The following is a 115,343-nucleotide window of genomic DNA, read 5'->3' as shown; positions in this document are numbered from 1 at the left end:
GCCAATAAAATTTATTACGTCTAGTCCTTTCTGTCTTTTTTGCGTTCTCTTTCGTACGGGAACTTCCGTATGGCAAGTCTCATCATCCTGTCTATAAGGTCATCTGTGTTCTTGCCTGTTTTTTTATTGATTTCCTTTTCATACTTCCAAAGAAGTTTGCCGGTATCCCCGTCACTTATCTTTACACCGATTCTTCCATAATTTGCATCCCCTGAAAAATAATCGGTTATATCAAAATCCGTAGAAACTCCTTTGGACAATAGGACATTTAAGTCCAAGGTTCCACTAATAATGCCGTCCACTCCTAAAATTTCACTTAATTGTTTTGTGGTGTAAACGTCTATATTATTATAATCAATTTTATTTTGGGCAAGGATGGCCTTGGTATCCTTAATATTTTGAAAGTTGACCGGGAATTTCTTTTTTTTCTTTCTTTTTGAGAAATAGGTTTCAAAGGCATCCTGAACTGCGTAACCTTCTTTTTCCTCCAAGGATTGTATGTCCCCTTCAGAAGCATTATCCTTTAAGTCCAAATTGGTCAAAAAAGGCAGAATGGCCAATACCCTATGATCATCGCTCAATTCATCGAAATGAGGGTTTTCGTAAATATTTTTTTGGGCATTTAAGGCAATGGCCCCAAGAAGGAAAAGGTAAAGGATGAATTTTTGCATTTTCTTTATTACAATCTCATTTGTAATCTTAAATTAAGAACCCTGGAGGTGAGATAATTGGGAACGGCATATTCATTCTTGCTGTCTACGTCCCTCACCCATGTATTGGTTATAGAATTTTGATTGTTGAACAAATTAAAAATTTCAAAACCAACACTAAGTTCCTTAAAAGAATGTAACCAATGATTTGGGTCAAAAGTCTTATTCTTATCTGCAAAAATATAGGAAATTCCTAAATCGGCACGTTTATAATCTCTTAATCTATTCTGAAAAATATAGGGGTCGGCATAACTTGGTGAGCCTCCTGGTACGCCTGTGCTGTAAACCAGGTTTAAATACATCTTTAAATCAGGAATATTGGGAATGTAGTCCTGGAACAGAATACCCAATTTTAACCTTTGATCGGTCGGTCTGGAAATATAGCCTCGGTTATCCCTGTTTTCTTTCGTTTCCATATAGCCCAAACTTACCCAAGATTCGGTACCAGGGACAAATGCCCCGTTTAATCTAAATTCGGCTCCGTATACATAAGCTTCGGCATTATTATTGGCGCCGTATCTAATACGTACATCTTCCAAAGTATAGGGATTTACCTGTGTCAGTTTTTTATAATACCCTTCGCTTGTTAAGGAAAATGGACGATCCCAAAGTAAGAAACTATATTCGTTTCCGGCCACAATATGAAAGGATTTTTGAGCATCGACACGGGGATTAATGGTTCCGGTGCTATCCCTCAACTCCCTGTAAAAAGGGGGTTGTTGGTATAAACCCGTGGCAATTTTAAACAACATGTCCCTTTTCCATTTGGGTTTAATGGCAAATTGTGCCCTGGGACTTATGATTGTTTGTGATATCTTCTCTACATTCTGACCGCTAACCGTCCAATGTTGGGCCCTTATTCCCAGATTGTAGTAGAGTAAATTGGATTTCCATTCTGTTCGTGTCCCCATTTGTAAAAAAGCTGAAAACCGATTTGTTTTTACAAAATTTAAAGCGTTAATACTCTGATAAGCTTCCAAGGGGGCCACAAAAGGTTCTTCTGGTTGGTTATTGGTAAAAGGAGTTCTGGGAGGCCTAATGGAAAACCCTACGGAGTCTATAAATTCTGATTCCCTTAATTGGTCCCTAATATCCTCATGCGTGTACTTTATTCCCCATTCCCATAAGGTTTTGTCTTTTTGATGGGTTCCCTTGTGCGTCAAATTAAAAATAAGCGCATCCAAATCATTTCGTGCCCTATTGAATTGAGACCCGACGCCCCTATTATTAGTTGACTGCCCAAAGTTTGCACTCGCCAAGTCGCTATCCACTTCACCAAGTGCATAACTTGCTATTATATCCGAATATTCTTCCTCAGTGGTGTGATATAGGGATGAAATTAGTTTTAGGGTGGTATTTTCGTTTACAAAATAGTTTGCCTTGAGAGCGCCCAATTCGGTAGCAAAACGATTGTTTTCCTTTCCTTCATAGAAAATGGTCAATGCCCTAGGGTCTGCTATTGTTCCAAAATTGGTCTGTCTTCGTCCCGGTTCATTTTTATAATTGTTAATGGAAAGGTTTCCCAAGAAATTGAGACTGAATTTATTGGTAACCTGATATGTGACATAACTTTGAAAATCTGTAAAGGAGGGCTTTAAGCTACCCTGGGTTTGAAGGCTGTTCAGTAAAAGCGAATTATTCCGATAGCGAAAACCTGATGTGGAACTCAATTTCTTGTTTTTGGATCGCGTATCCATGGAGATATTCGCACCCAAGAAACTAAAATCTCCTTTTATACTCTTACTAGTAGGAATTTTATAGGTTATATCCAATACGGAAGAAAGTTTGTCCCCGTACTTGGCTTGAAATCCGCCTGGGGAAAACATAACATCCTGTACCAGATCACTGTTTACAAAACTGAGTCCTTCTTGCTGGGCGGAACGAATAAGAAACGGTCTGTACACTTCAATTTCATTGATATAGACCAAATTCTCGTCATAATTTCCACCACGCACTGAATATTGTGTGCTCAATTCGTTGTTTGACGTCACACCAGGTAAAAGCTTTAGAATGTTCTCGACACCGGCATTGGCTCCCGGTATTTTTCGAATTTTTTCCGGGGAAATGGACAGGACTTCCATTGGCTTTCTATTTCCATTGGCCGTGATGGTAACTTCATCTACCTGAAGTGCATTGGATTTTAAAACAGGGTTGAATTCTAAGGTTTCGTTTGTGTTCAGTAGTAAATTTTCCAGAATCACCTTTTGATAGCCTATATGCGAAAAAATGATGGTCGTTTCAACATCGGAAACCAGTTCCATTAGATAGAAACCCGTATCATCCGAAAAGGTCCTTGTTGTGCCAGAGCTAATTTCAGTATTGGGCAGGGGATTATTTTCCCCATCCAACACAATTCCTGTTATGGAGGCAGTTTGGGCAGCCCCAATAATGCAAAAAAGCAGTATTGGGACGAAAATGATGTTCCTAAGCTTCAAAGACTTTAGTTTCTATAAAAAGGTGTGGACAAGGTACTTTTATTCCCCACATTATCAGTAACGGTAACTTCAAGGACACATTGCTTTTTATCCAAAATCTTATCGTCAAAATTATAGGTAAGCGTATTTGTTTTGGGCTCATACTCCATTAAGATCCATTCGCCATTAAGGGTAGCTGAGTATGTATTGACTCCGGTGAGGTCATCTGAAATGTGTACACTAAGATATCTGTAATTGTTCAACCATTGTTTTTCCTTGAAGTTTTTAGTTCTTATGGCCGGTGGTATGGTATCCTTCGCTAAGGTGTAAGTACCAAGGTTCCTTGTCCTGGCCGTGAAGGTATTTCCTCTTTTGTAGGTGTTTAAATGGCTAGGGTTGAGCCTTTCATCCAACCTGGCAATAAACATTTGTTTTTTTTCTTCTTCCGAATATTTATCTACATCAAAAGTGATAGTAAAATTGCGGTGTGCCGGAACGGTGTTCCTATGAATGGTCACGGTGTCCATACCCTTTTTCAAATTCATATAAAAGTCCTCGTAAAAGGTATTTTCTGGAAAAAAAACCTTAGCTCCGCCTAAGTCAAAGTTATTCGGTTTTTTGGCGACGATATAATAATCCGTTTTGTCGTCCTCTTTTTTAATTTTGACCTCTTCATTTTTTCCTTCCACGGGAATATTCAACGTCACTTTATTTCCCTTTAGGTCAGAAATCAACAATTGAAGGTTGTAGCTTAACCCTTCACGAACTTCTATAATACCGTTGTTATAAAGTTCATTGTAAATGCTAAGATAATTTCCAGGGGATTTGAATAATTTTTGGATTCTATCCCTATAACGTCCGTAGTAATCGTAATCTATCAGAGTATTGATATATCTTGTTTCCCCGAAAGAGAAGGATTCAAAATCATAGGAGCAATAGACCTTCCCATTTACAGAAAGCGATACCGCATAGACCCCATTTTTGTTAGCGGCCATGTCCAGTCTATCGAAACCTACATATCCTATCCCAATTTTTCCCAAGGCATGAACCGTATTGGCCAGATAGGTACCGTCTGGTTGCCGACTAAAGTTTACCTGAATCTTGTCACCGCTTTGGTTTACTTGGGAGTTTTCAGTAAGTGGGTAGACAAAAAGTTTTTCTAGTGTCGGATTGGTGGCATCTGGAACATCGATACCGTATAATAAGGGATTTGTCGGTTTTTCGGATATACTGCTGCGTATCTCAAAATGAAGGTGAGGGCCTGCCGAACCTCCAGTATTTCCAGTATAGGCTATAAGCTCATCCTTTTCGATTTTTAATTCCCCAAAATTGGGAAAAGCTTCTACTTCATAGGATTTTTTATCATACTGAAGCTTTTTTACATATTCTTCTATTTTTGGAGAGAATTTTTGTAGATGAGCATATACCGATGTATAACCATTGGGATGCGCTATATAAAGCACCTTGCCGTAGCCCCAAAGTGATACTTTTATTCTTGTTATGGTGCCGTCCGCAACTCCATATACCGGTAGGCCTTCCCGTTGTTGTGTCTTTATGTCTATTCCTGCATGAAAATGATTGGAGCGCAATTCCCCAAATGTACCGGCCAAAATAAGAGGAATGTCCAAAGGTGATCTAAAGGCATCCTGAGGATAGCTCTCCTGGCCATGAATCAAAATCGAAAATAACAAAATGGATATAATCGCTAGGTTAAATCTCTTCATAGGGGCGTTAAGTTAATACGAAAATAAATAATAGGCTTCAATTCATGAAAGCCAAGGTTGCCAAAAATATGTGAATTACCTTAACACCTATGTTTACACATGTTTTTAGGATGGTAAAAGAATATTTATTAAAAGTATTGCTAAGTCTATAAACGAATGTTAACTTTGTGTAAATCGCATCGAATTTTTGTATGAGCGAATTAATTCAAATCGTTGATTCCTTAGAGAATAAAATTAGCAAGTTACTCCATAGAATGGAAGTTCTTAACAAGGCTAATAAGACGTTGGAGAATGAATTAAATCAAATAAAATCCAATCATGAAAGTACACGGAGAACCGTTTCTGAATGGGAGGAAAAATATAATTCGCTCAAACTTGCAAATTCAATGCTTGGCAGTAATACGAATAAAACAGAAGCTAAGCTTAAAATAAATACATTGATAAGAGAGTTGGACTATTGCATAGCACAACTTTCGGAATAATGTAGAATACCATGTCTGAAAAGCTCAAAATAAAGCTCTCGATCGCTGATAGGGTCTACCCATTGACAATAGACCCTAGTCAAGAAGAGGGATTGCGAAAAGCAGCCAAAAATATTGAACAGTTGGCCAAAAAATTTGAGCAGAACTATGCCGTTCGGGACAAGCAGGATGTATTGGCCATGTGTGCCTTGCAGTTTGCCTCCAAAATAGAACAGAAAGGCATAGAAAGGACAAATGGCACCTTGGAAGCGGAGGAGCGTTTAAAGGCCCTAACGGAATTGGTGAACCTACAGCTTGCCTCAAAATAAATACGTTCTTTTAAATACATTAAGTTACTGCCCACATTGGTAATACCTTTTGACGAACTCAACATTAATTAAGTTAAAAAGGGTGAGTTTAGGTTGTAAAAGCATGCCTTACTAGTATAAGGATCCTTGATCAGCCTGTTAGCCCTAAACCTGTTTATCGGAGTTTGTACAAAACTTCTCCAATGTGGGCTTTTTTTTAAATATATAAAACTATGGATAGTACAATGATTATAATAGCGGGTATTGTGGGTTTGGCCATTGGTTTTGGCATTGCCAAGTTTATGGAGAAAGGCAAGGCCTCCAAAACAATAGCAAATGCGAAGAAGGATGCGGCCCAAATTTTAAAGGAGGCCAAGGTTGAAGGTGAGAACATAAAGAAAGATAAGATTCTACAGGCAAAAGAAAAGTTCCTGGAGTTAAAGGCAGAACATGAAAAAGTAATAATAGGAAAGGACAAGAAAATCAATGAAGCGGAAAAGCGAACAAGGGATAAGGAATCCCAAGTGAGTAGTGAGCTGGCAAGAAACAAACAATTGAATTCCCAACTGGAGAACAAGATCAAGGAGGTTGAGCATAAGCAAGAGTTCTTTGAAAAGAAACAGGCAGAAGTCGATAAGCTTCATAAAAGTCAGGTTCAGCAATTGGAAGTTATTTCCGGATTATCGGCGGAGGAGGCAAAAAGTCAGTTGATTGAAAGTCTTCGGGATACCGCCAAGACGGATGCCATGGGCTATATCCAGACTACTTTGGAAGAAGCAAAGCTTACTGCCCAGCAGGAAGCTAGGAAAATAGTAATCAATACCATTCAAAGAATAGGTACGGAAGAAGCTGTTGAAAACTGTGTTTCGGTTTTCAATATAGAATCCGATGACGTTAAAGGTAGAATCATAGGTAGGGAAGGAAGAAACATAAGGGCCTTGGAATCTGCTACTGGTGTAGAAATTATTGTAGATGATACGCCAGAGGCCATCATATTGTCATGCTTTGATTCCGTTAGAAGGGAAGTGGCTAGATTATCGCTCCACAAGTTGGTGACGGACGGTAGAATACACCCGGCAAGAATAGAGGAAGTCGTTAAAAAGACCGAAAAGCAAATTGAGGCGGAAATCGTGGAAATCGGGAAACGGACGGTAATAGATCTGGGAATTCATGGACTACATCCAGAATTGATAAAGGCCGTTGGAAGAATGAAATATCGCTCGTCTTATGGTCAGAACCTATTGCAGCATTCCCGTGAAGTTGCCAAGCTCTGCGGTGTCATGGCTTCGGAATTGGGTCTTAACCCAAAAATTGCTAAAAGGGCCGGACTGTTACATGATATAGGAAAAGTACCCAACACGGAAGCTGAGGTAGAAACTCCGCATGCAATTTTAGGTATGCAGTGGGCGGAGAAATACGGAGAGAAACCAGAGGTATGCAATGCCATTGGGGCCCACCACGACGAGGTTGAAATGAAAACACTCATTTCACCTATTGTACAGGTTTGTGATGCGATCAGTGGTGCACGTCCTGGGGCAAGGAGACAGGTTTTGGATTCCTATATCCAACGACTTAAGGATTTAGAAGAAATTGCCTTTGGTTTTGGAGGCGTGCAAAAAGCATATGCCATACAGGCCGGTAGGGAGCTAAGAGTAATTGTGGAAAGTGAAAAGGTAAGTGATGAAAAGGCTGCACAACTTTCATTTGAGATTTCCCAAAAAATACAAACGGATATGACCTATCCTGGGCAAGTAAAGGTTACTGTAATTAGGGAAACCAGAGCAGTTAATGTAGCCAAGTAATAAGCATGAAATATTAAAATAAGAGGGAGCCTTTCAGCTCCCTCTTATTTTTTATCCAAGTTCCTAAGCCATAGTTTTAAGGTTTCTATATCCTCTACTGATAGGGCTATTTTATTGCCCTTTGGCATTTTCTTTTTTACAAACACCTGTTTGTTGATTTCTTTAGAGAGGCTATCCATATTCTGAAGGGTAAAATTTTGAACCCTTTTTTTAGATACATGGCATACATTACATTTTTTTTCCAGAACATTAAAAGCATTCTTTTTAAAGGAATCTTGTTCGGAAACGGTATTCTGCGAACTTATTCGTTGTACAGGTTCCAGTGATGTAAATTCTGAAAATGTTAGAAGTGCCAGTACGTTTAAAATGAAAAGATAGGAACTAAACATAGTGGTAATTACGCGATATGAAAAACCTTTGAACGGTCAATTAATATTTTACAGTTTATAGTAAACTGGCATTGCAATGTATCTTATACAGATTACTTTATTCGATGTCCTTGGGTGGTAAATGATAGCCCTTGCTGGCCATATGTTGAAATCATAACCGATTCAAAAATAGGTTCGACACTATCAGGTTCAATTGCCCATTCAAAAATGAAATTGCCTCCTGTACCTCCTTTTTTGTCAAACTCGGCAATAACTATTTCTAAGGTTTCCATGGGTGAAAGTGCTATAGGATTATCTATGTAAGAATGTATTTGATTGCCTTCGGTATCAAAGTAATTGGCCTTTAGCAAATAGGCTTGGATATCCATATTTGGGTTTCTCATACTAACCGTTGCTGTTAAATCTATGGACGTATGCTCGGTATAGCTATAAATCTGGGAATAAACGGACAAGTATGAAGTGCCAGCGATTAAGGAATCCTTTTGATTTAGATTAATTTCCTTATGGCTCCAATCTATTTTGGATATTGGTTCCTCGTATTTTGTCTTATTGGAATTACAACTTATTGCAGATATGCAAAGAGAAAGAACTACGCAATAGGAAATAAGGTTTTTCATATTCTTTCATTTAAGGAAAAATGACCGTTACAAAAACAAAAAAGATTCTTGAATATCGAAAACTAAAAGCGCTATAAGCAAATTATTCCTCTTCGTTGTTATCGGTTTCTTCTAGGGTTTCCTTCTCTAGATTATTCCTAAGGATATTAAGTTTTTTAAGCTTTGTTTTCCAAGAGTCCAAAGCCTCTTTGTGCTTTTCGACCCTGCTTATAACATCTTGTACCAAAGGATTGTTTTCAGAATCACCTGAGAAAAATTGAAGGTTATTCTCCAATTGCCTAATCTCGTTTTTGCTTTCCTCTATTTTCTTCTTGATGAAGCTGCGCTCCTGTTGAATGGCCCGTTCTTGATTATCTTCTTCCTTAAGCTTTTGAATCTTATTTCCATACTTCAACAACTCGGATTCCTGTGGAGTTATATTTAATTTATTGAAAAGCGCATCGATAATTTTACTGAATTTCTGATTGATGTTTTTTTGCTTGAACGGAACATGGCCAATTACTTTCCACTCTTCCATAAACCTTTGAATTTGCTTTACGTCCTCCTCTTTTTTTCCGCTAAGCTTAAAATCCTTCAATCTTGAAATGATATCCTCTTTTTTATTCAAGTTATCCAGTTCCTCTTTATAGGAGTCATTTTTAGAGGCATGTAAACGATCAAAATAATGGTTGCAGGCCTCTTTAAAGTCCTTCCATAATTTATCAGAGTATTTTCTTGGGACATGACCAATTTTTTTCCATTCACTTTGGATGCGCTTCATCTCATTGGTGGCGGAGTCAAAATCTTCACTATCCTTTAGGGAAATGGCAATTTCCAATAAGGCCCTTTTCTTGTCCAGATTGTCCTGTTGATCCTTTTTAAGATTTTTATAGAAGGCATTTTTATTTCTATTAAATGACCTTACGGCACTTTTGAAAGCGCTCCAAGTCTTTTCATTGTCCTTTTGTGGAACTTTACCTGCTTTAAAAAATAATTCCCTTAAATCCTCTAATTTTTTAATCTGTTTCTGTAATGCCCTATGGTTATTGGCAATATTGTTGGACAGGTTTTCAATTTCTTGGATAATCTCATTTTTTCTTTCAAGATTTTGTTCGCTTAGTTTGTCCAATTCCTTGAAATGCTCCTGCCTTCTTTCATGTATTTTTTTAGTGGCACTGCTAAAACGTTCCCATACCTCTTCCCTATGTTCTTTTCCAACGGGGCCTATTTCTTCTTTCCAGATTTTATGGAGCACCTGTAATTCCCTAAAAGCTCGGTTCAAATCGGGCTCAACGGCAAGTGCTTCGGCTTGTTCCACAATTTTTAATTTCTCTTCCAAATTGTGCTTAAAGTCCAAGTCCCTTAGCTCCCTATTCAAATGGAGGAAATCGTAAAAAATTTCTATGTGGTGGTGATAGGTACGCCAAACATTGTTGTATTCCGCCCTAGGAATGGGTCCGGCGTTTCGCCATTTTTCCTGAATTTCCTTAAAAGTCTTGTAGGTGGTGTTCATGTCTTCCTCTATGTTCACCAAGCCTTTAAGATTCTCAATAAGTTCCAGTCTGTATGCTAGATTTTCTTTATGGTTTTTTTCTAGGTTTTTATAGTGCTGATTTCTTTTTTCCCGATAATCTGTATAAACCTCATTGAACTGCCTTTTCGTGACCGAGTTATATTTGAAATCAATTTCGTTTCCTCCATTAGCGACAAAATCTTCTTTCTTTTGTTCAATAAAATCCTGAAACTTTAGATTAAACTCATCCCTTATACTATCAACATGTTTCTTGATAGCCTGTACCTTTTCATTTCTTACAAGGCGTTGTAGTTCTCCAACAAGGTTCTCCATGGACATGGAGTGGTAATCCAAGAAAGGGATTTCGTGTCTTTTTTGAGTTTCGGTATCCTCGGCATCCTCGGCATTACTTTCGTCAATTTCATCTAGGACGTCGACTTCCTTTTCTTCTTCCTCATTGCTTTTGGAATTTTTTGGGAGTTCTTGTGAATCATGTTCCTCTTCAACGGAATCTTCCACCTTTACCACTTCGGGATTTACCTCGGCTTCTTTATTTTCGGGTATTTTTTTCTCGCTTTCTTCAGACATCTTCCAAAATTAGGTGTTTACAAGATAGTAACAACCAATATAATTGCAAAGTATATGGGATTTCTTTTTAGAACCGTGAAAGTGATTCTAATTTTGAGGTTTTTCCAAACATTAGTGCTATTTATTTTTAGGAATTCCAGATTTTCCAAGCTTTTTCAGCTTGTAGCTCTAACATTCTTTGTCCGTTGATTAAGGTAGCTCCCTTTTCTTCACCCATCTTTAAAAAAGAGGTCTTTTCTGGATTGTAGATTAAATCGAAAAGCAGATGGTCCTTTCCCAGATATTGGTAGGGTAGGTCCGGTTTTTTCTCAATTTTAGGGAAGGTGCCCAAAGGGGTGCAATTGATGATCAAGAGGTGATTAACAATTGAATCTTCTGTAAGTTCTTCATAAGTAATACCTTTTGTATGAGGTTTTCTGGAAACAAAGGAATAGGTAATGTTCAAAGTGTCCAATACATGGGCAATAGCTTTTGAAGCACCTCCGGTTCCTAGAATCAATGCCCTCTTATGATGCTTCTTAAGGAAAGGTTCCAAGGATTTTTGAAACCCATAGGCATCTGTATTATGGCCGATTAATTTCCCGTTCTCAAGTTTTATGGTGTTTACCGCCCCTATTTGACTGGCAGTGTCATCTAAATGATCCAAATATGGAATTACTTCTTGCTTGTAGGGAATAGTAACATTTAGGCCTTTCAGGTTTTCCGTATTGGAAATAATGTTCTTGAATCCATGGATGGATTCAATATCAAAATTTACGTAACTGCAATTGTCAAGGCCAAGTTCTTGGAATTTTTTGGCAAAATACCCTCTAGAAAAGGAATAGGAAATATTTCTACCTACCAAGCCAAACTTAAGCAACTCTTTTTCTGTTTTTTCCATACCAATCCAAAAGTAATAAAATGCTTATCCCAAAAAGTACAAAGAAGAACGCCCACCAAGTTTCGGAAGTATTTAGATCAGGAAGATAGCGCTCGTAATTCCTAATAATTTCCTTTCCGTTGGAATCGAAAAGAATATTACCGTTTATATCCTCTTTAAAAATGGTCTTTTTCCAAGGCCATACAACCCCTAAAGAACCGGTAATAAAACCTAGTATTACGGCCGTGGCAATGTGATGATAATGTTTAAGTACATAACTGAGAATATGGGACAAGGTCACTAGGCCCGTCGCAGATCCCAAAGTGAATACGGCCAATATTTTCAAGGTCCTCAAACGCTCTGCGTTCGAAGTAAAGCTAAAATCACCCACTATAATTTCTGAAAAAGTATCATAAAGGGCATTAACGGAATCTACCAAAAGCAGTACATAATTTCCAAGTAAAATAAGAATAAATGAGCCAGATAACCCTGGTAGCGTCATTCCCGAAACACTGATCATTCCGCAAAAGAAAATAAAAAACAGATTGTCGTTTTCCTTTGCAGGACTTAAAAAACTGATTGCGATTCCTACGGTAAGACCTATAAGGGCTGCCGGTATTGTTTTTTTTGTCCAATGCCCAAAATCCTTGCCTATATAATAAATCGAACCCAGTATCATACCAAAAAAGGCGGACCAAACATATAATTCTTTTTTTACTAAAAAGTAATCTAGCACCTTGGAAACGCTGAAGTAGCTTATCAACATACCAAAAATCAACAGTGTAAGAAACGGTCCGTTGATGTATCTATAAAAACTTTTGAACCTGCCGCTAATGAGCAACTTAAACGCCTTTATATTCACTTTTTGAAGGGAGTAGATGAACTCTTCGTAAAATCCGGCCACAAAGGCAACTATACCACCTGAAACTCCAGGAACTTTATTGGCAGCGCCCATGCATAACCCTTTGACTACTAAAAATAGTTTGTCCAGTAAAGTTCTAGAATCGTTCATTTGGGACTTCGCTTACTTTTTGGAAGCTGTTTTTTCCAAGATAAAAATAAGGGAAAAACCTATGAGTGCCGTTACTGAGGCATATAATATTTGAGGATCTCCGTCATAATTGAACGGGGAAGTATTTGTGTCTATTATTACGGTTTTATCTCCGTAAACCTTTGTTTCTAAAATACGTTTCCAAGGCCAAATTTTATTTAAGGACCCTAAAATAAAACCGGTTAGTATGGCCAGAGTAATATTTTTGTAATGGGTGAACATCCATTTTAACAATCTGGCAAAGCTTAAAAGGCCAAAAATAGCGCCTAAACCCACCGTAATAATAACCTTTATATCCCTTCCGTGCACTGCATCCAAAATAGTTTTGTAGGAACCTAAAAGAACCAAGATGAATGCACCGGAAATACCTGGTAAAATCATGGCACAGACTGCCAGTACACCAGATAGAAAAAGAAATGGAAGACTGTCTATGTTTTCATTTGGGGGAAGTGTCGTAATAAAGAAAGCGACTGCCGCTCCCAACAAAAGTGAAAATACAATTCCCAAATTCCAGCGCTTTATTTCTTTTCCAACAAAGAATACACTAGCCAATACCAGACCAAAAAAGAAAGACCAAAGCAACACGGGTTCATTTTCCAATAACCAACTTACAAGCGTGGCCAGCGAAAAGAGACTAATGAAGATACCTGTAAAAAGAGCAATTAGAAAATTACCATTTATTTCTTGCCACACGGCTTTAAATCCAGCTGTTTTCCAAGTCTTTAATAAGCCTAAATTAATGTTGTTTATAGCGGTAATAAGTTCTTCGTAAATTCCTGATATGAATGCTATGGTTCCACCAGAAACCCCTGGAACAACATCAGCGGCACCCATGGCAATTCCCTTTAAGGTTACAAATATGTAATCTAAAAAATTTCTATTTCCCATAAATCTTGGAGTACAACGTCAAGAAGCTTTTTTGTAATTCGCTAAAATAGTATTAATCCATTCGGAATTACTGTATTGGGGGAATTGATTGTTGAAAATATGTAGTTGTTTTCGTTTTTTGTCCAATTTTAGGGCATCAAGAAGGCATATCCTGGCATTGATGTAATCCTTTAAAATTAAATTGAATCCTACCGATTTGTAGATGATTTTTAAATTATTGGGATAAAATTCCCTTCCTTGGGAAAGAATTTGCAAAGCGGACAAGGTATCTCCGTTAAAATGGGCAACATCGGCCCACTTTAACCACGTATCCAATTCATAGTTGCCTAAATCCACTACTTGTTTGTAGGCGAAATCGGCTTGGTCATAATTCTCCAGCGCATAATTGATATTGGCACATTTTTTCCAATACAATGGATTTTCACCGTCTATATTCAAAGCTTTGTTGATATAGTAAAGAGCCTTTTCATAATTTTTGTTATTGTAATAAAAGTTGGTTATGGCAAGCCATCCCTTATCCAATAGGGGATCTTCATGTACCGTTTGGTAAAAATAGTACTTGGCCATTTCATTGTTTTTCAACTTTTCGTAACATTTTCCAATGCGAAGAAACGCATGGGAAGTAGGGTCCTCTATATTGATGGTAGTTTCATAGTTTTCAATGGCCTCTTGATATTTACCCAATTTCTCCAAAACCTTACCCTTTTCAAAATAGGCACCTATAAAAATATCATCTGAAATAATTGCAAAATCAAAGGCCGTTAAGGCTTCTTGGTACATTTGCTTTTCATAATACTGTTTACCCAATTGGTGCCAAGCTACTTGGCAATAAGGGTTCTTGTCCAAATAGTCGTTCAGGTAAATGATTGCCCCATCGTAATCTTCCAAAAACTCAAAACAATAAATAACATTATACAGGGAAGAATAATCTTCATTGTCAAACTCAACACAGCGCATGAAACTCTCCTTGGCCAATTTAAAATCGTCCATAAAAAGATATTCCATGCCCAATAAGGAATAGATGTCAAATGAATCGGAGGTTAGTTCAAGGGCTTTGTGCAACAGTGATACTGCGGCTTCATGATTGTCCTTTTTAGAAAATATGTTGGCTCTTTGGATATAGATTTCTTCATTGTTCACATCCAACAACTGTAATTCATCCAACAATTTTTCCGCATTTTCCAAGTGGTTTTCAAACACCATGACCTCCACCTGCAAAAGTTTTAGTTCAATGGAACCGGGATGTTGTTGTAAGCCTATTTTAATACCTTTTTTCGCCAGGGATATTTTACCATTGTTTAGATAGTGGTGTACTATGTCCTCAAAATCCTCCGCGTCAAAAAAATAGACATCGTCAGTCTTAAGCATGGATTCAAACTTGGTAATGGGCTTATCAGGTTTTTCGTTAGATTCTAACGCCATAGGAACTTATTGGTTAAACTATGTATTTAAAATTAAACTTTTGTGGTTGCGAAGCTCACCGAATGCATGCTATATTATTAACAAATTAGTTAACAAATTATTGCTAGAGGCCGTCCAGTATATTACGGATGATTTCACAGCCTTTTTGAATTTCCTCTTTTGAAATAGTCAGGGGAGGGGATATTCTCACGGCCCTTTTTTCAAATAGCAACCAAAAAAGAATGAGGTTGTTGGCCTTGGCCTCAAGAACAAGTCTATCTACCATTTCAGGAGTTTCCAGGATCAATGCAAGCATAAGTCCTTTTCCGCGGATTTCCTTAATTTTAGGGTGAGCCAATTCTTTTCTGAACACTTTTTCTTTTTCCAGGGTATCTGGAATCAATGAGGATTCCAAAAGTACTTTTAGGGTTGCTAAGCTAGCGGCCGCAATCACCGGATTTCCCCCAAACGTGGTGATATGGCCCATTTTAGGACCATTGCTCAAAGTGTCCATAATGGTGCGACTGGCAATAAAGGCACCAACGGGCATTCCAGATGCCATTCCTTTGCCGATAACTAGAATATCGGGAATACAATCGAAATGGTCAAAAGCAAAAAGTTTTCCGGTTCTGCCAAAACCGGGTTGTATTTCATCTAAGATAAATAAAGCACCTACCTCTTTGCATCGTTCGCTTATTCTTTTCAAGTAGTCGTTTTCGGGCAAAATAAAACCGGCCCCTCCTTGTATGGTTTCAAGAACCACACAGGCAGTTTTTTCGGTAATCAATGCGATATCCTCCTCTTGGTTAAAACGGATGTGGAACACATTTGGGATTAAGGGTCTAAAAGGTGCCTTTCTTTCCTCATAGTCCATGAGGCTCAAACTGCCCATGGTGTTACCATGATAGGCATTATGAGCTGAAATAATTTGCGATCTGCCTGTATATCTTCGTGCCAATTTTAGGGCTCCTTCCATAGCCTCAGTTCCCGAATTGACCAAATAGGTCACTTCAAGATTGGCAGGGAGGTTTTGTTGCAATAATTTTGTGTATTCAGTGGCAGGAGATTGCGCATATTCCCCGTAAACCATTACATGCATATATTCCTCCACTTGCTTTTGTATTGCCATTACGACATCTGGATGGCAATGCCCCAGACTACAGGCCGATACACCTGCAACAAAATCCAAATGGGCATTTCCTTGAACATCATAGATATAGCTGCCCTTGGCATGCGAAATCTCCATGCCAAGTGGGTACAGGGAAGTCTGTGCTTGATATTTGAGGAAGTCCTCCTTCATTTAATCAGGATTATTATTTTTTTGAGGAATTTTTGCCCTTTGGGTCCGTTGCTTTGGAATTGGGAATATTGTTGACTGGATCACTGCTATTTTGACTCCGTTCCTCTTCTTCCGCGTCGATATCTATTGGATTATCGATACCCCTAATGGTGACCAATTCAATGTTATTATCATCCTCATCAAATATACCGTCCTTGGTAAGGATGCGTTCATCGCCCCGCCAAATAAAACCCTTAAGGATTCTACTGTTCTCCGGGAGCTCTGCCTCCGTAAAAATAGTCCCGTCCGGATTGGTAAAAAAAGTAAGATCCTCCACATCGTTATTGGCCATGGTTATTCTGATGGCACTACAGACCGTTTTATCTATCCCGATGAGTTCATCGTCATCATTGTACATGTAATAGATTACTTCGGTGTTTTGAACAAGATCGATAATCTTTAACTCGTTTTCGATAAATTGACCATACAAATTGATACCCTTAGCTTGATTATATCCTTTTTTACTGATACTGTCCAAGGAGATGATGAAGGCGTTTTCAAGAACTTTTAGTGAATCGAGCTTTTCCGTTTCCAAGTTTGAAATTAAATGTATACTGTCGCCCGTCATTTGGTTAGCACCGTTCCATAAAATGGGGTTTTTTATGAGTTGGGTAATACCTGTTTTTTCCTCGGAATGGATGGAATCGCATTTACCGCTCAGGTCCTTTTTAAAGAACTTGGCATTTCTAAAGGCCCTTGTAATCCGTTCTTCCGGTTTGCCGGTAATCATTAAGGTATCACCGTGTACATACAGCGAGTCTTGTTCCTGTTCCTGAACTAGTATCGAGACCGCTCTTTTTGTGGCAAAAACCGAATCCTTTGCTTTATGGACTTCTGCATAATGTGCCCGGATGACCCCTTTGTTTATGGTATCCGTAACGGTGATGTTATTGGTTGCCGAGGCAAATTCCCTGGCCTTGTTGAAATACACGCTATCGCCTTCCACGATACGGTTGTTGTAGTTGATTTTCGTATTCTTGATACCGTAGCCACTTTCAACCTTGGTATCGTAAAACCCTCTTTCACAATAGATTTTATAGGTTTCCCCAACTATGGTTGAAGGACCGTACATATAGGCGTTTTTAGAGGTTGTATAGTAATCAAGTTGCTCCGAATCCAATATGTACTCCGGATTATCGATATGGACACTGTCCAAAAACTGATATTTCTTTAACTCCATAAAATACCTACCTATTTTGCTTGTTAAAGTATTAGCGGAATCTATTACGGTACCGTTGTCCTGATAGTAGGCCTCCTGTTTGATTCTGTCTAAGCGTAAGGTGTCCGTTCTTAGGGTCATTTGTGCGTTCTTTAGAACTACATCCCCCCAGGCCTTTGCTAGTTTGTCGTCCCCCTGATAGTTTATCTTTTTTGCGGTCATCTCTACGGAATCCCCTTGTTTTAAAAGTACGTTGCCAATGGCCTCGAGACGATTTTCTTTTTGAAAATAGATAGCCACGTCACACCACAAATCTGCACCTTGGTGTTCAAACTGGACCTGTCTTTCATCTTTACTGAAAATGGAAGCTCCGGGATATTCAGTTTCGTTTTTTGTGAAATTCGCCCCATAAACAATATTGATTTGTTTGGGTTCTTCATCGGTTTCTTGGGAGAAACCGGAAAAGGCTAAGAGCATGGACAAGGTTCCTAATAGGATATAACGCAACACAAATTTTTTTCCAAAAATAGGATTTTTAGTATAGGTCAACACCACCTTAGCATACTTTTAGGAATCCCTACTTGAAATTTAGGATATATATATTCGAAAGAATCAAGGTGGACCATCATTCTAAAGGGTCGCCACTATCAAATGGGTACACTATGCTATTATTGAATGGGTTGTGGCTTTCTATTCAATTTGTATTTCTTTCCGAATCCGGAATTGTTGGGTTCAAATGGAGACGATAACGTCACATCTACCCCATTTACAGGGATTTCATCTTCTTGGCCCAAAGCCCAAAAGATTCCGTTCATGGCAATTTTCCTAACCTCTGGAAGCTTAAAATCATATGGGTGCCCCAGTGTAGTAAAAAATACCCTTGCCTTTTTACCACTTTTCCCGGTATATCTTTTGGTCCAGGCTACTGGGTTCGTCAGCGGGAACTTATCCAAGTTGCCATCGATTTCATGTTGTGATTTTAAGGAATGTCCTAGGAGAATGGGCTCTGAATCCCCATAGAGGCTCCAATCCCCTCCATCTACATGATAGAGCCAAGAATATGCTTTAAAAGGTTTGAACCCGTTTAGGATTTTATTGGTGGAGTCCAAGGCCGTAATTTCGGTTACAGGAAATTTTCCATCATCAAAATGTCCGTGATGGGTAATCCATTGTTGGCCGAATACCTTGGTGGGCCACTCATTGTTCCAGTATTCCAAAGCAGGATCTTCATAATTAAAGGCATGTGTGGCCGTTCTAAACCCTACAATTGGTTTTCCGGATTCTACATAATTGGAGATATAATCCCTTTCTTCTTTTGGTAATTGCCGAAACCGAGTGAAAATGACCATTAAGTCAGCATCCTCAAGGGCATCCAAGTTGGAAATATGGTCCGTTCTATTCGGGTCTATCGTACCCGTAGAATCCAAGGCATAGCAAACGGTCACCTTAGCATTCAACTCCCTTTTGGCGATGGAGGCGAGCATGGGCATGGACTCCTCGGAACGATATTCCTCATCCCCCGTAACAAAAACGATATGTGGGGGATTTTCAGTTTTTGCTTCTTCGGTTTCGGGTTGTTTTTTTTCTTCCTTACAGGAAAAAACAAGCATTAGAAGTATGGATAGCAAAACGTGTTTCAACTTGAATATTTGGGTCATACCAGTCTTTTTTACATATTATTTCATGGGGTGTTCCTTCAATAATTCCTCCGGAGTATAAAATCCATTTCGGTCCTTAGTGGCATCCCTGATTTTTTTAACCGACTCAGATTCTATCACGGAGGACTTGTTGCCAAAGGCATTGCGTACGTAGGTCAATACCGCAGCAACCTCTTCATCGTTCAATAGTCCCTTAAAAGGCATCATGGGAACTTGTCCTTCGTAATGATTGCCCATCACGTCCATGGGTCCATACAGTCCATGTAAAACCAATTTTATGAGTCTCTCTTCATCCCCGGTAACCCATTGTTGGTTTACCAATGTGGGATAACCCGCCTGTTGAAGACCTGTCCCACTTTCTTGGTGACAGGTTATACAGTACCCCTCGGTCTCGTAAATTTTCTTTCCTTGGGCGAATACTTTTAAATCATCTCCCTCAAGGGTAGTGATGAGGTTTTCTTCTTCGTCTTTGTTCAAAAAGTTTCCGGTAAGCCTAGTTTCGGCGAATTTAAAGGAATCTTCCATCCATCTGTCCAAAGGATGTTCTCGGGCAACCTCCAAAATTTCCATTCCCTTTTTTTCCGGTAACCATGAAGCCGCGGTAATGGCTTCTAAACGCACTCTCCCATGAGAATCGGCAGCGGCAATTTTCAAAAGTTCTTGGGAATTTTCCAGTTGATGCCCCATATACCTCAATACTCTCACCGAGGCGGCCCGAACCCGATGATCTTGGGATTGGAGAAGTTCCTCAAGAAGTTTCTTGTCCACCTTGTTTAAACCCCATGTTACCCATAGCGCTTCCAATCTCTGGTGTTCATAATTTTCATCGTTTTTATCCAAATTGGAAACCCATGTTTGTAGTTTCTCCAATACTTCATCCGTATTCCTGGCTCTAAGTTCCCTTCGGGTCCTGTATCTGGTTCTGTATTCGGGAAGTTTTAGGTTGTCCAGTAGCACCTCAATTGTGGCACCATCAATTTTTGCCGGTTGTACCAAAGGTCTTGAGGGATAGGTGATTCGGTAAATCCTTCCGTGAACATGGTCCCGTAAGGGGTCACGAGCATTGTGTTGCATGTGACCGATGAGGACATTGTGCCAATCCACAACATATAGGGAACCATCCGGGGCAAACTCCATTTCTACGGGCCTGAAGTTTTTATCTGTACTGCTGATGAGGTCTTGACGGTGTTTTGTCCTATATCCCGTACCGTCTTCCATTACCTGATGTTGTTTCATACCCAAGAAACCAATGGAATTGGCCAAGAGCATATCTCCTTGGACTTCATCTGGAAAATGTCTGCTGGAAATGAATTCTAACCCCGAGGTTGGTCTAACCCGGTGGGCCTCCTCTATGAGGTCTTCGGTAAGGGGGGAAGCTACTCCATAAATCGACTTCAAGGTACTTGGCATCATCCAGTTTACCGTGGTACCGGAAGTATGCAAGAAAAAATCTTGACCCCAATCGTCAAAGGCAATACCCCATGGATTAGGAATGCTCACTTGTACCGCACGTTCCAATTTTTTTCGTTGCGGATTGTAGCGATAAAATCCGCCATTGGTTGCTCTAACCGGTCCGTAAGAGGTCTCCACATTGGTATGGAGAAATATTCCTTCCGCCATGTAAAAAGCTCCAGATGGATCGGCACAAAAAGCAGAAATGGCGTGATGGGTATCGTGATCGTCAAAACCGCTCAATATAATTTCAAGTTTATCGGCCCTATCATCCCCGTCGGTATCCGTTAAAAGTTTTAGGTTGGTACCTTGGCTTAGATATACGCCCTCTGGGGCAAACTCGAATCCTATGGGAAGGTGAAGGCTGTCCGCAAAAACGGTTTGCTTATCGGCCTTACCATCATTATCGGTATCTTCCAGAATTAATAATTTGTCATTTGGTTTGGCATCCCCAATTCGGTAATGTGGATAGGAAGGTAGAGTGGCCACCCAAAGCCTTCCTTTGTTATCAAAGGATATCTGAGCGGGATTTGCAAGATCCGGAAATTCTTTTTCCGAAGCAAACAATTCTACTTTATACCCATCGGGTACCGTTAGGGTTTCCAAAGCATCCTCACCGTATTTATACGTAATTATTTCGCCTTCGTCAGCGAGATTGTAGTTGGTTTCAACTTCGGGGAGCACTGTGGTTTTGGCATCCGCTTTCGCGATGTCAAAATCTTCATTTTGTAAGAGAGACCAAATGGCGGTATCCCGGATGGCCGTCATTTCCCTCACCTTGATTTTTTCATAGGGATAATTGTCCGGGCCGAAGGGGTCGTAACGTCTCCCATAAGCATGCACCCCATTGGGGATCTTGTAATCGTTGTGCCAATAAAAGTTTTTTTCATTTACCATTTTGTTAATAGCCATACGTTTGGACCCACCACCTACATTCGAGATTCCAGTTATTTTTTCTGCCAGATATGCTGCGAATTTTTCATATCCTTTTTTATTCAATTGGGAACCATCTATGGTATGGTCTTCATCATCCTCAAACCATTCCTGGGTAGGAGCAAAAACATCAATAAAGGGTATCTGGTTGTTAAAACTGATTTCTTTTATGGCCTGGGTGTACAGTTTTAAATTTTCATTTTCCTTTTTGCCATTGGGCAGGTCCATTTTATTGGAAAGGTCTTCAAAGGCAATAGGGGATACCAGTACCAATTTTGGGCTATTTTTTCCATTATAGCTCTGATTTTTGGTATGTTGGATAAAAGCCTCCAACTCTCCCTTGAAATTTTTCAGACCCTCCGGACCTTCGAAAGATTCATTGTAACCAAAGAACCCGATAATTACATCCGCATTTAATTGGGTCAACCACTCATCCGGACTAGGAAAGAATCCTTCGCTTCCCGAATTTTGGGCCAATTCGGTTTGAAACTTTTCCGCTCCCGGAAATGCCCAAGGGGAGTTTCTTGCGGAATGCGGTCTAAAGCCTGGAGTATTTCCACCATCACACATATTTCTAATCTGCAGCGAATCGTTGGGGAACCTCAAATGCATTTCGGTTTCTAAAAAGCCAAAATTTTGCATTCTGGAACCTAAGTTGTTTCCAATAAGAACAATGCTGTTTTTGGGATTAATTTCTACAAGGGGGGCTTTTCGTTTTTCACATGAATAAAGCACAATGAATAGTAAAATTAACGGGAGAAGGTACTTGTTAAGAAATTTGAATTTCATTGGTTGGATATAAATACCATTAAATATAAATATAAAAAAGCCACTGGTAAGTGGCTTTTTCTAGTTTTAATCTGATTCCATACTTAGAAATCCCGATAATCACCTGCTAAATATTGATTGGCCTCCTCTTCTGCGAATTTGGCATTTTGGGCGTCCCAATGGAGCGTTTGGTTGGGAAACCTTCCTGCAATCACACCTAATAAAATAGTTTCGGTCAGTCTGGAAGCATAAGAGAACGGAGCGCTTGTTTCGGCTTCACCTAAACATGCGTCCACAAATTGATGATAATGTTTAGGTCCTTCAGAAGCGTAATCCCGAATAGGTTTTCCCATATTATTGGCTTGCTCTACCTGCGCAATCTCTTCTGAAATGTCTACATATTCACCATCCACAATTTTTTGTGGTAGCTGCATGAAATGTGGTAACAAAAGCCTTCCCTTGTCACCAACGAACATAGCGCCTTGCTCAGGAAGTTGCCCTGCTTCTGCAACGCCCGCGTCCAAGGATATTTTGTCTTCCACGGATTCCTCGGTATCGGAATTGGAACCTGCTTTCATGGCAGCAGCACTATTTGGTAATTTTAGGTCCTCATTCATTTCCGGTGCACCTGGTCCATCGTACCATATCCATTTCAAGGATTCTGCTGTATGTTTTGTGCCTGGAAATTCGTAGGTCACAATATTCTTTTCTGGAAAGCCAAAACCTGTTGGTTCCCTACATTCGTTTTTAATGGTCCTGGGTACGTCCAATTCCAAAGCATTATATGGGGTGTCAAAAATATGAACCCCCATGTCCCCTAAAGTCCCACAGCCATAATCCACTAGTTTCCTCCAATTTCCAGGGTGATAGAAGCCTTCCTTATAAGGCCTTTCTGCTGAAGTACCCAACCAAAGATTCCAATCCAAAGTCTCTGGAACCGGATCTGAACCTTCTGGTTCTGGTCCGTCATATCCCCAATTTTTAGGTGACCAGGCGTGCACGGTGTGCACTTTTCCTATAATGCCGGATTGAATCAGTAACGTAGCCAGTTTATAATCATAGAAGGAATGTACCTGTATTCCCATTTGGGTCACCAAACCCTTCTCTTCGGCCAGCTTTTTCATGGACCTGGCTTCGGAAACATAATGAGTCAAGGGTTTTTGGCAATATACAGGTTTGTTCATGTTCATGGCCATCATAGATGCAGGTGCATGGGTGTGGTCCGGTGTACTTACAATGACAGCGTCTATTTCATCACCAATTTCTTCCAGCATAACTCTATAATCACTATAGGTTTTAGCATTGGGATGCAATTTTTTAGCTGCGGCAAGGTTGTTGGCATCCACATCGCAAAGTGCGGTTACATCTACCTTGGCATGTGAGGAGATATCCCTTAAATCCTCACCACCCATATTACCTACGCCAATATGGGCCGTTCTAAGACGGGTAAGCGGAGCTTTGGCCATTTCTTTTTGCTCTTCCTTGCATGCCATAAATATAGAGGGCATGATTGCGGTAGATGAGGCAAGTATGGCCGATTTTTTTAAAAATTCCCTTTTTTTCATCTGTTAGTCTTTGAGTTTAAATTTATTGGTCAGCTGTCATTCGCATAAGAAAACTCCGTGTAATAATAAAAGTTCACTTAGGCTTATTCCATATGTTTGGTTAGAGTTTTTTTATTTTAATGTTACGGAACCAGATGGGACTGGAATGGTCTTGGAGTCCTATATAGCCCGTTTTATATTTTCCATAGTCCTCGCTATTTTTCCATTTGTCCGAATTCTTTCTTTCATACCAATCTTCTGACCACGGTACAAAGGACAGCAACATTTGTCCATTTAACCAATGCTCTACTTTTTCCGGGGTAAAAACAATCTTTGTGGTGTTCCATTCGCCTACAGGATGCAATATTTTTTTACTTGAATCCGCAGCGTGCATGGCATAGTCAGAACCCGTTTGTTGTAAGGGCTTTAATTCCTCTGGGTTTTCAGTGTACCCAAGACTTTTATTGTATTCCGTGAGGTCGTGAATTTTCGCATAGTTTTCATCATCTATCAACTGATATTCCGGAGCCACTTCAGGTGGACCATCGTATCCCTCCTTGAGGTGATAAAAAATTCCACTGTTGCCGCCCTCAGGTAATTTCCATTCAATATGCAGTTCAAAGTTGTCAAACTCCTCGGCACCGTAGATAATGTCCTTGCCTCCTGTGTAATCCTGTTCCAATCCCAATTCGGTATCAAAAGTGAGTGCGCCATCCTTGGCAATCCATCCCGGGGGAAGTTCATCTCCATTATAGGCTCGCCAACCTTGGGTACTTTCACCATCGAACAATACGATCCATTCTTCGGAAGCTTCCTTTTCAACTGAATTCAATGTTTTTTCTTCTTTTTTATCGGATTTGCATGATAGCGTTATTAAAAAAAGGACAGGCAGGAACTTTAAATATTTCATTTTGAAGTTTAGAAGGTTTTTGGTTTGAATGGTAATTTAATAAAAAAAGGATAGCGATACCGACTTTTGTCCGTACCGCTATCCTAAAATTTATGAATTCTCTGTTTTATCGAAGGATTGTTTGGGTCCTATCCGGCCCAACGGAAACTATTTTTATGGGTACTTCCAATTCCTTCTCTAAAAACGTGATATACTCTTTTAGTGCCTTTGGAAATTGATTTTCACTATCCATTTTAGTAAGGTCCTCTGCCCAACCGTCCATTTCGGTATAAATGGGGGTCACGTTTTCAGCTTCAATATTAAAGGGCAAATGTTCTATTTTTTCTCCCTTGTAATTATATGCGGTGCAGACTTTTAGTTTTTCAAAACCACTCAAAACATCACCTTTCATCATCATCAATTCCGTAACACCGTTAATTCTTACGGCATATTTCAGTGCGACCAGATCCAACCATCCACATCGTCTGGGTCTTCCTGTTGTGGCCCCAAATTCGTTTCCTACTCGGCCCATGGTTTCACCAACCTCATCGAAAAGTTCCGTTGGGAATGGTCCGCTTCCTACCCTTGTGGTATACGCCTTAAAAATACCCTTAACTTCCTTTATCTGATTAGGGGCTATGCCCAGTCCGGTACAGGCACCTGCTGCTGTGGTATTGGAGGAAGTTACGTAGGGATAGGTTCCAAAGTCAATGTCCAATAATGAACCCTGTGCACCTTCTGCCAATATTTTTTTACCTGCCTTTTGGGCTTGATAAAGATATTCCTCACTATCAATAAATGTTAATTCCTTTAGGTCTTTTACGGCTTTAAAGAACTCCGCTTCCAGTTCTGCCAAATCGTATTGGATGTCCACGTCATAGAAATTTATCATCGCCTCGTGTTTATTGGCAAGGCTCCTATATTTTTCTTTCCAATCGTCCAGTTCCAAATCTCCAATACGCATTCCGTTCCTACCTGTTTTGTCCATATAGGTAGGGCCAATTCCCTTAAGGGTGGAACCGATCTTGGCTTTACCTTTTGCTGCCTCGGAGGCCGCATCCAACAATCGATGCGTTGGAAGGATTAAATGTGCCTTCCTAGAAATAAGCAAGATGGATTTTATGTCCAGGTCAAACTTCTTTAAGTTGTCAATTTCCTTTTTGAAAATTACAGGGTCTATTACCACACCATTACCCACCACATTTATGGCGTTTTTATGAAAAATTCCTGATGGAATGGTATGTAGTACGTGTTTAATACCGTCAAATTCCAAGGTGTGGCCTGCGTTTGGACCTCCTTGAAAACGGGCTATAATATCATAATTTTTTGTGAGTACATCAACGATTTTTCCTTTTCCTTCGTCCCCCCATTGTAGGCCCAACAATAAATCTACTGCCATTTAAATAAACTTGCTTGATTAATTATTTGTGTTTTCTGGATTATTTTTTACTCCGTAAAAATAGAGTGAATGTGTGTTGATCTTGATATCGAATACTTCTTCTATCGTCTTTTTAATGGATTGTATCCTGGGGTCGCAAAATTCCATGACCTCTCCCGTATCAGTGAGTATTACGTGGTCATGTTGTCGATCAAAATATGATTTTTCGTATTGCGCCTGATTTTTTCCAAATTGATGTTTACGCACCAACTTGCAATCCAATAACAATTCTATAGTATTGTATAAGGTAGCCCGGCTTACGCGATAGTTCTTATTCTTCATTTTGATGTATAGCGATTCAATATCAAAATGATCGTCGCTATCATAAATTTCCTGAAGAATGGCATACCGTTCAGGAGTTTTTCTATGTCCATTATCCTCCAAAAAAGAGGTAAAGACATTTTTTACTATTTCCTGATTCTTATCGGAACTCATATAATTTGCATTAATATGCAAAGGTACAGTTAAATTTTAATTCCCTTTCTAAAGTCGGGTCACTTTGTCTATACCGTTTATCTGTTGTAGATTTTCCGTTAGCCTGTTTAGGATTCCCTTATTTTTTACCACTACGGTTATTCTTCCGGTAAAGGTTCCACCATCCGTACTAAAGTTGAGGTTGCGCATGTTCACGTGCATATTGTCCGATATAACTTCAGTGATTTCGCTCACTAACCCCAAGTTATCTATGCCCGTTAATTGAATATCTGCCTTGAACTCTTCCTGGGATGAATCCACCCATTTTGCCGTGATGATCCGGTAGGCATAATTGGATTGTAAGGAAATGGCATTGGGGCAATTCTTTTTGTGAACCTTGATGCCTTCCGATACGCTTACAAAACCAAAAACATCGTCTCCTGGAATTGGATTGCAACATTGCGAAAGTTTATAGTCCAATTTTTCCTCTTCCTTGCCAAAAACCAAAAGGTCAAATTTGGAAGTAATTTCTTCCCTGTTGACATCCTCGGGAGCAGGGGATCTTCTGATTTTATTCTTAAAGAAACTGATGAACGCATTGCTATATGACGAAGCGAAATCCCTGATCATCTGGTTATCTATAGAGCCAATACCCACTCTAAAGAATAGGTCCAAACTGGTTTTGAGCTTAAAATAGGTAACCATCTTGTTGATGGAATCCTCGTTAAGGGTTATTTTCTGCGATTTCAACTTACGCCTTAAAATTTCCTTGCCTTCCTCTGCAACGGATTTCTTTTCCTCTCTTAAGACGGATTTAATCTTAGACCTTGCCCTGGCCGTTGTGGCATAGTCCAACCAGTTCTGATTGGGTTTTGCCTGCTCCGAAGTAATGATCTCAACCTGGTCCCCGCTATGCAAAGTCGTATTTAAGGGTACAAGTTTCCCGTTAACCTTGGCACCCCGGGTGCGCATGCCTACCTCGGTATGGATATTAAAAGAAAAATCCAGTGGGGTTGCACCTTTTGGGAGGGATTTTAATTCCCCTTTTGGAGTAAAAACGAAGATTTCCTTGGAGTATAGGTTCAATTTAAATTCCTCCACAAAATCGACGGCGTTGGAGTTGGAATTTTCCAGGGCCTCTTGGAGCTTGTTTAGCCACACCTCAATTCCTTGTTCCTTTTGGTCCCCATGTTTGTACTTGAAGTGCGCGGCATACCCTTTTTCTGCAATTTCGTGCATTCGTTCACTTCTAATCTGTACCTCCACCCATTTTCCTTTTGGGCCCATGACGGTAATGTGAAGTGCCTCATAACCGGTTGATTTGGGTGATGATATCCAGTCTCTTAACCTTACAGGATTGGGCGTAAAGTGGTCCGTTACAATGGAGTATATTTTCCAGGCCAAAAACTTTTCGTTCTTGGCATCGGACTTATAAATGATCCGAATTGCGAACTTGTCGTAAATCTCATCAAAGCCTACATTTTGGGCTTTCATTTTTCTCCTCATGGAGAAAATGGATTTCATCCTACCTTTTATGTAATAATTGAGACCTTCCTGTTTGAGGGAATTGTCTATGATTTCAGAAAATGCATCAATATAGGCCTGCTGCTCTTCCTTGCTTTCCTCGATTTTACTTTTTATATCATTGTAAACATCTGGTTCTGTATATTTTAAACTGAGGTCCTCAAGCTCGGTCTTAATGTTATAGAGGCCAATTCTGTGTGCTAAAGGAGCATAAATGTAAAGGGTCTCGGAAGCTATTTTTACCTGTTTGTGCTCCGGCATGGAGTCCATGGTGAGCATATTATGGTAACGATCGGCTATTTTAATGATGATTACCCTAACATCATCATTAAGGGTCAATAACATTTTCCTGAAGTTCTCCGCCTGTTGGGAGATGTTCATATCCTTTTTAAGGTGGGATATTTTGGTAAGGCCATCCACGATTCGGGCTACGGTTTCACCGAACATACGATCAATGTCGTCCAAGGTGTATTGTGTATCCTCTACCACATCATGTAAAAGCGCCGAGGCAATACTCACGGCATCAAGACCGATTTCTGAAGCTACTATTTTGGCGACCGCAATGGGATGAAATACATAGGCCTCTCCAGATTTCCTACGTTGGTCCTTATGGGCATCTACGGCAACCTCAAAAGCACTACGAATCAATTTTTTGTCATCCTCCGATAAGGTCTGATAACTTATCCGCAAGAGCTCTTTGTACTCCTTTGCTATTAACTTGTTCTCCTTTTCTATTGCAGCCTGTGTCATACTATTTTAAAATTAGTATAATCCTAGATGGTAGACAACAAAAATTATGCCTTTAAATTTCTGACCCTCTCTACTAATGGAGGATGTGAGTAATGCACAAAAACGTAAGTGGGATGAGGCGTAAGGTTGCTTAAACTGTTCTTCGAAAGTTTTTTTAGGGACGTAACCAAGGGAGCCGCAGCAAAGGTGGTTTTTGCAAAATCGTCCGCTTGATATTCAAATTTCCTGGAGAAGTAATTCATTAACAGACCGGTAAGCTCAGAAATAGGGCTGTACAATATCCCGAAACCTATCAAAGCCGCATGAAAACTGGGTTGGTCAACCCCAACTGCCAGGGATATATTCGGATTATTAATGAATATGGAAAGGATGAACAACATAAAGCCCGTAAGTAGGATAGAGGATACCAAATTAAATATGATATGGTTTTTCTTGTAATGCCCTATTTCATGGGCCAATACGGCCACTATTTCATCCTCATCCAAGTCATTGATCAAAGTATCATATAAAGTAACCCTTTTCTCTTTTCCAAAGCCCGAGAAGTAGGCATTCGCCTTTGTGGATCTTTTGGAGCCGTTTATGACGAAGATGTTTTTAAGTTCAAAGCCTACATTGCTTGCGTAGGATTCAATTTTTTGTTTTAGTGTTCCGGCTTCAAGAGGTTCCTGCTTGTTAAAAAGGGGTACTATCAATTTGCTGTAGAACAAATTGATGAATATGGTAAATGCCGCAATTAATACCCAAGTATACACCCAAAAATTTTTACCGGCCCCTTGAAAGAACCAAATGACCAAAGAAAGTAAAACTCCTCCTATAACAATGGTCATCAGCCAACTTTTAATTTTATCGATTATAAAAGTCTTAACGGTGGTTTTATTGAATCCGAATTTTTCTTCAATCACAAAAGTTTGGTAATAGGAGAGGGGCGTGCCCAGAAAATCACTGCCAATCATAATGATTCCAAAAAAAAGCAACGTCCGTAGGATTTCATTTTCGGTAACATCACGAACTATGGAATCTACAAGACCGAATCCACCAAAAACTAAAAAACCAACAATCAGTAATAGTGAAAAAGTGGAGGTAATGATACCGAACTTATAATTGGCTCGTTTGTACTCCTGTGATTTTTTATATTCCGCTGCGCTATATACATCTTGAACATCCTCAGGTATAGGGTCCCCGAATTTCTTGGCATTAAGATGGTTTAGTATTGTGGTGAGAATAAAATCCCCTATGAGGATCACTAGAATGCAATAAAAAACAAAGGTGTGGTCCATATTGGCTTTTGAGATTAACGAATGAAAATCGGTTTTGTTATCCTATCCGTTGACGTTTCGCCTCAAAGATAAGTATTGCCGCGGATACGGAAACATTCATGGAATCTATGGCACCTTCCATAGGTATAATGATGTTTTGGGTAGAATTGGTAAGCCACTCCTCGCTAAGCCCACTATGCTCGGTACCTACCACTATGGCCGTAGGTCCGGTGAAATTTATGGAGGTATACGGTTTGGATGCCGTTAGGGCCGCACAATAGATTGCTATTCTCTTTTCTTTCAAAAATGAAATTATTGAAGAGGTATCTGCCATAACTATCATTTTGGAAAATACGCACCCTACACTCGATCGTATAATATTGGGATTATACAGATCCGTTCTGGGATTCGCAATGATAACGGCATCAAGGTTTGCGGCATCGGCAGTTCTAAGAAGTGCTCCTATATTCCCAGGTTTTTCAGGGGCTTCTGCCACTAAAATTAGTGGGTTTGCTTGGGTAAGGTGTAATGAATTCAGTTCGTGGTTTTTGGCCTTAGATATGGCCATAATACCTTCTGTGGTATCCCTATGGGCCAATTTCCCATACACCTCAAGGCTTACTGAAATCAAAGGGGTATTTTCTATTTTAAAAGAAGCTTTCAACGCTTCTATTGAGATAAGTTCGGGACAAAAAAAGATGGTGTCCATAGTATAATTTCCTTTGGTCGCAAGCTCAAACTCTTTTCTACCTTCCAAAACAAAGAGTCCGGATTTCTTTCTTTCCCTTGATTTTTCCTTGAGTAAAAGTGTCTTTTTTATCAGAGGGTTCTGTAGGCTACTAATATGTTTTACATCCTTCATTGGTTACAAAAGTAGTCGTTTATGTTAAGTATTGCATCTAGCTTCGACCTATCTAAAAATCGAAATTCAAAATGATGATAAAAAAAATCGCTTTCGTAGTCTTGGCCCTAAGTGTATTTAGCTGTAAGGATAATTCAGAAAAGGAAAAGGAAATGAAAATTATAAAAAATGAAGTTTCGGAACCTGTTGTCAGAAAATATCCGGAGGCGCTGGAAAAAGTATTTAATGCCCATGGAGGTATAAATGCCTGGGGAAAATACAGAACCTTGACTTATGAAATTCCACGAGAACCGAACAAGGAAATCCATACCGTTGATCTGTATAACAGAAAGGATGTAGTTTTAATGGGCAATGTGGAATTAGGGTTCGATGGTACCCAAGTATGGTTACAAGATCCTGATAATAGTTATCAAGGAGATCCCGTTTTCTATCATAACCTCATGTTCTATTTTTATGCCATGCCTTTTGTGCTGGGGGATAAAGGAATACACTATGGAGGAACGGAGGATTTGGAATTTGAAGGGAAGTCTTACCCTGGAATAAGCATTACTTATGATAATGGTATTGGCACTTCGCCAAAAGATGAATATTATCTTCATTATGATCCGGAGACCCATCAAATGGCTTGGTTGGGATATACTGTTACCTACAGAACAGGAGAAGATTCCGATAATATAAAATGGATTCGTTACAATGATTGGAAAAAAGTAGCGGATGTTCTTTTACCTAAATCCATTTCGTGGTACGATTACGAAGGACGAACAATTAAGCAAGTAAAAAATACCGTACATTTTGAGAATATACAACTAAGTGAAAAGCCCAAAAGAAATGGGTTTTATCAAAAACCGGAAGGAGCTGTTTTTGTTGAAGGTAAGAGCCAAACTTAATGAAAGGTTAAATAGGAAGGTAACTAATTCGTTTCTTCCAGAATAATAAGTAATTTAGGGTTTTGAGTAATCTATGGCCTCGGCCAAAAATATGAATTGTTCATGGACCTACTTTTTTTCGGGATTGCAAAGGATATTGTTGGTGCCTCCCAAATTAAGATGGATTTTGGAGGAAAGTTACCAAAGTCTGTTTCTGATTTAAAATCGGCGTTGAAGGATAAGTACCCAGAATTTTCCAAGTTGTCTTCTTTGGCTGTTGCGGTTAACAGTGAGTATGCCGATGATAATGTTCAATTGCAAAGTAGTGATGAGGTGGCAATAATACCACCGGTAAGCGGAGGATAATGAACAAAATCATAGAAATAGTAAAGGAACTCGATACCAATAAGGTATATCAGGAATTGTCCCATCCTCAAAGTGGTGGTATATGTGTATTTGTTGGTTCTGTGCGGGAGATTACCAATAATGAACAGGTCATGGCGCTGGAATTTGAGACCTACGAATCCATGGCCCTAAAGGAGATGCACAAATTGGCCGACGTTGCGTTGGAGAAATGGAATTTGAACAAAGTAGTTATAAAACATGCTGTTGGAAAGAAGGAAGTGCAGGACCCGGTTGTTATCGTGGGGGCATCATCGGCCCATAGAACTGCGTGTTTTGAAGCTTGTCGGTTTTTAATAGACACCCTAAAGGAAACCGTGCCCATTTGGAAAAAGGAAATGTTCAAAAATAAATCGGTCTGGGTTTCAGCACATCCTTAAAACCAGTTTATGGAAAAGATAAATTTAGAGGACGTTTTGAGTTGCCAACACTAAAGATTATATTGAAGGAATATGTTGATAGATAATCACAATAGAAGAATTAATTACCTAAGGCTTGCGGTAACCGACCGTTGTAACCTGCGTTGTAACTATTGCATGCCGGCCGAAGGAATAAATTTCGCAAAAAATGATAAGCTGCTCACCATTGAGGAGCTCAAGGTTTTGAGTGAAATTTTGGTCGATCAAGGAATCGATAAGATTAGGATTACAGGAGGGGAACCTTTCGTGAGAAAGGATTTGATGGATCTTTTAAGGCATTTGGCCAATTTGGAAGGACTCAAGGATATTTCCGTGACCACTAATGCTACTTTGATAGGGCCATATATCGATGAATTAAAGGCGTTGGGTATAAAAAACATCAATGTAAGCTTGGACGCCATTAATAAGGCCACTTTTGAAAGAATTACAAGAAGGGATCAATACGATACAGTCCATAATAATCTGATTCGATTAATCAGTGAAGGATTCAATGTTCGGATTAATTTTATCGCCTTGGACGGACAGAACACACAAGATATATTACCTGTTCTAGAACTGGCCAAACACTATCCGGTATCCGTGCGTTTTTTAGAGGAAATGCCTTTTAACGGCGGCTCTAAATCATTTCAAAAAATTACTTGGGACTACAAGCATATTTTAGAGCATATCAAAAAAGAGTATCCAGATTATTACAAATTGGATTCGCCTAAAACGTCAACATCCATTAATTATAAAATACCTGGATTCAAAGGGACATTTGGTGTAATACCCTCTTTTAGTCGGACTTTTTGTGGAAGCTGTAATCGTTTACGGGTTTCGGCTACGGGAGATGTAATTACCTGTTTGTATGCTAAGGCCAGTGCTAATCTTAGGGATATTATGCGCGGGGAAGATTCAGAAAATAGGGTTAAGGAGCAAGTTTTAAAAGCAGTTGGAAGCAGGGCTAAAACTGGTTTTGAAGCTCAAGAAAAATACAAGGATGTTTTTTCCAACTCAATGACATCAATCGGAGGATAGAATGAATAACAAGTTATCGCATGTGAATGAGGATGGGAATGCATCTATGGTTGATGTTTCGGAAAAACAGTTGACCTCGAGGATTGCTGTGGCATCAGGTCGCGTATTATTTCCATCAAAAGTTTTCAGGGTCCTATCAAATCAAGATTTTTTGGGAAAAAAGGGAGGCATTGTACAAACTGCAGTCATTGCGGGAATACAAGGTGTAAAAAAAACGTCCGAATTAATACCCCTATGCCATCAAATTAACTTAACAAAAATTGATGTGGACATTGTTCCAGGAGAAAATGAATTTCACATTACGTGTACCGTAAAATGCAATGGCAAAACTGGTGTAGAAATGGAAGCCTTGACGGGAGTTAGTACTGCTGCATTGACTATTTATGATATGTGCAAGGCTCTTTCTCAGGATATTGTAATTTCAACGATACAACTCGAAAGTAAATCAGGAGGAAAGAATGACTTCAAAAGATAAATTATATGGATTAGTACTTTCCGGAGGGAAAAGTACCAGAATGGGCCAGGACAAAGGTTTGATATCCTACCATGGTATACCACAAAGGGAATATCTATACAATATATTGAATACCGTCTGCGATAAAGCTTTTATGAGTATACGAGGAGACCAGAAGGAAGATATTGAATCTGGTTTTAATACTATTTTGGACAAGGATGAATTTCGGGGTCCTTATAACGGATTATTGTCGGCACATAAGGAATACCCCAATGCCGCGTGGCTGGTTTTGGCGTGTGATTTGCCCTTAATGGATGAAAGTGCCCTAAGGGAATTGATTGCCCAGAGGGATAGCAGCAAATTGGCCACGGCCTATGCCAACAAGGAAAATCCTTTACCCGAACCTTTATGTGCCATTTGGGAACCAAGTGCTCTTAGTTCCTCCATTGTTTATCTGGGGGCAGGCAACGGCACATGTCCACGCAAGTTTTTGATAAATAACGAGGTTGCCTTGGTTTTTCCTGAAAGAACGGAAGTATTATTGAATGCCAATTCCCAAGAGGAGTACAAGGAAGCGATATTAAAATTGGAGTCCTAATGAAAGGCAGATACCATAGACAGACCATTTTACCTGCTTTTGGTAAAAAGGGGCAAAAGGCTTTGGAAGAGGCCAAGGTTCTTGTGGTAGGAGCTGGAGGTTTGGGAGTTCCGGTACTGACCTATCTCAATGCCATGGGAGTGGGTACGCTTGGAATCATTGATGCCGACATTGTTTCGGAATCCAACTTACATAGGCAAGTTCTTTATACGGAGGCCATGGTAGGCAAGTTGAAAGTAGACGCCGCCAGGGACCAATTGCAGGCTCAAAACTCTGGCACAAATATTCACGTTTATAAAACTTTTTTGGAACCTTCAAATGCTTCCGAAATTATTCAGGATTATGATTTGGTCGTAGATGCCACCGACAATTTTTCTGCTAGATATTTGATAAACGACGTTTGTGTTATCCAAAAAAAACCGTTTGTATATGGGGCCTTGCATGGTTTTGAAGGACAGGTAAGCGTTTTTAATTACCAAAACGGTCCAACATATCGTTGTTTGTTCCCAGTAATGCCAAAAGCCGATGAGGTACCCAATTGTAACGAACATGGAGTATTGGGTATTCTTCCTGGTATCATTGGAAATTTGCAGGCTTTGGAAGTAGTGAAAGTTGTAGCCGGTTTGGATAGTGTACTTTCTGGGGTCTTATTGCTTTTTGATACCCTTAGCCAGCGGATGCAACGCATGAAATTCAATCTAAATCCCAAAAACCTAAAGTTGGACAGTATCCAAGATACCTATGATTTTGATTGCGGGATACCAATTGAATCCATCGAAGCTATCGGAATTCAAAACCTGTTAAAGGATAAAAAGGTTACGCTCATAGATGTTAGGACACCCCAGGAATTTATTGTAAATAACCTCAGTGGAGCTAAAAATATTCCTTTGAACGAGCTGGAAAAGAGGGTAGGGGAATTAGAAATGGAAACTCCAGTGTATGTTATCTGTCAATCCGGAATACGAAGTAAAAAAGCGGTCCTAACCTTACAAGAACTTTTTCCGGACAAGAAATTTATCAATGTTGCCGGAGGAATGAACCAAATAAACACATATGCAAATACCTATTGAGCATTTTGTACTCTTGTGTTTAGGATTTTTTATAGTCGCAACATTGTATTCTTCGGTTGGTTTTGGTGGAGGATCTAGCTATCTGGCACTACTGACACTTTTCTTGGGTAGTTTTTTTGCTATTAGGTCCATTGCCTTGATCTGCAATCTCGTGGTCGTATCTGGAAGTACCTATCTGTATTTTAAGAACGGACATGCTAAATTAAAAGACTTTTTGCCGTTTATTCTTACCAGTATCCCACTTGCATTTTTAGGGGCATCTTTTAGGTTAAAGGAAAATATCTTTTTTGTAATTCTGGGAATATCCCTCATTTTGTCCGCCACGTTTTTGGCTGTACAAACTTATAAATGGAAACGTTCCCAATTAGAAACCAAAGAATATCCAGGCTACTTAAGTTATTTTTTAGGAGCGGGAATAGGCTTTCTGTCTGGCCTTGTAGGGATTGGGGGAGGTATTTTTCTTGCCCCTGTGCTAAATCATTTAAAATGGGATAAGGCCATCAGAATTGCCGCTTTGGCGAGTTTTTTTATTTTGGTAAACTCGGTTTCCGGCCTTTTGGGTTTGATTTCCAGTGATTCATTGTCCCTTCCTTGGATGGAGACCCTTGGTCTTGCAATATCAGTTCTTTTGGGAGGACAGTTGGGTATACGAATCAGTCTGAAACGACTTTCGGCCAACGGCATCAAACGAGTAACGGCATTGCTGGTGTTTATTGTAGGAGTAAGGGTTTTGTTAGTGAACGGACTCGGAATTTTATGATTAAAATTTATTGAATCCATGATTACATTGATTACATTTAAGGAAGCATTAAACAGAGTTTTGGAACATCCTTTGGATTTGGGCAATGAACTAGTGCCACTAATGCAAAGTAATGGCCGATATCTGGCCGAGCCCATTTATGCTGATAGGGATTTCCCTCCATTCAACAGGGTAACCAAAGATGGCATTGCAATTAACTTTGATGGGGCCATCGGTACCGGTGAAAAGCTTCAGGTTGAGGGTGTAGCCAGTGCAGGTATGAAGCAACTTTCCTTGGTGGATGATAAGAATTGTATAGAGGTGATGACTGGGGCCGTTCTCCCTAAAAATACGGACACGGTTATCATGTATGAACATTTAACCATTGATGAGGGATTCGCGGTAATCAACAAGGAAGTAACTAAGGGGCAAAATGTGCATTACAAGGGTAGTGATGAGTCTCAAGGGACACAGGTGTTGTCAAAGGGAACCCTGATTACCCCTTCAGAAATTGGTGTTATGGCCTCCGTAGGAAAGCCCAAGGTATTGGTCAAAAAAGTTCCGAAAGTCTGTAGTATAGCCACAGGAAATGAATTGGTAGATATCCATGTTTCACCAGAGCCTCACCAAATTAGGAAATCCAACAGTGTAACCATGCTATCTTCCCTATCAAATCTTGGTATAACCGGGAGCTCCTTACATTTATTGGATGACAAGGAAAGTATTGAAAAAGGTCTTTCCAGTGCCCTTAAAGAGAATGATGTACTGTTGTTGAGTGGGGGAGTCTCCAAAGGAAAATTTGATTTCATTCCAGAAGTAATGGAATATCTGGGCGTAGAAAAAATTTTCCATCGTGTCGCGCAACGTCCAGGAAAGCCCTTTTGGTTTGGAGTACATAAGGAATCAAAAACCGTGATTTTTTCCTTCCCGGGGAACCCCGTTTCCACCTATGCCAACTATCATTTGTATTTTTTGCCCTGGTTATATAAATCCTGGGATATAAAAACGGAAGAAAGATCTGCCAAATTAATGGTCGATTTGGAAATAAGGCCTCCCTTGACCAGATTTATTCAGGTGAAGTCCAAATGGAACACGAACTGTTTAGAGGTAACCCCGATAGTTGAAAACGGTTCCGGTGATTTAACAAGTCTTTCCAGGGCAGATGGATTTATTTGCTTGGAACCCAGGGAGGAAGTTTATAAAACCGGGGAGTTGGTCAGATTTGTAAACATTCGATAAATTTTAAGGACCAAGAAAAGAAGGTTGATTTGGTTCTTTCCGCTTAAAGAACCATTATTCTTTGTTTATCCTGTTTTAAAAGGATAGGAATATGAAAATCCCTCCTTTTAATAACCCAATGTGGTTTATGAGTTATAGGCCTTTAAGGATAGGTTATACATGAGCAAAGATTTGTTACCAATTCAAAAAATTATTTTTTTAGAGGGAGCAGGTTTGTTTTGTTGACCGCCACAGAATCAATTTTTTGGCGGGAATAATAGACCGGGAAATACTGGTCTTTCGCCCAAGGCTCAAATAAATTCTTGTAAAAGGGACTTTCCGGATTTCCGGATTGACCAGGTCCGTTAGTGGCCTGTGCACTGTCCCAATCTCCGGTATTTACAATTAAACGAAATGATGCACCACTGGATTGATTGAGATTGCCTCCCGTTGACCCTGGAGTGTATGAATTCCCTCCCCTAGGCAAAGGTCCCAAATTGAAAAGGGTGTCCCTCATTGGTTTGTTGACCACAGCCCCCAAAGCATGTTCAATATAAACGTGCTTATTCTTGGGTTGTCCATATTGCCATTTTTCCATATCGGGACCCAATCTTTTTTCAAGGTTGTCGATGGCCATCATAAAGGATTTTTTTAAGAACTCCTCTTGTTGTCTCTTCGCATCGGCACCGCCGAACGTGGTATCCGGATTACCAACCATTTCCAATATTTTTTTTAACTGTAAATAAGGAATGATTTCTTTGGCTTCCGCAGGTATGAACCTATCCTCTATAAGCTCCGATAGTGCATCTTCCCATGCCACGTAAATCGCCGCGGCAATGGAATTTGGATTTAGCTTAAAATCCCAATCTTGCAACTTCATTTTGGCCTGACCGTATTTTTCGTCAAGTTGAATAGCATTTAAATAGGGCACCAACTCCATAGCGGGGAGGGAAAGATAATCGGTTTGTAACTTTTTAAAATCCTCCATCGTAAAGTCTGATTTGTTTTTCAAGACTTCGTCTATTCTATTTCCTCGGTAGGGGTCCGCCCAGGTATAGCCAATGGCGTCCCAATGTTGATAATCTGGTGGAGTCACATTCTGGTTAGCGGTAGCAATAAACCCTTTTTCGGGATTGAAGTCGTTCGGTTTTTCTATAATGGGCAAATAGCCGTCCCATTCGTAGCTGCCATCACCTGGAACGGGTACCAACCCGTTAAAATTTCTTCGGATAGGGGCAATGCCTACGGCTTGCCAACCGATATCACCATTCTTGTCCGCCCAAACCATATTCTCCCCGGGAATATGGCTGTAACTACATGCCTCCCTAAATTCTTCCCAGTTTTTGGCTTGATCCATTCGCAGGGAGGCCAAATAGGGGGAACCTCCGGGTTCCAACCACGCACAACGAACGGCATAGGCTACATTATTTTCCATGTCAACATGGGTTACGGGACCATGTCGTGTATAGGAAAGATTTACAATGGTATCCTTTTGTCCCTTAATCTTAATGGTTTCCTGTATATTTTTCATATCCTCCCATTGGCCCTGATATTTGTATTGGTTGGAATTTTCTGGATTGAGTTCATACACATACAAATCTTCCCCGTCGGTTTCAAATACGGTCAGCCCCCACGTACCATATTCGTTATGCCCTATTGAAATACCTGGAATTTCAGGTTCTCCTCCGCCGATAACATTCCATCCAGGTGCCACTAGATGAGCCATATAGCGTAGTGAGGGCACCGCTATGGTCCTGTGCGGGTCGTTCGCCATGTAGGTGTGGCCGTTTTTGGTACGGGAACCGTTTACCACCCAGTTATTGCTGCCAATGGAAAGGGAATCCCTATTTTCCTTCTGAGTTTCAAATAGGCTCATAGTTAAATCCTCATCCCTATACTTGGGTAGTACATCAGAAGGCGTAAACTTGACCGATTTTCTATAGGCATTGTAGAGTTCCAGAATATCTTGGGACAATAAATCCTGATTTATTTTTTTATCCAACGTTAGGTCCGGATCCTTGGGGTGCAACCAAAATAGTTCCTTGGCCTTTTCCGGCCCCAAAAGGGCCACTGCCCTTCCTATTTGTAGCTCGTCGTTAATATTCCCCAACAATCCCTGATGTCTGGAGATGACCACTTCAGGAGTCCACTTTTGAGGCAAAATGTCCAATATTTTAAACTCTATGGGAAGTTTTTCTGGAGTTTTTAATTGTTCTTCGATGTAGGCGTTAACCCCATCCGTATAGGCTGTTATGATTTCGACACCATCTTCATGGTAGTGGTTCATTTCCGTTTCCATATCTCCTCGGAACTTAAAGAGACGGGTTCCTATATCCCTTTTCAGTTCACGTTCCCCGAGTATTTCTGCTACGGTGCCCGTAGCCTGCCTACGCCATATTTCGAATTGAAAGAGTCGGTCGGCAGCGGCGGCATATCCTTGAGCGAAAAAAAGGTCATGTTGATTGTTGGCATAGATATGATTGACTCCCCATTGGTCCCGAACAATCTCTACAGGTTCTTGCAACCCGGCAATTTGTATTCCATCTGCGGAGGTTTTGGTTTTCTTACAGGAAAACATCATGGCCAAGACGCCTAAAAGGATTATTTTTTTCATATGGAATTGGTTTAGTTGGTATTAAAAAAGCCCGATATACTATCGAGCTTTTTGTATTACTTCCTAGAAGTAAATCTGTTTGTCGATACCTATCGACTTAAATGTACTGTTTTATCTTCATTTTACGAATTGTTGCTATTCTCCTTCATATTTACCCATATACCGTTTCCATAATTCGGTTTGATGGGTTTCCAAAGAGATATCCCTGCCGTCTATAAAAGCTTGGGAAAGCTTATTGGTACGCATGTCCAAAGCATCTCCTTCCGAAATGAAAAGCGTTGCGCTCTTTCCTACTTCCAAGGTACCGTAACTATCATCTATTCCAAGAATTTTTGCCGAATTTCCGGTGATAAGCTGAAGTGCCTTTTCCTTATCCAGACCTTGCTGACCCACCTGACCGGCATAAAAAGGTAGGTTTCTTGTTTGGAAGTTAGAAGCTTCGTTGTTTTGAAGGGCAACCAACAAACCTGCATCGACCAATAGTTTTGGTAGTTTATACGGAAGATCATAATCGTCATCATCGAATACCGGAAGGTTGTGGGTGAACTGAACCAGCACCGGAATATTGTTCTTTTTAAGGAAGTCGGTTATTTTATATGCCTCATAACCTCCCACAAGAACAACTTCTTTGATACCATTGTTTTTTAATGTGTTAACGGCATCTATGATTTCTTTCTCGCCATCGGCGTAAACATACATTTTTTGAGATCCGTCCAACACACCCTGCATGGCGGCAAACGCAGGATTTAGCTCTTTAGGGGTTCCTTTTCCATATGCCGTAGCATTTTTTATGAATGTAACGACGGTCTCCACATCCTCTTTGTAGTCCTTGTTGGGTCTGTATCCTCTTTCTTCGCCCATCCACCAACGGCCTTGACGAAAACTTCGGGGCCAGTTTAAATGGACACCGTCATCCACTTTAACTGCGGCATCCTCCCAGTTCCATGCATCAAACTGTACTATGGATGAGGTACCGGAAATTCTTCCGCCGGAAGGAGCAATTTGTCCAATCAATACCCCATTTGGCCTCATGCTTTCCACCACCTTGGATTCTGCATTATAGGCGATTAAACTTCTAACATGGGGAATCAACTCGCCAATTTCGTCCTGATCGTCCGTGGCACGAACGGAATTGATTTCAATAAGTCCAAGGGTTTTTGCAGGAGCAATAAACCCGGGGTATACATGTTTGCCTGTGGCATCGATGACCTTGCCTTTTCGTGCGATCTTCATTTTAGAATCGCCTACAAAAGTGAGTTTTCCATCCTCGAACATGATCAAGGAGCTTTCTATGATATCACCATTTCCCAAGTGGGCTGTGGCCCCTTCAATGGTTATGGCTTCGGACTGCTTGGGAGCAGGAGTCTGTTGTGCCCAACCTGGTATAAAAACAGCTAAGGCTAGAAGTATTAATAGTACTTTTTTCATTTTATAATTTTTTCGGATTAAGAATTCTATAGACTTTCACAAGTAAAATTTCGTTTGGTACTTTGCTTAGGACTTTGGGTCTTTTTACCACCGGCCTTTTCTTCCAGCATCATTTTAATCAACTCGTTACGTTCCTTTTTTATGGCTTCCCTTTGTGCTCGGTCTTTTTCCAAATCAAAGTAGGTAATACCTTCGATCATCGTTTTTTCGGCTTTACTGTAAACCGACAAAGGGTTTCCGGACCATAAAACCAAATCGGCATCCTTACCTTCTTTGATACTTCCAACACGATCATCCAAATGTAAAAGCTTCGCAGGATTGATGGTGACCATTTTCCAAGCCTCAAGCTCTGTCATTCCACCATATTTAATGGTTTTGGCAGCTTCTTGGTTCAACCTTCTCATCATTTCACGGTCGTCGCTGTTTATGGCAACGGTTACCCCTTGGGATTGCATGATGGCCGCATTGTATGGAATGGCATCGTTAACTTCAAATTTATAGGCCCACCAGTCACTAAAGGTTCCGGCACCGACACCATGTTCAGCCATTTTATCGGCTACTTTATACCCTTCAAGAATATGGGTAAAGGTATTTACCCTGAACCCGAATTTTTCGGCAACCTTCATCATCATATTAATTTCACTTTGAACGTAGGAGTGGCACGATATGAAACGTTCTCCATTAATGATTTCCGCCAAAACTTCTAACTCCTCGTCATATCTGTATGGTTGTCCGCTTTTTTTCTTCTCATCATATTCCTTGGCCCGTTGAAAATAGTTCATAAAGACCTGTTCTACGCCCATACGCGTTTGTGGAAAGCGTGAACGACTGTCCCAGTTGGATTGCTTTACGTTTTCCCCCAAAGCAAATTTTATGAATTTGGGCGAGTTGTCATAGATGAGTCCGTCCGCTTCCTCTCCCCATTTTAATTTTAATATGGCCGAACGTCCTCCAATAGGGTTGGCGGATCCGTGCAGTAACTGTATAGATGTAACACCCCCGGCGAGGGAATGATATATACCCATATGTTCGGGGTCAACAACATCTTCCATTTTAACTTCGGCGGAACTATTATGTCCGGCCTCGTTGATTGCCAATGCGGCAATATGGCTGTGTTCGTCAATGATACCCGCAGTAAGATGCTTGCCTGTGGCATCTATAACTTTAGCTCCACCTGCATTTAAATCCTTCCCTATTTTGACTATTTTACCGTTTTTGACCAATACATCCGTGTTCTCCAAAATACCCGCATCCTCGCTCGTCCATACCGTAGCGTTTTTGAAAAGCACGTTTTCTTGAGTGGGTTTGGCGGTATATCCATAACCGACGTTGGGGTAAGTTATGGGCATAACCTTTGGCACATCAGTAGAATTGGAATCACTTTTTGACTTCTCTTCAAACCCAGATTTTTTAGTCGCCGTGTAAAAAGTTTCCGTTCCATTGGGTAATATCAATCTACCGGATAGATTATCGGTCTCGGGAAGTACGGCACCGATCATGCGATAGGTTTTATCGCCCTCATCCGTAGAAAAAGAAAATGTTAGCCAATTATCGTCATACGAAATCTTTGAGGTAAGTTTTACGGTATCCTGTTTTACTTCCACTTTTGGTTTGGCAACTTCTCCAGAAATGGAAACATCATAGGTTTTCCCTTCCAAGGTTAAGTTGTATTCACCTCGTATGTCCTTAATATCCTTGTCGTTGATTACATTTTTATTTCCTTGTACCCAGTTTTCATATAAGGTAGTGGATTTATCAAATATGTCACCAGAGGTGATCAAGAAGTTGGCATAGGCCCCTTTTTTAAGATTCCCAAGCTCTGCCGATTTTCCCAAAATCTGGGCAGGAACGGTCGTAAGTGCTTCTAGGGCCTTTGTTTTTGGCAGCCCATATTCAATGGCCTTCATCAAGTTTTCCTTGAATTTGGACATTGATTTTAACTCATATGGTGTTAGTGAAAATATAATACCATTATCTGCCAATACCTTTGGGTTTGTTGGTGCTTGGTTCCAATAGCGCATATCTTCCAAAGAAACATATCCCGCCTGATAGGGGTCAGAAACATCATAGGCTTCGGGAAAATCCAACGGAATAATAAAAGAGGCATTAGTTGCCTTGATTTCGTCGATTCTTTCAAATTCATTTCCACCACCCAAAATGGTGTATTGAATGCCGTTGGCATCACCTATTTTATCGGCACGCAAATCGTTGCCTTTGTCCTTTGCCTCAAAAATTTGGGTAAGTCCCTTGTTTCTGTTAAGTGCTTCCAAAGATCGATCGGTCGTTTTGCTATTTCCTTTGGCGTACCAATCCGCATCACTATACATTTGTCGTAATAATGCCAAGGCGCCCATTAAGGAAGTTGGATACGATTGCTGTTTGGTTACACTTTTTTCCAATGAAAAGTATTGGGCCGATCGATCATCCAAAATACGATTGGCGTCCGTACCGGCATTGTTCAAGGCAATGAGTACTCCTGTACCTCTTGCAATACCATCTTGAATGTGCGAGTTCACTGCGCCAAAACCGGCTTCTATCAATTCCTTGGCACCTTTCTCGTCGTATTTAAAGCTGCCTATGGCATCATTTTCCGGCATGATATGGTCGTTCCAGTAGAACCCTTCACGAGTAGGTTCAAATTGTGGGGACCTTCTGCCACCACCACTACTTTTGGGTTGTTCTACACCAAACTTGGAATACACATCGATAAAAGAAGGATAAATGGATTTTCCATTTAAATCCACAATAATGGTGTTTTGAGGCAGGCTGACGGAACTTCCTACATTGACCACTTTTCCGTTTTGGATCAAAAGCGTACCTTTTTGAATAACCTCTGTTGGCGTAACATAAATTTTAGCGTTCATAAAGGCCGTATAGTTATTGTTATTGGCCTTTACACCGTCATTTTCAGGAAAATAATCTTGTGAAATGAGAGTGGCACTACACCAGAATAGGCATAGTGAAAAAATAATTTTTTTCATTTTTGAGTTTGTTTGATTAGTCCTTTTAAAATTAAGGTTTAATCGTTGTTTTCAGATGATTTTAGTTTTATTTAACACTTGAAACGAGAGATTTAAACATCTAAAATCACAACTTTTAAAAAACGGAACTTTCTATAGCGATAATCTTAAAATTTTACCGAATTACTAAGTGTAAGGTAGGTGCAGGTGGCGTTTTTTTATAAAAAACACGTTTCCTATAGGGGATACTTTTTGTGATAAGCTATTAATAAGCTTACCACCCCATTATAACTTTGGATTCCCTGGGCTTGATTATTCGCTTTTAGGAAAGAATTGAAAATGGATTTAAAAACAGGTTCCAAAGGGTTTTCGTAGCGTTCCCAAAATAGAGCCATTTCCTGAAAATTTCCCCGTACCCCGGGATTAAGGTTTTGGAACATTTGATCAAAGGTTTCTATATCTCCTCTGCGTACATCGCTCAGACAATAGCCAAGGACATAGGCATACGCTGCATATTGAAAATATAGGTCTTCATTGCTTGAGGTTACCAAGTAGCCAATGAAATTGGTTTCATTTTCCGCTGAATAGCCCAATTGATGTCCAATTTCATGCCCGGTAACTATGGGAAATCTAAAATTAGGAAGAATGCCATTTACTTGGGCTTCATTCGTAAAGGGGTTTAAATAACCGGCATACCCCATATAGGTCAACCCGGTACTAAAAAGTGATGTTTTTATACTAGGGTTTTCATACTCCAAAAAGTTGAATTTTTCGGCCAGTTTGTGATATCCCTCGATACTCATTTTGAACATTTCTTCTTGGGAATAGGGAATTTTTACCTTTTGAAGTGTGTCCCCAACGATTTGTTCTTGCAGTTCATTGCTTTTTTGAATCAGTCTATCTGTGAAATCCAATAATTCTTGATAATCCTTGGTTTCGGTCAACGCCAATTTATCCGATAGTGGTTTGCGATAATAATTAAATCCCCATGCCAAATGAAACGTTAGGTACCCAATGGAGAGTACCATTAGGATATCCCTTAGGAATTCTATTTTATGGGTTTTGATATGGTTCCAACTTCGGTATAAATAAATAACGGCGCTGCAAATGAGTAAAAAATAGAGGATGTCACCCACTGAAAAAGGTACCCAGCCTAATAGTAGTCGGAAAAATTTGGATATATACGGATAAATTCCTGTACTGTAGTACCTTTCAATGAACTCTGTATTTTGCCCCAGCCATTTAACCAATATGATTTGGGGAATAAAGGAAACCGCTATAACGGTTTTTAAGGACATCTTCATGACCTCAAAAATAGGGAATTGATCTTTTGGTATGTATTTTTACCTGATAATCCGGATAATTTTGTCTAAAGTTTTCCTGAATACTTATTTTATGTTGCGCCGGAGCTTCACATACTTTATCCAAATTTTACTATATAATTTTTTGACCTAAAATGAATAAAGAGATACTCGAATTAGAACCAAGTCCTATTTGGAAGAATTTTTCCAAACTGAATGCAGTTCCCAGGGCTTCCAAAAAGGAGGAACGGGTTATAGCCTTTATGATACAATTTGGAGAATCCCTCGGATTGGAAACTATTAAGGATGAAGTAGGGAACGTGATCATAAGAAAACCTGCAACCGCAGGTATGGAGCATAGAAAAATGGTTACTCTACAGTCCCATTTGGACATGGTGCATCAAAAGAATTCCGATATCAACTTCGATTTTGATACGCAAGGTATTCAAATGTATAAAGAAGGAGATTGGGTAAAGGCCAAGGGCACCACACTTGGGGCGGATAATGGAATGGGAGTAGCTGCCATTATGAGCCTGTTGGAGTCAACAGATATAGCGCATCCGCCATTGGAGGCATTGTTCACCATAGATGAGGAGACCGGTATGACCGGTGCTTTTGGACTTAAGGGCGGATTATTAAAGGGAAATATTTTGCTGAACTTGGACACCGAAGAGGATGATGAAATTGACATTGGGTGTGCGGGGGGAATCGATATTACAGCTACCAAATCTTATGGAATTACCCCGTTCATTCCTGGGGAAGTTGGTGTTGAAATAGTAGTTAAAGGGCTGGCTGGTGGACATAGCGGAATGGATATCCATAAAGGTCTAGGCAATGCCAATAAAATCATGAACCGCTTGTTATTCTGTGGTAACGAATATGATTTTAGGATTTCAACCCTACGTGGTGGAGGATTACGAAATGCCATACCCAGAGAAAGCAAATGTCAATTAAATGTAGAGGAAAATCAACTAAGCTCTTTCTTGGAAGTTTTGAACGAGGAAACCAGGAAGATAAAAACAGAGTTCAAATTGAAGGAGCCCAACCTTGAAATAGTGTTGGAAGTTTTAGAAAAACCTTTTAGTGACTTAATGGAATTGGAGTCTCAGGAAGTGTTGCTGAGAACCCTTTATGGACTTCATAACGGTGTTTATAGGATGAGTCCAAGCATGGAAAATTTGGTAGAAACATCCAATAACATTGCCAAGGTAACCGTAGCCGATGGAGTCATAGAAATTGGTTGTCTAACAAGGTCCTCTATGGAATCGGGGAAAATGGATTTAGCGAATACATTGAAGTCTGTGTTTGAACTTGGAGTATTTTCAGTTTCTTTTTCCGGATCTTATCCTGGCTGGAATCCAAATATGGATTCAGGGGTTTTGAAAGTCGCAACATCGGTATATGAACGATTGTTTCATGAAGAACCCCGTGTAGTTGCCTGTCATGCCGGATTGGAATGTGGTATATTGGGACAAAACTATCCCAATATGGACATGATCAGTTTTGGACCAACTATTAAAGGAGCCCATTCCCCTGATGAACGCGTAAGCGTATCCTCAGTACAGAAATTCTGGAAGTTCCTTTTGGAAATTTTAAGGCAAACCCCTTAAAAAAGAAAGCCGATTGAATCAACAATCGGCTTTATAATGTATTGAATTCTTATCTATTCTTGAATCCCCGTTATTTCTATATCGAAAATGACGTCAGAGTTAGGGGGTATAGGGCCAGCACCTTGTGGTCCCCAAGCCAAATGAGAAGGAATAAATAATCTAACTTTATCGCCCACCTTCATTGTTAGCATACCTTCTTTAAAGCCAGCGATTAAGCCTGAATCAGGGCTGTAATCCATGGGTGCTGGGAAGTATCCTCCTCCCTGAAGTCTTTGTTCATCGAACATATCATATTTTCTAGCTACTTCCTCATAATTACTTTCAAATAAAGTACCATCAGGTAGATATCCCGAATACATAACCAAAACTTTTTGTCCTAATTTTGGTTTTTCTCCCTCCCCGCTTTGTAATGGAAATAATTTAAGCCCTGATGAAAAGGATTTTGCCTCTTCCTTTTGTTTTGATGTTTCGGCTATAAATTCCTCCTTGACTTTTTTTAATTCCTCCAGTTTTTTTTCTTTTTCCTTTTCAATTGCCGCAAGACGTTCTTCTTCACCATCAAAATATTCCGTCATCACCTTAACGGCATCAAATTTCTTAGCTTCCTTACCATTTCTAATGATTTCAATAGTGTTCATGGTAACGGGTTCAACGGGTTTGTTGCTACCCACGGTTACCTTAACATTGGCTATGGAATCCACAACATCCATACCTTCCACAACCTCCCCAAAAACACTATGACGGTTATCCAACCAAGGTGTTGGTGCGTGAGTTATAAAAAACTGACTGCCATTGGTGGCGGGACCCGAATTTGCCATGGAAAGTATACCTTTTTTATCATGAACCAGAGAGTCGTTGAATTCATCCATGAATTTATAGCCTGGATTTCCCGTTCCCATTCCTAAAGGGTCTCCCCCCTGTATCATAAAATCCTTCATGACCCTGTGAAAGGTCAGCCCATCATAATATTTCTTTCCTTTATAGTTCTCACTCACAAAGGGACTGTTACCCTCTGCCAAGGAAACAAAATTGGCAACGGTCACAGGAGTTTTTTCATGTTCCAGTTTTACGATAATATCGCCCTTGGAGGTTTTGATATCAGCAAATAGGCCATCGCCCAGATCTGCTCTTTGACTGGTTTTACAACTTGCCATGATTAGGGCCAGAGCTGCCAATAGATACATTTTATTGATCATAATTTTTATTCTTCTAAGTTATCCTGTTGTTTTTCAATATTTAATATGGTAATTGTCGATTTTAAGGGAACGTTGGTTCCGATCTTATTGTTATCTCCATGATACCCAAAGGCAATGGACGAGGGGAAAAGAAACGTAGCCTTTTCATTTTTCTTTAATAGTTTTATTGCATCCCTTAATCCAAGAAAAAGTTCTTGTTTGTCCACTCTGTAGGATAAGGTCCCAAGTTCAGATTCAGAATATAACGTGTCATTATCCAATGTCAACAAATTATAAGTTAGGGTAACAATATCGTCGGTCTGCGGAGTGTAATCTGTTGAATCGTTCACTCTTAAATAATAGTACCATGAGCCAGAGGCACTGTGGGTGTAATGTTTAAGGGAATCATTTTTAATGATTTGTTGTATCCTTTTTTCTTCGGCTTCCAATAATTTCCTGCTTCTTTCAATGGATTCCTTAAAATAACTACTACTTTTTCTTTGGACCGGTTTTCTGGGTTCCGGGCCATCACAACCAAAAACGGTCAGTAAAACAAGTAGAAATCCAACTATTCTCATTCTGTCAACGCTTTTTTATATTGTGGCAATAGAGATACAAAAAAGTCGATGGTTTCCTGTAATGGTCTTTCGCTTTTACCTCCAGCGGCATTTATGTGTCCCCCACCATCAAAATGATTTCTTGCGAATTCATTCACCGAAAAACTCCCGGCCGATCTGAAAGAAATTTTAAAAATACCTTCTTCCTTGTTTTCGATAAAAATAACGGCAAAACGAATATTATCCAAAGTAAGGCCATAGTTTACGAATCCTTCGGTATCCCCTTTTTCGTAGTTGAAACGGTCCAGTTCTTCTTGGGTCAAAGTAATGTAGGCCGTATTGAACTCCTCAAGGATGACCAAGTTTTTTAGGGCACAACCCAAGAGGTGCAATCTACTTGGTGAATTGGTGTCGTACACCCACTGGTGTATTTCCACATTGTCTGCTCCCTTGTCCATAAGGTCGGCCACAACCCGGTGTGTTTTGCTGGTGGTGGCCTTGAACTTGAACGAGCCTGTATCCGTCATAATGCCGGTATAGATACAATTGGCAATATCCTTATCAATTAAATCATTGTCTCCCAAAGAGTCTATTAAGGTGTATACCATTTCGCAAGTAGAGCTCATGCTAACATCGGAATAGGTTATTAAAGCATAATCCGATGGCTGTTGGTGATGGTCTATCATGATAAAATCTCCCGAAGCATTTTCCAGACATCCCGCCATTTGTCCAACCCTGCCAAAGTCGTTAAAGTCCAGTGTAAAAATCAATTCAGCTTCCGCAATATATTTTTTTGTTTCGGTATTATGCCTTTCAAAATTCAATATTTCATGGGCACCGGGCATCCATTTTAAGAATTTGGGGAAATCATTTGGAGCAAGAACATGTGTTTTATGTCCTTTTTTGGATAAGTAATGGGAAAGTGCCAAGGTGGACCCTATAGCATCCCCATCTGGATTCTTGTGCGGTACTATGGCAATCCTTTTTTGGGAGGAAAGCAATTTATTTAGTGCATTTACTTGCTCAAAATTCATGGGCGCAAAGATACAATTTAATGGGAAAGGGATGAGATTACTTAATTCAATTTCATCCCAATTCACTTTTAGTAACGCTTTATAAAGTTGTTGTTCTTTGGGAAAAGCGTATTTTTGCGCAAAATTCGTAAAAATGACTACAAATAGAACTTTCACAATGATAAAGCCAGACGCTGTTGAAAACGGTCATATTGGGGCAATTTTGGAAAAAATTACTGCAGCCGGTTTTAAGATTGTGGCAATGAAATACACACAATTGAGTGTTAGGGACGCTCAAGAATTTTATGCGATACACAAGGAAAGACCTTTCTTTGGCGAGTTGGTAGAATTTATGACCAGGGGACCCATTGTTTCCGCCATTTTAGAAAAGGAAAATGCCGTGGAGGATTTTAGGGCTCTAATTGGGGCAACAAACCCTGCTGAAGCTGCCGAGGGGACCGTTCGAAAAATGTTCGCCAAGGATATCGCTGAAAATGCCATTCATGGTTCCGACAGTGATGAAAATGCGGCAATTGAAAGTGCATTCCATTTTTCCGGAAGGGAAATTTTTTAAGGTATAGAAAAAGTTAAATCAAATACGAACCGGTCCAATGGGCCGGTTTTTTTTATGACCTACATTAACGGAGCACCAGTTTTTTGATCAGTTCTTTCCCAAGCTCTTCGTTCAGCATACTTATTATCTTGGATTTGCCATGACTTAGTTCTTCCCTGAGAACGGAGGAAGACAATGATACAAATAGGGTGTCCCTTCTTAACTCCACCGCCGTGGTATAGTTTTGAACTCCATTTCCCATAAGATTTTCCCATGCTGTCCTTACGTCCACTTTATCCATTCCTTCCTGTAGATTATTTTTTTTAATGAAGGCGGACAATGCATCCTGTAAGCTTTGATGGTCATTTTCTCTTTTGGACATTACAACGCTATATTTAAGGGTTCAAAACGTTTAAAGTGATAGATGATTCCCTCCGGATTTTTTACGGAGAACTTATCTTTTGATAAAGATAGCAAGGTTTCTTCCCATTCGCTTAACGGATTTTGGTATCTCATATAGAAAACTCCATTTTTCTCTATAATGCTAAAAGGTTCGGCATCATCAGAGGTTTCGAAGGTACCATCGAATCTTGGGACCATTTTTTTCCGAAATCCCTCAAGATTTTCCAGTTTTATATAGTCCACAACCGTATTCACGGGGTAGTCTTTTTTGTTCCCATTGGGGAATTGCACTTCCTCAATTTCCCAATACCCATTTAGGTGATTAAAATCCTCCGAAGAAACACGGCGAGCGCACGAAACTATGGTGAGCAAGACTAAAACCAATATCCTATGCATATTAAAGTTTAAAAATTTTATAGGTCTGATGAATTTTTTTAACTACCTCCTCGGTCCGTTCGGCATGGGTATCGCTAACAAATATCTGACCAAAATTTTCCTTGTTTACCAATGAAATAATATGGGAAACCCTATTTTCATCGAGTTTGTCAAAAATATCGTCTAAGAGTAAAATGGGGTTGGTGCCAGATAGTTTTCTCATAAAATGGAACTGAGCGAACTTCAGGGCGATCAAAAAGGATTTTTGCTGGCCTTGGCTTCCAAATTTCTTTATTGGGAATTCCTTTATGGTGAAGTTCAGGTCGTCTTTATGAATCCCAACACTGGTATATTGCAGGGCCCTATCCTTATCCAGATGATTTTCCAGTAAGGAACCAAGGTCCTCTGAGAGCAATTTACTGTCATACGTAAGATCTACATTCTCGGTATTGTTGGTGATAGCCTCATACTGTTCTTTGAAAATCGGAATAAAATCTTCCAAAAACTTCACCCTTTTTTTGAATATTTCTGTGCCGTAGCTTCGCAACTGGTCATTGTAGACGGATAGCGTGGCCCTGTCAAAGGTGTGATTGGCGGCAAAATACTTTAATAACGCATTTCTTTGGGAAAGTACTTTGTTGTAATTTATTAAATATTGCAGGTAATCCTTGTCCGATTGGGAGATGACACCGTCCATAAATTTTCTGCGTACATCGCTTCCCTCTAGGATAAGGTCCCGGTCCGCCGGAGAGATGATTACCAAAGGTAAAACCCCTATATGATCGGCAAACCTTTCGTAAGGTTTTCCATTTCTCTTGATGACCTTTTTATTGCCCTTTTTTAGACTGCAGACTATTTTCTCTTCTTTTTCATCCTTTTGGAAATGTCCCTCTATAACAAAGAAATCGGCATCATGCTTAATATTTTGGGACGATACTGGGTTAAAATAACTTTTGCCAAAAGATAGATGATAAATTGAATCCAGGATATTGGTCTTTCCCACTCCGTTATCCCCGACAAAACAGTTGATTTTTGAGTCAAAATCTAAACTTTTGGATTCGAAATTTTTGTAATTAAGAAGGGAAAGGGTCTTTAAATACATTAAAAGATTCGATTTTTTGTTGGGCAAAGTGCATCTCCTGCTTGGACTTCCAAAAATAACGAATAAATACACTATTGGATTTCAATAAAAACTTTATTTTTGCGCGACCAATAAAATTAGAGATGGCAACATACAAGAAAAGAGGATTTAAACCCAAAACAAAGGTTGAGGCTCAGGAGATTGAAGAGCAGGAAAGTACAACTGCGGAGGTTTTTAGTTCGTTGGATGAGGGAGCTTCCAGGACCGAGGAATGGGTTTCAAAAAATCAAAACTATATATTAGGTACCATTGGGGTAATCGCGGTGGCCGTATTAGGTTACTTGGCTTACAATCAATTTGTATTGAATCCAAAAGAGGCCAATGCGGCGAATGAAATGTACTATCCACAGCAGTATTTTGATCAAGCATTGAATAGTACCACTGCCAAGGATTCCTTGTTCACCCTTGCTTTGGAAGGTGCAGAGGGTAAATATGGTTTCTTGGACATCATTGAGGAATACAGTGGTACCAAGGCGGCAAATTTGGCCAATTATTCAGCTGGGATGTCCTATTTGAACATGAACAAATACCAAGAAGCGATTGATTACTTGGAGGATTTTAAATCTGATGATGAAATTTTGGGTGCCTTGGCTAAAGGCGGACTAGGGGATGCTTTCATGCAATTGGACCAACCATCGGACGCATTAGGATATTACGAAGCTGCCTTCAAACATAGTACAAACGATTACACAACACCTAAATTCTTGTACAAAGCAGGAGTTACGGCCTTGGAAATGGGCAATAATTCAAAGGCCTTGGAATACTTCCAAAGAATCAAGGACGAGTTTTCAGGTTCTGATGCCGCTAAATCCATAGATGCTTTTATTGGCATTGCGAAAACTGGGGCATAATGGCCACCGAGAATAAAAATTTATCGCACTACGATAAAGAATCGATTCCAAATGCGAGAGAGTTTCGATTTGGGATTGTGGTATCCGAATGGAACGCCAACATTACCGAGGGATTGTATCAAGGAGCAATAGACGCCCTACTGGATTGCGGAGCTCTGGACTCCAATATAATTCGATGGAATGTACCGGGTAGTTTTGAACTTACCTTTGGATGTAAAAAACTGATACGACAAGAAAAATTGGATGCGGTTATTGCCATAGGAAGTGTCATCCAAGGCGAAACCAAGCATTTCGATTTTGTATGCAGTGCCACGGCCCAAGGAATCAAGGACCTAAATGTGCAGCTTGATGTTCCTGTCATTTTCTGTGTACTGACAGACAACACCATGCAACAGGCTGTTGACCGTAGCGGAGGCAAGCATGGAAACAAAGGGGCGGAGGCAGCCATTGCGGCAATTAAGATGGCTACTCTAGGCGCTTAATCTTAACTTTAGAGCGATATTCCTGAAAATTTCTATGCAAGGGATAACTTGTAAATAGGTCACAACGATTACCGGTAATTTTTCTGTTAACAAATTTTGGCTCTCCTTATACGGGCTTTTTTTCTATTTTAAGTAACTTTGAGCCCATGGGAATGCTAAGTAAAATAACGCGTTTACGAAAAAATAGAAGATTCGAGTACAATCCTAGATTCTATGATGATAAGGGGAAGGGAAGTCCTTATAAGATTGAACCTAAATTTGATCAGTTCCGAAGCACCATTAATAACCAAAGGGGTTTAAAAAATAAAATAAGCAATGCCTTGGAGGACACCCGAAGGGAGGGTGATCGGAACGTAAAAATTCGATTTGTAATTATTTTTGCCATTCTCGTATTGATTTTCTTTTATATAATAGATTTCGATCTCTCCATATTTTTTTCCTAATAATGGCAGATATTATTAGACTCTTGCCCGATCACGTTGCCAACCAGATAGCAGCGGGAGAAGTAGTTCAGCGACCCGCCTCTGTGGTTAAGGAGTTGTTGGAAAATGCCATTGATGCCCAATCCACGGATATAAAATTGATCGTTAAGGATGGGGGGAAAACTTTGATTCAGGTTGTTGATAATGGTATTGGTATGAGCGATACGGATGCTCGTTTGAGCTTTGAGCGCCATGCTACCTCAAAAATCCAAAAGGCAGAAGATCTCTTTAATTTACATACCAAAGGTTTTAGGGGGGAGGCGTTGGCATCCATAGCGGCCATTGCCCATGTGGAAATGATGACGCGTACTGAGGATGAGGAAGTGGGTACCCATATAAAAATCGAGGGAAGTAAAATAATAAGTCAGGAAGTTGCAGTGGTTCCCAAAGGAACTTCTATGATGGTAAAGAACCTTTTTTTTAATATTCCGGCCAGAAGAAACTTTTTAAAGTCGGACCAAGTCGAGTTTAGACACATTACCGATGAATTTCACAGGGTTGCTCTGGCACATCCTCAAATTTCATTCAGCTTTTATAACAATGGGAGTGATGTTTTCAACCTTCCCGGTAATGATTTCAAAAAAAGGATAGTTCAAATTTTTGGAAGAAAGACCAACGAAAAGCTGGTACCCATTAACGAGGATACCAATGTGGTCAGGATTTCGGGATACATTCAAAAACCTGAATTCGCTAAAAAGAGTAGGGGTGAGCAATTCTTTTTCGCCAATAATCGATTTATTAAGAGCCCCTATCTGCATCATGCTGTACTGGGCGCGTTCGAAGGATTGATAAAACCCGGTACCCATCCAGGTTATTTTATTTGTTTGGAGGTAGATCCTGCAACTATAGATATTAATATCCATCCAACAAAAACCGAGGTTAAGTTTGATGATGAACATACGCTGTATGCCTATTTAAAGTCGACTATTAAGCATAGCTTAGGGCAGTTCAACGTGGCTCCATCCCTAGATTTCGAAAAAGATCAGAATTTGGAAACGCCATATAATTTTAAGGATAAAGCCGTTTCCATGCCCGGTATTAGCGTTGACGCGGATTTTAACCCATTTCAAAAATCAAGGACTGCAAAAGCGGTGGGATATTCAAAGCAACCTAACGCACAAGGTTGGGAAAATATGTACCAAGGCTTGGAACGGAAAGTGCCTAATAGGGAATCAAGTATTCTGGAAATGGAATCCGAGGGTTTCAATAGCTCCATTTTTGATGGTACTGAAACCCAGGATACGGTGACCACCACGTTTCAATTGCGAAAAAAATATATTGTTTCCACTATAAAATCCGGTATGTTGATCATTAACCAGAGCAGGGCGCACCAACGGGTGCTCTATGAAGGTTTTTTAAAGAATATAACGATAAAGGAAGCTGTGAGCCAACAATTGTTATTTCCGTTGACCTTGAATTTCACACATGGCGAGATTTCTATTTTGCGGGAAATAAAGGAAAGTCTTTGTGCGGTTGGTTTTGTTTTTGGGGATATTACCCATGAAACCGTGGAGATTAAAGGTGTACCTGTTGTAGTAACCGAAAGCGAGGTGCAAATGGTGATGGAACAATTAATATCGGACTTTCAGATGGAAGCTTTGGAGGACAGTTTTTCCCAAGTAGATATGTTGGCCAAAACGCTGTCCAAAACTTTGTCGGTTAAAACCGGGGAGATATTGGACGAACGTTCCCAATTGGGATTGGTCAATGACCTCTTCGCCTGCAAGGAAAGTGCACTGAGCCCTTTTAACAAACGTACCTACATCACGCTAACAGAAAATGATATTGATAGAAAATTTATATAAATGAGCAGAATAACAGAGGCAATAAAACACTTATTGATTATCAATATTTTATTTTTTGTGGCCACACAGATTTATGGGGATCAAATGTACCAATGGTTCTCCCTATGGTTTCCAAAAAATGAAAACTTCCATATTTGGCAGATCGTGACCCATATGTTCATGCATGGAGGTTTTATGCATATCGCTTTTAACATGTATGCTTTGTATGCCTTTGGAACACCACTAGAACGAATGTGGGGACGAAATAAATTCCTGTTTTTTTACTTTTCTGCGGGGCTCGGTGCTGCACTCTTGCATACCGGTGTCAATTACTTTTATTTTCAAGAAGGAATGAATGCCCTTGTAAATTCTGGTATTTCGGAGAGTACCGTGATGGATATTGTTTCTAAAGGGCAGTATAACACAGAGTGGTATAATATTGCTGGTAAATCGACTATTGATAATTTCCTAAGCGCTTATCATACACCCGCTGTAGGGGCATCCGGGGCTATATATGGAGTACTTGTAGCGTTTGGAATGTCATACCCCAATAGCGAGCTGTTCCTTATATTTTTGCCCGTCCCGATAAAGGCAAAATATTTTATTCCGGTATTGATTGCTCTAGATTTGTTTTCGGGTATAACCGGGTACGGTATTTTTGGACAAGGGATTGCACATTTCGCCCACGTAGGTGGTGCTTTGGTTGGATTTTTAATGATGTGGTATTGGAAGAAAAATCAGTTTAACAATAATCGCTGGGATAGATAATGGCAGGAATCAATTTAAAATACCAGTATGCAAGACTGAACGTAGCGGAGAAATTGATTGCCATCAATGTTGCTGTATACATCCTAAACGCACTTATTCCCTTTCTCTTAGGCATTTCAAAAAATAGTATCGTACAATGGTTTGAACTGCCCAATGATTTTTTTGGTTTTTTGGTTCAACCTTGGTCCATTATTACCTACTCTTTTTTTCATGGAGGGTTGGGGCATGTGTTCTGGAATATGCTCCTTATCTTTTTTGTGGGCAGGATATTTTTAAATCTTTTTGATGGCAGACGTTTTTTAAACGTTTACTTTTTGGGTGTCATCCTAGGAGGCCTATTTTTTATGCTGGGATATAATATTTTCCCGGCATTTTTTAATGTAAATGCGGCCTTGATAGGAGCTTCTGCAGGGGCTAGTGCCATCCTTATCTTTATTTGTACCTATATACCCAATCAAGAGGTTAGGGTTATTTTTTTCAATATAAAGCTATGGTATATAGGGGTATTTGTGGTGTTGATGGATTTGGTTCAACTGCCTACCAGTGGAAATGCTGGAGGGCATTTGGCTCATTTGGGCGGAGCATTGTTAGGCTATCTTTATGCGAGCCAATTGTTCAAAGGAAATGATATAGGATCCGGGTTTTCCAATTTTTTTGATAGTATAGTCAATTTGTTCAAACGCAAGGAAAAAAAGGCGCCTCTTAAAACCGTATACAAGAACAAAAGCCAAAATACCTCTAAAAACACCGTGAACTACGATGCGCAAAGCAAACAAAAAAAAATAGATGCGATACTCGACAAAATAAGCAAATCTGGATATGAGAGTTTGTCCAAAGCAGAAAAGGACTTTTTGTTTAAGGCTGGTAAGGAATAAACACAATATCTGGGATGTCGTTTTGGGGTAAAACCGTGTATGGGTTAAATATTGTTTTTTCGGCCTTATTGTTATTGGCTTGTATAGTTCCGTATACGAAGTCGGCCAGCTTTGCCTTCTTAAGCCTAACCGTGCCCCTTTTGGTATTTCTGAATATATTCTTTGTACTATACTGGTCAATAGTGTCCAAGAAAAAAGTTTGGCTTTCCTTTTCAGTATTGGTAATAGGTTATTTTAGTTTGGGTTCCTTCTTATTCTTTAATGAGTCTGAAGCTACTAAATCTAAAGACGATTTGAAAATTATGTCATTTAATGTTCAAGGTTTTAATGAATTAAACTCTATAAATGAGCCAAACTTAGGTGAAGAAATTGTGGATTTTATTAAGCGAGAGAATCCTGATATTATCTGTATTCAAGAGTTTAGTAGAGTTTGGTATAAAAAGTTAAGACAATACCCATATTTCAGTCAAACCCCATATACAACGCGAAGGTCGATACAAGGAATTTTCTCTAAATATCCTATTATTGGTGAAGGCTCATTGGATTTTCCAGATACTTGGAATAATGCCATTTATGTTGACATCAAATATAAGGAGGATACCTTAAGAGTATACAATCTCCACCTAGAATCCCTAAAAGTTCGTCCAGGAAGCTTAAAGCGGGAAAGATCCGATCGTTTATTGGGGCGTTTGCGGAATTCCTTTGCCAAGCAACAAGAACAGGCAGATTTGATCAGGAAGCACATGAAAAAGGTGGATTATAAAAAAATTGTTTGTGCCGATATGAACACAACCCAATATTCCTATGCATATCACGAGGTGAAACAGGATATGGAGGATACCTTTGAGAAGAAAGGCAGTGGCTATGGCAGAACCATTAATTTTTGGAAATTCCCCCTTCGCATAGATTTTATCCTAACCGACCCCGGGATTCATATTTTAAGCCACAAAAATTACGACGTACATCTTTCCGATCACGAGCCTATCATGGCCGCGTTAAAAATTGAATCGGATAAATAAACAGTCCGTCAGATCGGCAATCATGTGAATTAAAAAGGCGATTCCCCAGATTCGTGTGGTTTTCCAAAAAAGCATTAAAAAGTAAACAGCGATTGCCCAATACGTATGTAAAGGATGAAAACCGATACTGCATCGGTCTGCATCAAAAATAGGATCGGCCAACAGATGATCTACGTCCAAGAGTATTCCCGCCAATAGTATTAAACTTACTTTAAGCCGGTGTTCCTTAAAAAAAAAGAAGGCGATTAGAATCGGAACAACAAAATGAATCCCATAATGTAGAATAAACCTAAGCATGCTTGCCCAAGATATCAATATCCTTGAGATACCCTAAGGTATTAGGCCCTAGGTTAAAAAGTGCATCCAAAATGCTCAGGTTGGGGACAAATCCATGTCGGTCTCCAAAAACCTGGACATATTCGGGAAACTTAACTGGCAGCTCCGTTTTTGCATTGACCAAAAAACGATAGTCGTTTGTATAGTCAAATTGATACACTTCAGTGAATTTTTTTACCATATCCAATTGGAGACAATCGCAAATAACCTCAATGGTTGCCAAGTTGAATTCTATTATATAATCGAATTGCGTTTCATAAAGGGGCTTGATTTCATCCTCATAAAATTCAAAGAAAGGGGAGGTCCTATACGCCGTTTCCAAGGTTCTCCAATGTTGTCGTTGCCAAGGACAGGAGTTGTCTATTTTAACCTTTTTGTAACTCTGTCTACCATTTTCACCTTTTGTATGGATTATGGGTATACTAAGTATATGTTTACCTCTATCCGTGCAGATATGGGACCTGTTCCTGTAAGTTTGTTTTTGATAATTGTCCTGCAGTTCAAAAAAGACATCCTTAGCTTTTGTAAAAACACGGAAAAAAGCAATGTTTGGAAAATAAGCAGGATGAAGTATGGTCATTTTCACTTAGGAATTTTTGGCCTTTTTTCGTTTCCAAAACCAGTTACCTACAAAATAGGCCATCAACAGGATAAGAAAATATTTAAAGTAGGATTGTGGTTCCCCATCACCGTTGACGGTAGTGAAAATTCTATCCCATCTTGGACGCCAATTGGAGATGGGTTCCGTAAAATTATCAAAACTCATCCAAATGAAAATTGGAGTTCCTACAATATGGTTTTCGGGTACATATCCCCAAGCCCTGCTATCTTCGGAGTGGTCCCTGTTATCACCCATCATCCAATAATAGTCTTGCTGAAATGTATAGGAATCCGCTACCTCGCCATTGATTAAAATTTGATTGCCCGAAACTTCAATTGTATTGCCTTCATACTCCCTGATAATTTTCTTGTACAATGGCAATGTTTTAAGGTTTAAAGAAACCGTGGTGCCTTCCTTCGGTATATAAATAGGTCCCATTTGGCTATAGTTCCAAGGATAATCTGGACTTTGGGGGAAAAGGTTGATACCTCTTTTCCCTTTGGGTATAACTTGGCGCACGACCGAATCAATTCCGGCGTCCTTTCGTAAGGTCTCTACCATTTGATCCGTTAATGGAACCAATCGTTCCCGATCGGTAACCTCCTTAAGGGAGAGTCTGTACTTTTTTATTACATCGGCAGGAATTCCTAAACTACCCGTATAGAGCTCCAATTGTCCGTCTCCAAGTTGATTGAATCCTTTTAAATATGGGTTTATGCCTTGACCTTGTTGTTGGTTCACCGGACCGGAAATGTATTTTCTGGTAAAATCCGTGATTCCCAATTGATCTAGCAATCTGGAGGAAACACCTTTTTGTGAATAAATGATGTAATCATATTGTGGTTTGGCACTACCCGGTAATTCCAGTTGTTTGCCGTTAATAAATACATATCCGTCTATTACTTCCAAGGAATCCCCCGGAATTCCAACACAACGCTTCACATAATTGGATTTCTTGTCTATGGGTTTTTTCACCCCTGCTTCTGCCCTGAAGAACCTTCTAACGGTATCTGCGGGCCAACTGAAAACTACAATATCGTTCCGTTTTACTTTTGTGAATCCTGGGAGTCGAAAATAAGGTAGTTGTGGTTTGTTCAAATAAGACTTTGTTCCAACGATGGGCAACGTATCATGTACCATGGGAGCCGCTACCGTGGTCATAGGGGTCCTAGCCCCATAATGGAACTTGCTCACGAATAAAAAGTCGCCCACCCTAAGAGTTCTTTCCAAAGAGCCCGTAGGAATAACATAGGGTTGTATAAAGTAGGTGTGTACCAAGGTAGCTGCCACTATGGCAAATACAATGGAGCTTACCCATTCTCCCAAGGCCGTTCCTGGATGGAGGCTTCTGTTCTCTATATACTTTACATCTAAAGCATAGTTTACGTAGAAAATATAAAAACCTAGCGTTAAAACGACCAACCATGATTCCAATAGACTATTTCTTCCAAAACTCCTTATGGTTTCTACCCATATGACGGGAAACATCAATAGGTTAATAATAGGGATAAACAATAAAATGACCCACCATTTGGGCCTATTGATTATCTTCATTAAGACAACGGCATTATAAATGGGAACTATGGCCTCCCATGCTTTATGACCGGCCTTTACATACAATTTCCAAGTTCCAAGAAAATGAATTACCTGAATTGCTAATATGAAAATAATCCACTGCGTACCATTCATGATTTTATGTTTTTACATTACATGATGCTCCTTTTAGGAACGAAATTTTGATAGTATCTGTCTGTTGAATATAATATTGTTACGTATTTTAACCCAGGTTTAACACATCTTTCATGGTGAAAATACCTGTTTTATCAAGAATCCATTCTGCAGCAATGACCGCTCCCAAGGCAAAACCTTCTCGGTTATGGGCAGTATGTTTGATTTCTATACTATCCACTTGACTATTGTAATTAATTGTATGAGTGCCCGGTGTATCCCCAATTCTTTTAGAGAAAATAGGTATCTCTTCGTCTACACGTTCGTTTAATTTCCATTTTTGATAATGCGTATTTGCTATGATTCCCTCTGCTAAGGTGATAGCCGTACCACTAGGGGCGTCCAACTTTTGGGTATGATGGATTTCCTCCATGGATACCTTGTACTGCGAAAGGTTATTCATCATTTTGGCCAAATAGGCATTCAGTTCAAAAAAGACGTTTACCCCTAAACTGAAATTCGATGCGTATATAAAAGCGCCTTTCGTTTCTTTACATAGCTTTAGGGCGTCGTCCATTTTCTGAAGCCATCCTGTAGTTCCAGAAATTACGGGTGTATTGTTCTCCAAGCATATTGATATGTTGGCGAACGCTGCATCGGGTGTGCTAAAATCAATGGCCACATCTATATTGGAAAAGTCGATTTTATCACTTCCCAAATCAATTTTTGCGGTAATTTCATGTCCTCTTTCAACGGCTAGCCGTTCAATCATTTTTCCCATTTTTCCGTAGCCGAAAAGTGCTATTCGCATAATTAAAACTTTATGGTTAATGCCATTCCGTAAGTAGGGTCATTTGTAACGGAATTCAGGTCAAGATAAGGTTCAAAATCCAATGAAAGGTTGTTATCTATATTAAATTGCTTCAAATGGGCATCTACATTGGCGTCGATAATGTTCAAGGTGTAAGCGACAATAGTAACCACCAACCATAAATCGCGATCCCTTTGAAATCGTTCCTGTTGGTTTTCCAGTGTGGCCAATTCAAAAAATGGAAATTCCCCTTCACCATTAAATTCATCGTCGCTAAAACCTGCCTGCCTTCTTTTAAAAGCTGTCCTGAACCTTTGATAATTGTCATTGTTCAAGGAATACATGTAGACACTACCCCCAATCGCTCCGTAGACCAAAGGTACTTTCCAATATCGCTTGTTGTAGATTTGTCCCAGACCGGGAAGCACGGCAGAGTAGAAAGCAGCCTTACTTGGAGCCAACGGATTAATATTCCTTTTCTTTTTAAAGGAGGTGGAATCCTCTATGACCAATACAGCGGTACTTAGGGTGTTGGTAATACTATCCGTCTCTTTTTCTTCCGGAAGCTCTTCCTCTTGGGAATAAGACGCAACGGCCAAAAAAAATAAAAGGGAGAGTATTGAGAAGTGTTTATGCACCCGTAATCAACTTTTTTATACGCTCGAATTCTTCCTTGGAATGAAAGGGAATGGTAATACTCCCTTTGGATTTTCCTGAAGTTTTCACTTTAATGCCTGCGGAAAGATGTTTGGAAATTTCATCTATACCCGATTTAACATAGGTTGGGGTCTCCACCTTTGACTTGCTAGGTTTGGGAGAGTCATTATTATGATAATTCTTGACGGCGTTTTCCGTATCCCTAACGGATAAATTTTGCCCAACAATTTTTTCATACAAGGCTATTTGGTCTTGCCTGTTTTCGATATTGACCAAGGCCCTTCCATGGCCCATGCTCAAAAAACCATCGCGCATCCCGGTTTGAATTATTGGGTCAAGCTTTAACAGTCTTAGATAATTGGCTATTGTAGACCGTTTCTTTCCAACCCTGTCACTTAATTTTTCCTGGGTAAGGTTTATTTCATCTATTAGTCTTTGGTAAGAGAGTGCAATTTCGATAGGATCAAGGTCCTGTCGCTGTATATTCTCTACCAAAGCCATTTCCAAGGATTCCTGGTCGTTGGCAATTCTTATGTAGGCAGGGATAGTCTCGAGCCCTACCAATTTGGAGGCCCTAAACCGCCTTTCCCCGGATACTAGTTGATATTTATTAAACCCAAGTTTTCTAACTGTAATGGGCTGAATAACGCCCAATTCCCTGATCGAGGTGGCCAATTCCTGAAGTGTTTCATCATTGAAATTTGACCTGGGCTGAAAAGGATTGACATCGATGTCCTCTAAATCCAGTTCTATAATGTTGCCCACCACCTTGTCGGCGTTCTTATCCGTTGCAGATTGTATATCATTATCAGGGTCTTTCAACAATGCCGAAAGACCTCTCCCCAAAGCTTGTTTTTTTACTGCTTTTGCCATATTATGCTGTCTGCTTATTTTTCTGCACTACCTCATTGGCCAAATTTAGGTAGTTTGCTGCGCCCTTACTTGAGGCATCATATTTAATGATACTTTCTCCGTAACTGGGTGCTTCACTAAGTCTAACATTCCGTTGTATTATCGTATCGAAAACCATATCACCAAAATGCTTCTTGACCTCTTCTACCACCTGGTTGGATAAGCGTAATCTAGAATCGAACATTGTCAATAACATACCTTCAATATCCAATTGCGGATTATGTATTCTTTGTACACTCTTAATGGTGTTTAAGAGTTTTCCCAAGCCTTCCAAGGCAAAGTATTCACATTGAATGGGAATGATTACGGAATCTGCTGCGGTCAAGGCATTAAGTGTTAAAAGCCCTAAGGATGGCGCACAATCTATGAGAATGTAGTCATAATCTTCCTTAAGCTCCAATACAGCCTTTTTCATCATGTATTCCCGTTTCTCCTTATCTACCAATTCAATTTCTATGGCCACCAAATCTATATGGGCGGGAATCAAATCAACATTGGGGGAGGAAGTAGGTATGATGGCTTCCTTGGCCGTTTTCGTATGTTCTAAAAGTTGGTAGGTTCCCAATTCTATACTATCCACATCTATACCCAATCCTGAGGTAGCATTGGCTTGTGGATCCGCATCGATCAATAACACTTTCTTTTCAAGAACGCCAAGCGAGGCAGCTAGATTAACAGTGGTAGTTGTTTTACCAACACCACCTTTTTGATTTGCAATAGCAATAATCTTGCCCATATTCAAAGTAAGTTAGAGTGTAAAAATACGATTATTTGTGGGGCTGATAAAAGGATTTTGTTAACACTAGGTGAATAACCAAAACCTTTTCATTAAAATAGCGTTAAAGTTTTATTTATCAAAACTTTAGAGATAAAAGATGTGCGTGTTTCAAAGGTCAAATAATTTAGACTATTTGTTTTTCTCCTTTAATTTGAGGCTGTCCTCATATTCTATCAAATAAATTTCCTCATTTTTCTTCTTGAGGTAATACTCTTCCCGGGCGAATTTTTCCAGTTCATCCTCGTTGGACAGTTTTTCGATGACTTTTTTGTCCTTTGCGATTTCTTTTTTTAGAAATTCCTGGGTTTTTTCCAGTTTGTTTATTTCGCGCTTGAGCTCTAAGTGTATCAATAGGGAATTGGTATCAAAAAATACCATCCAAATTACGAAAACGGTCAGGACCAGGACATAGATGTTGGTCATGATCTTAAACCATTTTTTCTTTCTTAATTCCTGTAGTCCCATTAGGCCTCAGCTAATTTTTCGTTAATGATGCTCCTTACAATTTCAACGGCGACCGTATTGTATTTGTTATTTGGTATGATGATATCCGCATATTCCTTGGTAGGCTCGATAAATTGGTCGTGCATGGGTTTTATCACGTTTTGATAATTCTCCAAGGTCTCGTTCAAATTCCAGCCACGTTCATTAACATCCCGCTTTAACCTCCGGATTAAACGCTCGTCCGTATCGGCATGAACAAAAATTTTAATGTCGCACATGTTTCTTATTTCGGAATTCGTCAAAATTAAGATTCCTTCAACAATCATCACTTTTCTAGGGTGGGTGGGTATCGTTTTTTGAATTCTGTTGCATTCCAAAAAGGAATATACGGGTTGCTCAACGGATTCACCCGCCTTAAGGGCCTTTAAATGCTTTTCCAAAAGATTGAAATCTATGGAGTTGGGGTGATCAAAATTCGTCTTCCGCCTCTCTTCCAAAGTAAGATGCGAAAGATCGTTATAATAGGCGTCTTGGGAAATTACCCCTACCTCGTTCTTAGGTAATTCATTGATGATTTGATTGACTACGGTTGTTTTTCCGCAACCTGTTCCTCCCGCAATTCCAATAATTAGCATGCAATGATTTATTTAGGCCAAAAATACATATTTGAATGTCAAAATTAGGGAAAACTTAAAATTGAAGTAAGGATAACGTTCCTTCTATTCGTAAGCTTTACTTTTGCACAATGCAAAATGAAAACGTAAAACCCAACTTTGAATTTGTGGCCTTAATGGCCTCGCTGATGTCAATCGTTGCGTTAACCATCGATGCACTTATACCTGCAATTTCGGACATTGGAATAGCCATAAATAGTTTGGACCCCCCCAGAAACCAATTGTTGATTATTATGATTTTCCTAGGTTTAGGGGTAGGGCAGTTGTTCTTTGGGCCTATTTCCGATAGCTTGGGAAGAAAGCCTATTGTGTATATGGGGTTTGCCGTTTTTGGGGTGGCCAGCATTATTTGCCTTTTGGCACCTAATTTGGAAATAATGATTGTTGGTAGAATACTTCAAGGTGTGGGGCTTTCCGCTCCGCGTACCATAAGTATTTCTATTATTAGGGATACGTATAGAGGGGATTATATGGCGAAAATTATGTCATTTGTTACGGCGTTTTTTATTTTGATACCGGTTGTTGCACCAGCTTTTGGGAAGTTCATTATGAGTTTCTCCGGATGGGAAGGTATTTTTTATGCCCAATTATTTTTTGCGTTCCTGGTCTGTGTCTGGTTTTTTAAAAGGCAGGAAGAAACTTTAAAACCGGAGTATAAGGTGCCTTTTAAAACTGCAGTATTTGTTAAAGGCACCAAGGAAATTTTTAAATATAGGGAAACCGTTTCCTGTACCATAATTTCAGGATTGATTACAGGCTCTTTTTTGGTTTATTTGAGTTCTGCGCAACACGTCTTTGAGGAGTTATACGGTTTGGCCGATAGTTTCCCCCTCATCTTTGCGGGGTTGGCCATTTCCATTGGCTTTTCAACTTTGACTAACGGAACCTTGGTCCTTCGTTTTGGTATGCGTAACCTTTCCTTTGTGGCGCTTTCTTCCTTTACTTTAATAGCCTTGTTGTATAGTTTTCTGTTTTGGGGAAAGCCAGACCCTAGCGTATCGGTATTGATTGCCTTTCTTTCTATACTTTTTCTATGTTTAGGCTTTATCTGGGGAAATCTAAGGGCTATTGCCATGGAACCTATCGGGCATATTGCGGGAATAGGAGCTGCCATCACCGGATTTGTGTCCACGGTACTATCCATTCCCATCTCAATATTTATCGGACAGTTTATTACAAATTCCGTTTGGGCCTTATTTGCCGGATTGGGTATTTGTGGATTGATTTCAGTGATCCTGTTCGTTGCCTTTAAAACAAGACCACTGTTTGCTAGCAATCGTGCCTATCAATAAAATTTAAAGGGCGTTATCCATAATTTCCTGAACAATTTCCGGATTTAATAACGTACTCGTATCCCCAAGATTGGAGGTGTCATTACTGGCGATTTTACGCAGAATTCTTCGCATGATCTTGCCACTTCGTGTTTTGGGTAGTCCGGACACAAATTGGATTTTATCCAGTTTTGCTATAGGGCCTATTTGTTCCGTAATCTGTTGGTTGATTTCTTTTCTGAGGTTGTTCTTGTCCCTACTTTCACCTGTTTCCTTAAGGATTATATATCCGTAGAGGGCATTTCCTTTAACATCATGGGGGAAGCCAACAATGGCGGATTCCGCAACCGCCGGATGCTCATTTATGGAATCCTCTATAGGTGCCGTTCCCAAATTGTGTCCAGAAACAATAATGACATCATCCACCCTTCCCGTAATGCGGTAGTATCCCACAGCATCTCGAAGTGCACCGTCACCCGTAAAATACATGTTTTCATAGGCCGAAAAATAGGTATCCCGATAGCGATCATGGTTGCCCCAAATGGTTCTTGCTATAGAAGGCCATGGAAATTTTATACACAACCTTCCATCGACCTGGTTTCCTTTTATTTCCTGCCCATTTTCATCCATCAGAGCAGGTTGAATTCCAATGAATGGTAGCGTTGCATACGTTGGGGTTGTAGGAGTGACATAAGGAATAGGGCTGATCATGATGCCTCCTGTTTCCGTTTGCCACCAAGTATCCACAATCGGACTATTCTTTTTGCCCACGTTGTTATTGTACCAATGCCATGCTTCTTCATTAATCGGTTCGCCCACGGAACCTAAAACCTTAAGACTCGATAAATCATATTTTTCAACAAAATCGAGATTTTCCTTAGCAAGTGCTCTAATGGCCGTTGGAGCCGTATAGAATTGGGTTACTTTATGTTTTTGGACCACTTCCCAAAATCTACCAAAATCAGGGTAGGAGGGAACCCCTTCAAACATTACGGTTGTAGCACCATTGGCCAACGGTCCATAAACGATATAGGAATGTCCCGTAATCCAACCGATGTCCGCCGTACACCAGTACACATCATTCTCTTTATATTGGAATATATTTTTGAAGGTATACGCCGAATAAACCATATAACCTGCGGTGGTATGTACCATCCCTTTTGGTCTACCTGTTGAGCCGGAGGTGTAAAGAATAAATAAGGGGTCCTCTGCATTCATGATTTCGGCCACATTATCACTGTAGGCCTCGTCCAAAAGAGGTTGTAACCAATAATCTCTATTGGGTACCATTTCAATTTCACTGTGTATCCTTTTGGCTACAAGAACGTTTTCAACACCGGGGCAGGCTTCCAAGGCTTTGTCCACGATTCCCTTTAAATCGATGGTCTTGGAACCTCGATAAGAACCATCCGAAGTAATCACCAGTTTACAATCAGAATCATTGATTCTTGTTGAAAGGGCATTGGATGAAAAACCTGCAAATACTACGGAATGGATAGCACCGATACGGGCACACGCTAATACCGATATGGCCAATTCGGGTATCATGGGCAGGTAAATGCAGACACGGTCCCCTTTTTTTACGCCTTTTTCCAGGAGCACATTGGCCATTTTGCACACACGTTCGTGAAGCTGTCTGTACGTAATATGTTCGGCTTCTTCTTTTGGGTCGTTGGGTTCAAAAAGAATGGCCGTTTTGTTGCCCCGTGTGGGCAAATGACGGTCGATACAGTTTTCGGTTATATTTAATTGGGCACCTTCAAACCATTTTATTTCGGGTTTTGTAAAATCCCAACTCAGCACGTTATCCCATCGTTTTCGCCATACAAAATGCTCCTCGGCTATCTCTTCCCAAAAAGCCTCAGGATTACGGACGGATTTTCTATAAACTTGATAATATTCCTCTAAATGTTTGATGTGATAGTTACTCATTGCTAAATTCTGATTTCTACTAAAATTATTAATACTTTAATGACCGCTGGCTTCTCCGGCTCCGCTTGGAATCCGTATGTCCTCCACAATTTCCTGTACATTTTCAGGCGGTGGTGGCGTAAACTTCATAATTACAATAGATACTATAAAATTAACGACCATGGCGATACTGCCAAAACCTTCCGGCGAAATTCCAAACCACCAATCCTCTGGTGTACCTCCACCAAACCAATCGAACTTGAATTTGGTCATATAGAATAACATGAGCAGCGTGCCCGTAATCATTCCGGCGATGGCACCTTCCTTATTCATTTTTTTATAAAAAATACCCAGAACAATAGCGGGAAAAAAGGAGGCTGCCGCTAATCCGAAGGCTAGAGCGACCACCGCCGCAACAAATCCAGGCGGGTTAATACCAAAATATCCTGCAATGACCACGGCCACTGTTGCCGCAAGACGTGCGGCCCAAAGTTCCCCTTTATCCGAGATATTGGGCTTAAATACTTTTTTTATAAGGTCATGGGATACTGAAGAGGAGATGACCAGTAGTAAACCAGCGGCAGTGGATAGGGCTGCGGCCAAACCTCCTGCCGCGACCAAAGCGATGACCCATGCAGGCAGATTTGCTATTTCGGGATTGGCCAGTACCATGATATCTCTGTCAACGGTCAACTCATTTTTTTCTGGATCTGCTACATATTGAATTATTCCATCCTTGTTTTTGTCGTTAAAAGTCAATAAACCTGTAGTTTCCCAATTGGTGAACCATGCCGGCATGGAACTGTATTCCTTATTGCTAACCGTGTTGATCATATTGGTTCTTGCAAATACGGAAACTGCAGGTGCGGTAGTGTAGAGTATTGCAATCAGTAATAGGGCCAGTCCGGCCGATTTTCTTGCATTCTTGACTCTTTTTACCGTGAAGAAGCGCACAATAACGTGTGGCAACCCCGCCGTACCCACCATAAGTGCCAATGTGATGGCAAATACATCGGCCATGGATTTGGAACCGTTCGTGTAAGCGTTGAAGCCTAGCTCTGTTGATAGACCATCCAATTTATCCAAAAGGTACGTTCCCGAACCATCTGATAATGTTGAACCCATTCCTAATTGTGGGATAGGGTTTCCGGTCATTTGTATCGAAATAAATATGGCGGGCACCATAAAGGCGAAAATAAGCACACAGTACTGTGCTACCTGGGTATAGGTTATACCTTTCATCCCTCCCAAAACCGCGTAAAAAAGCACGATGACCATTCCTATGATGACCCCGGTATTGATGTCGACTTCCAAAAAACGTGAAAATACCACCCCAACACCTCGCATTTGTCCGGCGACATAGGTAAATGAAACTATGAGGGCGCAGATAACGGCCACAATTCTGGCGGTTTTGGAATAATATCTATCTCCGATAAAATCAGGTACGGTGAACTTTCCAAATTTCCGAAGATAAGGAGCCAATAATAGCGCCAAAAGTACATATCCACCAGTCCATCCCATGAGATAAACAGAACCATCATATCCCGCAAAGGCAATGATGCCGGCCATGGAGATAAATGAGGCAGCCGACATCCAATCAGCGGCCGTTGCCATACCGTTGGCCAAAGGTGAAACCCCGCCTCCGGCCACATAAAAATCCCTAGTTGAACCTGCACGGGACCAAATAGCAATGCCTATATATAATGCAAAGGTGATTCCGACAAGAAGATAGGTCCATATTTGAACGCTCATAATGGTTTGGTTTGATTGATTTTTCTATTTATAGGGTATTAATAGGATATCTAAAATCTTTTTATTCATCATACCCATATTTTTTGTCCAATTTGTTCATAAGTCGGACATACACGAATATTAGTATAACAAAAACGTAAATAGAACCTTGTTGCGCAAACCAAAAACCTAGCTTGAAACCTCCTATTTTGATTGAATCCAAGGCATCCTTGAAGAGGATTCCCGCCCCATAGGAAACCAGAAACCAAATTGCCAAAAGAATGAAGAGATATTTGACGTTTTCTTTCCAATATGCGGTAGCTTGCTTTTGTTTGTCGGACATTTTTAGGAATTATCTATTTAGACTAGAAATTTAGTGAAAATACTTTAATTGGGTAAGAAAATCACACCGCTGGATGAATCCCTTTTAGCACCTGTCACCGTTTTGAGCACATTGATTTCCTTTTCAGACCTTAGTACTCCCATAAATGCAAAAACGAGTGCTTCCTTGAATTCTATCAATATTTTATCTGGAACTACCACTTCAATTTTAGAATCCAATTTTTGTTCTAAAGTTTCAATAAGAAAAGCATTTAGGGCTCCTCCTCCGGTGACAAATAATTTTTGATTGGTTTTATTGGTATTTAAGGCCACTTGCTGGGCAATTTTTTCACATATGTGATGTATGGCCGTGTGTAATAAATTTTCAGTGCTATCCTTGGTTTCATTTACAATGGGCACCACCTTCTCCAAGAACCACTCGTACCCAATGGATTTAGGGTGGGGTAGTAGGTAATAGGATAGTCCGTTCAGTTTTTTTAACATCATTGGATTAATGGTACCCGACCTGGCAAGTGTTCCATTTTCATCATAATCCAAATCAATTTTCCTTGTAATATAATTCAATATCATATTGGCTAGTCCGATGTCATAGGCTATTCTTCTTCCTTTCAATTCAAAGGAAATGTTGCTAATTCCACCAAGATTCAGACAGAAATCATATTCACTAAAAAGTAAACGGTCACCAATGGGTACCAAGGGTGCGCCTTGACCTCCCAAGGCAAGGTCATTACTTCTAAAGTCACAAATAATTGTATGTTCAGAGGCATTTGCTAGATGTTGTCCGGAACCCAGTTGAAAGGTAAGTCCAAGTTCGGGGCGATGATGGGAGGTATGGCCATGACTGGCGATAAAATTGACTTCTAGGTTCTGTTCTTGAATGAAATCCTTTGCCCGTTCCCCAAGCCAATTACCATATTCATTATGTAGCTGAAGCAGTTTTTCAGCCGATAGATGTATAGCGTCCTTTAGGTCGCTTTGCATCTTTGGGGCATAGGAAATACTTTCCGATGCTTTTATCTCAAATTGCCACTGGTCTTTCTTTTTCCAGAAATGGCAGTACGCGAGGTCCAGGCCATCCAATGAGGTGCCGGACATCATTCCAACGACTTTATAGATTTTCATTTTTTTAATTAAGTTAGGGATACCGGAAGTTTTCCATTCGCCTTTATTTTTCCTAGAAAATGTTCCGTGGCCATATCCTGAAATTCGGTAAAATCTTGATAGACCAATACGGTGGCCAAGGATTTTTTTATATCAAAAAGTTTCAATGAATATGGATTTCCAAAATGGTAGAGCACAACGTTCTTTTCCTCAAGTAGGGTATTGATAAAATCGATTTCGGCTTTTAGGAAACCAAAATGGTTTGCAGGTTTTACCTTGGGCGGAGTCAGGAGCAAAAGAATATTTTTCTCATTTTTAATTTCCTGTGTTGCCTCCGTCAAAAAAGAAAGAATTTCTTCAGGTGAAGAGCTCTTTTTGGAGCGCTGAAATGTAAGTGTGCAAAAAGTTTTTTGGTCGAAATCCTCTATATCTTCTTCACTCCCTTTGTAGAGTGTAATACTCTCCTTGGCAATTTTCCTGTTCAATTCTTCGCTTTTGGATAGTTTAGTAAATTTGTCCTGGTTTGGATTCCCCATGGCCTTTTCCTTGAGCTTCCATACCCGTTCAAAGGTTTCTTCCAACTGTTTTTCCGTACTGTTTTTTGCAATGGTTTCAATACCTTCTTTAACGTGTTCGGCAAAGCAAAGGATATCGTTTCCGGCATGAAAGGCGAGCCATTCCAGTTCACCGGGCACCGAATAATTCTTTGAAACGGCATGCATATTTAGGGCATCGGAAATAACTACTCCCTTGAAATGCATTTGGCCCCGTAAAAAATCGGTAATAATTTCACGGGAAATACTTGCGGGTGTATCCTTGCCGTTCGCCAAAGCCGGAATGGACAAATGTCCCACCATAATTGCATCGATTCCTTCTGATATTATTTTTTGAAAGGGATAGAGTTCATTTTCCAAAAGTTCCTTCTTCGATTTATCAATAACTGGAATCCCCAAATGGGAATCCACCGAAGTATCCCCGTGTCCGGGAAAATGTTTGATACTGGTCAATGCCCCAAGACTTTCGGTTCCCTTTATGTAGGCCAACGCTTTTTTTGTGACCTGCTCCCTATCGTCACCAAAAGACCGATATCCAATCACGGGGTTGTTGGGATTGTTGTTGATGTCCACCACTGGGGAAAGGTTCCAATGTATGCCTGCTGCCAAGCAGTCTTGGGCAATGTTCTTCCCAACTTCATAGATAAGTTCCTCCTTTCCACTAAATGCGCCTAAAGTAATCGCATAAGGATACTGAGGTGTATTTTCGATTCGCATAGCCAAGCCCCATTCTGCATCTATGGCAATAAATAGGGGGTATTTGGATGCCGACTGATATCTCTTTATCAGGGATTTAAGGGTTTCAAAACTTTCCTCATTTCGGATGACCTCTTTTTTCCCCTCGAAATTGGTTGCCGCACTGGCCCTGGAATGAAAAAAACAGATACCCCCAATGCCATAGTCCCTTATCAGGGTTTCCAGGGCCTGTATTTCTTCTTCCGTGTCATTGATGAATGCCGCCGGCATAAAGAACTGTCCAATCTTTTCCAGGGGACTTAATCTAGTTTTGGCAATTTCAAAAGGTGGCAGTTCTTTCATATTAATCGTTGGTTTTCTTACCAAATTCCGCAGGGTAGGTAATATATTTTAATAAAATTAGGGAAGGCAATGCGGCAATTACTACCCAGATAAAAAAACCGTCATAGCCCAACCATTGCTGCACATAACCACTAATCATTCCCGGAAGCATCATACCCAGGGCCATAAAACCTGTAGCAATGGCATAGTGGCTGGTTTTGGATTTACCTTCTGCAATATAGATGAGGTACATCAGAAAAGCGGCAAAACCAAATCCGTACCCAAACTTTTCGAACATAACAGTAGCGGTAACGGGAACTACGTGTGTCGTTTTTGTAACCGCCAATATAGCATAGAATATATTGGGGAGATTTAAAGAAAGAACCATAGGGAACATCCATTTTTTGAGTCCGTCCCTGGATATCAAGATACCTCCCAAGATACCCCCAAAAGAAAGCATGATAACGCCTGCTGTTCCAAAAATGGTTCCAATAAGTTCTGTGGAATAGCCAAGGCCACCTTTTTCCGTACTATCGAGCATAAATGGGGCCGCCATCTTTACCAATTGGGATTCCCCGAGCCTGTATGTTAGGATAAAGGCTAAAGCGATACCTATATTTTTCTTTTGAAAAAAGGTACTGAATACTTCCAAAAAGCTTTTCGGTTTTTCGGCTATATTGGCCTTTTCCGATTCATATTTTGGGGTTACCAATACATTGGATATGGATAGCAATAGCATTAAAACGGCCGCCGCAATCATAGTGATGCTCCATGCTTTTGAGTTGTCTCCATATTTGTTTTCTAGAAATCCGGCTAAAATGACTATCAATCCTTCTCCCGTAACCATGGCCAAACGGTAAAAGGTGCTTCGCATCCCTACGAAAAAGGATTGTTTTTTTTCAGTCAGGCCCAACATATAATACCCATCGGAAGCTATGTCATTGGTCGCCGATGCAAATGCGGCCATCCAAAAACAGGCTAATGTTGTGATAAAAAACATATTAGTAGGAATGCTAAGGCCCACACCCAATAATGCGACGGCAATAACAAACTGCATGGACAAAAACCATTTGCGCTTTGTACTTTTTAAATCGACCAAGGGACTCCAAAGCGGTTTCAACACCCAGGGTAGATACAACCAACTGGTATACAGTCCAATGTCTGAATTGCTAACGCCCAATTGTTTGTACATGATTACCGAAACCGTCACCACCAACACATAGGGGAGACCTTGCGTGAAATATAGAATAGGGACCCATCCCCAAGCACCCTTATCTTTTTCTGCCATACCCTGGTATTTGATTTAAATGTATGATTGTTGGTTGAGATTCTCGTCCATATCGGTCCAAAAAAGTAATGGCAAAATCATTTCTTTTTAGAACCAATTTTGGTATTTGAACTTGGTTCGATCCGGTAGGAACAAAAATCTTGTCCAAGAGTTTTTTGCTTTTTAATTCCGATGTATTTTTTTTACTTGATTTATACACGAGTACATACTGAATTGCATTTTTATGGTCCAATGTCAGTGTCACAAAATCTGGTGATTGTTCTTTCCCGATAATGTTGACGTTTTCCAAATGCTCCTCGTAGCCATTTTTCACTTCAGGCGTTAAGGCCGGCCATTTGTAATACTTTCTTCCCAAATAGGAAACCACATCCTGATTTTTATCCATCAGGGATTTTGCACTGAATAAAATATTCCCTGATATCTCTGGAGTCTGCCGTGCCAACTTAAATTGGTTGGGTAATTCTTTCTTTTTCTCCCACGCCTGATCACTATTGTTTCGGACTTTGTAAGCCCCATTCCCGATATATACATAGCTGTTTTCACTATTTTTTGCCCACCAATTCGCAATGGTTTTATGGGAGGCCACAGGAAGGTCCAAACTCCAATAAATTTGAGGAGCTATGTAATCAAGCCACCCTTTTTCCATCCAAAGTAAGGGGTCTGCATATAGGTTTTCATAGGTTGTTTGACCCGCCTGGGTTTCGGAACCCCGTGGGTCCGTAGACTTGTTCTTCCAAACGCCAAACGGACTCACCCCAAAAGATACCCAAGGTTTGATATCCTTTATCGCGGTATAACTTTTTTTAATGAGGGTGTCCACGTTGCTACGCCGCCAGTCGGCCAAAGATTGCTGCGGTTGGGAACAGTTGTAAAAAGTGATACTGTCATTAAACACTTCGTCCTTAATGGTATAGGGATAAAAATAGTCATCAAAGTGAATCCCATCAATTTCATATGTGAGGGTCAGTTCCTTTATAATTGAAGTCAGTTTTTCCTGTACCTGAGGCAATCCGGGATTATAATAATATTTAGTTCCATATTTGACCATCCAATCTGGGTTCATGTTATAATCATGATTCGGACTTAGAATATCGGTATTTAAATCAAAGGTGGCCCTGTAGGGATTTAACCAAGCGTGAAATTCCAAACCCCTTATGTGAGCCTGTTCAATCATCCAAGATAATGGATCATCCTCCCATTTGGTATTTTCACCTTCCTTTCCGGTAAGAAATCGGGACCATGGGGCGTAATCCGAATTGTAAAAAGCATCACCCGCCGCACGAACTTGCACAATGACGGCATTGTAATTTAAGTTTTTATAAAAATCCAAAATTCTAAGGTAGTCTTCCTTCTGTTTTTCAACGGAATCCATTCCGTTTTTTGGCCAATCAATATTCACCACGGTGGCGATCCACACCCCGCGAAATTCCTTTTTTGGTTGGGGTATGTTGGGCTTAAAGATTCCGCAGGAACTAGCGATAATCAGAAGAAAAACGGTAAATAGTTTTTTGGGCATGGAAAAAATAAAAAAGGCCTATTTATCGAAAATAGGCCTTTTTGAATCATTTTAAAATTGATGTCTCACAAAAGCTTCCATAGCTGCATACGAGGACATGCCTAGGGCCTTGTATTTGTTGGCGGTATCTCTATTTCGCTCTTCGGCACGCATCCAGAATTCCCGTGAGTCATCTCCTTGGAACATGACGCCGTCCTTTTGGGACTGATGGCAGAAAATAGCATTTCGTTTTTTCAGGACTTGCCCCGGACTCATGGGAACGCACATTTCTATCTCATTGATATCCCATTCGTGCCAAGCACCTCTATACAACCATAACCAACAATCTTTAATAAATGGTTCCGGTTTTAGTCGTTTGAGGGCTTCCAAAACGGCATCCAAACAGACTTTATGGGTGCCATGTGGATCTGCGAGGTCACCTGCTGCATATATTTGGTGCGGTTTTATCTGTTTAATTATATCTACCATGAGAGCGATATCTTCCTCGGACAGGTTGTTCTTTTTTATGGTTCCCGTCTCGTAAAAAGGTAAATCCAAAAAGTGGACATGGGCATCCTTTAGCCCCATATATCGTGTTGCCGCATAGGATTCTGACCGTCTAATGTCTCCTTTTAACCTTCGCAATTCAGGGGAATCTATCTGGCTATCCTGTTTGTTGTTGATCGAGTTTATGATTTTTTGAACTTTTTCTGATGGATTCAAATTCATAGCGATTTCAGCGAATTTTCTGGCATCGGTATCCGAAACCGCTATGTTTCCCGATGTTTGATAGACCACATGTACCTCATGGCCCTGTTCTACCAATCTGTCAAACGTTCCTCCCATGGAAATTACGTCGTCATCCGGGTGGGGGCTAAAAATGATAACACGTTTTTTGGCAGGCTCCGCCCTTTCAGGTCTATGGGTATCGTCCGCATTTGGTTTTCCTCCAGGCCATCCGGTGATAGTATGCTGCAGCTTGTTGAATATTTGAATATTCAGATCATAGGAGTCCTCCTTGGAGAGCAGATCGGCCATCCCGTTATCGTTATAGTCTTTATCGGTAAGGCTCAAAACGGTCTTGCCCGTTTCTTCACAGAGCCAAATAATCGCTTTTGCCTTGAGCTCCTCCGTCCACTCACAGGCATCCACCAACCAAGGAGTTTTGTTTTTGGTCAATTCCGATGCCGCTCCGGTATCCAAGATAAACGTACAATTGGAATGGTTTTGTAGGTAGGTGGCAGGTACCTGGGATGAAATTTCACCCTCAATGGTTTTTTTTATGATTTCAGCCTTGTTTTCTCCCCAGCCCAATAAAATAATTCTCTTTGCCTTTCTAACCGTGGAAATACCCATGGTTATCGCTTTTCTAGGAACGTTGGCGATGCCCAGGAAGGACGGCGCTGCGTCCACCCTGGTAATGTGGTCCAAGGTAATGACCCTTGTTCCTGAATTGTAGTGGGAACCAGGCTCGTTGAAACCGATATGTCCAGTTCTACCAATACCCAATAATTGAAAATCAAGACCACCGTATTCCTTAATTTTTCTTTCGTAATCCAAACAATAGGCTACCGTTTCTTCCGGAGGAACAGTACCATCCGGAATGTGCACGTTTTCAGGGTCAATGTCTATATGGTTGAAAAGGTGCTCATGCATGAAATAGTGATAGCTCTGAATATTGCTTTTCTCCATGGGCAAATATTCATCAAGATTGAAGGTCACTACATTTTGAAAACTGAGGCCTTCTTCTTTGTGCATTCTAACAAGCTCTTCATAAACCCGGATAGGGGAGGAACCCGTGGCGAGACCCAGAACACATGTTCTGTTCTGATTTTGTTTTTTGCGGATGAGCTCTGCAATCTCTTCCGCTACACGAATGGACGCTTCATTGGAATCCGAGAAAATTACATTGTGGATTTTTTCAAATCGGGTTTCCTCAAATTGTCCGATGGGTTGGTGGCTGATGTCCCGCTTTTTTTTGACCATAGTGGTTTTCATATAATGTTGAAGTTTGACATTTTAATTCGGGCAAATATAGGCAATAATTTTATAACTTGCTGTTTTTTGCAATTTTTAAATGCTGTTTTTTGCAATAATTAACCTAAATTTAATGTTTGAAGTTCTATTACTGAATAAAACGGCATGTGTAAATTTTAGTTATCTTTGCTCTGTTTTCTATTTATACGGATACCTATGCTGAAGGAAGAACGCCAACAAATCCTCTTGAACGAAGTAGAATTGCACAATCGGATTCTATTGACGGATATTGCCGAAAGCCTAGATGTATCCATTGATACCATCCGCAGGGATGTGAAGGAATTGGATGCGGAGAACAAGCTTAAAAAGGTACATGGTGGGGCAATCTCCCTTGGCTTTACCAATAGTAACAGCAGAAATACGAACATTTATGCCCTGGACCAAAAAGTAACTATCGCCCAAAAAGCAGCAACCTTGCTTAAGGACGGGGCGGTAATTTTCATAGATGGGGGTACCACCTGTTTGGAACTGGTACGCTTGATTCCAGATAATCTAAAACTGACTTGTTTTACTATCAGTTTGCCCGTGGCTATGGAACTGTCCCACAAACCGAACGTTACGGTAATCTCCATCGGTGGTCAGATTTCCAAGGAAGCACAGATATCTATCGGAGCAAACGCCATCCATAATCTATCTGAAATAAAAGTAGACTATAGCTTTATCGGTACGGGTTATGTGGATGCCGTGTATGGGCTGACCGAATTCGATTGGGACATCGTCCAAGTAAAAAAGGCGGTGATAAAAGCAGCTAAAAAAACCGTTTTACTATCCATTTCGGAAAAACTAAATTCGCAGCATCGGTATAAAACCTGCGATATCAATACCATTAACACCATGATAACGGAATTGGATCCTTCCGATAGGATGTTGGAGGTCTTTAGAAATCACGATATACGCATCTTATAATAATTCTATGGATTATAAAAAAATTACGGAGACACCCTCCAATCATGATAACCTGGAGCAGTTAGATACGGTTTCCATCCTTCATAAGATGAACGAAGAGGATAGGAAAATAGCCGATGCCGTTGCCTTGGAAATCCCTCAAATTACCCAGCTTGTAGACGCCTTGGCGGAGCGCTTTCAAAAGGGAGGGCGTTTGTTTTATATTGGCGCAGGAACCAGTGGGCGTTTGGGAATTCTGGATGCCTCTGAAATTCCTCCCACCTTTGGAATGCCCCACGAACGCGTTGTTGGTCTAATTGCTGGAGGTGATAAGGCCATTAGAAAAGCGGTTGAAAATGCCGAAGATGATACACAACAAGCTTGGTTGGACCTAAAGGAACATGCAATTAATGAAAATGATGTTGTAGTAGGCATCGCTGCTTCGGGCACGACACCTTACGTTATCGGTGGTCTTGAATCGGCACAAAAAAATAATATTCTTACGGCTTGTATCACTAACAATCCGGGTTCGCCCATTACCAAGGTTTCAGACATACCTATTGCGGTAAACGTAGGACCGGAATTCGTTACCGGAAGTACCCGTATGAAAAGTGGTACCTCACAAAAATTGGTGTTGAATATGATATCCACGGCCCTAATGATCAAAATAGGTAGGGTAAAGGGCAACAAAATGGTTAATATGCAGCTAACCAACCACAAACTTGTGGACCGAGGCACCAGATACATTGTGGAAGGTCTTGGTGTAAGTTATGACCAAGCTGAGGAATTGCTAAAAAAACATGGATCCGTGAAAAAAGCGTTGGAAGCAGGGATTTAGCCTACACAAATATGTTTAAATTTTGGGGTTCAGTTTATAAATACCTTTTCCCTCTACACCCACATAGATAAGTCCATCCGGTCCTTGTTCAATGGAACGTACGCGACCCTTTCCATCCAATAATTTTTCCCTTTTAGTAACCTTGGTTCCGTTGAGTTCCAATCTTTCCAGATACTGAAATGCCAAAGAACCTACCAAAATACTTCCCTTCCATCCTTTGTATTTGTCCGTGGTAACAAAGACCATTCCACTGGGTGCAATGGATGGAACCCAATAATGAATGGGCTGTTCCATGCCCTCCATTTTGGTTTTATCGGTAATAGGTGTGCCACTATAGTTGATGCCATAGGTTATAACAGGCCACCCATAATTAGCTCCTTTTTTAATGATATTGATCTCATCTCCACCTCTTGGACCGTGCTCATTGTCCCATATTTTGCCGGTATCGGGATGTACGGCCAAACCTTGCGGGTTTCTATGTCCGTAACTATAAATGGCGGTTTTTGCACCGTTTTTGCCCACAAAAGGATTGTCTTTAGGTATGCTGCCATCATCGTTTAGCCTATAAATTTTTCCTCCATCCCTGGTAATATCCTGAGGGTTTATGTCCCTTTCGCCACGTTCTCCTATGGAAAAAAATAGGTATCCGTTTTTATCAAATACGATACGGGAACCAAAATGTTGTCCTTTGGTGGTATTGGGAACTGCCTTGTACAATACTTCGTTTTGAACTAGTTTATTACCCTCCAACTTGGCTCTCATGATGGCCGTATTTCCCCCTTTACTATCCCCATCAGGAGAGGCATATGACATATAGATCCAACCGTTTTTTTGATACTCCGGGTGCAGTTCAATATCCAATAAACCACCTTGTCCACGTTGGTAAATTTTAGGAGCATTAGCAATTTTTGTCTTTTTCCCGTTAAAAAAATGGATTAAATCACCATTTTTTTCGGTAATCAGCATACTGCCATCCGGAAGAAAGGTAAAGCCCCATGGAATCTGTAGGTCATCGACGAACAGCTCGGCATCGAAAGGGACCTTCTCTGGTGTAGAAACCTTATTTTCAGGGTTTTGTGCGCAAGAAAAATTGAGCAATACAACGAAAAAACAAAAGAATAATACACTTTTTTTCATGTTGGAACGTTAGAAGAATATTAATGAGTGAAGATATATTTTTTTAAATAAAGCGGAGAATATAAGCAAAAATAATTACACCAAGGAACGATATTGAATCCCAATCAATGTCCTTCTTACCAAACACTACTTAACCTATGCACCCATCACAACAGCGTAAATCGCTGTATGTACTCCTGCTGATTCTTTTTTCAGTGGTTGGCTCTACGGCACTTGCGGATTCTAGCATTACCAAGATTTTTAGTGAGGTAACCCTTGCAGTGGAAAGGGTAGTTGAAAAAACGGTTTCCAAGAAAAAGGTAAAATCTATTTCGGAATCCGAGATTTCAGTATCTAACAGTTTTAATTCCCAAGGCTCGACGGCCATGGCACCTATGTTCACGACCATCATACAAGGTGCGGACGAGGAGGTGGGTTGTAGTACCAATGGTTTTACAGTAGCCAGATTTAACCTATGTGGGAACAGCGATGATAGAATTATTAGTTTGTCAGGTGGATCATATTCCTCAGTCTCCTGGCAGATTTTGGGAGGATCATGTTCACCGGATATCAACGAGGATTGTCCCAATACAGGGTCTTGCTATACTCAAGTAGGCACTGGGCAAACCTTCAGTTTGGATGCAAGTACGGTCCCGGCAACAGTAGGTGCCGAGTATAGGGTTGTCGCGGATGGGCAAACATTTTATTTCAAGGTAAAAAAGAGCACCATTAGTCAAACCTATGTAAAGGAAGACTATATCTGTGATGTTCCAGGTAGGATTCAAATAACCAACCTTTCCAGTGCCTATGAATTCAGTATAGATAGCGGAAGCGGATTTGGACCATGGCAAGGACCCATATTCTCTAATCTGACACCAGGCACCTATATTGTAAAGGCAAGACTTAGAAATATTCCAAATACCTGTGAGTATCCCTATGAGCCCATTGAAATTGTAGAAAGATCTTTGGACCTATCCGTAAATTTTACGGATATCAACTGTGCCGGGGAAACAGGTACCATAACCGTCACACCCACACCAGGACTTGGGCCCTATAAATATACTTTATTGAACAGTATGGGTGTGGCCCAAGAGTTCACGGCTTTCATTCCGGATGAAACTTATACCTTCTCTGCCGTGGGTTCAGGAACTTATATAGCTCAAGTGGAGACCCAACAATGTACTGGGGATCCTCTAAATGGAATAAATCCGCCACGGATTGATGTGGATACGTTTGGAAATCCAATAACCATTGGTTCGGGAATCAATCCATTGGATGCATCTACAGAGGTGAATTCCAGTTTTGGTTGTGCAACTATTTCAAGTGTAGATATTACCTTAAATACCTCTGGAGGGTCTGCCCCCTATACCTTTACGGTAAATGGTGGTCCAGTACAACCTTCTTTTGGTAACCCTTCAACGGATACAGGTACCACCATATATACGGTAAATTCCCCGGGAACCTATGATTTTGTAGTTACGGATAGCAATGGATGTATTATCACAGCGTCCTCCAATGTGGAAAACCTGCTACCTCCTGATGTAACGGCATCGGGTATAGATGGAACCTGTAGCAATGGAGGGGCCAAAATTGATTTTACCATAAACGATGCTCGAGGGTATAACCTTTCTTATCGGGTAAATTCCGGTGACCCTTGGGTGACTGCACCACAGATTTCGGTGCCTACTGGAACCTATAATAATATCGAAGTTCGATATCAACAAGGTGGATTTGAGTGTACGATTACCTTACCTTCTGTAACGGTTACCACCGTTGGAAATATCAATGGGTCGGCAACCAAAATCTCAGATGTAACCTGTGATGGCAGTGGGGGAACCAATGGAGGGCAGATAGACTTTGTGGGGCCTTTTACCGGAGGTTCGGGTAGTGGCTATGAATTCAGTATAGACGGAGTGAATTTTACCGCGATTACCTCTTATACAAACTTGTCTGCCGGAACGTATACACCTATTATCAGGGATGGCGGTGGTTGCCGTTTGGAACTGACCCCAATCGATATTTTGGATGTAGATCCTCCAACGAATCTGGATTTCGCCCAAAGCAATATCAGCTGCGCAGCAGGAACATCAGATGTCACCCTGACACCAACATCCAATGCCCCAATTGTCAATTATTCCATCATTAGTCCTGTTCCCTTTAACAATGGGGGTAGCGCCACGTTTGTTGGATTAAGTACCAACACTTCCTATATATTTCAAATTACGGACGCAAATAACTGTACCTATACGGAAGGTTTTAGTCCGGCCGTGATTAGTTCCATAAGGGCGCGTGTAAAATCCGGTGGAGATTTAAGGGTCTGTAACGGTGCCACAGATGGTACGGGCACCTTTATCATCGACGGATTTGCCAACAATTATACCTATAATATTAACGGAGGTCCTGAGAGTGCCCCACAAAACGATGCCGAAGTAGACTTGCCGCTATCGGGTATTGGAACATATACCATTACCGTTACCGATGCAGATACCGGCTGTACGGATACCGCCTCTTTAGATATTGTTGATGCACCTGCATTGGACATTAGTTCAAGTAGTGTTACCCCAATGAGCTGTGCCAATGGTAACGTGGGTAGTGTACGGGCCAATTTTACCGGTGGTTGGGGTGGAAACAGATATACCTTAACGACACCCTCAGGTACCATAGGTCCAAAATCAGGAAGGACCTTTAGTAACCTTACATTGGCGGGAAAATATACCTTGACCGCGGAAGATGCTGAAGGTTGTACGGATACTTTTACTTTTAATCTTGACCCCATTGACGCTCCAACGTTAAGCTTGGAAAATGCGGCCTCGGATTTTTGTTATGTCCCAGGAACCGGAGCGACCGCAGTGGTAACGTCCACAGCGGGATCGGCGGCATTAGGAACCCATGAGTATCGAATCAATGGAGGGGCATTACAAGGTATGGGAACTTTTAATGGGTTGACACCCGGAAATTATACAATTGAGGTAGTGGATGGAAATAACTGTAGTGATTCCATCGTCATTACTATAGAACAGCAACTTAGGGTGAATACAGCGGTCGTTACCGAAATACCCTGTGGTGGCTCGCCTGGTCAGATACGTGTCGATGTTACTGGAGGATATGCTTCTGGAACCGGATTGTATGAAGTAAGTTCTGATAACGGGGCCACATTTAGCGCTCCTGTGCCCTACACCTCTAGTACATTTTTCTACGATACCGCAGTTGATGGAACATACGTATTCAGGATAACCGATAATAATATTACCAATACAGGATGTGAAGCCACATCGGCACCGTTAATATTGAATCCACCGGCAAACATTGCTGCAGCTTCAGTCATTACTAGACCGGTAAGTTGTGGAGCGCCAAATAACGGGGTTGCTACCATCATCCCGGATGCTACTAGTGGGGTGCCACCTTATGAAGTTAATTTCAATGGTACGGGCTGGAGCTCACAAACGGTATATTCTGATTTACCGGCAGGAACATATCCTTACCTGGTAAGAGATGCCAGAGGTTGTGAAACGGCACCTGCCAATGTGGTAATTGGAACAGATACTACGTTACCACCAGATGCAACGGTTACCGAAAATCCTGCTATCTGTGACGGAAGTGGAACAGTAAGCGGCGGAATAAATATTACAGGAGTAACTGACGGAACGGCAAATTTTGACTTCAGGATTGAGGACAATACTGGGACTGAAATAACTAGGCTAGAGAATCAATCCATTTTTCCAATAACGATAAACGATATAAATCTAGTACCTGGTGACTATACGGTCATAACATTAGATGCAAATGGATGTACGGATATTGACACGGTTACCATAACCTCCAATGAGGTGGTAATTACCCCGATACTGCCACCTGTACCTCCTTCTTGTGACGATAGTACTTTTACTTATGCCGTGAGTGTAAGTGGAGGTTCTGGTTCCTATGAGATAAAGTTGGCTCAGCAACCATCCTTTTACCCTTTAAACAATACCCCAGGTGTAAACGACCATACATTTAGCAATACTACGGATGGTATTCAATACGGTATCACCTATACCGTTCAGGTTAGGGATACAGGAACAGGCTGTATTTATGAACAAGAAATACCGCCTGTGGATGCACCTTCCACTTTAGAAATTACGGCATCCTCCACGCCTGGGGCATGTGACCTGAATAGAAATGGGGAGATTGCATATCAGGTAATTGGATATAATCCTGGGGATATTTTAAGAATAGAATTGTTGAACAACGACACGAATACCACAACGGTTATCGTTCCATCATTTTCGGCTCCTGCACCTCCGTATAACAATACCTACCCAGAATTACCAGGGGATTACCAAATAATTGTGGTCAACGAAACGAATACTTGTAGGGATGCGACCAGTGTTATTATTGACCAAAACCTTCCGGCTATTGATATTATATCGGATGTTCCTGCCAATTGTAATGCCTTCGGTCAGATTACGGTACAAGGACGTGGCGGTTCGGGCGGCCCCTATGAATATGCTTTTGTACCCGATGGGTCTCCAGAACCTGTATATCCAACGGACTATGTGACTACCACAACCTTTGTGGGACCTGCTGGTGATTACGATATCTACGTAAGAGACAGTGGTGGTTGTACTTCCTTTGACATTGCAACGGTAATTCAGTTAGATCCAGATCTTCCTGTACCTACCTTCACTGTGGTTAACCAATGTAACCCCAGTTCAACGTCCTTTGATATTACGGTGGCCATGCCCAATTCGGTCAACACACCACGTTTTACTTTGGCGGGAGATGAACAGATTCCAACCGATAATGGAACCAATTGGGTATATACCTTTACGGTTGCAAGTCCGGGGGATTATACGGTTGATGTAGTGGATGCTAATGGATGTACCAGTCAGGGTACTGCCACCGTTTATAACTTCCTTTCGGCGACTGGAACTTTTTCAACGGATTCTACCTGTAACGATGCCGATGGTGAAATTACCATAGCCACTTTTGGGGGTAGTGGGGACTTTGGTTATATACTTTCCGGAACGGATTATACAGGGGCTTCTATTGGACCCATAACGCAAGAGGATAATCCTGTTTTTACGGGATTGACCCCTGGTACCTATGATGTGTTGGTGGTAGACAGAATTATGTTCGATGGAACAAATTTCTGCGAATATAACGTGGCCGGAATCAATTTGAATCAGGCTGCCCAACCAATTATAACTTCAGAATTGGCTACGGACATTACGTGTCGTGATAACAACGATGGTACTATTGAAGTGGTGGTAGGACCCGCTAATGCTTTGGTTCCATTTACATCTGAGGATACGCCAATAACCTATATTCTGAATAACCTTACGACTTCCTCGGAACATACCCGCAATAATACTGGTACTTTTTCGGATTTACCACAAGGTGATTATCAGGTACAGGTTGTGACCCAACGAGGCTGTGAAGTTTTATCTGGGGTACATACGATTACGAACCCAGCTGACTTTAGTATTAATGCATCAGCCCCTGATTTTGCCTGTGAGCCCGGTGCTAATAGGTATAGTTCAACTCTTATTACTGTAAACATAGTAGATCCAGGAACTGTTGGTTCTGGATATCAGTATAGTATAACTGGTTTTTCCAACTATCAATCGGGTAACACTTTTGAGATTGTGGACAATGGTTCTCCGCAAGACATAACGGTATATGCTATTGATGGGAATGGATGTCAGACAACTTTTGACTTACCAACGATAAACCCTCCAACGGATGTAGTTCCCACCCTGACCGTTGTGAGTCCATTGGATTGCGCTAATGATGAACGTGTACGAATCGATGTGGTGGGCACCATGGATTTTACCATTGTTACCAATTCGGTCGTACCGGTTGCCAATGTGAATGTTAGTGGAGCAAGTTTTGGGTTTGTGGATTTACCGGCAGCCGGCGATTATTTGTTCGAGATTGTAGATAATACGGGTGGATGTACCTATCCACTTCCTGTTCATACGGTCAATGAGCCGCAATTGCCAGCGGCGTTCATTACCGAAGCAAAACCAGTGAGCTGTTTCGGAACCAATGATGGTGAACTTTTTATAACTGTGACCGATTATGTAGGAACCTATAACTATACGGTCTATATGGCAGATGATACGACCAAGAGTACACCGATAGCGACGGGAAGTTTTGATACAAGCAATTTCCCGGATGTCAATGGGGAAGAGGCTAGGATAGCCGGCCTGCCAGGTGGTAATTTGATAGTGGAAGTAGTATCTACGGATGTGCCATTTTGCAGCAACGATAGTAATGTGGCCAATATTCGTACCCCTAACGGACCTTTACAGGTAACTGCCAATTCTGTGGGCAATGTGGGCTGTGGTAATGATAGTGGTGAAATTCAGGCTACCGGAACAGGTGGCTGGGATAGCGCTCCATACGAATACCGATTATTGTTCAGTACAGATGGAGGAACTACCTATACCACTGAAATAGCTGCATTTTCAAATAATAGTGATTTTACGGGCCTTGAATTTGGTTTTTATCGTGTAGAGGTACGGGATTCCGAATTATGTTCAAGTTCATTTGAAATAGAACTTGATGAAGTTCCACAAATTGATGCGGGTATCAGACAACCACAAGGTTTGGATTGCCCCAATGGGAACAATGCGGTATTGGAGGCGTATGACCCTACCACTGGAGATGCTACTACGGCAACTGCCGGTGCCACAGGAGGATTTCCTGGTGCGGGATATAACTACAGATTATTGTACTTGAACAGTAACAATAATACGGATGTAGCTTCTACAAGTGGTTTGCAAAATACACCGACCTTTATTGGTGCCAGTGGTGGATTTATAAGTGCTGGTTGGTATGCCATTGAGGTTTCCTCAAGTTTTGGATGCCTATTTGTTACCGAGCCTTATTTCGTAGATCCACCACCACCGGTATCTCCATTGCTGGTACAGACAAGGGTGCCTGGCTGTGGGGGAGATGGCGAAATGCGCTTGTCCATTCAAAATCCGGATCCATCTTTCACCTATGAATATGCACCGGTTGAAAATGGAGTGGTGGTTGGACCTTATCAGACAATGACGGGAACCTCGGTATTGGTTTCGGGTGTTCAAGGCATTACCTATCAATTTGATGTAAGAAAGACCAGTGCGGCAAGTACGTGTTTGGCAGTAAGGTCCAATGGTATTACCATGACAGATGCCACAGGTATTACTTTATTACCAAATCTTCCGGATGATATTTCATGTGCTTCGGAATTGGACGGTAGAATTGAGTCCTTTGTAAATGGTGGAGTAGGTGACGATACCTTCTACTTATACAATGGCGACCCAGTGGATGCCTTTAATCCGTCCCCTTCGGCCACTTTGTTCAGGGGACCCCAGGACAATGGAACATTCGAGGGCTTACCTGAGGGCACGGATTATTATATTGCCGTAACCAGTGGGGCCACTTGTATGGACATTGCGGGTCCTTTTGAGATAGTTAGGCCAGATCCCATTGTTTTTGATGCAACTCCTACAACGGTAAGTTGTAACGGGGAGCAGGATGGTACCATCACTGTTGAGGTGTTGTCAGGAGGAATTGGTTTGATTCAGTTTGCCATAGGTCCCAACTTTAACGAGTTTTTTACTGATCCTGCAACTCCCGGGGTATATACTTTTGAGGATTTAGCCCAGGGTACTTATGAAATATTGATTCAGGATGAAAATGGATGCTTTGAACGAGATTTTATCACTGTGGACGAACCAGAAGTCCTACAGGCCATCAATATTCAGACTACGCCTGAGCTTTGTATTGGGGCCAATGATGGTACAATGACTTTCGAGATTACAGGAGGAACCCCAATCAACGACCCCATGGTAAGTACAATGCCTTATTATGAATATAAGGTGGAAATGATCGATCCTGTTGACGAAACCGGAACAGGAACTTTTGAACCCTATGTAGCTGGACAACTGATAGAGAATTTACAAGGTGGTGCCTCTTACGCCATTCATATTAGGGACGCCAATCAATGTACTGGACTTGAGCTGTTTAACATTGGTATTGGTGTGGACCTTACTGCAGAGCCAGTAATTGTATATGGGTGTGAAGGAATTTTTCCGAATAGTACATCAACTATCGATATGCTTGGTAATGTCAACATGGACGATTTAATGTTCGCCCTAGATCCTATAGACCCTACAGATGCCATAACGTCCAATGCAGGGATGGAGAATCAGTGGGGAGATTTAGCTCCCGGTGACCATACCGTCTATATCTATCACCAGAATGGATGTACCAATTTTGTGGAGTTTACTATTGACGGGTATGACCCTCTGACCCTATCTGCCGAAAAGACCGGCCCCAATGAATTGGTGGCCATGGCGGAAGGTGGTTATGGTGGCTACGAATACTTCTTTAACGGTACCTCCTACGGAAGTGAAACAACCTTTACAACCAATAAAAGTGGTATGGTAAATATTAGGGTGGTTGATGCAAATGGTTGTATTGCAGAAGTTGATCTGCCCTTTGAATTTACGGGAATGTTGGAAATTCCAAATTTCTTTACCCCAGATGGTGACCAAATGAACGACTTATGGCAAATAAGGAATACCGAGTTTTTTGATGATTTGGAAGTGAAAATCTATGATCGCTACGGTAGGGTAGTGGCCGTTTTGGATAAGGTAACAGGATGGGATGGAACTTATGAGGGCAAGGAAGTTCCTTCGGGCGACTACTGGTATGTGGTCAACGCCCTGGGAGAACGCAAATCCCGATACGTTGGACATTTCACTTTATACAGATAAATTTCATAAGGGAAGCTGGATTAGCTTCCCTTTTTCTTTCACTCGTTTTTTAAGCCAAAATATGTATCTTCAAAGGATAATACGATTGATTTGCTTAAAAACAACGCCTTTCTATTTCTTATCCTTTTAGTAAATAGTTGTGCCTCACAACCTAGTTATACGTTGGTGGACGAGGAGCTGGAAACATCGGTCACGGAAACCTTAAAGTATTATCTTTATTATCCACCAGATTACCAGCTGAATTCTGAAAAGGAGTTCCCCATTTTATTGTTCTTACATGGTGGAGGCGAAGTAGAAGGGGGTTTAGACGCTGACGAAAGAATTCCGCCTCCTAGCCTTATTTTACGGGGAAAAGAATTTCCGTTTCTGATTTTGGCCCCCCAAAATTCATTTGCCAAAAGTTGGTGGAATACTAGGGCGGTCAAGCAATTATTGGATTCCGTTGTTTCCAACAACAGAGTGGACAGGCATAGAATTTATTTATCAGGAATAAGTAGGGGAGGAGGTGCCGCTTGGGAAATGGCGGTTCAATATCCAGAAACTTTTGCAGCAATGGCGGTCGTTTGTGGTATGACTCCGTTGCCCTACGCATCGTGGATCAATAAGAAAATGCCCATTTGGGTATTTCATGGGGAAGACGATGCGGTAATTCCTGTAGAGGAATCGGAGTCTATGGTAAATAAATTAAAGGGGCTTGGATATGATGTTAAATTCACAAAGTATGAAAATGTAGGCCACGATGCCTGGACCAAGGCTTACGCCACTGAGGAACTTTATGATTGGTTCGTCCTTCAAAGCTTAGACAGTCAGTAATTTTTAATTTTGACTATTTCAATTTATTCTCTAAAATCAACAAATCAACATCTGAGTTTCTCCACGCTTCATTTAAAAGTTTTGGAACTGGAGTAAATGAATAACTAAAGGAACTAAGAATAATATCCATATCCCCATCTTGGTCCGTATCCCCTATATCCATTAACATCCACCTACCTAAATCACTGGTGTCCATACGATAAGGTTCAAATTGAAATTGGCCTGAGTTTTTGTTTTCTAAATACACAAAGGAATATGATGGTGTTTGGTCATAATTAGGAAACGTGGATAGAATTCCAAAATCAAAATCGCCATCTTGGTCGAAGTCGTTGGAAACTACCCTTGTGGCTCCGTTCATAGGATAAAAGTACTGTTCTTCAAAGTTATTATTCCCATCATTAATATGTATTCGCAATCCATGATAGGGCTTATGGATATAACTTTTATCCGCATTATCACCATTTACAGTTACAATATCTGGATACCCGTCATTGTTATAATCTAAAATTTCAAACCAACTAGACCCATACACCGGACTAAAAGTAATGGGCGTCTCCATTCTAAATTTTAAATTCTCCTCCTGATAAAAAATGTGGATACCCTCCCTACCCTGAGATGTCAAAACTACTAGATCGTCCTTGCCATCTTTGTTCATGTCTTTGGCAATAGATTTGATACTTCCGGGCAGGTTTAATAAAACCGTATTTTGATAATTAAAATCTCCCTTATGTGTCAAAAGTGTAAGCTTACCTGTTAGGTCACCAAATTCACAGACCACAACTTCGTCATTGCCATCTTTATCGAAATCATGAACGAGAGTATGAACGGGTCTGTGTAGTTGAATATTCGATGTATTTATTTTTCTTTTGCTGGGTTCGATAACACTGATGTTACCTTGAGGAAGTTCGGAAGGGTCTAAATAACCCACGTAGGTAAAGTATTTTAAGGTGTCTCGTTTGGAATAGGAGGTAGCAACACCTTCAGTAGGCTCTGTTTTGGTAACTTGTTTTATAAGTGTTTCATAATGAATTAGTTTACGATTAAGATTACCCGTAATTATTTGTTTTTGCACAGAATCATATTCTAAAAACGTAATGAGTGAACCTTTTATGCTATCCAATATTATTGGATTAGGCTTAAATTGGGAAACCTTTTTCCTAGGTGTTATTACACTACCAGTATTTAAGGAATCCTTGGCCATATTGAGAATGTAATCCTTTAATAAATTCCAATCACTAATATTCATTAAGGGTTTTTCTGGATAAATACCAGATTGCTTTATGGCAAATTCTTCCATTCTGGAAACCTTTTCATATGGATCATAAGTTGAGTCGTAGATTCCCATCCGTGCACCCATGTCGGGTAATACTCCCTCTTCCCATATATGTTTGGGTAAATTTTCTATGGTCGGGAGTACATGACAACTTGCACAATAGGAGTTATAAAGTGCAATGGTCTTTTTTTCTTTTGACTCACAAGAAAATAGGGCTATTACTGATATAATGTAAATGAAGTTTTTCAGGTGAATCGACTTTCTCATAGCATTGTAAGATAGGATTTAATGAAATAGTTCAAGTTAAACTACCTGAAATTGTATCGGTATATTTAAAAAAAGATTTTATAGTTGGGAATTAGTCTTAGGTAATCGGTTTATTCGTTTTTCAAAAAAACCTTAAGGGGCCCCCTATTTTGTGAGACGATAATGTAAGGGTTCTCTCCATTGGTATTTTTTACAATGGTAATATCCTTCGTATCACCTTGAGTAATAAAGCCACTTTTTTGGATATCTACAACGGTAAAATTACCTTTCCCATCTCCTTCCAATAAAACCCCGTTCGATGCATCGTACTTTCCAATAAAAACTTCATTGCCATAATCATTTCCTACTAGCAATACGTCATCATTTCCATCATTGTTATAATCGGTTACAGCAATACTTTTGATGGGGGCCATTTGGGCTTCCCACGGTAATTCTTTGAACTTGAATGTACCATTACCCAAATTTTCCAAGAAAATACTTCTATCATAATTTCCTGTCAAAGTAAGGGCCCCTTCCAATTCATTTTCAGTAAACAAGGTATTAATATCTGCATTGGCAAAGCTTTTGTATGTATTGTATTTTGATCGGAACAAAGGACTTTGCCCATTTAAATCACCCCAGAACTTTATAGGAAAAGCCCTGTATTCTGGGCTGTCAAAACTATATTTGAGGTAAGTAAACATGACGGGGTCTACGGTACCGTTATTGTCGAAATCCTTTGATACCAATTTGGTTGGCCGTTCAGGAGATGGCTGATAAAAATTGTTCGCTCCTAAATTACCCACGATAAAATCCAAATCCCCATCATTGTCAAAATCGTGGGCCAATATGCTTTCCCAAAACCCTAAAATATTATCGATTCCAGTTTCTTCCAACTTTGTTAGGGCTGCCCCATTATTCTTGAAAACGGTAATGGGCATAAATTCCCCAACCACAACCAGGTCATCCAGGCCGTCCCCATCGATATCTGCCCAAGTAGCATCGGTCACCATGCCAATTTCTCTCAATTTCGGTGCCATTGAATCCGTTACATCCACTAAGGTTCCATTTTCGTTTTTAAGGAGAAAGCTTTTTTCCGCAATAGGATATTTTGCGAAAGGCGTTCTACCGCCCACAAATAGGTCAACGTATCCATCACCATCAAAATCCTTGGCGATTACTACAGAACCACTCTTCCTGATTTCGGGTAATTTGTCTGGTACCAATGTAAAATTACCGTTGCCATCGTTGATTAACAATCTATCCAAATAGTAGCTATCGTCTGGTGTGAATTCATTGCTTCCGGATACAAAATAAATATCCAAGTCGCCGTCGTTTTCAAGGTCAAAAAGTGCAATACCTTCTTCCTCATACTTTTTGTCCTCTTCTTCAGAGAAGAGTTCCCTTTGTATGAATTTCCCATTGGTATCTTGAAAGAACAAAACAGGAGAATATCTGGCCGAACTACCAATGATAAAATCTTCCGTACCATCACCATTCATATCGCCCGAAGCCAAACATGGTCCATTTTGTGTAAGTTTATGTGGTAATATCCTTTGAATGTTGAAATCTACAACATCCAGTTCCTTATGCTCATAATCAATTCCATATTTTTTGGATACCTCTGCATATACCTTTTCTTCCATTTTTGGTTTGAACGGAAATTCAAGCATGTCCATGTCAATTGGGGAGGCGTCACTTTGATTTAAAACCAAAGTTTGATTTGGCATGACACTTTCTAATTTTCGATAATCACCATTGGGCCATAATACTTCGACCGATTTGATTTCGGTTTTCTCACCAAGTCCAAAGTGAACAATACCATCTAGGGAAGACATGTACCCCCGATAAAGATAGTTTTCGTGGTATTGAAAAGTATCGTCTGCAAACCTAACCACCACTTTTGCTCCTATGCCGTAGGTGTTTGAATTCTTGAGATTTAGTCTCAAATAGGCATTGTTTGTTTTTAAATTATTTCTAAAGACAAACGCCGGATCGTCTATATTATTTACTACATAGTCCAAATCACCGTCATTATCCAAATCTGCAAATGCCGCTCCATTTGAAAATGAAGGAATGTTTAGGCCCCAATCCTCTCCTTTATCTTCGAACTTGCCGGTACCGTTATTCACATAAACATAATTTGGAATCTTAATTGTAGGTATGGAATCCAATATTTTGCCTGGACCTAGATATCTACTTACATTGAAATTGAAATCGCCAAAATCTAAATCGGTTATATCCCGCGGAAAGCCATTGGTAATTAACAAGTCCTTATGACCATCATTGTTCATGTCCGCAAATAACGGGGACCAACTCCAGTCTGTTTTTGAAACTCCGGACATTAAGCCAACCTCACTAAAAGGTACACCGTTTCCATTACCTTTTTGTAACATATTCCTTGAGTACTGATATTCATAATTATATCTGTCGTTCAGAACATAATTAGTATAATTATTACTGGCAATGGTTGTTTTCAATCTTTGGTTGGTTTCTCCCAACATATCCAAGGTAATAATATCCAAATAACCATCATTGTTATAATCGGAAATATCATTTCCCATGGAAAATTTGCTTTGGTGCTTTACAAAATCAGATATTTTATTGGTAAAAGTACCATCTTGATTATTAATATATAAGAGATCATTGGTAAGGTAATCGTTACTTACATATATGTCTGGCCAATTATCATAATTTACATCTGCAATGGCGAGCCCAAGCCCATAACCTTCAATGGTAATCCCGGCTTGCTGAGAAACGTCTGTAAAGGTACCATCCCCATTATTATGGTAGAGTTTGTCATTGCTTAGGGCGGACCCGTCCGTTATTTTGTCCCTATAATTGGAAGGAAGGACATGAATATCTACATTGTTTAATACATATAAATCTAATAAGCCATCCTTATCATAATCAAAAAAGGTAGCCCCCATGCTGTTATTACTATCTGCGATACCATATTCTTGTGCCATTTCTTTGAAAGTAGGAATACCATCTTCATTTGGACCTTGGTTGACATATAACATATTTGCTTTTTCAACGTCAGATTCCAACATAGCGGCACATACATAGATATCAAGGAAATTGTCCATATTGATATCTACCAGTGCAATTCCAGTACTCCATTTATCGCTTCCTTCAATATTGGCCTCTTTGGAAATATCCTTGAATTTAAAGTTCCCCTCATTTAGGTAAAGCTTATTTGAAACTTGGTTCCCCGAGAAAAATATATCCGGTTTATCATCATTGTTAAAATCGCCAATGGCGACACCCCCACCATTAAAAATATACTCACTGGTTAAAATATTGAAGCTATCCGTTTCAACAATTCTATTGTTGAAATCGATACCAGAACTTTCATAGGGTATTAGAGTGAAGAGTTTTTCTTTCTCCTTTTGACATGAAATGGAGATAAGACCAATTAGTAATATTAGATAAATAGATTTTCTCATGGGGTAAGCGATATGATTTTTAAGATACCAACTATTAAAGAAAGATATATATAATGGTTAAAAAAGTGGTTGTTTCTTAAGTGGCAAATTTAACCAAATGGTAGTGTTTAAAAAATACAAGGTCCTAAAAGGCTAGTGCTTTAAACTTTTATTAATCATTTTTAATTTTTGGATAATAAAAAAAGGGCGTGTAAAACACGCCCTTTTCTAAAAATATAGATTGTTTAGTTATAACCATTATTTTGGGTTAAAACATCTGAACCCTGAATATCAATTTGAGATTGAGGTATTGGATAATACTCATTCTTATTAGGGGTAAACCTTGCTCCACCAAATTTGGTCACCAAATATTGAGATTCGTAATCCAAATAGGCATTTAATTCCTCTGCGGCTACACCCCAACGAACTAGGTCAAAGAAGCGGTGACCTTCACCGGATAGCTCCAATTTACGCTCAAAACGAACCGCCCTTCTCGCAAAATCTTGATTTGGGAAGGATGTGTATTCAGATATCACATAATTGGCTGCATTTTCACCGGAATCGTACTCTTTAACCCAATGTTCAGAATTAGCCGCTCTTGCCCTTACTCTATTTACATAATCCAATGCCTTGTCCAAGGAGCCTGCCTCTACTTCTGCTTCGGCCGCCATTAATAGTACGTCCGCAAAACGGATAATCGTATAGTTCATGGTAGCATAGCCTCTCGTCCAAGAGCTACCATCCGTAAAGCTGTTTTCCTGGCTTCTGTAATAGATGTATTTTTTTGGAGAATATGGTCCAGCATAAGCAAAGCTACGTATCCAGGCAGAACCAGGATGCTCGATCCAATCCAAGTAAGGAATTCCTTTTCTGCCAATGGAGTGGTCGATTCGTGGATCCAACGGATTTGGGTCTTCTACAAAAGTGGATTCATCGTTACCATTTGTAAAGACATGTCTGTAAATATTATCCACTTCGTTAGCTGGATCGTTATAAGAACCATCCAATAATGGTAAACCGTCAGCACCCGTTCTAAAGGAATTGGCCAATGCCATACTAGGCTGGAAGAAGCCACAACAGTTACCTGGTCCATCAGGTCCTGTATTGTAGGGATAGTTCAAATCGTCAAAGGCATTCGCATTTTGTACATTACCCGTTTCATTTGCAGATTCTACATCCATAACGGCCTCTGCATGGTTGTCATTTTCTGCATTGTAAATTTGTGCATAGTCATCCAATAATGCATATTTTAAGCCATTGGAAGTCACACCATTTTCAATAACGTCGTCAAACCAGGTAATCGCCTCGCCAAATTTTTGTTGAAACAATTTTGCTTTACCCATATAGGCGCCAGCAGCCCACTTATTAACCCTTCCCGGCCCGTTTTCAGCAGGAAGGTTGTCAAAAGCGAATTGGAAATCAGCTTCGATAAACCCCCAAACATCTGGCGTATTAGGAATACTAGGAATATCAGCAGCCAAAACGGTTTCATCAAAAACAGGGATACTGTTAAAGTGCTTTTTCAAATCAAAGTAGAAATGACCTCTTAATAACCTTGCTTCACCAGCAATTCGGGCAGCATCTGCGGCGGTCAATTCAGTTGAATTGGCAACAGCTGCTAGCACTTTATTTGCTCGGCTAACACCTTCATAGCGACCTCTCCATAGTTGACGTAAATCATCACTTGTCGGATCCGTTTCGTAACGTTGAATGGGGTTTAGTGTCGCATAATCACCCGAATCGGTTCCTTTGTTGGCGTCTCCGCCCATAATGGAACCGGTGGCCCAATGATTCGGTCCTTCAAATCGATTTCCAAATACCCCATTTAACGCGGCATAGGTACCAATTAGAAGTCCTTCAATTCCATTTTTGGTCCCTACTTGGGCTTCGGATAGTGATCCAGTCGGAGCTACATCCAAGAATTCATCACTACAGGAAACACCTACCATAAGTAAGGAAAGGGCTCCAAGTGTGACCTTTTTTAAATTGTTCATAGATTTCATAGTTAATTTTTATCTAAAATTAAAAAAAAATTCATAATAATCTTTAATAAGTTAATTTCAATGTTGTTATAATCCAATGTTAACATTGAATAGATAGCTAGGTGTAACAGGATAGTTACCTACATCAACACCCAATCTAGTATCAGCTTCACCGGCAACACCTGGGTCAAGTCCACTATATTTTGTTATTGTCCAAATGTTGTTGGCAGAAAAGCCAACATTTAATTTAGCTATTCCTAAATTATCCGCAATTTCCCTAAAATCGTAATTAACGGCCAATCTCTGAAGCCTTAGGTAATCTCCACTTTCCACATACCATGAATTCGAAGCACCACTTGTACTGATGTTGGTAGCACTTTCCCATATGGGCGCTGCGGCATTGTTTCCTAATTCCGGGGTCCAAGAATTGAAAGCCGCTACTCCTTTTGCAGAGCCCTCAAAGGTACCGAAGAAATCCCTAAACCATTTTCCGGCATTAAACAACTCAACTCCTGTTGTCCAGTTCCAGAAAGTCTCGAAGGATAGGTTTTTATATTTCAAATTCAAAACAGCTCCACCACTATATTCTGGAATCGGATCTCCAAGATACGTCCTGTCGTCGGGTGTTATTCTTCCATCACCATTGATGTCTGCATATTTGAAACGGCCCAAACCTTGTCCATCCTGTGCAGGAAGCACATCTCCCTCATCGTTTGTATAGGTATTAGCATCTACTTCTGCTTGGGAGTTAAAGTACCCAACTACTTGATACCCAAAGAAGGAGGACAATGGTTTACCTACGAAATTCCTAGTAGGTTGTAAGCCCCTAAAGTTACCTCCAAAATTACCATTAAGACCACCATCTACGAAATCAAGTCCCAATTCCTCGTCAAAGGATACAATTTCATTCTTCAAGAATGAGTTGTTCAAAGTTATGTCGAAACTTAGGTCTTCAGTAATATTGTCTCTCCAAATAATTTGGAAATCAACCCCACGATTGCTCATTTCACCAATATTAACCAAGGGAGCTGTTGCGTAGTTACCTGTTACCGCCGGTAAAGGTCTTGGGAACAATAGATCTTTGGTGTCTTTCTTCCACCAATCAAAAACCAACTGAACTTTGTTACCAAAGAAAGCTGCATCGAAACCAACGTTCGTGGTAACACTGGTCTCCCATTTAGCATCCGGGTTGCCAATTGTTGTTGCAGCAAATCCCTGATCCGCGCCACTGTTCTGACCACCTATAGGATAAAAGGTATTGTCAATGGCGGCACCAAATAAAGAGAATTGGTTGGTAGGGCTAACGTTGTTGGAATTACCCATTTCACCCCACCCTACTCGGAACTTAAGATCAGAGAAAAAAGTTTGGTTCTGCATAAAGGCTTCATCAATTGTCCTCCAAGCCGCTGAAACTGCTGGAAATACCCCAAATCGATTACTTGCTCCAAAAACGGAAGAACCGTCCCTACGGATAACACCAGTCAAATAATATCTTTCATCAAAATTGTAATCCAGTTTTCCAAACACTGATGAGAAATTAACTCCTGAAAATATAAAACTTTGAGGAACTTCGTTTCCTATTGCCTGTGGAGTTACGAAATCCAAATCCGTGGAGATGGGGTTACCACTGGTTGCTCTTACTTGGACTTCTCTTCCTTGTGCCCTTGTTACTGGGCTGGCAGCACCATTGATGGCTTCATATCCCCCAAACAAATTAATTTTATGTTTTCCAAAAAGTTTTTCATAACTTACTGTGTTGGTGAATGTCCATTGGAAACCATAGCGAGAATTTTCTTGAAATGCAAAACTCGCCTGAGGCTCTGAATCACCTAAATAAATATAATCATAATTAAGGGAATTAAACTGCGAATACTGACCACCTAAACTTGTACGAAATGTTAAACCTTTAAGGGGCTGTATTTCCGCAAAAACATTTCCGAATAGACTCATATCAAAAGCCACATCGTTACCTCGATCTTGTTTTAGTCTACGGACAGGGTTTCTGGGGTTGTTGAAACCACCAGCTCTTGTACTGGCATAGCTACCAAACTCATCAAAAACTGGAATGACGGTTGGCATACGGTACGCAGATAAAATCTCAGATTCGTCATCTGCGATACCTAGACCACCAGTTGCGCCAGTTTGTCCTCGTACAGAATTATATGTTACCTGTAAGTTCTCTCCAATTTTTAACCATGGGGTCAAATCCCAGTCAGAATTGAACCTAGCAGTATATCTTTGTTGGTCGTTCTCCAAAAGGATACCTTGTAAAGACTGTAAACCTAATCCTAAGTAATAACTACCTTTTTCATTGCCTCCACGCATATTCAAGCTTGCTCTTGTCTGTGGCGCAATTCTAGTAATTTCCTTATACCAATTGGTTCCCTGCAAATTAGGTCTTATCAAAAATGTACCTCCTGGATTGGCTTCATAAGAGGCTCTTATTTGCGCTAAATCAACTGATCCCCTAATTCCATTTAGACTTACGGGGTCTCCATTTGCGTCTGTATAGGAAGCATGTAAATAATCGGGAAAACTAGGAGTTGGATTTGTTCCATATTGTGGATGGGTGTACTGTGGAGCCGTACCATTTGCCCTAGCGTTGTTCTCGTACGCCAAGTGAGTGTATTCCGCCATTTGCTGCGGATTCAACATCTTAGGAGATCCATTTACATTTGGATCAGTCACCCCGCTTTGTATGTCAATGTTAATTTGGGTTCTACCTTGTCTGTTACCCGATTTAGTTGTATAAACGATTACACCGTTGGCAGCCCTTGAACCATAGATAGAGGCAGCTGCTGCATCTTTAAGAACAGTTGTAGTCTGAATATCATCTGGATTCAGGAATCCAATATCCAATACCGGAACCCCGTCCACAACATATAGCGGTTGGTTACCACCAAAAGCACCAAATCCACGTACCCTCACAACAGACTGTGTACCTGGTTGACCATTCGTGATAACATTTACACCGGCAACCCTACCGGCCAATTGCTGTTCTACGTTACCGGATGGTATTGCAGCTAATTCCTCTGCTTTAACTATGGAAACCGCTGCAGTCGTTTCCCTTTTGGTCAATACTTGATATCCCGTTACTACCACTTCATCCAAAGCAGCAGCATCTTCCGCAAGGGTTACGTCGATAGTAGAGCGACCATTAACTGCAACTTCTTGACTTTGAAAACCAATGTAACTAAAAACCAGAGTTGCTCCGGATTCTACATTTAATGTAAAATTACCGTCGAAATCAGTTTGGGTACCATTGGTAGTACCTTTTTCAATCACGTTTGCTCCAGGTAGCGGCGTACCTGATTCATCCGTTACGGTTCCCGTAACTGTGGACTGTAAAGTTTCATCCAACACAAATTTAATGTTGGTAGTTGTTGCATTTGCAGAAGTCAGTTGAACTCCTAAACAAATGACCATTGATAAAATCCCGGACTTAAAAAAAGAAAATCTTTTCTTGGACTTCATCAATTTGAAATCATGTTTTTGATTCATAATCCTTGTTGTTTGTTAGTTTAAATTAATCTTTCGAACTGGTTTTTAAAGGGTTTCCATGAGTGTTGGAGATTGTTAAAAAAAACCAAATTCGCCGTAATGATAACAAAATATTATGACATATAAATAATGGATAATTTAATATTTTTAAAAATGAAGTGTTAAAAAATCACTTAAAATTTTGTCTAAATGCTATAATTGGCTGTATTTATTGCTTTTATAGAAATTTTAAACCGTTGAAAATTATCAAATCGGTAATTGGGTAATTTTAACAATATTGTCTCAAGATGTGTCAATAATCGATTGTTTTGGCCTATTTCAAACGATATAGTTTAAATCCATTACGGGTTTTGGAATGTTGATTTTGTGGGAAAATTCAAGCTAAATTTTGGTTGTTGGTACGGTGTAAATTATTATCAAATCTTGATTAAGGTTTTTTGTAAAAAACAGGAAGTTTTGCCCCCCATCCCTGAGTTTTGTTTTTCTTCGGATTTCTGCTACGGTTTCGGGAAAATTTCGTGTAGTGATATTCGCTTTTTGAATTCCCAATTGTTTAATACTTTTTTTTGAATAAGGTATTACCTTGTTGACTTTAAAAATCCGGCCAGGGAAGGATACTAATGTTTCTGAAGTATACAAGTGGGAGTGCTCTTGTAGTTTTTTTACTCCGTACCTTTTTCCAATCAAGTGAAATCCTCCAGATTTCATAATGGAGGAGTTGGGTTCATATAAATAAAGAAGTGGTTCAGAAAAGGCTACATTTATATCTCTTTCTTCTTGAACATAGAATTGAAAAAGTTCCTTTTCGTCTTTATTGAAATTGATAGTTTTTATGAGAGGTTCTTCCTCATGGTTCTTTTTTAGTTCCCAAAGAATTTCTTTTACGTCGTTTTCAACACTTATAATATGTATGGTATGCACTTTTTGTAATTGTTGAATACCTAAGGTTAAATCAAGTAAAGGACCTGTTTTTAACAATATATTATTGGTTCTGGAAAAAATAAGTTCCAACCATACCGTTACATCGGGTTCACAATCTTTTAAAAAGTATACTCGTCTATTGTCCTTGTCCCTTCTTGATGGATCTACATAAATCCAATCGCTATTTTCTTTACTGGATTGAAGGTACTTAATTCCATCCCCTATGATACAATCTATATTATTTGCTCCAAGTTGATTAAAATTATATTGGGCGATTTCGGATAGTTCCTCGTTTCTTTCAATATGTATGACGTGTTTAAAACGTTTTGAAAAGTAAAAAGCATCAACACCAAATCCACCGGTAAGGTCTATCATGGTTTCACCAGAAACTAATTCGGACTTATACTTAGCGGCGACTTCCGAGGATGTTTGTGAAATATTCAGTTTATTGGCATAGTAGATGTTTTTGGAGGAAAACCAGGTGGGTAATTTTTTTTCAGCCTTTTTTTTAGACTCCAATTGTTCAACAAGCTCCTTATTGTCCATGTTTGGGAATAGCCTTTTGCCTAAAAGGATGGTATGGACATCTGTCTGAAGGTTATCACTGATAAACTCCTGTACCTCTTTATTTAATACGTTTTCATTCAAGTGATGTCAAAGGTTTTCGGTAAGGGATTTGACAATCTTGTTTTCGGATAAAAACTCTTTGAGAATTACCTTAATGGCCGTATAGCCCGGTACGGCAACAATCATACCTACAACCCCGAACAACAATCCGGCAATGATGATGACCAAAAAAATTTCCAAGGGGTGTGACTTTACACTGTTGGAAAAAATAAAGGGCTGTGAGAAAAAATTATCTACCAACTGCCCGATTGCCAGTCCGATTAATACGTAGCCCGTTTTGGGAAGGATCACCTCGCTAAAATCGGCTCCTAAATTACTGGTCATCGTTAAGGTAATCATGAGGGCTCCACCGATCAAAGGTCCTATATAGGGTATGATGTTGAAGAGGGCGCACAAAAAAGCAATAACAATGGCATTTTCAATACCCACAATTAAAAGGACTATCGTATAGATAACAAAGAGGATAAATATTTGCAAGAGTAGACCCACGAAGTACCTTGAAAGCAAGTTGTTGATTTTATCGATCGAGTTTATAGTACCTGTTTCCTTTGTTTGCGGAACAAAGGTGAGAAGTCCATTTTGAAAAAGCTTACTATCCTTTAGGAAGAAGAAGGAAATAAACAGCACGGAAAACAAACCGATGCTCGCGGAACTAAGAATGTCCAATAAGGAATTCAAGAAATTCGGCACAAATCCTATATCCAGGCCTTGAATAATATTTCTTTCAATTTCCGAATCTTGAATTACATCTTCCACTACATGTGAGGACAGACCAAAATATTGGGTCGTTTTGAGATAAAGGGTATTGATGCTTTTCTGGAGTTCGTCTATATTGAGTAAAGAAAGGTTCTTGCTCTGTTCCGTAATCAAGGGAATGAATAGCGCTAAGATTCCCGCTAAAATCCCTACCATTAGAATCATGGTCAGAATTACGGCCAGCGTGTTTGGCAAATTCAACCTTCGCCTTAAAAAGAGTACAACGGGTCTTCCGATCAAAGCGATAACAGCGGCTGCCGCAAGATAGGCCAAAACGGAACGTATCATGTAAAAAAAATAGAGCAGGAGCAGTATTCCAGTGATTATTCCCACTGCCCTTAATATACCGTTGGCAATCGTTTTAGAAGTCATGGTCAATTTTTAAATACGTAGGACACAATATTCGCCCCCATTTGCAGGGCCTTTTTTCTTATTTCCTCCGGGTCATTGTGTACGGCCGGATCTTCCCAACCATCCCCAAGATCGGATTCCAAAGTCAATAATAAAACTAATCTATTGTTTTCAAATATCCCCATGGCCTGTGGTCTTTTACCGTCATGCTCGTGAATTTTGGGCAATCCTTGGGAAAATTGAAACTCCTGTGAAAAAATAGGATGGTCCAGACCTATTTCTTCCAGATTGTTATTGGGAAATAATTCCTCTATTTGGCGTATCACATAGTCACGCATCCCATAATTGTCGTCAATATGTAAAAAGCCACCGGATAACAGATAGTTTCTTAGGTTTTCTTTTTCTTCAGAAGAGAACACAACGTTACCATGACCTGTCATATGAAGAAAGGGATACTGAAAAATGGCGTTACTTCCCACTTCCACGGTTTCCGGTTTGGAATTCAATTTAGTTCCAATGTTTGAATTGCAAAAATCTATTAAGTTGGGCAAGGCTGTTGGGTTTGCATACCAATCACCGCCACCTTGATATTTAAGAATGGCAATTTCTTGAGCTTCTGCGGGAAAAATAAAGAATGCAAAAAACGCTACGGCAACCAGTAATTTTTTCATTGTGCTGAACTTGTCAACCAAAAATAAGCAATAAGTAGCTAGGTAGTTTTGGCTACATAATTTTTAACCATTATTGATCATGGCCACTGTGGTACAGGCCACTATTGCAGCAGTTTCCGTTCTTAACCGATTTCTTCCCATTGAAACGGGTAGATACCCCTTTTCTTTTGCCGCTTTAATTTCCCTTGTTGAAAAGTCGCCTTCCGGACCGATTAGGATGGTAATAGGCTTATCGGGGATTACGCGTCTTTTTAGTTCAAATTTTTCAGAATCCTCGCAATGGGCAATGAAGAGCCCTCCTTCCGTTGGGGTTTCTATGATGTCGCTAAAATTTGCCAGGTCATTTAATTTTGGCAAATAAGCCTGAAATGACTGTTTCATGGCAGATTGTATCACTTTTTTGTAACGGTCCAATTTTATGGTTTTACGTTCGGATCGTTCACAGAGCACTGGTGTGATTTCATTGACGCCTATCTCCGTAGCCTTCTCCAAAAACCACTCGAACCTATCGTTCATTTTTGTAGGCGCCACGATCATATGTAACCAGTGATTTTTTTGATGTACCTTTTTTACCCCGGTAATTTCTACCTCACATTTTTTTGGATTATTATCCATGATTTTGGCGCTGAGCATAAGCCCATTACCATTAGTGATCAATACTTCATCATTCACTTTTTTCCTAAGAACGCGCACAATATGTTTGCTTTCCTCAGAGTCAAAGTAAAACAGGGATGAAGTTTCGTCCAAATTGGGGTTATAGAATAGCTGCATGTGTTTAAGAAGTTATATGATAACGGGCCTTGGCAGAAGTTTCCTGGCTAGTAAATTGACCTAATTTAAATTTGTAATAACCAACAATACCTATCATGCCAGCATTGTCCGTGCAAAATTCAAAATTGGGTATATACGTCGTCCACCCTAATTCCTTTTCGGCCGCTTTAAGGGCTTTTCTAATTCCAGAGTTTGCGGACACGCCACCACCAATTGCAATATTTTTTATTCCGGTTTTTTTGACCACCTTTTTGAGTTTGCGCATCAATATTTGAATAATGGTAAACTGTATGGACGCACAAATATCTTCTAGATTTTCTTGGATAAAATTAGGGTTTTGAGAAGTTTGTTTCTGTATAAAATAAAGGATACTTGTCTTAAGGCCGCTAAAGCTAAAGTCCAGATCCTTTACCTTGGGGATTGGAAATTCAAAGGCGTACGGGTTGCCGGTAGCTGCATACTTATCTATCAATGGTCCGCCAGGATAGGGTAGGTCAAGTACTTTGGCACTTTTGTCAAAAGTTTCCCCAACGGCATCGTCCAAGGTCTGTCCCAAAATTTCCATATCAAAAAAATCCTTCACTTTTACAATTTGGGTGTGTCCGCCACTAATGGTCAGGGCGATAAATGGAAAAGCCGGAGTTTTCATTGTATCCGCCTTAATAAAATGTGCCAAAATATGGGCCTGCATATGGTTGACCTCTATTAACGGAATGTCTAAAGCGAGGGATAAAGATTTGGCGAAGGAGGTCCCTACCAATAGGGAACCTAAAAGACCAGGTCCTCGTGTAAATGCTATGGCGGATAATTGTTTTTTATCGATATTTGCCTTGGCCAAAGCTTGATCTGTAACAGGAACTATATTTTGTTGATGGGCACGTGAAGCGAGTTCTGGAACTACCCCTCCATATTCCTCGTGAATTTTTTGGGATGCAACCACATTGCTAAGTATGGTATTGTTTTTTAAAACCGCCACAGAAGTGTCGTCACAGGAGGATTCAATGGCCAGAATATAAATACTTTCGTTTTCCAACGTGTTTGGAATAAAAATTGAAATACAAAGGTAAAACATAATAGCCCTATCAAAAAACTTAGAAAAATACTGGTTAGAACACTGTTGGTTGTTTTGTTGACCTGTGTTTTGGGGACTATTGTTCTTTCATTGCCCGTTGTACAGACTACTCTTGCCAAATATGCTACGGATTCAATAAATAAGGAGTTTGGTACCCATATAAATATAGATAGGCTTAGGCTTTCCCTAATTTCTTGGGACACCTCCCTGCAGGGTGTTTTTGTTGAAGATTATAAACAGGATACGCTCTTTTACATCAATGAGCTAAAAACATCCATCGTTAGTATCGGTAATTTGGCCAAGGGCCGACTTGAATTTGGTGATATCGAAATTGACGACCTCCATTTTAAGTTAAAGACCTACTATGGTGAGCGAACTACCAACATTAACGTATTTGTGGATAAGTTGGACGATGGGAAGCCACGTGCCCCGGGAACTCCGCCATTCTTCTTTTCTTCATCCTTCGTGGATATTGAAAGCAGTAGGTTTCAATATATAGATGAGAATTTGGAAAATGAGGAAACCCTACACTTTGAAAATTTGAGGATTCAGGCAAATGACTTTCAAATATTGGGTCCGGAAGTTACCGCAGATATTAATACAATGTCCTTTTTAAGTAAACGAGGCATTTCTGTGGAAAACCTCAAAACGGATTTTAAGTATACCAAACAGCAAATGCGCTTTGATTCCCTTCAGATAAAGACGCCCTTGTCCGAGCTGGACGGGAATATCGTTTTCAATTATAATCGAGAAGACTTTCAGGACTTTTTGAACAAGGTGAATATAGAGGCCAATTTTGAGGAATCAACGGTTTCCTTTGATGAAATCAATATGGTTTACAACGAGTTCGGAAAAGGAAAAACGGCTACTCTTAGTACAAATCTAAATGGTGTCCTTAACGATATCAATATTAATAATCTCTTTCTTGTCTCCGATAATACGGGAATACGGGGTGACTTCAATTTTAAGCACCTTTTCAACAAACAAGAATCCTTTATACTGGATGCGAACATGCGAAATGTTACCAGTAGCTACTATCAATTAAACGCTCTTTTGCCCAACTTAATTGGAAACTCATTACCCTCTACCTTTAGCAAATTAGGACAATTCACCATTAGGGGAGACGCCTTGATAACCGATTCGTCCATAGATGCCAAAGTAAACCTGAACACCGCGGTGGGCAGCAGCTATTCGGATATTGTACTGACCAATTTCAACAATATAGATAATGCTACATACACAGGGTTTATTTCCTTAATTGATTTTGATTTAGGGGATTTTGTAAATAGTAAAAGTCTAGGAAAAACCAATCTTGATTTTAATGTGGAAGGACAGGGGTTTGTAACGGAAAAGTTGAACACCGAGGTCATTGGACAGATTTACTCCATAGAGTTTAACAATTACAATTATCAGGATATTAAGGTTTCAGGAATTCTGAAGGAACAGTTGTTCGATGGTTCCTTGACTAGCAATGACGAAAATTTAAAGTTCAACTTTAAGGGTCTGGCCGATTTTGGGGAGGAAAGCAATAACTTTAATTTTAAGGCCTCCGTCGATTACGCCGACTTAAAAAGGCTAAACTTTATTAATGATAGTATTTCCATTTTCAAGGGCGATGTAAGTATGAATATTCAGGGGAATACCTTGGATAATATAGTAGGTGACGTAAACTTTACCAAGACCAATTTCCAGAATAAAAACGATACGTACTATTTTGAGGATTTCACCATTACTTCCACTTTTGAAAATGATTCTGTGAGAGTAATCGATATTAATTCTCCCGACATTATTACTGGATATATGAAGGGTAATTTTAGGGTCAAGGAATTGGGGAAATTGGTCCAAAACTCTATAGGTAGTATTTATACCAACTACAGGCCATTTGAAATTTCAAGCGGACAAAATCTGAGTTTTAATTTCAAAATTTATAATAAAATTGTGGATGTATTTTTTCCTGAGGTTCAGTTTGATCCCAATACATTCATAAAAGGTAAGATTGTTTCTGACGAAGGAGATTTCAAACTTAATTTCGAATCACCAAGCATTGTTGCGTTTGGAAATGAAGCAGATAATATAGAGGTGAAAATCGATAATAAAAACCCTTTGTTCAATACCTATGTTTCTGTAGGGGACCTAAAAACCCCTTACTATGACGTAAAGGATTTCAATTTAATAAACACTACTTTAAAGGATACATTGTTCTTTAGATCGGAATTTAAAGGGGGAAGTGAGTACAATGATAGCTACAACCTCAACTTTTACCACACCTTTAATGCGGAAAACAAATCGGTAATTGGTCTCAAAACTTCGGATGTGAGTTTTAAGGGCAATAAATGGATTTTGAACAAAGATGGTAATTCCAAAAACAAAGTAATTCTAAACAGGGCGTTGGACAGTATTTCGATTGAGGAAATCGTAATGAACAATGACGAACAGGAACAGATTAGGTTGCGAGGACAGCTGGCCGACTCGACCTACAAGGACCTTCAGCTTCAGTTTAAAATAGTATCCCTGAATAAAATAACCCCGGTAATCGATAGTCTAAAATTGCAAGGTGAGGTAAACGGTAATCTGAACATTCTTCAAAAGGAAGGTATATATCTTCCTTCTTCCAATTTGAACATAGATCAATTTGGAATCAATGATATACCTATGGGGGATCTGGCCATTAGTATTGTGGGCAATAGGGATTTAACGGAGTTCCAGGTTAATTCACAATTATCTGAAAATGGTATTGAGAAATTTGGGGTTGTGGGTAAAATCGTGAATAGGGAAGATATGCCTACCGCCAATCTAGTGGCAAACTTTAGTAGGTTCCCATTGGAACCCTTCAATCCTTTGGGTGAAGGCGTAATTGACCATATACGGGGTGACTTGGAAGGTCGTGTCAATATTACGGGTCCGGTGGACAATCCCAATTTTAATGGGCTGGTTACTCTAGATAATGCAGGTATAGCCATTCCATATTTAAATGTGGACTATGCCTTTGCGCCAAGGTCAAAAGTAAGGTTGGATAACCAAACATTTAATTTTGATAATATCGCACTTTCGGATGTTGCTATGGGAACAAGGGCCAATCTTGATGGTACCATCACCCATAGTTATTTTGATAATTGGGTGCTCAACTTCAATGTGGATACCAATAATAACCGGTTCTTGATTTTAAACACGGAATTTGAGGAGGGCGATTTGTATTACGGTACGGGATACCTTAATGGAACTGGTAGAATATATGGACCAACAACAGCGCTCAATATTACTGTAGATGGTGAAACCGCTAGGGGCACTTCCTTAAAAATACCATTAAGCGATGTGGCGAGTGTAGGCGACTACTCTTTTATCAATTTTGTAGAGAAGGATAAGGTTAAATCAATTGACGAGCAAAGGCAATTAAAGGATTACCAAGGGCTGGAATTGGAATTCAACCTTGATGTTACTCCAGAAGCAGAGGTGGAAATCGTCACGGATACCAAGACAGGAAGCTCTTTGAAGGGCACCGGGGAAGGTATCTTGTTAATACAGATCAATACCAACGGCAAGTTCGAAATGTATGGGGATTTCGTTGTGGTTACCGGACAGTTCAGATATAAATTTGGTGGTATCATAGATAAGACCTTTGTAGTGGAGCCCGGGGGTACTATAAACTGGGACCAAAAACCATTGGAGGCCCAATTGGATATGGAAGCAGTATATTCCCTGACTGCTAATCCGGCACCGCTTTTGGATAACCAGGGATACACGAGGAGGATACCTACCGATGTACTTATTAAGCTGACAGGCGAATTACAAAATCCAGATATTGAGTTTGGAATTGATTTTCCGGGCACCAATTCCATTGTACAATCAGAATTGGAATATAGATTGCAAGACCCTACGGTCGCGGAAAAAAACGCCATATTCCTTTTGGCCCAAGGAAATTTTGTGAATGCACAAAGTGGTATAAATCAGCAGGCGATTACGGGTAATTTGGTACAAAGTGCCTCAGGTATTCTAAATTCTCTTTTGGGGGGAGGAAACGACAAGCTGAATTTTGGACTGTCTTATGAACAAGGTATACAGAGTACGGATTTGGAAACGGACGATAGAATCGGTGTAACGGTGTCCACACAAATATCCGATCGTGTATTGTTCAATGGAAAGGTTGGGGTACCTGTGGGAGGAGCAAGCGAAACCCTTGTTGCCGGGGATTTTGAAATTCAGGTTCTATTGAACGAGGAAGGTAGTTTAAGTGCCAAATTTTTCAGCAGGCAAAGTGAGATACAAGCGTTTCTTCCTGATCAGCAAGGTTCTACCCAAGGAGCCGGCTTATCCTATGAGGTAGATTTTGATAGCTTTAGGGAACTTTTCAGGAAAATTCTTCAAAAGGACAACAAGCAGGACAGTCTAAATACTATTGCCGTCCCACCGGTGCAACCGCCCATATCCAGTATGGGGAAGGATAGTTTGCTTAATTTTTATGCAAAACCAAAATCATTTTAATTTCCTTTTTGGTCTCTTCAGTTCTTTAAATGTTAATTAAATATAGGTTTTCATCATTTTTTGGTTAAAATGTAACAGGCTTTCTCTTTTTCTTCAATTCCTCGTCAAAAGGATGGCAGGCATATTTCGTAATTGAAAGAAGATTTACTAATTTCGTTGGCTTAATTTTTCGAATGTCTTCAAACATAAAAAAAATAGCAGTGCTTACTTCTGGTGGAGATTCCCCTGGAATGAATGCGGCCATACGTTCCGTTGTTAGAACGTGTGCGTACATGAAGGTTGAATGTGTTGGGATCTATAGGGGCTATCAAGGTATGATAGAAGGCGATTTTAAGCCAATGGACGCCAGAAGCGTAAATAATATTATCAACAAGGGTGGTACTATTTTAAAATCTGCCAGGTGTACAGAATTTAGGACTCCTGAAGGTAGGAAAAAGGCCCATGAACATTTACTTTCTGCAGGAATCGATGCCTTTGTGGTCATTGGAGGGGATGGTAGTTTTACTGGAGCAATGATATTCAACCAAGAATATAATTTTCCTATAATGGGAATCCCAGGAACTATTGATAACGACATATTTGGAACCAGTTTTACGCTAGGTTTTGACACGGCCTTGAATACCGTTGTGGATTGTATTGACAAAATAAGGGATACTGCAAGTTCACATAACAGATTATTTTTTGTTGAAGTTATGGGTCGCGATGTGGGGCATATAGCATTGAATGCTGGTGTTGGTGCAGGTGCGGAGGAAATCCTTATTCCCGAGGAGAATCTTGGTTTAGATCGCCTATTGGAGTCTTTGAAAAGAAGTAAGGAGTCTGGTAAGTCTTCTAGTATCGTTATTGTGGCCGAAGGGGATAAAACAGGTAAAAACGTTTTTGAACTTAAGGAATATGTGGAGAAACATTTACCTATTTACGACGTTAGGGTTTCGGTTTTGGGACACATGCAGCGAGGTGGCGCTCCTTCCTGCTACGATCGGGTGTTGGCCAGTAGGATGGGCGTAAAGGCCGTAGAATCGTTATTGGAAGGTAAAACCAATTTAATGGTAGGTGTTCAGGATAACCAGATAACCCTTACACCCATTAATAAAGCTATAAAGGGACATACAAAAATAGACAAGGAACTTATTAGGGTTTCTGAAATAATGACAACTTAAATTATAATCGATAAAAACAATAGAAAATGTCAAATTTGAAAATAGGAATTAACGGTTTTGGAAGAATAGGTAGATTGGTGTTTAGAACTACCGTGAAAAGAGGTGACGTAGATGTGGTTGCCATCAACGATTTGTTGGATGTTGAGCACTTGGCTTACTTATTAAAATACGATTCTGTTCATGGACACTTTGATGGAACTGTGGACGTAAAGGACGGGAACTTGATCGTTAATGGAAAAACGGTTAGAATTACTGCTGAAAGAGACCCCAAAAACTGTAAGTGGGATGAAGTTGGAGCTACTATCGTAGCTGAGTGTACAGGTATTTTTACAACTTTGGAGACTGCTCAATATCACATTGACGGTGGTGCCAAAAAGGTGGTCATTTCAGCTCCTTCCAAGGATGCTCCAATGTTTGTAATGGGAGTTAATCATAAAGACGTGAAGGCATCCGATACCATAGTTTCAAACGCATCTTGTACTACAAACTGTCTTGCTCCAATGGCGAAAGTCTTAAATGACGCTTTTGGTATCGAGGAAGCATTAATGACAACGGTTCACGCTACTACTGCAACCCAAATGACCGTTGATGGTCCTTCCAAGAAAGACTGGAGAGGTGGTAGAAGCGCGATGCTAAATATTATTCCTGCTTCTACCGGAGCTGCAAAAGCTGTTACAAAGGTAATTCCTGCATTAGAGGGTAAATTAACTGGTATGGCATTTAGGGTACCTACAGCAGATGTATCTGTGGTAGATTTGACCGTTCGTTTGGAAAAAGAAACATCTTATGAGGAAATCAAGAAAGCTTTCAAAACTGCTTCTGAAGGAGAATTAAATGGTGTTTTGGGCTATACGGAAGAAGCTGTAGTTTCACAGGACTTCATAGGCGAAACAAACACCAGCGTTTTTGATGCCGAGGCAGGTATCGAATTGAATTCCAAATTTTTCAAGTTGGTTTCTTGGTATGATAATGAATCTGGTTTCTCCAACAAAATGGTAGATTTAATTCAGCACGTAAATAGTCTTTAATACCGACTATTATAATTATAATGATAATCCTGTTAATAAGGTATTTTTTCCTTATTTTCAGGATTATTTTTTAAATACAGGGTTTATGATTTTAATTGTGGATAGTGGAGCGACCAAGTCGGATTGGATTGCATTGAATGATAAAGGGGAGAAGCTTTTTTTGACCCAAACACTGGGGCTTAGTCCTGAAGTTCTGACCAAAGATGTTATTGAAGATCGCTTGGCGAATAACTTTGAGCTTTCAAAAAATAGGGAAGACGTAAGTCATTTGTTTTTTTATGGGGCCGGTTGCGGAACGGACCGAATGAAAAAGTTCCTTAGGGAAATTTTTAAGGACTTTTTTCCAAATGCCGTGGCAGAAGTTAAGGAGGATACTTATGCCGCCATTTTCGCTACCACAAAAATAGGACATCAAGGAATCGTCTGTATTTTGGGAACGGGTTCCAATTGTAGTTATTATGATGGAGAGAAGTTACATCAAAAAGTAACCTCATTGGGCTACATACCAATGGATGATGGCAGCGGCAATTTTTTTGGCCGTAAATTAATTAGGGATTATTATTTCAATAAAATACCAAAAGATTTGGCGGAAAAGTTTGCCAGTCAATACGATTTAGATGCAGATGTTATCAAGGATAACCTTTACAAGCAGCCTAATCCAAATACCTATCTGGCAACATTTGCTAGGTTTTTAATTGAAAATAAGGATCACCCATACTCAAAGGGGGTTATTGATAAGGGTTTTCAGCAATTTATAAACAACTACATTATGCAGTTTGACCTGGCAACCAAAGTACCGATCAATTTTGTAGGTAGTATAGCATATTATCTACGGGACGAACTTACTACAGTTTTAAAACGAAACGATTTAATCGTTGGGGTAATTCGTCAGAAACCAATAGAAGGTCTGGTCGAATTCCATAAAGAAAACATGTAGGCTAAAACTTTACGGCGATCATTGAAATCTCAACATTCACAAATTTTGGAAGGTTGGCGACTTCAACGGTTTCCCTGGCTGGAGCAGTGTCCGATTCAAAATATGAAGCATAAACTTCATTTACATCCGCAAATTGATTCATGTCGCTGAGAAAAATAGAAGATTTCACCACATTATCAAAGGTCATTCCTGCTTCTTGTAGAATGGCCTTTAAATTTTCCATGGACTGTTTGGTTTCCTCTTTAATGTTTCCTTCTACTAATTCTCCCGTAACTGGATTCATAGGGATTTGGCCCGATATATATAAAGTATTCTCGATTAAAACAGCTTGGTTATAAGGGCCAATAGGTGCAGGAGCCTTAGTAGTATTGATAATTTTTTTCATGATATTATTTTTTAGTTTCTAAAGGGTTGACTTCTGTTTTCCCATTTCAAGTCACTTAATATGGAAGCATCGATTCCTATGAAAAAGTACCATCTTCTATACTGACCAAATGGGGTCCAGTTAAAACGCATGGAAAAGCTTTTTAAATCCCTTTGAAAACGTAATTGGGTCAAGGTAAAACCTTTGTTTTTAAAGTCATAACCTGAAGAACCACCAACTTTCCATCGTGGTGATAATTCTATATCCCCTGAAAACATTAACGAGTGGGAACTAAATTCATTCTGTCTAGCACTGTTCAAGTAACTTGCTGAATAGGCCAACCTAAAGTTCCACGGTATTTTGGTGCCATAAATAGGGTTCTCCACATCGCCTTTTTCGCTTTGTTCTCTTGGATTGTCCCTAAAGCTGTCCGCCCTACCAAAAAGATCGTCCGTTCTACCACCACTCTGGGCCACATAATCAAATGGGTCCTCTTCCTCTTCCTCCCCATTACCATCATCTTTTTTCTTTTCAAACATCTTACTGTCAATCGAATACGAAATGTTGGCATTGGCCCTGGTCAATCTAAACAAGCTACCCCCATTATCAATATTCCAAGTATCGATGCGTCTTCCGTTATTATCAATGGCATAGGGATCCAAGCCGGCCGAAAAGTTTATGGACATTTTGTTGTTTAGAATATTGGTTCCCCCATTAATGTTCAATGGACTTAAACGCAAGGAGTCCGACTCCAAATTATAGGATGTTGAAATGTTCAAATTGCTTAAAAGGGGAATCTTTTTAGGTTCTATTTTTGTGGAATCCTTGTCGCGTACCTTGGCTTCCAAAGTATTTGCCAAGGAGAAGCTTAAACTGTTGG

Annotated in this window: 91 protein-coding genes and 1 other RNA gene (2 of these 92 running past the window's edge); 32 read left to right on the top strand and 60 right to left on the bottom strand. The window is 40.1% G+C overall.

The window, feature by feature from the left end; translation table 11 throughout:
• Nucleotides 1-8: the end of a cysteine desulfurase family protein gene (locus CJ263_RS01130; protein WP_094999051.1), read on the top strand. 1,141 nt of this gene lie to the left of the window's left edge; the window shows 8 of its 1,149 coding nt (coding positions 1,142-1,149); its start codon lies beyond the left edge, outside the window; the stop codon is at nt 6-8.
• A 12-nt stretch (nt 9-20) separates the two neighbouring features.
• Here the strand turns inward: CJ263_RS01130 and CJ263_RS01125 are convergent, their stop codons facing one another.
• Genes CJ263_RS01125 through CJ263_RS01115 form a run of 3 tightly spaced genes read right to left on the bottom strand, consistent with a single transcriptional unit; the run spans nt 21 to nt 4,848 of the window.
• A complete protein-coding gene (locus tag CJ263_RS01125; protein ID WP_094995579.1) occupies nt 21-671 on the bottom strand; it encodes a hypothetical protein in 651 nt (216 codons plus the stop codon).
• Between the two features lie 8 nt (nt 672-679).
• On the bottom strand, nt 680-3,145 hold the full coding sequence (locus tag CJ263_RS01120; RefSeq protein ID WP_188669416.1) for a TonB-dependent receptor: 2,466 nt from the start codon (nt 3,143-3,145) through the stop codon (nt 680-682).
• Nucleotides 3,146-3,150: 5 nt separating this feature from the next.
• A complete protein-coding gene (locus tag CJ263_RS01115; RefSeq protein WP_094995578.1) occupies nt 3,151-4,848 on the bottom strand; it encodes a M23 family metallopeptidase in 1,698 nt (565 codons plus the stop codon).
• Nucleotides 4,849-5,039: 191 nt separating this feature from the next.
• On the opposite strand from CJ263_RS01115, the gene CJ263_RS01110 reads away from it, so the two are divergent.
• The 4 genes from CJ263_RS01110 (at nt 5,040) to rny (ending at nt 7,419) form a co-directional block, all read left to right on the top strand.
• Nucleotides 5,040-5,330, top strand: a complete 291-nt coding sequence (locus CJ263_RS01110) for a hypothetical protein (protein WP_094995577.1) — start codon at nt 5,040-5,042, stop codon at nt 5,328-5,330.
• Nucleotides 5,331-5,341: 11 nt separating this feature from the next.
• Complete coding sequence (locus tag CJ263_RS01105; protein ID WP_094995576.1) at nt 5,342-5,638, top strand: cell division protein ZapA; 297 nt, start codon at nt 5,342-5,344, stop codon at nt 5,636-5,638.
• A gap of 56 nt (nt 5,639-5,694) precedes the next feature.
• Nucleotides 5,695-5,804, top strand: a non-coding RNA gene (gene ssrS, locus CJ263_RS01100) — 6S RNA.
• 46 nt (nt 5,805-5,850) lie between these two features.
• A complete protein-coding gene (gene rny, locus CJ263_RS01095) occupies nt 5,851-7,419 on the top strand; it encodes a ribonuclease Y (protein WP_094995575.1) in 1,569 nt (522 codons plus the stop codon).
• Between the two features lie 44 nt (nt 7,420-7,463).
• Here rny and CJ263_RS01090 read toward each other — a convergent pair whose 3' ends face one another.
• The 18 genes from CJ263_RS01090 to CJ263_RS01005 all read right to left on the bottom strand — a co-directional run bounded on the left by CJ263_RS01090 (nt 7,464) and on the right by CJ263_RS01005 (nt 30,690).
• A complete protein-coding gene (locus CJ263_RS01090) occupies nt 7,464-7,808 on the bottom strand; it encodes a hypothetical protein (protein WP_094995574.1) in 345 nt (114 codons plus the stop codon).
• A gap of 92 nt (nt 7,809-7,900) precedes the next feature.
• Nucleotides 7,901-8,425 (bottom strand): DUF3124 domain-containing protein, encoded by a 525-nt coding sequence (locus CJ263_RS01085; protein ID WP_094995573.1) that lies wholly within the window; start codon nt 8,423-8,425, stop codon nt 7,901-7,903.
• Between the two features lie 82 nt (nt 8,426-8,507).
• Entirely contained in the window at nt 8,508-10,505 is a 1,998-nt protein-coding gene (locus CJ263_RS01080; protein WP_094995572.1) for a DUF349 domain-containing protein, read from the bottom strand.
• 127 nt (nt 10,506-10,632) lie between these two features.
• Nucleotides 10,633-11,385, bottom strand: a complete 753-nt coding sequence (locus CJ263_RS01075; RefSeq protein ID WP_094995571.1) for a shikimate dehydrogenase family protein — start codon at nt 11,383-11,385, stop codon at nt 10,633-10,635.
• The gene (locus CJ263_RS01070) at nt 11,357-12,376 is read right to left on the bottom strand and encodes a DUF368 domain-containing protein (protein ID WP_094995570.1); all 1,020 of its coding nucleotides are present in this window, start codon (nt 12,374-12,376) and stop codon (nt 11,357-11,359) included. Before CJ263_RS01070 ends, CJ263_RS01075 begins: the two co-directional genes overlap by 29 nt.
• Nucleotides 12,377-12,388: 12 nt before the next feature.
• Nucleotides 12,389-13,303 carry a DUF368 domain-containing protein gene (locus CJ263_RS01065; protein ID WP_094995569.1) on the bottom strand — a complete coding sequence of 305 codons (915 nt, stop codon included), beginning with the start codon at nt 13,301-13,303 and terminating at the stop codon, nt 12,389-12,391.
• Between the two features lie 18 nt (nt 13,304-13,321).
• Nucleotides 13,322-14,725, bottom strand: coding sequence for a tetratricopeptide repeat protein (locus CJ263_RS01060; RefSeq protein WP_094995568.1), 1,404 nt, complete (start codon nt 14,723-14,725; stop codon nt 13,322-13,324).
• A gap of 103 nt (nt 14,726-14,828) precedes the next feature.
• Nucleotides 14,829-16,004, bottom strand: coding sequence for an aspartate aminotransferase family protein (locus tag CJ263_RS01055; protein WP_094995567.1), 1,176 nt, complete (start codon nt 16,002-16,004; stop codon nt 14,829-14,831).
• 13 nt (nt 16,005-16,017) lie between these two features.
• On the bottom strand, nt 16,018-17,679 hold the full coding sequence (locus CJ263_RS01050) for an OstA-like protein (RefSeq protein ID WP_094999049.1): 1,662 nt from the start codon (nt 17,677-17,679) through the stop codon (nt 16,018-16,020).
• Nucleotides 17,680-17,870: 191 nt separating this feature from the next.
• Nucleotides 17,871-18,860, bottom strand: a complete 990-nt coding sequence (locus CJ263_RS01045) for a ThuA domain-containing protein (RefSeq protein ID WP_094995566.1) — start codon at nt 18,858-18,860, stop codon at nt 17,871-17,873.
• An 18-nt stretch (nt 18,861-18,878) separates the two neighbouring features.
• Nucleotides 18,879-22,034 (bottom strand): PVC-type heme-binding CxxCH protein, encoded by a 3,156-nt coding sequence (locus tag CJ263_RS01040; protein ID WP_094995565.1) that lies wholly within the window; start codon nt 22,032-22,034, stop codon nt 18,879-18,881.
• An 83-nt stretch (nt 22,035-22,117) separates the two neighbouring features.
• On the bottom strand, nt 22,118-23,578 hold the full coding sequence (locus CJ263_RS01035; RefSeq protein ID WP_094995564.1) for a Gfo/Idh/MocA family protein: 1,461 nt from the start codon (nt 23,576-23,578) through the stop codon (nt 22,118-22,120).
• Between the two features lie 100 nt (nt 23,579-23,678).
• Nucleotides 23,679-24,467 (bottom strand): 3-keto-disaccharide hydrolase, encoded by a 789-nt coding sequence (locus tag CJ263_RS01030; RefSeq protein WP_094995563.1) that lies wholly within the window; start codon nt 24,465-24,467, stop codon nt 23,679-23,681.
• 106 nt (nt 24,468-24,573) lie between these two features.
• Entirely contained in the window at nt 24,574-25,845 is a 1,272-nt protein-coding gene (locus CJ263_RS01025; RefSeq protein ID WP_094995562.1) for an adenylosuccinate synthase, read from the bottom strand.
• An 18-nt stretch (nt 25,846-25,863) separates the two neighbouring features.
• Entirely contained in the window at nt 25,864-26,319 is a 456-nt protein-coding gene (locus CJ263_RS01020) for a Fur family transcriptional regulator (RefSeq protein WP_094995561.1), read from the bottom strand.
• A 48-nt stretch (nt 26,320-26,367) separates the two neighbouring features.
• The gene (locus tag CJ263_RS01015) at nt 26,368-28,572 is read right to left on the bottom strand and encodes a RelA/SpoT family protein (RefSeq protein WP_094995560.1); all 2,205 of its coding nucleotides are present in this window, start codon (nt 28,570-28,572) and stop codon (nt 26,368-26,370) included.
• Between the two features lie 44 nt (nt 28,573-28,616).
• Complete coding sequence (locus CJ263_RS01010) at nt 28,617-29,849, bottom strand: M48 family metallopeptidase (protein WP_094995559.1); 1,233 nt, start codon at nt 29,847-29,849, stop codon at nt 28,617-28,619.
• Nucleotides 29,850-29,886: 37 nt separating this feature from the next.
• On the bottom strand, nt 29,887-30,690 hold the full coding sequence (locus tag CJ263_RS01005) for a TrmH family RNA methyltransferase (RefSeq protein ID WP_094995558.1): 804 nt from the start codon (nt 30,688-30,690) through the stop codon (nt 29,887-29,889).
• 71 nt (nt 30,691-30,761) lie between these two features.
• On the opposite strand from CJ263_RS01005, the gene CJ263_RS01000 reads away from it, so the two are divergent.
• The 9 genes from CJ263_RS01000 (at nt 30,762) to CJ263_RS00960 (ending at nt 37,494) form a co-directional block, all read left to right on the top strand.
• Nucleotides 30,762-31,577 (top strand): DUF6503 family protein, encoded by an 816-nt coding sequence (locus tag CJ263_RS01000; protein ID WP_229702361.1) that lies wholly within the window; start codon nt 30,762-30,764, stop codon nt 31,575-31,577.
• Between the two features lie 102 nt (nt 31,578-31,679).
• Nucleotides 31,680-31,922, top strand: coding sequence for a MoaD/ThiS family protein (locus tag CJ263_RS00995; protein WP_094999047.1), 243 nt, complete (start codon nt 31,680-31,682; stop codon nt 31,920-31,922).
• Complete coding sequence (locus tag CJ263_RS00990) at nt 31,922-32,338, top strand: molybdenum cofactor biosynthesis protein MoaE (RefSeq protein ID WP_094995557.1); 417 nt, start codon at nt 31,922-31,924, stop codon at nt 32,336-32,338. Before CJ263_RS00995 ends, CJ263_RS00990 begins: the two co-directional genes overlap by 1 nt.
• Nucleotides 32,339-32,410: 72 nt before the next feature.
• The gene (gene moaA / locus CJ263_RS00985; RefSeq protein ID WP_094995556.1) at nt 32,411-33,394 is read left to right on the top strand and encodes a GTP 3',8-cyclase MoaA; all 984 of its coding nucleotides are present in this window, start codon (nt 32,411-32,413) and stop codon (nt 33,392-33,394) included.
• A gap of 1 nt (nt 33,395) precedes the next feature.
• Nucleotides 33,396-33,869, top strand: coding sequence for a cyclic pyranopterin monophosphate synthase MoaC (moaC, locus tag CJ263_RS00980; RefSeq protein ID WP_094995555.1), 474 nt, complete (start codon nt 33,396-33,398; stop codon nt 33,867-33,869).
• Nucleotides 33,853-34,446 (top strand): NTP transferase domain-containing protein, encoded by a 594-nt coding sequence (locus tag CJ263_RS00975; protein ID WP_094995554.1) that lies wholly within the window; start codon nt 33,853-33,855, stop codon nt 34,444-34,446. Before moaC ends, CJ263_RS00975 begins: the two co-directional genes overlap by 17 nt.
• A complete protein-coding gene (locus tag CJ263_RS00970) occupies nt 34,446-35,516 on the top strand; it encodes a HesA/MoeB/ThiF family protein (protein ID WP_094995553.1) in 1,071 nt (356 codons plus the stop codon). Before CJ263_RS00975 ends, CJ263_RS00970 begins: the two co-directional genes overlap by 1 nt.
• Nucleotides 35,500-36,276 carry a sulfite exporter TauE/SafE family protein gene (locus CJ263_RS00965; RefSeq protein ID WP_094995552.1) on the top strand — a complete coding sequence of 259 codons (777 nt, stop codon included), beginning with the start codon at nt 35,500-35,502 and terminating at the stop codon, nt 36,274-36,276. The genes CJ263_RS00970 and CJ263_RS00965 overlap by 17 nt, the downstream gene beginning before the upstream one ends.
• A gap of 18 nt (nt 36,277-36,294) precedes the next feature.
• Complete coding sequence (locus CJ263_RS00960) at nt 36,295-37,494, top strand: molybdopterin molybdotransferase MoeA (RefSeq protein ID WP_308423215.1); 1,200 nt, start codon at nt 36,295-36,297, stop codon at nt 37,492-37,494.
• A gap of 190 nt (nt 37,495-37,684) precedes the next feature.
• Here CJ263_RS00960 and CJ263_RS00955 read toward each other — a convergent pair whose 3' ends face one another.
• The 4 genes from CJ263_RS00955 to CJ263_RS00940 form a co-directional block, all read right to left on the bottom strand.
• Nucleotides 37,685-40,087 (bottom strand): penicillin acylase family protein, encoded by a 2,403-nt coding sequence (locus CJ263_RS00955; protein ID WP_094995551.1) that lies wholly within the window; start codon nt 40,085-40,087, stop codon nt 37,685-37,687.
• A 135-nt stretch (nt 40,088-40,222) separates the two neighbouring features.
• A complete protein-coding gene (locus tag CJ263_RS00950; RefSeq protein ID WP_094995550.1) occupies nt 40,223-41,515 on the bottom strand; it encodes an amidohydrolase family protein in 1,293 nt (430 codons plus the stop codon).
• Between the two features lie 26 nt (nt 41,516-41,541).
• Nucleotides 41,542-44,496 carry an amidohydrolase family protein gene (locus CJ263_RS00945; protein ID WP_094995549.1) on the bottom strand — a complete coding sequence of 985 codons (2,955 nt, stop codon included), beginning with the start codon at nt 44,494-44,496 and terminating at the stop codon, nt 41,542-41,544.
• Nucleotides 44,497-44,711: 215 nt separating this feature from the next.
• Nucleotides 44,712-45,779: a DUF3810 domain-containing protein gene (locus CJ263_RS00940; RefSeq protein ID WP_094995548.1), complete on the bottom strand. Its 1,068-nt coding sequence runs from the start codon at nt 45,777-45,779 to the stop codon at nt 44,712-44,714.
• A gap of 152 nt (nt 45,780-45,931) precedes the next feature.
• Here CJ263_RS00940 and CJ263_RS00935 point away from each other — a divergent pair, with 152 nt between their 5' ends.
• A complete protein-coding gene (locus CJ263_RS00935) occupies nt 45,932-47,386 on the top strand; it encodes an aminoacyl-histidine dipeptidase (protein ID WP_094995547.1) in 1,455 nt (484 codons plus the stop codon).
• 53 nt (nt 47,387-47,439) lie between these two features.
• On the opposite strand, the gene CJ263_RS00930 is transcribed toward CJ263_RS00935, so the two are convergent.
• Genes CJ263_RS00930 through CJ263_RS00920 form a run of 3 tightly spaced genes read right to left on the bottom strand, consistent with a single transcriptional unit; the run spans nt 47,440 to nt 50,152 of the window.
• On the bottom strand, nt 47,440-48,582 hold the full coding sequence (locus CJ263_RS00930; protein ID WP_094995546.1) for a peptidylprolyl isomerase: 1,143 nt from the start codon (nt 48,580-48,582) through the stop codon (nt 47,440-47,442).
• Between the two features lie 5 nt (nt 48,583-48,587).
• Nucleotides 48,588-49,139, bottom strand: a complete 552-nt coding sequence (gene gldI, locus CJ263_RS00925; protein ID WP_094995545.1) for a gliding motility-associated peptidyl-prolyl isomerase GldI — start codon at nt 49,137-49,139, stop codon at nt 48,588-48,590.
• Nucleotides 49,136-50,152: a DHH family phosphoesterase gene (locus CJ263_RS00920; RefSeq protein WP_094995544.1), complete on the bottom strand. Its 1,017-nt coding sequence runs from the start codon at nt 50,150-50,152 to the stop codon at nt 49,136-49,138. Before CJ263_RS00920 ends, gldI begins: the two co-directional genes overlap by 4 nt.
• A gap of 133 nt (nt 50,153-50,285) precedes the next feature.
• On the opposite strand from CJ263_RS00920, the gene CJ263_RS00915 reads away from it, so the two are divergent.
• Nucleotides 50,286-50,705, top strand: coding sequence for a nucleoside-diphosphate kinase (locus CJ263_RS00915; protein ID WP_094995543.1), 420 nt, complete (start codon nt 50,286-50,288; stop codon nt 50,703-50,705).
• 64 nt (nt 50,706-50,769) lie between these two features.
• On the opposite strand, the gene CJ263_RS00910 is transcribed toward CJ263_RS00915, so the two are convergent.
• Genes CJ263_RS00910 through recF form a run of 3 tightly spaced genes read right to left on the bottom strand, consistent with a single transcriptional unit; the run spans nt 50,770 to nt 52,563 of the window.
• Entirely contained in the window at nt 50,770-51,066 is a 297-nt protein-coding gene (locus tag CJ263_RS00910; RefSeq protein WP_094995542.1) for a DUF721 domain-containing protein, read from the bottom strand.
• Nucleotides 51,066-51,482, bottom strand: coding sequence for a hypothetical protein (locus tag CJ263_RS00905; RefSeq protein WP_094995541.1), 417 nt, complete (start codon nt 51,480-51,482; stop codon nt 51,066-51,068). Before CJ263_RS00905 ends, CJ263_RS00910 begins: the two co-directional genes overlap by 1 nt.
• Before the next feature lies 1 nt (nt 51,483).
• Entirely contained in the window at nt 51,484-52,563 is a 1,080-nt protein-coding gene (gene recF, locus CJ263_RS00900) for a DNA replication/repair protein RecF (RefSeq protein ID WP_094995540.1), read from the bottom strand.
• 122 nt (nt 52,564-52,685) lie between these two features.
• Here recF and CJ263_RS00895 point away from each other — a divergent pair, with 122 nt between their 5' ends.
• The 7 genes from CJ263_RS00895 (at nt 52,686) to CJ263_RS00865 (ending at nt 58,863) form a co-directional block, all read left to right on the top strand.
• Nucleotides 52,686-53,453 (top strand): tetratricopeptide repeat protein, encoded by a 768-nt coding sequence (locus CJ263_RS00895; RefSeq protein WP_094995539.1) that lies wholly within the window; start codon nt 52,686-52,688, stop codon nt 53,451-53,453.
• Entirely contained in the window at nt 53,453-53,935 is a 483-nt protein-coding gene (ribH, locus tag CJ263_RS00890; RefSeq protein ID WP_094995538.1) for a 6,7-dimethyl-8-ribityllumazine synthase, read from the top strand. Before CJ263_RS00895 ends, ribH begins: the two co-directional genes overlap by 1 nt.
• A 152-nt stretch (nt 53,936-54,087) precedes the next feature.
• Nucleotides 54,088-54,378: a riboflavin synthase subunit beta gene (locus tag CJ263_RS00885; protein ID WP_308423216.1), complete on the top strand. Its 291-nt coding sequence runs from the start codon at nt 54,088-54,090 to the stop codon at nt 54,376-54,378.
• 2 nt (nt 54,379-54,380) lie between these two features.
• Complete coding sequence (mutL, locus tag CJ263_RS00880; protein ID WP_094995536.1) at nt 54,381-56,222, top strand: DNA mismatch repair endonuclease MutL; 1,842 nt, start codon at nt 54,381-54,383, stop codon at nt 56,220-56,222.
• Complete coding sequence (locus tag CJ263_RS00875; protein WP_094995535.1) at nt 56,223-56,969, top strand: rhomboid family intramembrane serine protease; 747 nt, start codon at nt 56,223-56,225, stop codon at nt 56,967-56,969. It abuts the gene before it with no gap.
• Nucleotides 56,969-57,844 (top strand): rhomboid family intramembrane serine protease, encoded by an 876-nt coding sequence (locus CJ263_RS00870; RefSeq protein WP_094995534.1) that lies wholly within the window; start codon nt 56,969-56,971, stop codon nt 57,842-57,844. Before CJ263_RS00875 ends, CJ263_RS00870 begins: the two co-directional genes overlap by 1 nt.
• A gap of 182 nt (nt 57,845-58,026) precedes the next feature.
• A complete protein-coding gene (locus CJ263_RS00865; RefSeq protein ID WP_158657045.1) occupies nt 58,027-58,863 on the top strand; it encodes an endonuclease/exonuclease/phosphatase family protein in 837 nt (278 codons plus the stop codon).
• Here CJ263_RS00865 and CJ263_RS00860 read toward each other — a convergent pair.
• The 9 genes from CJ263_RS00860 to udk all read right to left on the bottom strand — a co-directional run bounded on the left by CJ263_RS00860 (nt 58,840) and on the right by udk (nt 65,705).
• On the bottom strand, nt 58,840-59,160 hold the full coding sequence (locus tag CJ263_RS00860; protein ID WP_094995532.1) for a DUF6122 family protein: 321 nt from the start codon (nt 59,158-59,160) through the stop codon (nt 58,840-58,842). The genes CJ263_RS00865 and CJ263_RS00860 overlap by 24 nt on opposite strands.
• Nucleotides 59,153-59,779, bottom strand: coding sequence for a WbqC family protein (locus CJ263_RS00855; protein WP_094995531.1), 627 nt, complete (start codon nt 59,777-59,779; stop codon nt 59,153-59,155). The genes CJ263_RS00860 and CJ263_RS00855 overlap by 8 nt, the downstream gene beginning before the upstream one ends.
• Nucleotides 59,780-59,785: 6 nt before the next feature.
• Nucleotides 59,786-61,489, bottom strand: coding sequence for a signal peptidase I (gene lepB, locus CJ263_RS00850; protein ID WP_094995530.1), 1,704 nt, complete (start codon nt 61,487-61,489; stop codon nt 59,786-59,788).
• 88 nt (nt 61,490-61,577) lie between these two features.
• Nucleotides 61,578-62,279, bottom strand: a complete 702-nt coding sequence (gene dapB / locus CJ263_RS00845; protein WP_094995529.1) for a 4-hydroxy-tetrahydrodipicolinate reductase — start codon at nt 62,277-62,279, stop codon at nt 61,578-61,580.
• Between the two features lie 2 nt (nt 62,280-62,281).
• Complete coding sequence (locus CJ263_RS00840; RefSeq protein WP_229702362.1) at nt 62,282-62,917, bottom strand: DUF5683 domain-containing protein; 636 nt, start codon at nt 62,915-62,917, stop codon at nt 62,282-62,284.
• Complete coding sequence (locus CJ263_RS00835) at nt 62,910-63,809, bottom strand: ParB/RepB/Spo0J family partition protein (RefSeq protein ID WP_094995528.1); 900 nt, start codon at nt 63,807-63,809, stop codon at nt 62,910-62,912. Before CJ263_RS00835 ends, CJ263_RS00840 begins: the two co-directional genes overlap by 8 nt.
• 1 nt (nt 63,810) lies before the next feature.
• Complete coding sequence (locus tag CJ263_RS00830) at nt 63,811-64,584, bottom strand: ParA family protein (protein ID WP_094995527.1); 774 nt, start codon at nt 64,582-64,584, stop codon at nt 63,811-63,813.
• 171 nt (nt 64,585-64,755) lie between these two features.
• Nucleotides 64,756-65,091, bottom strand: coding sequence for an FtsB family cell division protein (locus tag CJ263_RS00825; protein WP_094995526.1), 336 nt, complete (start codon nt 65,089-65,091; stop codon nt 64,756-64,758).
• Entirely contained in the window at nt 65,091-65,705 is a 615-nt protein-coding gene (gene udk / locus CJ263_RS00820) for a uridine kinase (RefSeq protein WP_094995525.1), read from the bottom strand. The genes CJ263_RS00825 and udk overlap by 1 nt, the downstream gene beginning before the upstream one ends.
• Before the next feature lie 110 nt (nt 65,706-65,815).
• Between udk and CJ263_RS00815 the strand changes: the two genes are divergently transcribed.
• On the top strand, nt 65,816-67,036 hold the full coding sequence (locus CJ263_RS00815; protein ID WP_094995524.1) for a multidrug effflux MFS transporter: 1,221 nt from the start codon (nt 65,816-65,818) through the stop codon (nt 67,034-67,036).
• A gap of 3 nt (nt 67,037-67,039) precedes the next feature.
• Here the strand turns inward: CJ263_RS00815 and acs are convergent, their stop codons facing one another.
• The 8 genes from acs to nagB all read right to left on the bottom strand — a co-directional run bounded on the left by acs (nt 67,040) and on the right by nagB (nt 78,452).
• A complete protein-coding gene (gene acs / locus CJ263_RS00810; RefSeq protein ID WP_094995523.1) occupies nt 67,040-68,947 on the bottom strand; it encodes an acetate--CoA ligase in 1,908 nt (635 codons plus the stop codon).
• 36 nt (nt 68,948-68,983) lie between these two features.
• Nucleotides 68,984-70,678, bottom strand: coding sequence for a sodium:solute symporter family protein (locus CJ263_RS00805; RefSeq protein ID WP_094995522.1), 1,695 nt, complete (start codon nt 70,676-70,678; stop codon nt 68,984-68,986).
• A gap of 61 nt (nt 70,679-70,739) precedes the next feature.
• The gene (locus CJ263_RS00800; RefSeq protein WP_094995521.1) at nt 70,740-71,000 is read right to left on the bottom strand and encodes a DUF4212 domain-containing protein; all 261 of its coding nucleotides are present in this window, start codon (nt 70,998-71,000) and stop codon (nt 70,740-70,742) included.
• 44 nt (nt 71,001-71,044) lie between these two features.
• Complete coding sequence (locus tag CJ263_RS00795; RefSeq protein ID WP_094995520.1) at nt 71,045-72,121, bottom strand: anhydro-N-acetylmuramic acid kinase; 1,077 nt, start codon at nt 72,119-72,121, stop codon at nt 71,045-71,047.
• Between the two features lie 8 nt (nt 72,122-72,129).
• Complete coding sequence (locus tag CJ263_RS00790; protein WP_094995519.1) at nt 72,130-73,692, bottom strand: glycoside hydrolase family 3 protein; 1,563 nt, start codon at nt 73,690-73,692, stop codon at nt 72,130-72,132.
• Nucleotide 73,693: 1 nt separating this feature from the next.
• Nucleotides 73,694-74,959, bottom strand: coding sequence for an MFS transporter (locus CJ263_RS00785; RefSeq protein ID WP_094995518.1), 1,266 nt, complete (start codon nt 74,957-74,959; stop codon nt 73,694-73,696).
• A complete protein-coding gene (locus CJ263_RS00780) occupies nt 74,943-76,475 on the bottom strand; it encodes a glycoside hydrolase family 10 protein (protein ID WP_094995517.1) in 1,533 nt (510 codons plus the stop codon). The genes CJ263_RS00785 and CJ263_RS00780 overlap by 17 nt, the downstream gene beginning before the upstream one ends.
• 51 nt (nt 76,476-76,526) lie before the next feature.
• Nucleotides 76,527-78,452 (bottom strand): glucosamine-6-phosphate deaminase, encoded by a 1,926-nt coding sequence (nagB, locus tag CJ263_RS00775; protein WP_094995516.1) that lies wholly within the window; start codon nt 78,450-78,452, stop codon nt 76,527-76,529.
• Nucleotides 78,453-78,647: 195 nt separating this feature from the next.
• On the opposite strand from nagB, the gene CJ263_RS00770 reads away from it, so the two are divergent.
• The gene (locus tag CJ263_RS00770; RefSeq protein WP_094995515.1) at nt 78,648-79,397 is read left to right on the top strand and encodes a DeoR/GlpR family DNA-binding transcription regulator; all 750 of its coding nucleotides are present in this window, start codon (nt 78,648-78,650) and stop codon (nt 79,395-79,397) included.
• A gap of 7 nt (nt 79,398-79,404) precedes the next feature.
• The gene (gene murQ, locus CJ263_RS00765; RefSeq protein ID WP_094995514.1) at nt 79,405-80,214 is read left to right on the top strand and encodes an N-acetylmuramic acid 6-phosphate etherase; all 810 of its coding nucleotides are present in this window, start codon (nt 79,405-79,407) and stop codon (nt 80,212-80,214) included.
• A 15-nt stretch (nt 80,215-80,229) separates the two neighbouring features.
• On the opposite strand, the gene CJ263_RS00760 is transcribed toward murQ, so the two are convergent.
• Nucleotides 80,230-81,351, bottom strand: a complete 1,122-nt coding sequence (locus CJ263_RS00760; RefSeq protein WP_094995513.1) for a PQQ-dependent sugar dehydrogenase — start codon at nt 81,349-81,351, stop codon at nt 80,230-80,232.
• A gap of 137 nt (nt 81,352-81,488) precedes the next feature.
• Here CJ263_RS00760 and CJ263_RS00755 point away from each other — a divergent pair, with 137 nt between their 5' ends.
• Both CJ263_RS00755 and CJ263_RS00750 read left to right on the top strand, forming a co-directional pair.
• A complete protein-coding gene (locus CJ263_RS00755; RefSeq protein WP_094995512.1) occupies nt 81,489-90,083 on the top strand; it encodes a T9SS type B sorting domain-containing protein in 8,595 nt (2,864 codons plus the stop codon).
• A 90-nt stretch (nt 90,084-90,173) separates the two neighbouring features.
• Nucleotides 90,174-90,896: a carboxylesterase family protein gene (locus CJ263_RS00750; protein ID WP_229702363.1), complete on the top strand. Its 723-nt coding sequence runs from the start codon at nt 90,174-90,176 to the stop codon at nt 90,894-90,896.
• 13 nt (nt 90,897-90,909) lie between these two features.
• Here the strand turns inward: CJ263_RS00750 and CJ263_RS00745 are convergent, their stop codons facing one another.
• The 9 genes from CJ263_RS00745 to tsaD form a co-directional block, all read right to left on the bottom strand.
• Nucleotides 90,910-92,436: an FG-GAP repeat domain-containing protein gene (locus CJ263_RS00745; RefSeq protein ID WP_094995510.1), complete on the bottom strand. Its 1,527-nt coding sequence runs from the start codon at nt 92,434-92,436 to the stop codon at nt 90,910-90,912.
• Nucleotides 92,437-92,546: 110 nt separating this feature from the next.
• Entirely contained in the window at nt 92,547-95,864 is a 3,318-nt protein-coding gene (locus tag CJ263_RS00740; protein WP_094995509.1) for a VCBS repeat-containing protein, read from the bottom strand.
• Nucleotides 95,865-96,088: 224 nt separating this feature from the next.
• Nucleotides 96,089-97,837 carry a RagB/SusD family nutrient uptake outer membrane protein gene (locus CJ263_RS00735; protein WP_229702364.1) on the bottom strand — a complete coding sequence of 583 codons (1,749 nt, stop codon included), beginning with the start codon at nt 97,835-97,837 and terminating at the stop codon, nt 96,089-96,091.
• A 75-nt stretch (nt 97,838-97,912) separates the two neighbouring features.
• Nucleotides 97,913-101,326 (bottom strand): SusC/RagA family TonB-linked outer membrane protein, encoded by a 3,414-nt coding sequence (locus tag CJ263_RS00730; protein ID WP_094995507.1) that lies wholly within the window; start codon nt 101,324-101,326, stop codon nt 97,913-97,915.
• Nucleotides 101,327-101,707: 381 nt separating this feature from the next.
• Nucleotides 101,708-102,895, bottom strand: coding sequence for a THUMP-like domain-containing protein (locus tag CJ263_RS00725; protein ID WP_094995506.1), 1,188 nt, complete (start codon nt 102,893-102,895; stop codon nt 101,708-101,710).
• A gap of 6 nt (nt 102,896-102,901) precedes the next feature.
• The gene (locus tag CJ263_RS00720) at nt 102,902-104,002 is read right to left on the bottom strand and encodes an AI-2E family transporter (protein WP_094995505.1); all 1,101 of its coding nucleotides are present in this window, start codon (nt 104,000-104,002) and stop codon (nt 102,902-102,904) included.
• 2 nt (nt 104,003-104,004) lie between these two features.
• Entirely contained in the window at nt 104,005-104,652 is a 648-nt protein-coding gene (locus CJ263_RS00715) for a DUF4159 domain-containing protein (protein WP_094995504.1), read from the bottom strand.
• Between the two features lie 63 nt (nt 104,653-104,715).
• The gene (locus CJ263_RS00710) at nt 104,716-105,423 is read right to left on the bottom strand and encodes a 16S rRNA (uracil(1498)-N(3))-methyltransferase (RefSeq protein ID WP_094995503.1); all 708 of its coding nucleotides are present in this window, start codon (nt 105,421-105,423) and stop codon (nt 104,716-104,718) included.
• Nucleotides 105,424-105,427: 4 nt separating this feature from the next.
• Nucleotides 105,428-106,495 (bottom strand): tRNA (adenosine(37)-N6)-threonylcarbamoyltransferase complex transferase subunit TsaD, encoded by a 1,068-nt coding sequence (gene tsaD, locus CJ263_RS00705; protein WP_394339920.1) that lies wholly within the window; start codon nt 106,493-106,495, stop codon nt 105,428-105,430.
• 69 nt (nt 106,496-106,564) lie between these two features.
• Between tsaD and CJ263_RS00700 the strand changes: the two genes are divergently transcribed.
• The 4 genes from CJ263_RS00700 to CJ263_RS00685 all read left to right on the top strand — a co-directional run bounded on the left by CJ263_RS00700 (nt 106,565) and on the right by CJ263_RS00685 (nt 114,099).
• The gene (locus CJ263_RS00700) at nt 106,565-110,974 is read left to right on the top strand and encodes a translocation/assembly module TamB domain-containing protein (RefSeq protein ID WP_233726875.1); all 4,410 of its coding nucleotides are present in this window, start codon (nt 106,565-106,567) and stop codon (nt 110,972-110,974) included.
• Between the two features lie 173 nt (nt 110,975-111,147).
• Entirely contained in the window at nt 111,148-112,134 is a 987-nt protein-coding gene (gene pfkA / locus CJ263_RS00695; protein WP_094995501.1) for a 6-phosphofructokinase, read from the top strand.
• Between the two features lie 26 nt (nt 112,135-112,160).
• The gene (gene gap, locus CJ263_RS00690; protein WP_094995500.1) at nt 112,161-113,162 is read left to right on the top strand and encodes a type I glyceraldehyde-3-phosphate dehydrogenase; all 1,002 of its coding nucleotides are present in this window, start codon (nt 112,161-112,163) and stop codon (nt 113,160-113,162) included.
• Nucleotides 113,163-113,247: 85 nt separating this feature from the next.
• Nucleotides 113,248-114,099: an N-acetylglucosamine kinase gene (locus tag CJ263_RS00685; RefSeq protein ID WP_094995499.1), complete on the top strand. Its 852-nt coding sequence runs from the start codon at nt 113,248-113,250 to the stop codon at nt 114,097-114,099.
• Nucleotide 114,100: 1 nt separating this feature from the next.
• Here the strand turns inward: CJ263_RS00685 and CJ263_RS00680 are convergent, their stop codons facing one another.
• Both CJ263_RS00680 and CJ263_RS00675 read right to left on the bottom strand, forming a co-directional pair.
• The gene (locus tag CJ263_RS00680) at nt 114,101-114,484 is read right to left on the bottom strand and encodes a RidA family protein (protein ID WP_094995498.1); all 384 of its coding nucleotides are present in this window, start codon (nt 114,482-114,484) and stop codon (nt 114,101-114,103) included.
• Nucleotides 114,485-114,495: 11 nt separating this feature from the next.
• Nucleotides 114,496-115,343 carry the 3' end of a putative LPS assembly protein LptD gene (locus CJ263_RS00675; RefSeq protein ID WP_094995497.1) on the bottom strand. Its footprint extends 1,888 nt past the window's final position, so the window shows 848 of its 2,736 coding nt (coding positions 1,889-2,736); its start codon lies off the right edge, out of view — the gene reads right to left on this strand; its stop codon occupies nt 114,496-114,498.

This window comes from Maribacter cobaltidurans (assembly GCF_002269385.1).
Classification (GTDB): domain Bacteria; phylum Bacteroidota; class Bacteroidia; order Flavobacteriales; family Flavobacteriaceae; genus Maribacter; species Maribacter cobaltidurans.
Note: the sequence above shows the minus strand (reverse complement) of the source record. Positions and strands in the feature narration are given on the sequence as shown.

Excerpts from the sequence above, each read along its gene's own strand:
- CJ263_RS01125 (WP_094995579.1), bottom strand. The coding sequence starts at position 671 with ATGCAAAAATTCATCCTTTACCTTTTCCTTCTTGGGGCCATTGCCTTA.
- CJ263_RS01115 (WP_094995578.1), bottom strand. The coding sequence starts at position 4,848 with ATGAAGAGATTTAACCTAGCGATTATATCCATTTTGTTATTTTCGATT.
- CJ263_RS01110 (WP_094995577.1), top strand. The coding sequence starts at position 5,040 with ATGAGCGAATTAATTCAAATCGTTGATTCCTTAGAGAATAAAATTAGC.
- CJ263_RS01105 (WP_094995576.1), top strand. The coding sequence starts at position 5,342 with ATGTCTGAAAAGCTCAAAATAAAGCTCTCGATCGCTGATAGGGTCTAC.
- rny (WP_094995575.1), top strand. The coding sequence starts at position 5,851 with ATGGATAGTACAATGATTATAATAGCGGGTATTGTGGGTTTGGCCATT.
- CJ263_RS01090 (WP_094995574.1), bottom strand. The coding sequence starts at position 7,808 with ATGTTTAGTTCCTATCTTTTCATTTTAAACGTACTGGCACTTCTAACA.
- CJ263_RS01085 (WP_094995573.1), bottom strand. The coding sequence starts at position 8,425 with ATGAAAAACCTTATTTCCTATTGCGTAGTTCTTTCTCTTTGCATATCT.
- CJ263_RS01080 (WP_094995572.1), bottom strand. The coding sequence starts at position 10,505 with ATGTCTGAAGAAAGCGAGAAAAAAATACCCGAAAATAAAGAAGCCGAG.
- CJ263_RS01075 (WP_094995571.1), bottom strand. The coding sequence starts at position 11,385 with ATGGAAAAAACAGAAAAAGAGTTGCTTAAGTTTGGCTTGGTAGGTAGA.
- CJ263_RS01070 (WP_094995570.1), bottom strand. The coding sequence starts at position 12,376 with ATGAACGATTCTAGAACTTTACTGGACAAACTATTTTTAGTAGTCAAA.
- CJ263_RS01065 (WP_094995569.1), bottom strand. The coding sequence starts at position 13,303 with ATGGGAAATAGAAATTTTTTAGATTACATATTTGTAACCTTAAAGGGA.
- CJ263_RS01060 (WP_094995568.1), bottom strand. The coding sequence starts at position 14,725 with ATGGCGTTAGAATCTAACGAAAAACCTGATAAGCCCATTACCAAGTTT.
- CJ263_RS01055 (WP_094995567.1), bottom strand. The coding sequence starts at position 16,004 with ATGAAGGAGGACTTCCTCAAATATCAAGCACAGACTTCCCTGTACCCA.
- CJ263_RS01050 (WP_094999049.1), bottom strand. The coding sequence starts at position 17,679 with ATGCTCTTAGCCTTTTCCGGTTTCTCCCAAGAAACCGATGAAGAACCC.
- CJ263_RS01045 (WP_094995566.1), bottom strand. The coding sequence starts at position 18,860 with ATGACCCAAATATTCAAGTTGAAACACGTTTTGCTATCCATACTTCTA.
- CJ263_RS01040 (WP_094995565.1), bottom strand. The coding sequence starts at position 22,034 with ATGAAATTCAAATTTCTTAACAAGTACCTTCTCCCGTTAATTTTACTA.
- CJ263_RS01035 (WP_094995564.1), bottom strand. The coding sequence starts at position 23,578 with ATGAAAAAAAGGGAATTTTTAAAAAAATCGGCCATACTTGCCTCATCT.
- CJ263_RS01030 (WP_094995563.1), bottom strand. The coding sequence starts at position 24,467 with ATGAAATATTTAAAGTTCCTGCCTGTCCTTTTTTTAATAACGCTATCA.
- CJ263_RS01025 (WP_094995562.1), bottom strand. The coding sequence starts at position 25,845 with ATGGCAGTAGATTTATTGTTGGGCCTACAATGGGGGGACGAAGGAAAA.
- CJ263_RS01020 (WP_094995561.1), bottom strand. The coding sequence starts at position 26,319 with ATGAGTTCCGATAAGAATCAGGAAATAGTAAAAAATGTCTTTACCTCT.
- CJ263_RS01015 (WP_094995560.1), bottom strand. The coding sequence starts at position 28,572 with ATGACACAGGCTGCAATAGAAAAGGAGAACAAGTTAATAGCAAAGGAG.
- CJ263_RS01010 (WP_094995559.1), bottom strand. The coding sequence starts at position 29,849 with ATGGACCACACCTTTGTTTTTTATTGCATTCTAGTGATCCTCATAGGG.
- CJ263_RS01005 (WP_094995558.1), bottom strand. The coding sequence starts at position 30,690 with ATGAAGGATGTAAAACATATTAGTAGCCTACAGAACCCTCTGATAAAA.
- CJ263_RS01000 (WP_229702361.1), top strand. The coding sequence starts at position 30,762 with ATGATGATAAAAAAAATCGCTTTCGTAGTCTTGGCCCTAAGTGTATTT.
- CJ263_RS00995 (WP_094999047.1), top strand. The coding sequence starts at position 31,680 with ATGGACCTACTTTTTTTCGGGATTGCAAAGGATATTGTTGGTGCCTCC.
- CJ263_RS00990 (WP_094995557.1), top strand. The coding sequence starts at position 31,922 with ATGAACAAAATCATAGAAATAGTAAAGGAACTCGATACCAATAAGGTA.
- moaA (WP_094995556.1), top strand. The coding sequence starts at position 32,411 with ATGTTGATAGATAATCACAATAGAAGAATTAATTACCTAAGGCTTGCG.
- moaC (WP_094995555.1), top strand. The coding sequence starts at position 33,396 with ATGAATAACAAGTTATCGCATGTGAATGAGGATGGGAATGCATCTATG.
- CJ263_RS00975 (WP_094995554.1), top strand. The coding sequence starts at position 33,853 with ATGACTTCAAAAGATAAATTATATGGATTAGTACTTTCCGGAGGGAAA.
- CJ263_RS00970 (WP_094995553.1), top strand. The coding sequence starts at position 34,446 with ATGAAAGGCAGATACCATAGACAGACCATTTTACCTGCTTTTGGTAAA.
- CJ263_RS00965 (WP_094995552.1), top strand. The coding sequence starts at position 35,500 with ATGCAAATACCTATTGAGCATTTTGTACTCTTGTGTTTAGGATTTTTT.
- CJ263_RS00960 (WP_308423215.1), top strand. The coding sequence starts at position 36,295 with ATGATTACATTGATTACATTTAAGGAAGCATTAAACAGAGTTTTGGAA.
- CJ263_RS00955 (WP_094995551.1), bottom strand. The coding sequence starts at position 40,087 with ATGAAAAAAATAATCCTTTTAGGCGTCTTGGCCATGATGTTTTCCTGT.
- CJ263_RS00950 (WP_094995550.1), bottom strand. The coding sequence starts at position 41,515 with ATGAAAAAAGTACTATTAATACTTCTAGCCTTAGCTGTTTTTATACCA.
- CJ263_RS00945 (WP_094995549.1), bottom strand. The coding sequence starts at position 44,496 with ATGAAAAAAATTATTTTTTCACTATGCCTATTCTGGTGTAGTGCCACT.
- CJ263_RS00940 (WP_094995548.1), bottom strand. The coding sequence starts at position 45,779 with ATGAAGATGTCCTTAAAAACCGTTATAGCGGTTTCCTTTATTCCCCAA.
- CJ263_RS00935 (WP_094995547.1), top strand. The coding sequence starts at position 45,932 with ATGAATAAAGAGATACTCGAATTAGAACCAAGTCCTATTTGGAAGAAT.
- CJ263_RS00930 (WP_094995546.1), bottom strand. The coding sequence starts at position 48,582 with ATGATCAATAAAATGTATCTATTGGCAGCTCTGGCCCTAATCATGGCA.
- gldI (WP_094995545.1), bottom strand. The coding sequence starts at position 49,139 with ATGAGAATAGTTGGATTTCTACTTGTTTTACTGACCGTTTTTGGTTGT.
- CJ263_RS00920 (WP_094995544.1), bottom strand. The coding sequence starts at position 50,152 with ATGAATTTTGAGCAAGTAAATGCACTAAATAAATTGCTTTCCTCCCAA.
- CJ263_RS00915 (WP_094995543.1), top strand. The coding sequence starts at position 50,286 with ATGACTACAAATAGAACTTTCACAATGATAAAGCCAGACGCTGTTGAA.
- CJ263_RS00910 (WP_094995542.1), bottom strand. The coding sequence starts at position 51,066 with ATGTCCAAAAGAGAAAATGACCATCAAAGCTTACAGGATGCATTGTCC.
- CJ263_RS00905 (WP_094995541.1), bottom strand. The coding sequence starts at position 51,482 with ATGCATAGGATATTGGTTTTAGTCTTGCTCACCATAGTTTCGTGCGCT.
- recF (WP_094995540.1), bottom strand. The coding sequence starts at position 52,563 with ATGTATTTAAAGACCCTTTCCCTTCTTAATTACAAAAATTTCGAATCC.
- CJ263_RS00895 (WP_094995539.1), top strand. The coding sequence starts at position 52,686 with ATGGCAACATACAAGAAAAGAGGATTTAAACCCAAAACAAAGGTTGAG.
- ribH (WP_094995538.1), top strand. The coding sequence starts at position 53,453 with ATGGCCACCGAGAATAAAAATTTATCGCACTACGATAAAGAATCGATT.
- CJ263_RS00885 (WP_308423216.1), top strand. The coding sequence starts at position 54,088 with ATGCTAAGTAAAATAACGCGTTTACGAAAAAATAGAAGATTCGAGTAC.
- mutL (WP_094995536.1), top strand. The coding sequence starts at position 54,381 with ATGGCAGATATTATTAGACTCTTGCCCGATCACGTTGCCAACCAGATA.
- CJ263_RS00875 (WP_094995535.1), top strand. The coding sequence starts at position 56,223 with ATGAGCAGAATAACAGAGGCAATAAAACACTTATTGATTATCAATATT.
- CJ263_RS00870 (WP_094995534.1), top strand. The coding sequence starts at position 56,969 with ATGGCAGGAATCAATTTAAAATACCAGTATGCAAGACTGAACGTAGCG.
- CJ263_RS00860 (WP_094995532.1), bottom strand. The coding sequence starts at position 59,160 with ATGCTTAGGTTTATTCTACATTATGGGATTCATTTTGTTGTTCCGATT.
- CJ263_RS00855 (WP_094995531.1), bottom strand. The coding sequence starts at position 59,779 with ATGACCATACTTCATCCTGCTTATTTTCCAAACATTGCTTTTTTCCGT.
- lepB (WP_094995530.1), bottom strand. The coding sequence starts at position 61,489 with ATGAATGGTACGCAGTGGATTATTTTCATATTAGCAATTCAGGTAATT.
- dapB (WP_094995529.1), bottom strand. The coding sequence starts at position 62,279 with ATGCGAATAGCACTTTTCGGCTACGGAAAAATGGGAAAAATGATTGAA.
- CJ263_RS00835 (WP_094995528.1), bottom strand. The coding sequence starts at position 63,809 with ATGGCAAAAGCAGTAAAAAAACAAGCTTTGGGGAGAGGTCTTTCGGCA.
- CJ263_RS00830 (WP_094995527.1), bottom strand. The coding sequence starts at position 64,584 with ATGGGCAAGATTATTGCTATTGCAAATCAAAAAGGTGGTGTTGGTAAA.
- CJ263_RS00825 (WP_094995526.1), bottom strand. The coding sequence starts at position 65,091 with ATGGGACTACAGGAATTAAGAAAGAAAAAATGGTTTAAGATCATGACC.
- udk (WP_094995525.1), bottom strand. The coding sequence starts at position 65,705 with ATGCTAATTATTGGAATTGCGGGAGGAACAGGTTGCGGAAAAACAACC.
- CJ263_RS00815 (WP_094995524.1), top strand. The coding sequence starts at position 65,816 with ATGCAAAATGAAAACGTAAAACCCAACTTTGAATTTGTGGCCTTAATG.
- acs (WP_094995523.1), bottom strand. The coding sequence starts at position 68,947 with ATGAGTAACTATCACATCAAACATTTAGAGGAATATTATCAAGTTTAT.
- CJ263_RS00805 (WP_094995522.1), bottom strand. The coding sequence starts at position 70,678 with ATGAGCGTTCAAATATGGACCTATCTTCTTGTCGGAATCACCTTTGCA.
- CJ263_RS00800 (WP_094995521.1), bottom strand. The coding sequence starts at position 71,000 with ATGTCCGACAAACAAAAGCAAGCTACCGCATATTGGAAAGAAAACGTC.
- CJ263_RS00795 (WP_094995520.1), bottom strand. The coding sequence starts at position 72,121 with ATGAAAATCTATAAAGTCGTTGGAATGATGTCCGGCACCTCATTGGAT.
- CJ263_RS00790 (WP_094995519.1), bottom strand. The coding sequence starts at position 73,692 with ATGAAAGAACTGCCACCTTTTGAAATTGCCAAAACTAGATTAAGTCCC.
- CJ263_RS00785 (WP_094995518.1), bottom strand. The coding sequence starts at position 74,959 with ATGGCAGAAAAAGATAAGGGTGCTTGGGGATGGGTCCCTATTCTATAT.
- CJ263_RS00780 (WP_094995517.1), bottom strand. The coding sequence starts at position 76,475 with ATGCCCAAAAAACTATTTACCGTTTTTCTTCTGATTATCGCTAGTTCC.
- nagB (WP_094995516.1), bottom strand. The coding sequence starts at position 78,452 with ATGAAAACCACTATGGTCAAAAAAAAGCGGGACATCAGCCACCAACCC.
- CJ263_RS00770 (WP_094995515.1), top strand. The coding sequence starts at position 78,648 with ATGCTGAAGGAAGAACGCCAACAAATCCTCTTGAACGAAGTAGAATTG.
- murQ (WP_094995514.1), top strand. The coding sequence starts at position 79,405 with ATGGATTATAAAAAAATTACGGAGACACCCTCCAATCATGATAACCTG.
- CJ263_RS00760 (WP_094995513.1), bottom strand. The coding sequence starts at position 81,351 with ATGAAAAAAAGTGTATTATTCTTTTGTTTTTTCGTTGTATTGCTCAAT.
- CJ263_RS00755 (WP_094995512.1), top strand. The coding sequence starts at position 81,489 with ATGCACCCATCACAACAGCGTAAATCGCTGTATGTACTCCTGCTGATT.
- CJ263_RS00745 (WP_094995510.1), bottom strand. The coding sequence starts at position 92,436 with ATGAGAAAGTCGATTCACCTGAAAAACTTCATTTACATTATATCAGTA.
- CJ263_RS00740 (WP_094995509.1), bottom strand. The coding sequence starts at position 95,864 with ATGAGAAAATCTATTTATCTAATATTACTAATTGGTCTTATCTCCATT.
- CJ263_RS00735 (WP_229702364.1), bottom strand. The coding sequence starts at position 97,837 with ATGAACAATTTAAAAAAGGTCACACTTGGAGCCCTTTCCTTACTTATG.
- CJ263_RS00730 (WP_094995507.1), bottom strand. The coding sequence starts at position 101,326 with ATGAATCAAAAACATGATTTCAAATTGATGAAGTCCAAGAAAAGATTT.
- CJ263_RS00720 (WP_094995505.1), bottom strand. The coding sequence starts at position 104,002 with ATGACTTCTAAAACGATTGCCAACGGTATATTAAGGGCAGTGGGAATA.
- CJ263_RS00715 (WP_094995504.1), bottom strand. The coding sequence starts at position 104,652 with ATGAAAAAATTACTGGTTGCCGTAGCGTTTTTTGCATTCTTTATTTTT.
- CJ263_RS00710 (WP_094995503.1), bottom strand. The coding sequence starts at position 105,423 with ATGCAGCTATTCTATAACCCCAATTTGGACGAAACTTCATCCCTGTTT.
- tsaD (WP_394339920.1), bottom strand. The coding sequence starts at position 106,495 with ATGTTTTACCTTTGTATTTCAATTTTTATTCCAAACACGTTGGAAAAC.
- pfkA (WP_094995501.1), top strand. The coding sequence starts at position 111,148 with ATGTCTTCAAACATAAAAAAAATAGCAGTGCTTACTTCTGGTGGAGAT.
- gap (WP_094995500.1), top strand. The coding sequence starts at position 112,161 with ATGTCAAATTTGAAAATAGGAATTAACGGTTTTGGAAGAATAGGTAGA.
- CJ263_RS00685 (WP_094995499.1), top strand. The coding sequence starts at position 113,248 with ATGATTTTAATTGTGGATAGTGGAGCGACCAAGTCGGATTGGATTGCA.
- CJ263_RS00680 (WP_094995498.1), bottom strand. The coding sequence starts at position 114,484 with ATGAAAAAAATTATCAATACTACTAAGGCTCCTGCACCTATTGGCCCT.